The 115,046-nt window shown below is 52.7% G+C and carries 114 protein-coding genes, 1 tRNA gene and 1 pseudogene (1 of these 116 running past the window's edge); 74 read left to right on the top strand and 42 right to left on the bottom strand.

The features are described from left to right. From AC3G3F_RS19730 to AC3G3F_RS19670, 13 genes are all read left to right on the top strand, one after another. Positions 1-2,186, top strand: the 3' portion of a protein-coding gene (locus AC3G3F_RS19730; protein ID WP_488395605.1) for a T6SS effector BTH_I2691 family protein. 478 nt of this gene lie to the left of the window's left edge; only the last 2,186 of its 2,664 coding nucleotides appear in the window; its start codon lies off the left edge, out of view; the stop codon is at positions 2,184-2,186. After that, positions 2,183-3,154 carry a putative type VI secretion system effector gene (locus AC3G3F_RS19725; protein ID WP_079796792.1) on the top strand — a complete coding sequence of 324 codons (972 nt, stop codon included), beginning with the start codon at positions 2,183-2,185 and terminating at the stop codon, positions 3,152-3,154. Before AC3G3F_RS19730 ends, AC3G3F_RS19725 begins: the two co-directional genes overlap by 4 nt. A gap of 12 nt (positions 3,155-3,166) precedes the next feature. Beyond that, positions 3,167-3,436, top strand: coding sequence for a PAAR domain-containing protein (locus AC3G3F_RS19720; protein WP_070804646.1), 270 nt, complete (start codon positions 3,167-3,169; stop codon positions 3,434-3,436). Positions 3,437-3,441: 5 nt separating this feature from the next. Continuing rightward, complete coding sequence (locus tag AC3G3F_RS19715) at positions 3,442-4,659, top strand: hypothetical protein (RefSeq protein WP_488395603.1); 1,218 nt, start codon at positions 3,442-3,444, stop codon at positions 4,657-4,659. After that, positions 4,656-5,651 carry a putative type VI secretion system effector gene (locus tag AC3G3F_RS19710; RefSeq protein WP_488395602.1) on the top strand — a complete coding sequence of 332 codons (996 nt, stop codon included), beginning with the start codon at positions 4,656-4,658 and terminating at the stop codon, positions 5,649-5,651. Before AC3G3F_RS19715 ends, AC3G3F_RS19710 begins: the two co-directional genes overlap by 4 nt. A 12-nt stretch (positions 5,652-5,663) precedes the next feature. After that, on the top strand, positions 5,664-5,933 hold the full coding sequence (locus AC3G3F_RS19705; protein WP_053509566.1) for a PAAR domain-containing protein: 270 nt from the start codon (positions 5,664-5,666) through the stop codon (positions 5,931-5,933). Positions 5,934-5,938: 5 nt separating this feature from the next. Further along, a complete protein-coding gene (locus AC3G3F_RS19700; protein ID WP_488395600.1) occupies positions 5,939-7,099 on the top strand; it encodes a hypothetical protein in 1,161 nt (386 codons plus the stop codon). Continuing rightward, on the top strand, positions 7,089-10,409 hold the full coding sequence (locus tag AC3G3F_RS19695; RefSeq protein WP_198387301.1) for an ImcF-related family protein: 3,321 nt from the start codon (positions 7,089-7,091) through the stop codon (positions 10,407-10,409). The genes AC3G3F_RS19700 and AC3G3F_RS19695 overlap by 11 nt, the downstream gene beginning before the upstream one ends. Before the next feature lie 81 nt (positions 10,410-10,490). Then, positions 10,491-10,802, top strand: a complete 312-nt coding sequence (locus AC3G3F_RS19690; protein ID WP_053509562.1) for a hypothetical protein — start codon at positions 10,491-10,493, stop codon at positions 10,800-10,802. Beyond that, positions 10,802-12,562, top strand: coding sequence for a type VI secretion system baseplate subunit TssF (tssF, locus tag AC3G3F_RS19685; protein WP_070804645.1), 1,761 nt, complete (start codon positions 10,802-10,804; stop codon positions 12,560-12,562). The genes AC3G3F_RS19690 and tssF overlap by 1 nt, the downstream gene beginning before the upstream one ends. Beyond that, the gene (gene tssG, locus AC3G3F_RS19680; RefSeq protein WP_023248457.1) at positions 12,526-13,623 is read left to right on the top strand and encodes a type VI secretion system baseplate subunit TssG; all 1,098 of its coding nucleotides are present in this window, start codon (positions 12,526-12,528) and stop codon (positions 13,621-13,623) included. Before tssF ends, tssG begins: the two co-directional genes overlap by 37 nt. 1 nt (position 13,624) lies before the next feature. After that, positions 13,625-14,152, top strand: coding sequence for a type VI secretion system lipoprotein TssJ (gene tssJ / locus AC3G3F_RS19675; protein ID WP_071891280.1), 528 nt, complete (start codon positions 13,625-13,627; stop codon positions 14,150-14,152). A 212-nt stretch (positions 14,153-14,364) separates the two neighbouring features. Further along, on the top strand, positions 14,365-15,372 hold the full coding sequence (locus AC3G3F_RS19670) for a hypothetical protein (protein WP_488395598.1): 1,008 nt from the start codon (positions 14,365-14,367) through the stop codon (positions 15,370-15,372). Positions 15,373-15,426: 54 nt separating this feature from the next. On the opposite strand, the gene AC3G3F_RS19665 is transcribed toward AC3G3F_RS19670, so the two are convergent. The 3 genes and pseudogenes from AC3G3F_RS19665 to AC3G3F_RS19655 form a co-directional block, all read right to left on the bottom strand. Beyond that, the gene (locus AC3G3F_RS19665) at positions 15,427-16,515 is read right to left on the bottom strand and encodes a tyrosine-type recombinase/integrase (RefSeq protein ID WP_488395596.1); all 1,089 of its coding nucleotides are present in this window, start codon (positions 16,513-16,515) and stop codon (positions 15,427-15,429) included. After that, a pseudogene (locus tag AC3G3F_RS19660) lies at positions 16,409-17,178 on the bottom strand (IS4 family transposase); the annotation flags it as partial. The pseudogene AC3G3F_RS19660 and the gene AC3G3F_RS19665, both read right to left, overlap by 107 nt. A gap of 505 nt (positions 17,179-17,683) precedes the next feature. Beyond that, a tRNA-Ser gene (locus AC3G3F_RS19655) sits at positions 17,684-17,771 on the bottom strand. Between the two features lie 235 nt (positions 17,772-18,006). Here AC3G3F_RS19655 and ghrA point away from each other — a divergent pair. From ghrA to AC3G3F_RS19635, 4 genes are all read left to right on the top strand, one after another. After that, the gene (gene ghrA, locus AC3G3F_RS19650; RefSeq protein ID WP_023246028.1) at positions 18,007-18,945 is read left to right on the top strand and encodes a glyoxylate/hydroxypyruvate reductase GhrA; all 939 of its coding nucleotides are present in this window, start codon (positions 18,007-18,009) and stop codon (positions 18,943-18,945) included. A gap of 84 nt (positions 18,946-19,029) precedes the next feature. Then, positions 19,030-19,767 (top strand): phosphatase, encoded by a 738-nt coding sequence (locus AC3G3F_RS19645; protein ID WP_023246029.1) that lies wholly within the window; start codon positions 19,030-19,032, stop codon positions 19,765-19,767. A 23-nt stretch (positions 19,768-19,790) separates the two neighbouring features. Further along, complete coding sequence (locus AC3G3F_RS19640) at positions 19,791-20,345, top strand: TorD/DmsD family molecular chaperone (protein WP_023246030.1); 555 nt, start codon at positions 19,791-19,793, stop codon at positions 20,343-20,345. Positions 20,346-20,445: 100 nt separating this feature from the next. Beyond that, the gene (locus AC3G3F_RS19635; RefSeq protein WP_044136007.1) at positions 20,446-20,928 is read left to right on the top strand and encodes a DUF1097 domain-containing protein; all 483 of its coding nucleotides are present in this window, start codon (positions 20,446-20,448) and stop codon (positions 20,926-20,928) included. Positions 20,929-20,966: 38 nt separating this feature from the next. On the opposite strand, the gene csgG is transcribed toward AC3G3F_RS19635, so the two are convergent. From csgG to csgD, 4 genes are read right to left on the bottom strand one after another with little or no spacing between them, the layout of a single operon-like run. Continuing rightward, positions 20,967-21,800, bottom strand: coding sequence for a curli production assembly/transport protein CsgG (csgG, locus tag AC3G3F_RS19630; RefSeq protein WP_023246032.1), 834 nt, complete (start codon positions 21,798-21,800; stop codon positions 20,967-20,969). 26 nt (positions 21,801-21,826) lie between these two features. Continuing rightward, entirely contained in the window at positions 21,827-22,243 is a 417-nt protein-coding gene (gene csgF / locus AC3G3F_RS19625) for a curli production assembly/transport protein CsgF (protein ID WP_023246033.1), read from the bottom strand. A gap of 26 nt (positions 22,244-22,269) precedes the next feature. Then, entirely contained in the window at positions 22,270-22,665 is a 396-nt protein-coding gene (gene csgE / locus AC3G3F_RS19620) for a curli production assembly/transport protein CsgE (protein ID WP_023246034.1), read from the bottom strand. Between the two features lie 4 nt (positions 22,666-22,669). After that, complete coding sequence (gene csgD / locus AC3G3F_RS19615; protein WP_023246035.1) at positions 22,670-23,320, bottom strand: biofilm master transcriptional regulator CsgD; 651 nt, start codon at positions 23,318-23,320, stop codon at positions 22,670-22,672. Between the two features lie 760 nt (positions 23,321-24,080). Between csgD and csgB the strand changes: the two genes are divergently transcribed. From csgB to AC3G3F_RS19585, 6 genes are all read left to right on the top strand, one after another. Then, positions 24,081-24,536 carry a curli minor subunit CsgB gene (gene csgB / locus AC3G3F_RS19610; protein ID WP_023246036.1) on the top strand — a complete coding sequence of 152 codons (456 nt, stop codon included), beginning with the start codon at positions 24,081-24,083 and terminating at the stop codon, positions 24,534-24,536. Between the two features lie 42 nt (positions 24,537-24,578). Beyond that, entirely contained in the window at positions 24,579-25,034 is a 456-nt protein-coding gene (csgA, locus tag AC3G3F_RS19605) for a curli major subunit CsgA (protein ID WP_488395593.1), read from the top strand. A gap of 60 nt (positions 25,035-25,094) precedes the next feature. Then, positions 25,095-25,421 (top strand): curli assembly chaperone CsgC, encoded by a 327-nt coding sequence (csgC, locus tag AC3G3F_RS19600; protein ID WP_023246037.1) that lies wholly within the window; start codon positions 25,095-25,097, stop codon positions 25,419-25,421. A 131-nt stretch (positions 25,422-25,552) separates the two neighbouring features. Next, the gene (locus AC3G3F_RS19595) at positions 25,553-25,873 is read left to right on the top strand and encodes a type 1 fimbrial protein (protein ID WP_023246038.1); all 321 of its coding nucleotides are present in this window, start codon (positions 25,553-25,555) and stop codon (positions 25,871-25,873) included. 85 nt (positions 25,874-25,958) lie between these two features. Next, a complete protein-coding gene (gene ymdB, locus AC3G3F_RS19590; protein WP_023246039.1) occupies positions 25,959-26,498 on the top strand; it encodes an O-acetyl-ADP-ribose deacetylase in 540 nt (179 codons plus the stop codon). Next, complete coding sequence (locus tag AC3G3F_RS19585; protein ID WP_023246040.1) at positions 26,434-27,921, top strand: phospholipase D family protein; 1,488 nt, start codon at positions 26,434-26,436, stop codon at positions 27,919-27,921. The genes ymdB and AC3G3F_RS19585 overlap by 65 nt, the downstream gene beginning before the upstream one ends. Before the next feature lie 16 nt (positions 27,922-27,937). Here the strand turns inward: AC3G3F_RS19585 and mdoC are convergent, their stop codons facing one another. Then, positions 27,938-29,092 carry a glucans biosynthesis protein MdoC gene (gene mdoC / locus AC3G3F_RS19580; RefSeq protein ID WP_023246041.1) on the bottom strand — a complete coding sequence of 385 codons (1,155 nt, stop codon included), beginning with the start codon at positions 29,090-29,092 and terminating at the stop codon, positions 27,938-27,940. A 271-nt stretch (positions 29,093-29,363) separates the two neighbouring features. Between mdoC and mdoG the strand changes: the two genes are divergently transcribed. The 3 genes from mdoG (at position 29,364) to AC3G3F_RS19565 (ending at position 33,760) form a co-directional block, all read left to right on the top strand. Further along, positions 29,364-30,899 carry a glucans biosynthesis protein MdoG gene (mdoG, locus tag AC3G3F_RS19575; RefSeq protein ID WP_023246042.1) on the top strand — a complete coding sequence of 512 codons (1,536 nt, stop codon included), beginning with the start codon at positions 29,364-29,366 and terminating at the stop codon, positions 30,897-30,899. After that, positions 30,892-33,435, top strand: a complete 2,544-nt coding sequence (mdoH, locus tag AC3G3F_RS19570; protein ID WP_023246043.1) for a glucans biosynthesis glucosyltransferase MdoH — start codon at positions 30,892-30,894, stop codon at positions 33,433-33,435. The genes mdoG and mdoH overlap by 8 nt, the downstream gene beginning before the upstream one ends. 97 nt (positions 33,436-33,532) lie before the next feature. Next, positions 33,533-33,760: a YceK/YidQ family lipoprotein gene (locus AC3G3F_RS19565; RefSeq protein WP_023246044.1), complete on the top strand. Its 228-nt coding sequence runs from the start codon at positions 33,533-33,535 to the stop codon at positions 33,758-33,760. On the opposite strand, the gene AC3G3F_RS19560 is transcribed toward AC3G3F_RS19565, so the two are convergent. The 3 genes from AC3G3F_RS19560 to AC3G3F_RS19550 all read right to left on the bottom strand — a co-directional run bounded on the left by AC3G3F_RS19560 (position 33,761) and on the right by AC3G3F_RS19550 (position 36,500). Next, positions 33,761-34,135, bottom strand: a complete 375-nt coding sequence (locus AC3G3F_RS19560) for a MysB family protein (protein WP_023246045.1) — start codon at positions 34,133-34,135, stop codon at positions 33,761-33,763. Positions 34,136-34,216: 81 nt separating this feature from the next. Then, positions 34,217-35,431, bottom strand: coding sequence for a multidrug efflux MFS transporter MdtG (mdtG, locus tag AC3G3F_RS19555; protein WP_053529980.1), 1,215 nt, complete (start codon positions 35,429-35,431; stop codon positions 34,217-34,219). A 148-nt stretch (positions 35,432-35,579) separates the two neighbouring features. After that, positions 35,580-36,500, bottom strand: a complete 921-nt coding sequence (locus AC3G3F_RS19550) for a Kdo(2)-lipid IV(A) acyltransferase (protein ID WP_023246047.1) — start codon at positions 36,498-36,500, stop codon at positions 35,580-35,582. Between the two features lie 219 nt (positions 36,501-36,719). On the opposite strand from AC3G3F_RS19550, the gene trhO reads away from it, so the two are divergent. Continuing rightward, positions 36,720-37,772: an oxygen-dependent tRNA uridine(34) hydroxylase TrhO gene (gene trhO, locus AC3G3F_RS19545; RefSeq protein ID WP_088734007.1), complete on the top strand. Its 1,053-nt coding sequence runs from the start codon at positions 36,720-36,722 to the stop codon at positions 37,770-37,772. Positions 37,773-37,823: 51 nt separating this feature from the next. On the opposite strand, the gene AC3G3F_RS19540 is transcribed toward trhO, so the two are convergent. The 10 genes from AC3G3F_RS19540 to mdtH form a co-directional block, all read right to left on the bottom strand. Then, positions 37,824-38,399, bottom strand: coding sequence for a YceI family protein (locus tag AC3G3F_RS19540; protein ID WP_000739887.1), 576 nt, complete (start codon positions 38,397-38,399; stop codon positions 37,824-37,826). Further along, entirely contained in the window at positions 38,396-38,968 is a 573-nt protein-coding gene (locus tag AC3G3F_RS19535) for a cytochrome b (RefSeq protein ID WP_023246049.1), read from the bottom strand. Before AC3G3F_RS19535 ends, AC3G3F_RS19540 begins: the two co-directional genes overlap by 4 nt. Positions 38,969-39,230: 262 nt before the next feature. After that, complete coding sequence (locus AC3G3F_RS19530; RefSeq protein WP_001253281.1) at positions 39,231-39,344, bottom strand: YceO family protein; 114 nt, start codon at positions 39,342-39,344, stop codon at positions 39,231-39,233. 40 nt (positions 39,345-39,384) lie between these two features. Beyond that, a complete protein-coding gene (gene solA, locus AC3G3F_RS19525) occupies positions 39,385-40,503 on the bottom strand; it encodes an N-methyl-L-tryptophan oxidase (RefSeq protein ID WP_070802677.1) in 1,119 nt (372 codons plus the stop codon). Between the two features lie 111 nt (positions 40,504-40,614). Continuing rightward, positions 40,615-40,869, bottom strand: a complete 255-nt coding sequence (gene bssS / locus AC3G3F_RS19520; protein WP_000414441.1) for a biofilm formation regulator BssS — start codon at positions 40,867-40,869, stop codon at positions 40,615-40,617. Positions 40,870-41,159: 290 nt separating this feature from the next. Then, entirely contained in the window at positions 41,160-41,405 is a 246-nt protein-coding gene (dinI, locus tag AC3G3F_RS19515) for a DNA damage-inducible protein I (protein ID WP_001217763.1), read from the bottom strand. A gap of 73 nt (positions 41,406-41,478) precedes the next feature. Beyond that, positions 41,479-42,525, bottom strand: a complete 1,047-nt coding sequence (pyrC, locus tag AC3G3F_RS19510; RefSeq protein WP_053529977.1) for a dihydroorotase — start codon at positions 42,523-42,525, stop codon at positions 41,479-41,481. A gap of 104 nt (positions 42,526-42,629) precedes the next feature. Next, on the bottom strand, positions 42,630-43,190 hold the full coding sequence (locus AC3G3F_RS19505) for a lipoprotein (RefSeq protein WP_000713055.1): 561 nt from the start codon (positions 43,188-43,190) through the stop codon (positions 42,630-42,632). A gap of 124 nt (positions 43,191-43,314) precedes the next feature. Beyond that, the gene (gene grxB, locus AC3G3F_RS19500) at positions 43,315-43,962 is read right to left on the bottom strand and encodes a glutaredoxin 2 (RefSeq protein WP_023248212.1); all 648 of its coding nucleotides are present in this window, start codon (positions 43,960-43,962) and stop codon (positions 43,315-43,317) included. Between the two features lie 63 nt (positions 43,963-44,025). Then, a complete protein-coding gene (gene mdtH, locus AC3G3F_RS19495) occupies positions 44,026-45,234 on the bottom strand; it encodes a multidrug efflux MFS transporter MdtH (RefSeq protein ID WP_023248213.1) in 1,209 nt (402 codons plus the stop codon). Between the two features lie 236 nt (positions 45,235-45,470). Here mdtH and rimJ point away from each other — a divergent pair, with 236 nt between their 5' ends. The 4 genes from rimJ to murJ all read left to right on the top strand — a co-directional run bounded on the left by rimJ (position 45,471) and on the right by murJ (position 49,504). Then, on the top strand, positions 45,471-46,055 hold the full coding sequence (gene rimJ / locus AC3G3F_RS19490) for a ribosomal protein S5-alanine N-acetyltransferase (RefSeq protein ID WP_000468203.1): 585 nt from the start codon (positions 45,471-45,473) through the stop codon (positions 46,053-46,055). Between the two features lie 39 nt (positions 46,056-46,094). Then, positions 46,095-46,742, top strand: coding sequence for a YceH family protein (locus tag AC3G3F_RS19485; protein ID WP_063390350.1), 648 nt, complete (start codon positions 46,095-46,097; stop codon positions 46,740-46,742). Position 46,743: 1 nt separating this feature from the next. Then, positions 46,744-47,667 (top strand): Gfo/Idh/MocA family protein, encoded by a 924-nt coding sequence (locus AC3G3F_RS19480; RefSeq protein WP_088759978.1) that lies wholly within the window; start codon positions 46,744-46,746, stop codon positions 47,665-47,667. Between the two features lie 301 nt (positions 47,668-47,968). After that, positions 47,969-49,504 carry a murein biosynthesis integral membrane protein MurJ gene (gene murJ / locus AC3G3F_RS19475; protein ID WP_023248216.1) on the top strand — a complete coding sequence of 512 codons (1,536 nt, stop codon included), beginning with the start codon at positions 47,969-47,971 and terminating at the stop codon, positions 49,502-49,504. A gap of 82 nt (positions 49,505-49,586) precedes the next feature. Here the strand turns inward: murJ and flgN are convergent, their stop codons facing one another. From flgN to flgA, 3 genes are all read right to left on the bottom strand, one after another. Further along, on the bottom strand, positions 49,587-50,009 hold the full coding sequence (gene flgN, locus AC3G3F_RS19470; RefSeq protein ID WP_000197544.1) for a flagella biosynthesis chaperone FlgN: 423 nt from the start codon (positions 50,007-50,009) through the stop codon (positions 49,587-49,589). Positions 50,010-50,013: 4 nt separating this feature from the next. Next, a complete protein-coding gene (flgM, locus tag AC3G3F_RS19465; protein ID WP_023248217.1) occupies positions 50,014-50,307 on the bottom strand; it encodes a flagellar biosynthesis anti-sigma factor FlgM in 294 nt (97 codons plus the stop codon). Positions 50,308-50,398: 91 nt separating this feature from the next. Beyond that, entirely contained in the window at positions 50,399-51,058 is a 660-nt protein-coding gene (flgA, locus tag AC3G3F_RS19460) for a flagellar basal body P-ring formation chaperone FlgA (RefSeq protein WP_023248218.1), read from the bottom strand. 157 nt (positions 51,059-51,215) lie between these two features. On the opposite strand from flgA, the gene flgB reads away from it, so the two are divergent. The 11 genes from flgB (at position 51,216) to flgL (ending at position 61,134) form a co-directional block, all read left to right on the top strand. After that, complete coding sequence (gene flgB, locus AC3G3F_RS19455; RefSeq protein WP_023184862.1) at positions 51,216-51,632, top strand: flagellar basal body rod protein FlgB; 417 nt, start codon at positions 51,216-51,218, stop codon at positions 51,630-51,632. Positions 51,633-51,635: 3 nt separating this feature from the next. Next, the gene (gene flgC / locus AC3G3F_RS19450; protein ID WP_023248219.1) at positions 51,636-52,040 is read left to right on the top strand and encodes a flagellar basal body rod protein FlgC; all 405 of its coding nucleotides are present in this window, start codon (positions 51,636-51,638) and stop codon (positions 52,038-52,040) included. A gap of 11 nt (positions 52,041-52,051) precedes the next feature. Continuing rightward, entirely contained in the window at positions 52,052-52,750 is a 699-nt protein-coding gene (gene flgD / locus AC3G3F_RS19445) for a flagellar hook assembly protein FlgD (protein WP_023248220.1), read from the top strand. Positions 52,751-52,776: 26 nt separating this feature from the next. Further along, entirely contained in the window at positions 52,777-54,054 is a 1,278-nt protein-coding gene (gene flgE, locus AC3G3F_RS19440; protein WP_488395586.1) for a flagellar hook protein FlgE, read from the top strand. Positions 54,055-54,074: 20 nt separating this feature from the next. Next, the gene (locus AC3G3F_RS19435) at positions 54,075-54,830 is read left to right on the top strand and encodes a flagellar basal body rod protein FlgF (RefSeq protein ID WP_023248222.1); all 756 of its coding nucleotides are present in this window, start codon (positions 54,075-54,077) and stop codon (positions 54,828-54,830) included. A gap of 13 nt (positions 54,831-54,843) precedes the next feature. Continuing rightward, the gene (flgG, locus tag AC3G3F_RS19430) at positions 54,844-55,626 is read left to right on the top strand and encodes a flagellar basal-body rod protein FlgG (RefSeq protein ID WP_000625851.1); all 783 of its coding nucleotides are present in this window, start codon (positions 54,844-54,846) and stop codon (positions 55,624-55,626) included. A gap of 56 nt (positions 55,627-55,682) precedes the next feature. Further along, positions 55,683-56,381, top strand: coding sequence for a flagellar basal body L-ring protein FlgH (gene flgH, locus AC3G3F_RS19425; protein WP_001174897.1), 699 nt, complete (start codon positions 55,683-55,685; stop codon positions 56,379-56,381). 11 nt (positions 56,382-56,392) lie between these two features. Beyond that, positions 56,393-57,490 (top strand): flagellar basal body P-ring protein FlgI, encoded by a 1,098-nt coding sequence (locus tag AC3G3F_RS19420; protein WP_001518955.1) that lies wholly within the window; start codon positions 56,393-56,395, stop codon positions 57,488-57,490. Beyond that, positions 57,490-58,440 carry a flagellar assembly peptidoglycan hydrolase FlgJ gene (gene flgJ / locus AC3G3F_RS19415; protein ID WP_023176188.1) on the top strand — a complete coding sequence of 317 codons (951 nt, stop codon included), beginning with the start codon at positions 57,490-57,492 and terminating at the stop codon, positions 58,438-58,440. The genes AC3G3F_RS19420 and flgJ overlap by 1 nt, the downstream gene beginning before the upstream one ends. Positions 58,441-58,504: 64 nt before the next feature. After that, positions 58,505-60,166 (top strand): flagellar hook-associated protein FlgK, encoded by a 1,662-nt coding sequence (gene flgK / locus AC3G3F_RS19410; protein WP_023248226.1) that lies wholly within the window; start codon positions 58,505-58,507, stop codon positions 60,164-60,166. 14 nt (positions 60,167-60,180) lie between these two features. Continuing rightward, positions 60,181-61,134 (top strand): flagellar hook-associated protein FlgL, encoded by a 954-nt coding sequence (flgL, locus tag AC3G3F_RS19405; protein WP_023248227.1) that lies wholly within the window; start codon positions 60,181-60,183, stop codon positions 61,132-61,134. 257 nt (positions 61,135-61,391) lie between these two features. Here the strand turns inward: flgL and rne are convergent, their stop codons facing one another. After that, entirely contained in the window at positions 61,392-64,595 is a 3,204-nt protein-coding gene (rne, locus tag AC3G3F_RS19400) for a ribonuclease E (protein ID WP_488395583.1), read from the bottom strand. Between the two features lie 573 nt (positions 64,596-65,168). On the opposite strand from rne, the gene rluC reads away from it, so the two are divergent. Beyond that, positions 65,169-66,122, top strand: coding sequence for a 23S rRNA pseudouridine(955/2504/2580) synthase RluC (gene rluC, locus AC3G3F_RS19395; RefSeq protein WP_023248229.1), 954 nt, complete (start codon positions 65,169-65,171; stop codon positions 66,120-66,122). Between the two features lie 94 nt (positions 66,123-66,216). Here the strand turns inward: rluC and AC3G3F_RS19390 are convergent, their stop codons facing one another. After that, positions 66,217-66,801, bottom strand: coding sequence for a Maf family protein (locus tag AC3G3F_RS19390; protein WP_023248230.1), 585 nt, complete (start codon positions 66,799-66,801; stop codon positions 66,217-66,219). A 197-nt stretch (positions 66,802-66,998) separates the two neighbouring features. Here AC3G3F_RS19390 and yceD point away from each other — a divergent pair, with 197 nt between their 5' ends. From yceD to ptsG, 14 genes are all read left to right on the top strand, one after another. After that, the gene (yceD, locus tag AC3G3F_RS19385) at positions 66,999-67,520 is read left to right on the top strand and encodes a 23S rRNA accumulation protein YceD (protein WP_023248231.1); all 522 of its coding nucleotides are present in this window, start codon (positions 66,999-67,001) and stop codon (positions 67,518-67,520) included. A 51-nt stretch (positions 67,521-67,571) separates the two neighbouring features. After that, positions 67,572-67,745 (top strand): 50S ribosomal protein L32, encoded by a 174-nt coding sequence (rpmF, locus tag AC3G3F_RS19380; protein WP_000290727.1) that lies wholly within the window; start codon positions 67,572-67,574, stop codon positions 67,743-67,745. Between the two features lie 134 nt (positions 67,746-67,879). Beyond that, positions 67,880-68,959 carry a phosphate acyltransferase PlsX gene (gene plsX / locus AC3G3F_RS19375; protein ID WP_001518286.1) on the top strand — a complete coding sequence of 360 codons (1,080 nt, stop codon included), beginning with the start codon at positions 67,880-67,882 and terminating at the stop codon, positions 68,957-68,959. 79 nt (positions 68,960-69,038) lie between these two features. Then, complete coding sequence (gene fabH / locus AC3G3F_RS19370; protein WP_023248232.1) at positions 69,039-69,992, top strand: beta-ketoacyl-ACP synthase III; 954 nt, start codon at positions 69,039-69,041, stop codon at positions 69,990-69,992. Between the two features lie 15 nt (positions 69,993-70,007). Further along, the gene (gene fabD / locus AC3G3F_RS19365) at positions 70,008-70,937 is read left to right on the top strand and encodes an ACP S-malonyltransferase (RefSeq protein ID WP_053529971.1); all 930 of its coding nucleotides are present in this window, start codon (positions 70,008-70,010) and stop codon (positions 70,935-70,937) included. Positions 70,938-70,949: 12 nt separating this feature from the next. Continuing rightward, complete coding sequence (gene fabG / locus AC3G3F_RS19360; RefSeq protein WP_000007236.1) at positions 70,950-71,684, top strand: 3-oxoacyl-ACP reductase FabG; 735 nt, start codon at positions 70,950-70,952, stop codon at positions 71,682-71,684. Positions 71,685-71,961: 277 nt separating this feature from the next. Further along, a complete protein-coding gene (gene acpP, locus AC3G3F_RS19355) occupies positions 71,962-72,198 on the top strand; it encodes an acyl carrier protein (RefSeq protein WP_000103754.1) in 237 nt (78 codons plus the stop codon). Positions 72,199-72,283: 85 nt separating this feature from the next. Further along, positions 72,284-73,525: a beta-ketoacyl-ACP synthase II gene (gene fabF, locus AC3G3F_RS19350; protein ID WP_023248234.1), complete on the top strand. Its 1,242-nt coding sequence runs from the start codon at positions 72,284-72,286 to the stop codon at positions 73,523-73,525. Between the two features lie 123 nt (positions 73,526-73,648). After that, the gene (pabC, locus tag AC3G3F_RS19345) at positions 73,649-74,458 is read left to right on the top strand and encodes an aminodeoxychorismate lyase (protein WP_023248235.1); all 810 of its coding nucleotides are present in this window, start codon (positions 73,649-73,651) and stop codon (positions 74,456-74,458) included. A gap of 2 nt (positions 74,459-74,460) precedes the next feature. After that, entirely contained in the window at positions 74,461-75,483 is a 1,023-nt protein-coding gene (gene yceG, locus AC3G3F_RS19340) for a cell division protein YceG (RefSeq protein ID WP_488395581.1), read from the top strand. Then, positions 75,473-76,114: a dTMP kinase gene (tmk, locus tag AC3G3F_RS19335; protein ID WP_063390353.1), complete on the top strand. Its 642-nt coding sequence runs from the start codon at positions 75,473-75,475 to the stop codon at positions 76,112-76,114. Before yceG ends, tmk begins: the two co-directional genes overlap by 11 nt. Next, entirely contained in the window at positions 76,111-77,115 is a 1,005-nt protein-coding gene (gene holB / locus AC3G3F_RS19330) for a DNA polymerase III subunit delta' (protein WP_023248237.1), read from the top strand. The genes tmk and holB overlap by 4 nt, the downstream gene beginning before the upstream one ends. A gap of 10 nt (positions 77,116-77,125) precedes the next feature. After that, entirely contained in the window at positions 77,126-77,923 is a 798-nt protein-coding gene (locus AC3G3F_RS19325; protein ID WP_023248238.1) for a metal-dependent hydrolase, read from the top strand. Between the two features lie 294 nt (positions 77,924-78,217). Next, complete coding sequence (gene ptsG, locus AC3G3F_RS19320) at positions 78,218-79,651, top strand: PTS glucose transporter subunit IIBC (protein WP_023184882.1); 1,434 nt, start codon at positions 78,218-78,220, stop codon at positions 79,649-79,651. Positions 79,652-79,792: 141 nt separating this feature from the next. Here ptsG and fhuE read toward each other — a convergent pair whose 3' ends face one another. After that, positions 79,793-81,967: a ferric-rhodotorulic acid/ferric-coprogen receptor FhuE gene (gene fhuE, locus AC3G3F_RS19315; RefSeq protein ID WP_121767744.1), complete on the bottom strand. Its 2,175-nt coding sequence runs from the start codon at positions 81,965-81,967 to the stop codon at positions 79,793-79,795. Positions 81,968-82,308: 341 nt separating this feature from the next. Between fhuE and hinT the strand changes: the two genes are divergently transcribed. From hinT to AC3G3F_RS19275, 8 genes are all read left to right on the top strand, one after another. Beyond that, positions 82,309-82,668 (top strand): purine nucleoside phosphoramidase, encoded by a 360-nt coding sequence (gene hinT / locus AC3G3F_RS19310; protein WP_023248240.1) that lies wholly within the window; start codon positions 82,309-82,311, stop codon positions 82,666-82,668. Between the two features lie 2 nt (positions 82,669-82,670). Next, positions 82,671-83,045, top strand: coding sequence for a YcfL family putative periplasmic lipoprotein (locus AC3G3F_RS19305; RefSeq protein WP_023248241.1), 375 nt, complete (start codon positions 82,671-82,673; stop codon positions 83,043-83,045). A gap of 13 nt (positions 83,046-83,058) precedes the next feature. Next, a complete protein-coding gene (gene lpoB, locus AC3G3F_RS19300) occupies positions 83,059-83,697 on the top strand; it encodes a penicillin-binding protein activator LpoB (protein WP_023248242.1) in 639 nt (212 codons plus the stop codon). Beyond that, a complete protein-coding gene (gene thiK / locus AC3G3F_RS19295) occupies positions 83,678-84,502 on the top strand; it encodes a thiamine kinase (RefSeq protein ID WP_053529966.1) in 825 nt (274 codons plus the stop codon). The genes lpoB and thiK overlap by 20 nt, the downstream gene beginning before the upstream one ends. A gap of 10 nt (positions 84,503-84,512) precedes the next feature. Beyond that, a complete protein-coding gene (gene nagZ / locus AC3G3F_RS19290; protein ID WP_154714550.1) occupies positions 84,513-85,538 on the top strand; it encodes a beta-N-acetylhexosaminidase in 1,026 nt (341 codons plus the stop codon). A 24-nt stretch (positions 85,539-85,562) separates the two neighbouring features. After that, the gene (ycfP, locus tag AC3G3F_RS19285) at positions 85,563-86,105 is read left to right on the top strand and encodes an alpha/beta hydrolase YcfP (RefSeq protein ID WP_023248245.1); all 543 of its coding nucleotides are present in this window, start codon (positions 85,563-85,565) and stop codon (positions 86,103-86,105) included. Positions 86,106-86,351: 246 nt separating this feature from the next. Beyond that, entirely contained in the window at positions 86,352-87,656 is a 1,305-nt protein-coding gene (ndh, locus tag AC3G3F_RS19280; protein WP_023248246.1) for an NADH-quinone dehydrogenase, read from the top strand. 178 nt (positions 87,657-87,834) lie between these two features. Then, positions 87,835-88,374 carry a glycine zipper 2TM domain-containing protein gene (locus AC3G3F_RS19275; RefSeq protein ID WP_001043449.1) on the top strand — a complete coding sequence of 180 codons (540 nt, stop codon included), beginning with the start codon at positions 87,835-87,837 and terminating at the stop codon, positions 88,372-88,374. A 73-nt stretch (positions 88,375-88,447) separates the two neighbouring features. On the opposite strand, the gene AC3G3F_RS19270 is transcribed toward AC3G3F_RS19275, so the two are convergent. Beyond that, positions 88,448-89,083, bottom strand: a complete 636-nt coding sequence (locus AC3G3F_RS19270) for a TetR/AcrR family transcriptional regulator (RefSeq protein ID WP_023248247.1) — start codon at positions 89,081-89,083, stop codon at positions 88,448-88,450. 240 nt (positions 89,084-89,323) lie between these two features. Between AC3G3F_RS19270 and bhsA the strand changes: the two genes are divergently transcribed. Next, entirely contained in the window at positions 89,324-89,581 is a 258-nt protein-coding gene (gene bhsA / locus AC3G3F_RS19265) for a multiple stress resistance protein BhsA (RefSeq protein WP_023248248.1), read from the top strand. Positions 89,582-89,745: 164 nt separating this feature from the next. Here the strand turns inward: bhsA and ldtC are convergent, their stop codons facing one another. Next, complete coding sequence (ldtC, locus tag AC3G3F_RS19260; RefSeq protein WP_023248249.1) at positions 89,746-90,711, bottom strand: L,D-transpeptidase LdtC; 966 nt, start codon at positions 90,709-90,711, stop codon at positions 89,746-89,748. Positions 90,712-90,858: 147 nt separating this feature from the next. Beyond that, on the bottom strand, positions 90,859-94,305 hold the full coding sequence (mfd, locus tag AC3G3F_RS19255; RefSeq protein ID WP_488395577.1) for a transcription-repair coupling factor: 3,447 nt from the start codon (positions 94,303-94,305) through the stop codon (positions 90,859-90,861). A gap of 337 nt (positions 94,306-94,642) precedes the next feature. Between mfd and lolC the strand changes: the two genes are divergently transcribed. From lolC to cobB, 5 genes are read left to right on the top strand one after another with little or no spacing between them, the layout of a single operon-like run. After that, entirely contained in the window at positions 94,643-95,842 is a 1,200-nt protein-coding gene (gene lolC, locus AC3G3F_RS19250) for a lipoprotein-releasing ABC transporter permease subunit LolC (protein ID WP_053509506.1), read from the top strand. Next, positions 95,835-96,536 (top strand): lipoprotein-releasing ABC transporter ATP-binding protein LolD, encoded by a 702-nt coding sequence (gene lolD / locus AC3G3F_RS19245; protein ID WP_001033714.1) that lies wholly within the window; start codon positions 95,835-95,837, stop codon positions 96,534-96,536. Before lolC ends, lolD begins: the two co-directional genes overlap by 8 nt. Further along, on the top strand, positions 96,536-97,780 hold the full coding sequence (gene lolE, locus AC3G3F_RS19240) for a lipoprotein-releasing ABC transporter permease subunit LolE (protein ID WP_023248252.1): 1,245 nt from the start codon (positions 96,536-96,538) through the stop codon (positions 97,778-97,780). Before lolD ends, lolE begins: the two co-directional genes overlap by 1 nt. 28 nt (positions 97,781-97,808) lie before the next feature. After that, positions 97,809-98,720: an N-acetylglucosamine kinase gene (nagK, locus tag AC3G3F_RS19235; protein WP_023248253.1), complete on the top strand. Its 912-nt coding sequence runs from the start codon at positions 97,809-97,811 to the stop codon at positions 98,718-98,720. A 17-nt stretch (positions 98,721-98,737) separates the two neighbouring features. Beyond that, positions 98,738-99,559, top strand: a complete 822-nt coding sequence (gene cobB, locus AC3G3F_RS19230) for a Sir2 family NAD+-dependent deacetylase (RefSeq protein ID WP_023248254.1) — start codon at positions 98,738-98,740, stop codon at positions 99,557-99,559. An 84-nt stretch (positions 99,560-99,643) separates the two neighbouring features. On the opposite strand, the gene potD is transcribed toward cobB, so the two are convergent. The 4 genes from potD to potA are packed head-to-tail and all read right to left on the bottom strand — an operon-like array spanning position 99,644 to position 103,468. After that, positions 99,644-100,690 (bottom strand): spermidine/putrescine ABC transporter substrate-binding protein PotD, encoded by a 1,047-nt coding sequence (potD, locus tag AC3G3F_RS19225; RefSeq protein WP_070804097.1) that lies wholly within the window; start codon positions 100,688-100,690, stop codon positions 99,644-99,646. Positions 100,691-100,714: 24 nt separating this feature from the next. Next, positions 100,715-101,494 carry a spermidine/putrescine ABC transporter permease PotC gene (gene potC, locus AC3G3F_RS19220; RefSeq protein ID WP_053509505.1) on the bottom strand — a complete coding sequence of 260 codons (780 nt, stop codon included), beginning with the start codon at positions 101,492-101,494 and terminating at the stop codon, positions 100,715-100,717. Next, positions 101,491-102,348: a spermidine/putrescine ABC transporter permease PotB gene (gene potB, locus AC3G3F_RS19215; protein WP_023248257.1), complete on the bottom strand. Its 858-nt coding sequence runs from the start codon at positions 102,346-102,348 to the stop codon at positions 101,491-101,493. Before potB ends, potC begins: the two co-directional genes overlap by 4 nt. Continuing rightward, on the bottom strand, positions 102,332-103,468 hold the full coding sequence (potA, locus tag AC3G3F_RS19210; protein ID WP_023248258.1) for a spermidine/putrescine ABC transporter ATP-binding protein PotA: 1,137 nt from the start codon (positions 103,466-103,468) through the stop codon (positions 102,332-102,334). Before potA ends, potB begins: the two co-directional genes overlap by 17 nt. Positions 103,469-103,718: 250 nt before the next feature. On the opposite strand from potA, the gene pepT reads away from it, so the two are divergent. Beyond that, complete coding sequence (gene pepT, locus AC3G3F_RS19205) at positions 103,719-104,945, top strand: peptidase T (RefSeq protein WP_053509503.1); 1,227 nt, start codon at positions 103,719-103,721, stop codon at positions 104,943-104,945. 131 nt (positions 104,946-105,076) lie between these two features. Here pepT and AC3G3F_RS19200 read toward each other — a convergent pair whose 3' ends face one another. From AC3G3F_RS19200 to rluE, 8 genes are all read right to left on the bottom strand, one after another. Further along, positions 105,077-106,198 (bottom strand): ribosomal protein uL16 3-hydroxylase, encoded by a 1,122-nt coding sequence (locus tag AC3G3F_RS19200; RefSeq protein ID WP_023248260.1) that lies wholly within the window; start codon positions 106,196-106,198, stop codon positions 105,077-105,079. An 80-nt stretch (positions 106,199-106,278) separates the two neighbouring features. Further along, the gene (gene phoQ, locus AC3G3F_RS19195; protein WP_023248261.1) at positions 106,279-107,742 is read right to left on the bottom strand and encodes a two-component system sensor histidine kinase PhoQ; all 1,464 of its coding nucleotides are present in this window, start codon (positions 107,740-107,742) and stop codon (positions 106,279-106,281) included. Then, positions 107,742-108,413: a two-component system response regulator PhoP gene (gene phoP, locus AC3G3F_RS19190; protein WP_001537766.1), complete on the bottom strand. Its 672-nt coding sequence runs from the start codon at positions 108,411-108,413 to the stop codon at positions 107,742-107,744. Before phoP ends, phoQ begins: the two co-directional genes overlap by 1 nt. A gap of 126 nt (positions 108,414-108,539) precedes the next feature. Beyond that, entirely contained in the window at positions 108,540-109,910 is a 1,371-nt protein-coding gene (gene purB / locus AC3G3F_RS19185; RefSeq protein ID WP_023248262.1) for an adenylosuccinate lyase, read from the bottom strand. Between the two features lie 3 nt (positions 109,911-109,913). Beyond that, a complete protein-coding gene (gene hflD / locus AC3G3F_RS19180) occupies positions 109,914-110,555 on the bottom strand; it encodes a high frequency lysogenization protein HflD (protein WP_023248263.1) in 642 nt (213 codons plus the stop codon). Between the two features lie 86 nt (positions 110,556-110,641). Next, the gene (gene mnmA, locus AC3G3F_RS19175) at positions 110,642-111,748 is read right to left on the bottom strand and encodes a tRNA 2-thiouridine(34) synthase MnmA (protein ID WP_114048756.1); all 1,107 of its coding nucleotides are present in this window, start codon (positions 111,746-111,748) and stop codon (positions 110,642-110,644) included. 53 nt (positions 111,749-111,801) lie between these two features. Beyond that, positions 111,802-112,263: an NUDIX hydrolase gene (locus AC3G3F_RS19170; RefSeq protein WP_053509495.1), complete on the bottom strand. Its 462-nt coding sequence runs from the start codon at positions 112,261-112,263 to the stop codon at positions 111,802-111,804. A 9-nt stretch (positions 112,264-112,272) separates the two neighbouring features. Further along, a complete protein-coding gene (rluE, locus tag AC3G3F_RS19165) occupies positions 112,273-112,926 on the bottom strand; it encodes a 23S rRNA pseudouridine(2457) synthase RluE (RefSeq protein WP_023248266.1) in 654 nt (217 codons plus the stop codon). Between the two features lie 171 nt (positions 112,927-113,097). On the opposite strand from rluE, the gene icd reads away from it, so the two are divergent. Both icd and AC3G3F_RS19155 read left to right on the top strand, forming a co-directional pair. Then, the gene (gene icd / locus AC3G3F_RS19160; protein ID WP_488395574.1) at positions 113,098-114,348 is read left to right on the top strand and encodes an NADP-dependent isocitrate dehydrogenase; all 1,251 of its coding nucleotides are present in this window, start codon (positions 113,098-113,100) and stop codon (positions 114,346-114,348) included. Between the two features lie 437 nt (positions 114,349-114,785). Next, on the top strand, positions 114,786-115,046 hold a 261-nt coding region (locus tag AC3G3F_RS19155), incomplete at its 3' end, for a tyrosine-type recombinase/integrase (RefSeq protein WP_488395573.1).

Genomic DNA, 115,046 nt, shown 5'->3' with positions numbered 1-115,046 from the left:
ACTGGCAGTGGACCACGCCTGCTAACGAACAGCGTGTCGCCCAGGCAAGCGTTGAGGTGCTCAATGAAATAGCTGACTACATGACGCCGGGCCCTGCCTGCCCCGTACTGACGCTGCCGTATAACCCGCCGGTACGGCGTATCAGCCGCACGGACAGCGCATCACCGTGGTTTTATTTTGATGAAGGCGAAGTGCGGGCTCAGGGCACCCTGACGTCGTGGAGCCGCCGCCGCTGTGAGCAGGCGCAGCGGACAATAGACGCGATGCAGAAACAGGGGGCCGGGGTTAACCGCTACGACAAACCCATTACCCAACTGGTGGTGGCGCTGGATGATGCGGCGGGTATTGCTCATGAGCTGGTGGGATTCAGTGATGATATGGCCGCCCTGCATGCGGGCTGGCTGGACGAGCTGTCGATTGAGTTTATGAGTGTGCAGTCACTGGCTGGTGCCCGCAACCAAATCCAGCAGATGGAAAAAGCGCTGGCAGAAAAGCACACACTGGATGCCTTCAGCAGTACTGCAAATTACGGCATGGATAAGGTTTCTGGTGGTGTCATCGCGATGGTGTCGGGCGCTGACACGCAGCGTCAGTCGGCACTGAATGATCTGTTGCAACGGGCGCAACTGTCATCAGAACAGGCGGGTGATGAGGCGTTGGCGACCAGTTGGGCGAAGTACGATGCGGAGCTGAATCACGACAAGATAAATGCCTTCAATACCTGTTATGAGCAGTTTTGTAAGGTGATAGCCACCCGGATGGAAGCCCTGCACGGTTTGCGTATCGACTGGCTTAAGTCTGCGCCGTTTATTACCTGTAGCCAGGATTTTTACTCCACGAGTGTGGAGGATAACCTGAGCTACCGCGAAATTGTGGATTATGCGCTGGCCTCGCTGAACCTGACCGATACCGGCGCACAGTGGCTGGACAGCCTGATAAACCAGTATTCTGCGAAATCCGAAAGTAACCTGGTCTGGCGCTCGCTGCTGCTCAATAACCCCGATGTGATAGCCGATATGACCGCCTATCTGGAAAGCCTGGCAAAGAGCCACGGCAAAACAGAGAAAGCGGACGAAGCATCCTTCCTGGCGGCGGTGGCCCCGCTGGCAGGCAAGCTGAATGAAGCATATGCCGGTGCCAATGAAGCACTGGAGCGACCCGCCACGCCGTCTTCATCGTTCTCGCGGATGATGCTGTACTGTGACCGTCGCCTGAGCACATTTGGCGATCGCTTCTTTAACATCAGCCGCGCCGGTAAGTTTCTGGACGGGTTAAACGGGTTGCTGACGAAAACACTGTTCCAGGTGGTATCCGGTGTGTCATTTGATAATGCGGTGCAACTGTCACTCGGGCAGTTACAGGACGGTGATACGTTCAGAAGTCAGCTCCTGGAGGATATGAAGTATTCGGGAGCGACTGAACGGCGGGCAACACTGAACAGATATAAAACGCGTTTCGATGAATTCAGTAAAATTGCTGAAGGCGAAAGCGCCCTGAAAGGGGCCCGAATCAAATTGCTGGCGCTGTTCTTCAACGGGCTGGAATTCAAAAATCAGCTGCAGGAGAGCAAAGGGGATTCAAAAAGCCATGCGCAGATCGCGTCCGCGTTCCTTGGGACTCTTAGCACAACCACAGAGATTATTGAACCGGCGGTTAAACACGGTATTCAGAATGGGGCCGGAACCACAAGCGTGAAGTTTGTGGGGACAAGTGCTGGGATGTCGGCTGCGGTGATTAATCTGGCTCTGGATACTGAGGCATTGGTGTCGGAATTTTCGTCTGATCATTGTCGGTGGATTTTTGTTGGACTGAATGGTGGAAAAGTGGCTGTGGATACTGGTTTGGCACTTAAGTCATTTGGTGGTTTGTTAGAAGTACTGGAGAATTTGTCACTGAAGGGCGCGTTTCTTGAGGCAATGGGAACATTTCTGGCAAAAAATACTGTTGCCCGAATAGTTAGTTTTTTTGCCAGTTGGGAAGTCATGATTGGAATGTTCCTAATAGAACAACTCATCACTTATTACTTTGGCAACGATTTACAGAAATGGTGTCGGGAGGGCGTATTCGGGCTGGAGCCTGATGACAAACTGAAGAGTACCTGGCAACTGGGCCCCAAAAATCCTCGTGACAAGGAGTATGACAACCAGCAGGAAGAATATCAAAAAGCACTGGGGGCTGTGTTATGACAAAGGACAGGAAATTTTCGGGAGAGTTTATTGCGTTTGATGAAATTAAAAGAGAACTGTCTAATGCAAAAATTGAAATACGTATAAGACAGGATGCTATTAATGAAGATCCGACTCTTCGAGCCAGTTTCGAGCAAGTAATAAAAGCTCAACAGGATAAAATTCCTCAACTGGAGGCAATCCTGGCAACTGAGCCGCCACCGCCAGAGCTACCACCTCGCCAGCTTCTGTTTAAAGTCAGTGGTGTGTTGGAAGAGTTCAACGTACAGAAAGTGATCGGCTATTTCACCGAGCGCGAATATGACCCTGAAGGATTTGCCAGACAGGTGGCAAGTGAGCAGGTGGGAAGTCTTTTACTTGCGGTAACGGGAAATGCTGCAGGTTCTGCCGTCACGGGACAAAGCAAGATTCGGAAGGATGATGCCTGTGATTTTGTTCGAGGAAAGATCAACGGTATTCCTTTTCATGGATGGCTGGGAAAAACAAATGCTCAACCCGGTGACTTCGTTGAAATGGCTGTGATGGGGCAAGGGGATCACTATGTAACTTACGCATTAATGATTCCTGAAATTCAGACTATTTCTATGACACCTCGTTGTGGGGCTGGAAGGGAAGCTGAAATCAGTTTCGGCAAATATGCGGTCATGGGGATAGGAAGCATTTTTCTGGTTATTTTAACATATCTTCGTATTCGTGGCGTTGACTGGGAAGGTATAGCCTTTTGTGCTGGTGTTTTCGCTTTCATGTTAGCGATGGCCTATTTTTTCGCCATGCGCAGTATCAGAAAGAACCCCGGTCCCGTTATTTTGTTGTCTGAATCTATTTTTTCCGCACTGGGGTTTTCTGATCCTCAATGGGTTAATTTGCCGGAAAAAACAAAAAAAAGGTTAAAAAGCGAACCTCCGCTAAAAGGTTCCAGGCCAATGCCGGATCGTAATGCCTGGCGAGACTACTTCTATTACTACTGAAAAGGATTTCCGATGGGAAAGGGCATTATTCGTCTTCATGACAAACTCAGCAGTGGCGGGGAAGTGATTTCCGCCTCTTCCACCATGATTATCGACGGTATCAAAGCTGCATTACTTAACGACCTGGTGTCCTGCCCGATTGAAGGGCATGGCGTTAACCGTATTGTGGGTACGTCGCCGGAATGGCAGTCAGACAGTGAACAGGCTGCTTTTGATGGTGCGCAGTGCCAGTGCGGCTGCACGGTGATCGCCAGCGCCACCGGCGGTATTCTGGGGAGCTGAATCTGATGGCATGGAAAATCCCCGCGCCGGATGCGGTTCACTGGCCTGCCGCGCCGTCGTGGTCAGGCTGGTGGCGGTCGCTGATGTTAAGTTGTTCAGCCGTAGTGATGACCGGATGCGGTATTTATTTCTGGCTGCATGACTCGCGGGCGCTGGTTTACGCCTTTGCTGGTGTGGTGGTGCTGATACTGCTGTTTGCCGGGATTGCGGACTGGTGGATGTACCGTTACGGCGTACTCCTGGAGCACGCTGATGGCACCACGCAGTACAACGCCATGCTGGAAGCGCAGTGGCAGAGGTGGGCACAGGAAGGCATGGTGGTGTCAGGCGTCAGTACTCTTTTCCCTGAACAGGTGCGGACACCGCAGGACAATGGTGAGCCGGTAAGTACGTTGGCTCCGCTACGTCTGCCTGAATGTCCGGGGTCCACGTATTTGTTTACCGAATTGCTGGCTCCGCTGCGCGTGGCGTTACAGATTTTCATCCGCAATCAGTCGCTGACGGTCTGCCTGCCGGAAAGCGCGTCTGAGGACGACTGGCAATGTTTCCGGTCGGTGTGGGCGGCGCTGTCACTGCCACTGTCGGCGATCCAGCTTTCGGAAATGAAGCCTGAGCCTTTCAGCCGCCAGATGACACTCTGGCAACAGAAAGATGCGGTGCGTACGGGCTGGCTCATTATCCGTCATAACTGGACGCCTGGCAGTGAAGGCACTCAGGGGGCGGTGGCCTGGTTGTTATCTCATCCGGATATCCGTACCGGGCTGCGGCCCTGTGCCACGCTGCACCGTGTGTTCCCCACCGATAATACCTTACCTGACGGTGATCTCCGGCAGTTTCTGCAATATCAGTGTGTCAGCAATACGATGAAAGGCGTGTGGTCTGATGCGGTCACTCAGCCACATATCAGTCGTCTGATGGTCGCCCTGAGCCAGCAGCATAAGGCTGTAGCCGAGCAGGGGGAAGCGACGGTCATTCCACCCGCATCACCGGTTCAGCAGTATCTGCCTCACTGGCTGGGCGAGATGAAAGACGGTGAAACATGGTTTGCGGTCACGCAGGCAATACAGATGGCAGAACATACCCGTGAAACGCAGGTGCTGGCACTGGCTAAGGGAAATGACAAACTGAAGAGCACCTGGCAACTGGGCCCCAAAAATCCTCGTGACAAGGAGTATGACAACCAGCAGGAAGAATATCAAAAAGCACTGGGGGCTGTGTTATGACAAAGGACAGGAAATTTTCGGGAGAGTTTATTGCGTTTGATGAAATCAGGCGAAAGAAAAGCCATTGCGAAACAATCATTGAAGTTAACAACAAATGGGCGGTTGAGCATCCTGACGAATGTGATCCTCTAAAGCTTGAACGGGAGAACGAGCAAGCGTCTGCTGAGATAACTCAGTTGGACGCAATCCTGGCAACAGAACCACCACCGCCAGAGCTACCACCTCGCCAGCTTTTGTTCAAAGTCAGTGGAATGTTGGAAGAGTTTAGCGTGCAGAAAGTCATCGGTTATTTTACTGATCGTGAATATGACCCAGAAGCCTTTGCTCATCAGGAATCTCGCAACCAGGTAGGGGGATTGTTAGTGGCGATGACAGGCAATACTGCAGGAGCAGCGGTAACAGGCCAAAGTCAGGTTCGAATGAGTGATGCAAGTGATTTTGTACGTGGGAAGATCAATGGCGTTTCATTCAGTGGCTGGCTGGGGAAAACCAATGTAAAGGTTGGTGATTTCGTGGAAATGGCTGTGATGGGTAGAGAAGAACACTATGTCGTATACGCAATAGCTCTCCCCGAACTTAGAACTATCACTATGACGCCATATTGTCGCCATGGGCGAGAAATCGATGTTTTTTATGAGTATCGATCAGGAATTTTTTTGATTGGCGGCTTTTTTACTGTTTTGCTCCTTTTTGTTTTTTTTGCCTCTAAGTCACTTTCTCTTGAGGATTTTTTGAAGCTCGTCGTAATTTCCTATTCCATCACGGCATATGCCTGTTTCCGTGGTGTACGCAAGCAACGAAAAAGGCCTAAACCGACGACGCTTCTGGCCGAGGCCATTTTTACTGTACTTGGTTTTAATGAGCCAAAGCGGGTTGATTTGGAAAAAATCACCAAAGAGCAAATTAAAGTGCTGCCCCCTGATTTATTGACTTCAGATGGCCGTGAAATGCCCTCTCGTACTTCATACCTGGATGGTTTTTTTTACTATTGATAGGAATTTTCTATGAGCAAGGGCATTATTCGTCTGCACGACAAACTCAGCAGCGGCGGGGAAGTGATCTCCGCCTCTTCCACCATGATTATCGACGGTATCAAAGCTGCATTACTTAACGACCTGGTGTCCTGCCCGATTGAAGGGCATGGCGTTAATCGCATTGTGGGGACATCACCGGAATGGCAGTCAGACAGTGAACAGGCTGCTTTTGATGGTGCGCAGTGCCAGTGCGGCTGCACGGTGATCGCCAGCGCCACCGGCGGTATTCTGGGGAGCTGAATCTGATGGCATGGAAAATCCCCGCGCCGGATGCGGTTCACTGGCCTGCCGCGCCGTCGTGGTCAGGCTGGTGGCGGTCGCTGATGTTAAGTTGTTCAGCCGTGGTGATGGCCGGATGCGGTATTTATTTCTGGCTGCATGACTCGCGGGCGCTGGTTTACGCCTTTGCCGGTGTGGTGGTGCTGATACTGCTGTTTGCCGGGATTGCGGGCTGGTGGATGTACCGTTATGGCGTACTCCTGGAGCACGCTGATGGCACCACGCAGTACAACGCCATGCTGGAAGCGCAGTGGCAGAGGTGGGCTCAAGAAGGCATGGTGGTGTCAGGCGTCAGTACTCTTTTCCCTGAACAGGTGCGGACACCGCAGGACAGTGGTGAGCCGGTAAGTACGTTGGCTCCGCTACGTCTGCCTGAATGTCCGGGGGCCACGTATTTGTTTACCGAATTGCTGGCTCCGCTGCGCGTGGCGTTACAGATTTTCATCCGCAATCAGTCGCTGACGGTCTGCCTGCCGGAAAGCGCGTCTGAGGACGACTGGCAATGTTTCCGGTCGGTGTGGGCGGCGCTGTCACTGCCACTGTCGGCGATCCAGCTTTCGGAAATGAAGCCTGAGCCTTTCAGCCGCCAGATGACACTCTGGCAACAGAAAGATGCGGTGCGTACGGGCTGGCTCATTATCCGTCATAACTGGACGCCTGGCAGTGAAGGCACTCAGGGGGCGGTGGCCTGGTTGTTATCTCATCCGGATATCCGTACCGGGCTGCGGCACTGTGCCACGCTGCACCGTGTGTTCCCCACCGATAATACCTTACCTGACGGTGATCTCCGGCAGTTTCTGCAATATCAGTGTGTCAGCAATACGATGAAAGGCGTGTGGTCTGATGCGGTCACTCAGCCACATATCAGTCGTCTGATGGTCGCCCTGAGCCAGCAGCATAAGGCTGTAGCCGAGCAGGGGGAAGCGACGGTCATTCCACCCGTATCACCGGTTCAGCAGTATCTGCCTCACTGGCTGGGCGAGATGAAAGACGGCGAAACATGGTTTGCGGTCACGCAGGCAATACAGATGGCAGAGCATACCCGTGAAACGCAGGTGCTGGCACTGGCTAAGGGAAGCGAGGCGTTTTTGATGAGTGTCAGCAGTGGAGGTGATAATGTCGCTTAAGGGACAGGTCTGGCGACCATCGGGGGCAACCCTGTTTACGCTGGTGTCGGGAGTGCTGTCAGCCGGAGTGGTATGGCTGCTGGGTAAACATTACGGACTCTCTCCTGCACAGATGGGCCTGGTCTGGCTGGGTGTTCAGGCGTTGTTGACGGCCGTAATGGCTGGCTACCGGTTGTATCAGCAGCGGGAGCCCAAATCAGACGATGACAGGCAGGCTAAAACAGCGCGGGAAAAAGTCTCCACACCGGCGTATATCACGGAGATGCGTGACTACCTTAAGCATCACTACGGGCTGACCTGGCGCAGTAAAGTGCGGTTTGTGGTGATTTGCGGTTCACCGAACCAGACAGACCTTGCTGTACCGGGCCTGACGGAAGCCGGATGGCTGGAAGCCAACAACGTTGTCGCCGTATGGGGCGGCAGTCTGCTCCCGGGGGCTGACAGCGCCCGTATCGCGGTGCTGCGTAAACTTAAACGCTGTGCGGTCAGCGCGATAGTGCTGGTCTATGACGGCGAACTGCGTCAGGCGATGCAGGGCGACCTGATTGTTCGCCAGCTTAACGAACGCTATAAAAAACTGGGCTGGCGCGTGCCGCTGTATCTGTGGGAAGTGCAGAAGAGCGCGTGGTCGCAGGAGGGCCGCGAGACTCAGCCGGTGGGTTGCCTGCTGGCCCCGCACACCACGCCGCCGGAGCTGGTGGAGACCCTGAAATCGCTACCGGACACGTTGATAGAGCCTGGCGTTCAGCAGGGGCTGGGCAGCCATACGCATGATTTCCTGTTGCGTCTGGGCTGGCAGTTGCGTAACGGGATGGCGGAGCGCTTTCATGCGCTGGCGGTTTCGCTGCTCACCGGCCCTTATGCCGTGCCGCTGCGCGGGGTGATGTTCAGCCCGGCGGTTTACCCGAAGGACGGAACCGACAGACAGCGCTGGCTGCCGGATAACAGCTGGAACGCCATTCTGAACGATTTGCCCTCGCTCAGAATCCAGCGTGCCGGAATGGCGTGGGAGCGCACGCTGTATCAGGCGGTGCTGGTGGCCCTCGGTCTGACCTGCGCGGGCGTACTCTTTTCCTGGAACACCAACCGTCAGGAGATTACCGACGCACAGCAACTGGCAGTAACAGCCCGTGATGAACACCAGAACGCGGATAAACGACTGGCTGCACTGGGTGAGTTGCAGCGGGAGATGGCGCGCCTGCAGTACCGGAGTCAGCACGGCGTGCCGTGGTACAGCCGCTTTGGCCAGAGCCAGAATGATGACCTGCTGGCCCGCCTGTGGCCGGAGTATGCCCGCAGCGCGTTGCCGCTGTTGCGTGATGCCTCCGCCGCCAGGTTGCGTGACGCGCTGACCGCCTGGAATGCGCTACCTGCTGACAGCGACCCGCGGGCAAAACTGAGCCGGGATGCGTATAACTGGCTGAAAGCCTGGCTGATGTTAAACCGTCCGGAGAAGATGGACGCGAATTTCTTCACCTCAACGGTGATGGCCCTCTGGCCACGCCGTGATGGCGTGGCACCCGGTGTCTGGCAGTACGAGGGGCCCCGACAACTGGCCTTTCTGGCGCAGAATCTGCCGTCACACCCGGCCTGGAAAATTGCCTCAGACCCGCAACTGGTCGCCACCACCCGCAGCGCCCTGTTGCGCCTGATTGGTCAGCGTAATGCTGAATCGGCGCTCTACCAGAAAATGCTGGTGCAGGTCTCCCGTAACTACGCCGATATGCGTCTCACCGATATGACCGGCGACACGGATGCCTCGCGATTGTTCACCACCGATGACGTGGTGCCGGGGATGTTCACCCGCCAGGCGTGGGATGATGCGGTTCAACCGGCGATTGATAAAGTGGTCAGCGAACGCCGGGACGAGATTGACTGGGTGCTGAGCGATAACCGGCACCCGGTGATGCAGGATATTTCTCCGGAAGCGCTGAAAGCCCGGCTGACGGAACGCTACTTCACTGATTATGCCAGCGCCTGGCTGGATTTCCTCAACAGCATCCGCTGGCAGAAAGCCGCCACGCTCTCCGATGCCATTGACCAGCTCACCCTGATGGCGGATGTTCGCCAGTCGCCGCTGGTGGCGCTGATGAACACGCTCAACACCCAGGGGCGTGCCGGACAACAGCAGGAAGCTCTGACCGACTCGCTGGTGAAATCAGCGAAAAATCTGCTCAGTACCGATGACGCGAAAGCCATCGACCAGAAAGCCGGAGCGCACGGTCCTCTCGATGCAGCCTTTGGTCCTGTGCTGGGGCTGATGGACACGAAGGGCAGTGGTGATAACAGCCTGAGTCTGCAGACCTTCCTCACCCGCGTTACCCGCGTGCGTCTTAAGCTCCAGCAGGTCACCGGTGCCGCCGACCCGCAGGCGATGATGCAGGCGCTGGCGCAGACGGTGTTCCAGGGGAAATCGGTGGATATCACCGATACCCGTGACTACGGTAGTCTGGTGGCTGCCAGTCTCGGTCAGGAATGGAGTGGCTTTGGTCAGGCGGTGTTCGTGCAACCGATGGAGCAGGCCTGGCAGCAGGTGCTGTCGCCCACTGCAGAGAGCATTAATAATCAGTGGCAGCAGGCCATCGTCAACGACTGGCAGCAGGACTTCAATGACCGCTGGCCGTTTTCGCCGGATAAACAGAGCGAAGCATCGCTGCCGCTGTTGTCGCAATACCTGCGTAACGACACCGGGCGCATCACGCAGTTTGTGAAAACCAGCCTGGGCGGCGTGCTGCGCAGGGAAGGTCGTCACTGGGTGCCGGATGCGATTGCCGCACAGGGGCTGCACTTTAACCCGGACTTCCTGAATGCCCTGAACCAGCTCAGCGAACTGGCGGATGTGGCGTTTACCGGCGGTGACGCCAGCGTACATTTTGCGCTGATGGGCAAACCGGCCCGTGACGTGATGCAGACCGACCTCTATCTCGACCAGCAAAAGCTGGACTACCACAACCAGGTGGAGAACTGGCAGCCGTTCGTCTGGCCGGACAGCCAGTGGAAACCGCATACCACGTTAACCTGGACCAGCGTCAGCGCCGGAGAGCGTATTTACGCCGACTACCCCGGAAGCTGGGGCTTTATCCGCCTGCTGGACAGGGCGCAGGTTCAGGCCACCGACAACAGTACCTTTATTCTGAGCTGGAAGGTGAAAGACGGCAGTCCGCTGAACATTATGATGCGTACAGATGCAGGTGAAGGCCCGCTGGCGCTGCTGAAGCTGAAAGGGTTCAGACTGCCGCAGCAGGTGTTCCTTGATACGGATAGCGTCCCTGATGTGCCGTCAGATAACGGTGGCGGAGACGGACTGTAATGAACGATTTAACGCTGAGCGGCTTCGGCAACGAATGCGCTATCTGTGACTTATTAAGTACTTATCCTGCAGGGTTTCTCAATGCACTTTTCTCACCATTTCACCAGCTTTAAAGATATGGTCGTAACTGGCGTGCAGGCGCTACTGATGCTGCCTGTTATCCTGATGATGCTGGCATCGGCCCTGATGTGTCCCCGTGCTGCCGGTGCTATTTTCCTGGTACTTAGCGGCGTCCTCTTTTTTACTGATACCCGTACGTTTTACAGAGGTTTTTGGGGCGGGATTCTTGATTGTCTGCTCTCTTTTTGTCCCTTCGTTCTCCTGGTCTGTATCGTCGGGATGATCATCAAGTTCTGTACTGAAAAAGCAAAGATACCAGACGGAGACAGTTAATGGACGACCTGACCCTCCGCTACTTCGACACCGAAATGCGCTACCTGCGTGATGCGGCGCGGGAGTTTGCTGAGCTGCATCCGGAAGAGGCCCGGCAGATGGGACTGACGATGAACGGTGCGATGGATGAGTCTGTGACCCGCCTGTTCCAGGGCTTTGCCTTCCTGATGGGGCGTGTTCGGCAGAAACTCGATGATGACTACCCCGAACTGACCGAAGGTGTTATCAGCCTGCTGTGGCCGCACTATCTGCGCCCGCTGCCGTCGATGTGCGTGGTGGAAATTGCCCCTGAGCCGGACGGACTCAAGCACAGCGACACGGTGCATCAGCACACCGAAGTGATTTCCGCGCCGGTGGGCGACAACCGGATTCGCTGTCGTTACCGCACCACGCGACCGCTGACCCTGCAGCCGCTCGCCCTTGAGACGGCGAGTGTCTTTGCGGAGCCGGAGGGTGCCAGCGCCCTGCGTTTGCGTTTTTCCTGCGGTAACACGGCGGACTGGCGGCGGCTCGACCTCTCCGCGCTGCCGGTATACCTGAACGGCGATGCGCCGCTGGCCTCACTGCTGCATCTGTTTCTGACCCGCCGGGTGGCCCAGGTTTACCTTCGTTTGCCGGGCAATATGGACCGCCAGCCCTTACCGCTGCGCTTTCGCGCCAGCGCCTTTGATGATGATGCGCATCTGTGGGAGGTGGAAAAGAGCGGGTACAGCAGCTATCAGCATCTGCTGGAATACTTTACCTTCCGCGAGAAGTTTATGTTCGTCTCGCTGGAAGGGCTGGAGCAGGTTGCCTGGCCTGAAACGCTGCCCTGGTTTGAGCTGGAGTTACGTTTCACGCAGCACTGGCCGCACGATTTCACGGTCAGCGAAGAGAACCTGCGCCTGCACTGCGTGCCGGTGGTGAACCTGTTTCGCCTCGATGCGCGTCCGCTGGCGATTAATGCAGAACAGACCGACTATCGCCTGCAGCCGCTGCGCGATGATGACCCGCATACCGAAATCTTTGCGGTTGAATCCGTGGCGGCCTCGTTTGAAGAGGATGCGCTGCGTTACACATCGTTTCGTCTCTTTGAACAGCAGGGCGGGATGTACCGGCGTGAGCGACCGGCCCGCTACTTTCATACCCGCGTGCAGCGTGGCCCCTCCGGGCGTACGGAAACGTGGTTAATCCTCGGTGGCGAAGCGTTTGAACGGGAGCGCCTGCAGCCGGATGACCCTCTGGCGCTGAGCCTTACCGGCACCAATGGGTGTCTGCCGCGTAAAACCCTGCAGAGCGTGTTGCTGGAACAACTCTGCGGCACACAGCAGACCCCGGTGCGCGTGCGTAACCTCTGTCGCCCCTCCATACCTTGCTATCCGCCCAGTGAGAATCGTTTTCACTGGAAGTTGCTGAGCCACCTGGGCAGCAGCTTTCTGTGGATGATGAACAATGCAGAGGTACTGCGTAATACCCTGGCGCTCTATAACTGGGCGGACAGCGATGTTAACCGTCGCCGTCTGAATGGCATTCTCAGGGTTGAACACCACCGGCTGGAATACTGGAAACGCGGCTTACAGCGGGGCGTGGACATTGAAGTGACCCTCGACACCACGATGTTTACCGGTGAGGGCGATGTCTGGCTGTTCGGCAGCCTGCTCAACCGCTTCTTCGCGCAGTACGCCGATATGCACCTGTTTAACCGCCTCACCCTGATACTGCAACCGACAGGACACTGCCTGCGATGGAAAGAGAACCATCAGTCAGCTTTACGACGCTAAATGACGCGTTCGGCGAACGCCTGCCGTACACCCATTTTTACCGCTTTCTGCAGTGGCTGGAAAAGACGCATCCTGAGTATCCACCACTCGGCAGCAGCAGGCGCATCGGCGATGACCCGGTGCGTCTGCGTCCGTATGCCGGAATGGGCTTTCCGGCAGGTGAGTTTAAGGGCATTGAGATTAATCCGGATGATAACCCGGATTCGCCGCCCACGGTCAGAACCACCTTTATGGGGCTCTACGGCATCACGTCGCCGCTGCCGACCCAGTATATTGATGACATCACGCAACGGCGTGAGGGTCATGAGACGGTGGAGCACTTTCTCGATATCTTCAACCACCGGCTGATAACCCAGTATTACCGTATCTGGCGTAAGCACAGTTACCCGGCTTCGTTTGAGGATGGCGGCACCGATGCCATTTCACAGTGCCTGCTGGGACTGGCGGGGCTTGGTATTCCCGGCACCGCTGAACACCTGGACACTCCGCTGTCGCGCTTTCTCGGCATGCTGCCCGCCCTGCAGGTGCCGGGGCGGACTGCCGAAGGGGTGGCTCAGGTGGTGAAAATGGTCACGCCGGATACGACGGCCACGGTGGTGCCGCACCATAAGCGGCGGGTGGAAGTTCCGGAACTGACGCTGAGTACCGCCGGAGGATTTTGCCTGGGGGACCATCTCGTGCTGGGCGGTGTTGCCACCGATGTCAACGGCACCATTGATATACGGCTGTATACCGAAAGCAAAGCGGATTTACAGGGCTGGTTCCCGCCGGATTTTACGCTGTATAACGATTTACTGGCCCTGCTGCGGGTCTATCTGGGCTGGCGCTACGATGCGCATATTTCCCTGACGTTCCCGCGCCGGTTACTGCCCCGGCCACGGCTGACCTGCCAATATTCTGACGATTCGGTATACATGGGGTACTCCTGCCTGCTGGGGCACGACCCTGACGATATGACACCGGACCCGGCGATGCCGGACCGTCTCACCGTCAGCCTGGGCTATTACGAAGGACTGCAGAAAAATCCACAACACCGCGAGGTGACAGACGTTGAAGAGTGATATGACGAAACAATACCGACTGCTGGCCGCGCTGCTGCCGCTGGCTTTTCTCCTGTCCGGCTGCGGGCTGACCCAGAGCGTCAGCGACGGCACGAAATCGGTGGTAACGGCCATCTTTTACAAGACGGTGAAAACCCTGCGTCTCGATCTGAAGGCCCGTGCAGCACTCAATCCCGATGAAGACGGGATGCCGCTGGCAACGGATGTGTGGGTCTACCAGTTGAAAGATCGTCAGGCGTTTGATAAGGCCGATTATGCGGCACTGCAGTCTGATGCTAACACCGTACTGGGCGCTGACCTGGTGGCCGAAAAGGATGTGTGGGTGCGTCCAGGTAATACCGTCTCGCTGGATATGCTGCTGGATGAGAAAGCGCAATATGTGGCGCTGGTGGCACAGTTCCGCTCACCGGATGCGCGTAAGAACGACTGGCGACTGGTGCTGACACGGGATGACCTCGATCCTGATAAGGCGCGTACCGTGTCACTGGAGGGGAATTCACTGATGCTGAAAACGTCTGATGATAAATAAAGAAAATCATGAAATACGGATGGAAGTTATATGACCAGGACATAATGAATGTGTGGCTCGTGATTTGAGAATACCACGTTTTCCGCCGTGCGCTGGAAGATACCTGGAAAAGTCAGGAGGGGGAGGATTCCGCGTCGTCATTCAATTTGGTTCAGTACACAACGAGAGCGTTGCTCCCGGATATATTGCTGGTTAAAGGAGTGGATTATTATATGGGATGGAAAGGCACCATTCGTTCATTACAGGCGACTTCCCGGCGAATTGAACGTGATGCAGAAAAGCGCAGACGCGAACTGCAAAAGCAGCAAAAAGCGTATGCCCGGATGGCCGAACTGGAACAGGCTGAATATGAAGTTGACGTCTGGAATAATTATATTGATGTATTGCAGTCGGTGCATAAAGGATGCGGAGATCCTGTTGACTGGCTGTCAATAGCCCGGGCTGATGCCCCTGTGCAGTCTGTTTTTTTCGGTAGCAAAGAAGCGCAGGCCAGACAGGCTGTGCAAAACTACCGCCCCGGTTTTTTGTCCCGATTGCTGAAGATCGACAGGAAGAAAAAACAGAAACTGAATGAAGCCGTTGACGTCGCGAAAAAGGACGACCAGGATAACTTTGATTCACTCTATCAGCAGTGGCAGCAGGATTCTGCAGATCATGAACAGCAGACCGGAATTGCCACTGGCATTCTGGATGGCGAGCCTCGGGCCAGAATAAATGCTATTGAGTTTTTCGCTCCGTTTGATGAACTCAGTGAATTGGGGTCATCGATCCACTTCTGTATTGATGAGATATCCGGGGTGTTGCTGGTGACGTTGCATGTTCATGGTGGACATGTCATCCCCACTGAAATTAAATCATTACTGAAAAGCGGGAAACTGTCTGTAAAGAAAATGCCGGTCGGTAAATGGAATGAATTACTTCAGGATTATATCTGTAGTTGTGTTTTGCGGGTGGCCCGCGAGTTACTTAACCTGCTCCCTGATGACATGGTGATTGTAACTGCTGTGGATGAATTGCTGAATACTGCAACGGGCTATCCGGAAGAGTTACCTATTCTTAGTGTGGCTGTAACCAGGCAGGTACTGGATCGTCTGAATATGGATGCCATTGATCCTTCTGATTCAATGAATAATTTTGTTCATAATATGAACTTTAAAAAAACGACAGGATTCCGTGCCGTGCCGGAACTGAATCCCGGGCAATTCGTGAGCCGATCGTGAATGGTTTCTTTGCCCCTGAACGGGGCAAAGAACGACCGGACTTTGGGGGGCATGTTACGAGGCCTCCTTAAGGTTGCCTGCATACTGGTAAGGTGACACATACAGATCCATGCTTGCATCCAGATAATCCGCCCACCACTGCATCATAGCGATCCGCTCCTCCAGATATTTTGCCTTATGAATATAGGCGGCACGCACGCTGTTCCTTTCCTGGTGACTCATTTGCTTTTCAATCGCTTCTTTGCTCCACCGTCCCGACTCACTCAGCGCACTGCACGCCATCGCCCGGAAGCCGTGACCGCAGATCTCTTTTCGGGTGTCGTAGCCCATTACGCGCAATGCCTTGTTGATGGTGTTGTCGCTCATGCACTTGTCCTGGTCGTATTCGCCGGGGAAAATAAACGCCAGATGCCCGGAGAGCGCTTCAGTTTGTTTCAGGATCGCCATTGCCTGATCGGACAGCGGGACGATGTGCTGCGTTTTCATCTTTGTACCACGGTGAGAGAAGCGCGCGTTTTCGATCTGCTCCCGTTCTACCGGGATTATCCAGAGCTTCTGCTGCCAGTCGATCTCACTCCAGCGGGCAAAGCGCAGTTCGCTGGAGCGCACAAAGAACAGCAGCGACAGCTTAAGCGCATACCGTGTCAGCAGCCTGCCGGAGTAGTTATCCGTCCGGGATAATAATTCTGGTAGTTTCTCAAGCGGCAGGGCCGGGTAATGCTGTGTTTCCGGCGGCGTAAATTCACCGTCCAGATCCAGAGCGGGGTTTGATTTGATTAGCTGCTTTTTCACCGCATAACGCATGATCCCGGTGACGTAATTTTTCAGCCGCGCGGTGATCTCCAGAAAGCCTTTGTTCTCCACTTTGCGCAGGGTAAACAGCAGATCCTCTGTGACGATTTGATCGATGTATTTGTCCCCGATATCCGGGAATACATACATTTCCAGCCTGCGCCGGATGTTCGTCGCATAGTGTTCAGACCAGCGCCGGTGATCGGCATGCCAGTTCATGGCGATCTGGCGGAATGTCTGTCCGTTTTTCTTTTTCTGTCGTTGGGCTGGATAATCGCCCTCTGGAACGCTGGTTTTTACGTCCTCTGGTTTCCCTTTTATGAAGATAAAAATGGCCTGAACACCGGGCATATTCCGCCCGGGCAAGCCATCCTGCTCCCGGATATTCCGGGCTTGCTTTACCCCGAACATCCGTTATTTTCAGCCATCTTTCGCCATCATGCAGCAGACAGAATTGAACCGTTCCCCTTATGCGGCCAATAAAGTCCCACCCCAGTGATTTTATGTGCCGAAACCATGCACTCTGAGACCCCGCATCTGTAATAAGTATGACTTTTGCTTTGGGATTTACGCACCGGTGAAGATCATCGAGAAATTCTTTTTGTATCAGCGAATTATTTTGCTTTGCTGAAGGTACAAGCCGACTAAGCAGAGGGATTGAACGCCCATCACAGATAAGACTGGCACGAAGGATGTGATATTCCTGGACGGGTAACCGCTCCAGTCGACAGCGATAACACACCAGGAAAACTGGCGAGTAAGGAGTGATGTAATATTACGGAATATCAAAGGGATATCCTCATGCAAAGAGGTATTACCTGACAGGCGGTCAACGCGTTTTATCCTGTTTTTGACTTGTGCTGAACCAGGAAGGTAGCGACCGATGCTTGTCAGAGTAAGTGATGCACCACGGGTCAAAGCCACGGTAGCATCAAGAAGAGCATTCTGACGATATTGATGAAACGGGCTCAGAGCGCCACGGAAAAATTTCTGGCATAATGTTCGGGCAGGCATAGAGGTGATCTCATTGAATTTGTTAGCGCAATCAGTAGATCACAAAACTCTATGCCTGTCTTTTTTTCTGGGGATTCCTCAGCCTCTAGGGTGGCTTTAGGTGAAAAAAAAGCCCGTACTTTCGTACGAGCTCTTTCTTTAAGATGGCGGTGAGGGGGGGATTGACTCGCTGCGCTCGCCCTGCGGGCAGTCTCCTCGCAGGCTCGTCGTCTGTCCAACTGGCTGCGCCAGTTGTCGAACCCCGGTCGGGTGTTCTCATCCCCCCGATAAGGTGACTTAATGAGAAAAAAAGCCCGTACTTTCGTACGAGCTCTTTCTTTAAGATGGCGGTGAGGGGGGGGATTGACTCGCTGCGCTCGCCCTGCGGGCAGTCTCCTCGCAGGCTCGTCGTCTGTCCAACTGGCTGCGCCAGTTGTCGAACCCCGGTCGGGTGTTCTCATCCCCCCGGTAAGGTGACTTAATGAGAAAAAAAGCCCGTACTTTCGTACGAGCTCTTTCTTTAAGATGGCGGTGAGGGGGGGATTCGAACCCCCGATACGTTGCCGTATACACACTTTCCAGGCGTGCTCCTTCAGCCACTCGGACACCTCACCAAATTGTCGCTCCAGCATTACTGGAACGGGCGCTAATGTAGGGAAATATCCTTTCTACGTCAATCAACTTTTTTTAAAAAAAACGCGTTTATACAAACTTCCACCAATCTGTGGCTTTAATAAGCGAAAACTGCTTTTTTTGCCCGCGCCGGGAAATTTGCTATGCTGCACATCCCGTTGAAAACGCTGACAACAGGCGCAATCACATTCCGCACAATACTGCTCAGGAGATAACATGGAGATAATTTTTTATCACCCGACATTTAACGCCGCCTGGTGGGTGAATGCGCTGGAGAAGGTCCTCCCTCATGCGCGCGTTCGTGAATGGAAGGCCGGTGATAACAACCCCGCAGACTATGCGCTTGTATGGCAGCCCCCGGTTGAAATGCTGGCCGGAAGACGGTTAAAAGCCGTCTTTGCGCTGGGCGCGGGGGTGGATTCAATTCTGAGTAAATTAAATGCGCATCCGGAAATGCTGGATGCCTCCATTCCTCTATTCCGCCTGGAAGATACCGGTATGGGCCTGCAAATGCAGGAATATGCCGTCAGCCAGGTATTACACTGGTTCCGTCGTTTCGATGATTATCAGTCGCTGAAAAATCAGGCGATATGGAAACCGTTGCCGGAATATACCCGCGAGGAATTTAGCGTCGGTATCATGGGCGCAGGGGTACTGGGCTCAAAAGTGGCAGAAAGTCTACAGGTGTGGGGGTTCCCGTTACGTTGCTGGAGTCGTAGCCGCAAATCCTGGCCTGGCGTGGAAAGTTATGCTGGGCGTGAAGAACTGCGCGCTTTCCTGAACCAGACTCGGGTGCTGATTAACCTGCTGCCGAATACGGCCCAAACGGTGGGAATTATCAATAGCGAATTGTTGGATCAATTGCCGGATGGCGCTTACGTGCTGAATCTCGCGCGCGGTGTTCATGTTCAGGAGACGGATTTGCTTGCCGCGCTTGATAGCGGCAAGCTAAAAGGCGCGATGTTGGATGTCTTTAGCCAGGAACCGTTACCGCAGGAAAGCCCATTATGGCACCATCCGCGAGTCGCCATGACGCCGCATATTGCGGCAGTAACCCGTCCGGCAGAAGCCATCGATTATATTGCCCGCACCATTACCCAGCTGGCGAAGGGGGAGTTGGTGACGGGGCAAGTGGACCGGGCGAGAGGATACTGACATCAACCCGGCGTGGGCCGGGTTTCGCTAAAAAACGCTGGCGATACCTGCTATCCTTGTCGGAAATGACTACAGGAGAGAGCAATGTATCCCGTTGATCTGCACATGCATACCGTCGCCAGCACTCATGCCTACAGTACGCTGAGCGATTATATCGCGGAAGCCAAACGCAAAGGTATTAAACTTTTTGCGATTACCGATCATGGTCCGGACATGGAAGATGCGCCGCATCACTGGCATTTTATTAACATGCGCATCTGGCCGCGTCTGGTTGACGGCGTGGGGATACTGCGTGGTATTGAGGCGAATATCAAGAATATTAACGGTGAAATTGATTGTTCCGGAAAGATGTTCGACTCGCTGGATCTGATTATCGCAGGCTTTCATGAGCCCGTTTTTGCGCCGCATGATAAAGAAACCAATACCCAGGCAATGATCGCAACCATCGCCAACGGCAAGGTGCATATTATTAGCCACCCCGGAAATCCAAAGTATCCCGTGGATGTTAATGCCATCGCGCAGGCGGCGGCGAAACACCATGTAGCGCTGGAAATCAACAACTCTTCTTTTCTGCATTCGCGTAAAGGAAGCGAAGATAATTGCCGTGCGGTCGCTGCCGCCGTACGCGATGCGGGAGGCTGGGTAGCGTTAGGCTCTGATTCCCATACGGCCTTTACGCTTGGCGATTTCACCGAGTGCCGGAAAATTCTGGATGCGGTGAACTTCCCGGAAGATCGAATCCTGAACGTCTCGCCGCAGCGCTTACTGGCCTTTCTCGAATCACGCGGTATGGCGCCTGTACCGGAATTTGCCGAACTTTAATCGTTATTTACGGGAAGATATCAATGAATGAGTTTTCAATCCTGTGCCGTGTGCTGGGATCGTTGTATTACCGCCAACCGCAAGATCCTTTACTGGTTCCGCTGTTTACGTTAATCCGTGAAGGTAAGCTGGCGGCAAACTGGCCGCTGGAGCAGGATGACATGCTGGCGCGTTTACAGAAAAGCTGTGATATCACGCAGATTTCCACCGATTACAACGCGTTATTTGTCGGGGAAGAGTGCGCGGTACCGCCATACCGCAGCGCGTGGATCGAAGGCGCGGAAGAGTCTGAGGTGCGCGCTTTTTTAACGTCGCGAGGGATGCCGCTGGGCGATACGCCTGCCGATCACATTGGCACTTTATTGCTCGCTGCCTCCTGGCTGGAAGATCAGTCTGCCGAAGATGAAAGTGAAGCGCTGGAAACCTTATTTGCCGATTATTTGCTTCCCTGGTGCAATACCTTCCTTGGTAAAGTTGAAGCTCATGCCGTTACGCCATTCTGGCGCACCCTGGCGCCACTAACGCGTGATGCGATAGGGGCCATGTGGGATGAACTTCAGGAAGAAGATGAAGAATAATGTGATGTTAATCACTTTAAACTGTAACTCGTTTTATTAAATTGCATAAAATGTGTGCGCGATCTCATTAATTGGGTGCTTTTCTGCTATGATGTGCACCATGAACATACTTCTTTCTATTGCTATCACGACGGGCATCCTTTCTGGAATATGGGGATGGGTGGCCGTCTCCCTGGGGTTGCTAAGCTGGGCCGGTTTTTTAGGTTGCACGGCTTATTTCGCCTGTCCGCAGGGCGGCTTTAAGGGATTGTTGATTTCCGCCTGTACGCTGTTAAGCGGTATGGTGTGGGCGCTGGTCATTATTCACGGCAGCGCGCTGGCGCCGCATCTGGAAATTGTCAGTTACGTGTTGACGGGGATCGTGGCATTCCTGATGTGTATCCAGGCAAAGCAGCTATTGCTTTCTTTTGTACCGGGAACATTTATCGGCGCCTGTGCGACATTTGCAGGACAGGGTGACTGGCGGTTGGTGTTACCGTCGCTGGCGCTGGGGCTAATCTTTGGCTATGCCATGAAAAATAGTGGGCTATGGCTGGCATCACGTCGCGAGCAACATTCAGCGCATACGGCGGTCACAAAATAAAAAAGCGTGGGGTTCTTCCCCACGCTTTTTCGTATTCATCAGGATTCTGGTGGCACTGACAGCTCACGGTATTTTACCAGAATATCATTTTGCCTGTCCGCTTTATTCTGCAAATCCCACAGTCCGCGATCGATACCATCGTTAATGAGGAAGATAACGCCGGTTTCAATGGCTGACATTAGACACAGCATCACCGGTTCGTTCGAGGTGTAGCCGATTTCGCCTTCCAGTAAGCGCTGGTAATCAATAAAGCGGAACACGCCCGCCTGTACTTCATAGGAAAGGATGGTTTTACTGGTATTCACCGAAGAAAGGATTTCGCCCGTGCTGACGTTAACCACGCGCAGATTGACAGCAATCTGATCCAACTGATATTGCGTATCAGCGCCAATACCGAAATATCTTGCGCCGGCCCCGCCGGATTTGACGTTGCTTTCATAACCAATAATAGAACCCTCCACCATAATATTTGCCGCCGTCAGCGACTGAAGCGGGATACGGTTATTCATCGCCACGGTACCGTTTTCCTGGGCTGCGCGAATGATTTTTCGTTCATTCAAAAGATTCTGTAAGCCCTGTCGTTCCAGTGGGATAAACCAGCGCGAATCTTTCAGCGCGGTAACCAACATAGCAGTTGCGCTCTGCGGCACAGCCGTGGAAAAGTTACTTGCCGGGTAAGGTTTAAATTGGCCCGTTTCATCCTGAATGTTATATACCGAAACAAAGATCTTACCGGTGGGTACAGGCAAGTGCGTCAAATCTTTGTAACTTTGTGCGCGGGGCATTAATGTCGGTTTCGCAGCTTGTTTAGGCGGGGCAGTTAAGCATCCACTCAACAATAAAACGGCAACCAAAATAAGTAAGCGCGGCATGATTTATATCCTTTAGTGACTGTAGCTTAAAAATCGGTTGACTGAGTTTGTAAACCTGACACTTCGATAGTCGAGGTTCTTCCCGTTTTTCTGTCCGTGACGTTGAGCTGGAGCTGTCCGTCGCGATTAGCGATATCGATAATAAAATCGTTGGTCACCATACGTCCTGGTTTCCCGGTATTAATATTGGTCAACAAGCCGCCCAGAATTTGTGATTGAATAGCCTGCGTAAAGTTATCCAACGCTGAGGGGGTTTCGATACCAAAATCGTCATCATAATTGGGGTCTTTATATGAATTTTGCGCCTGGGCGCTATTCAATAAAAAGGAGCCGTTATTGGGATTACCGCCAAAGTTAGGATTACGGAACTGGAACGTCATATTTCCGGCCCAGGTTAATGGCGAAAAAAGCATGAGCAGCACTACTGCATGTTTAATACGCATGACAGCCTCCGGATAAAAATCATGTTTTAGAATTCATCACGCGCTAAATCACTCGTACTTAATAGCGTTTGATCTATTTGTCGGCGATTTAATGCTTCCTCTGTTTGCGCTAATGCGAAGACTACGGTTTTCTCGAAGTCTCTTTTCATTGGAAATAAAAAGGTCTGGAAAATAACGCTCTGATTTACCGTTATGGTGATCCAGCTTCCCCAACGCGCACTGGGTCTTTCATTAATGGTCAGATTACCGGTGTACTCGCTTTCCCATTTGTCGCTGAATGCACGATAGAAATCATGTCCTATCGAAGAGACGGTATGGTCGGTTAATAATCCGGGAACCTCGACTTCAACTTCATTGGCATACAGGTTTCCGGTAGCGAACAGTAACTCTGCTGCTACCATCCAGCTCAGATAGCGTTTCATGGCCTTACCGCCTGAGATTATCGTTTGCCCATGAAACTGCCTGGGTACGATTCTTGACAGCTATCTTTTTGAAAAGATTATAAAGATGTGTCTTAACCGTATTCTCGCTGATAAATAGCGACCTGGCGATTTCATTATTAGAGGCGCCAATACGTAACTTATTGAGGATCTCTTTTTCACGATGGGTCAGTAATGCTGACTCGGTACTGTTGTAGCGGTAATTCCCTGAGTGTGTAATCAGGTAACTGGCTAATTTTTGTGAAAAATAGCACTCGCCTCGCAGAATTCCCTGTAATCCGCTGACCACGTGTTCCTGGTCTTCGGCGGCGTAAAACACGCCGTTAATATGAGGCCAGTTTTCAATTTCACGGTAGGGGTAATCGTCAGGGGTATTTAACAATAATGTTTTTATATTATTGTTTTTCCGACTTAAATTATCCTGCCAATAGTGGATAAGCTTTTTATCCGCTTCCATCATATCCATTAAAACAATACAACCAGCAGAAATATCTTCCAGAGAACGTTGAATATTATGCAGTTTTCCGGCTAAGGCCAGCGATTGTTTTAAATGTTGCAATAATGCCGTAGCTTGCAGGGATGGCTTTGTGATCAACAATAGTGTATGACCATGACTACTATGGACTTCATTAAACATGATGAAACTCCACTTTTTTAATCGCACATCTGACAGTTGCCCCCATAAAATAAAGGCACCAGAAGTACTGACAGATGTTGCACTGCTGTGGGTTGAAATAGCCCATCGTCCAGAAAGAGAAAAATATTTGAGAAAATACTTTTAACTGTTTTCAATCTAGCCATTACAAATCTTAAAGCAAGTGTTAAACTTGTAACAGAATGTAAAAATATATATTAAAATATTGTTTTTGGGTTTTTTTGAAGTTTAGATTTGATAGTAAAGTTGTACATTTTGCTGTTATTGCATAGATTTGAAAAATCATACAAATTATATTAATATATTGATTTAAAATGATTTTTATTATTATTCATCACGTCTTGATTTTATTTTTTCTTAAAATTCGAGATGCTGCATTAACCTGGACAACACAAAGGCAAAAAAAACGAAGTGTGTCACGTCTTGTACGAATTGCACTCCCGGGGAAGCATAAGAGCACCTTCAGGGCGGCGTAACATATAACAACACTTCATGTTTTTGTTTCGCGATACACTATCTTCTGCGGCCAAAAATTAATTATAAATAATCATGTAATTATCATCTTATTAGCACTTTGGTATGAGCTTAAATAAAAAAATACCACTCGTGGGTGAGTTATTAAAAATGTTTCCACGGACATACTCTTCATCGTAACGACGCGCTAACAAGAAATGCATGTCGTTAACAATCTGTAAGGCTATAGATAAATTTTGCTATGTACGACCAGGTCCAGGGTGACAGCATGAAAAACAAATTGTTATTTATGATGTTGACAATACTGGGTGCGCCTGGGATTGCAACCGCGACTAATTATGATCTGGCTCGCTCAGAATATAATTTTGCGGTAAATGAATTAAGTAAGTCTTCATTTAATCAGGCAGCCATTATTGGTCAAGTCGGCACGGATAATAGTGCCAGGGTACGCCAGGAAGGTTCAAAACTATTGTCCGTTATTTCACAAGAAGGAGGGAATAACCGGGCGAGAGTCGACCAGGCAGGGAATTATAACTTTGCATATATTGAACAGACAGGCAATGCCAACGATGCCAGTATATCGCAAAGCGCTTACGGTAATAGTGCGGCCATTATCCAGAAAGGTTCTGGAAATAAAGCCAATATTACTCAACACGGTACGCAGAAAACAGCAGTTGTAGTACAGAAACAGTCGCATATGGCTATTCGCGTCACCCAACGCTAATACCGTTACGACTTTTAAAATCAATCCGATGGGGGTTTTACCATGAAACTTTTAAAAGTGGCAGCATTCGCAGCAATCGTAGTTTCTGGCAGTGCTCTGGCAGGCGTCGTTTCACAATGGGGCGGCGGCGGTAATCATAACGGCGGCGGCAATAGTTCCGGCCCGGATTCAACGTTGAGCATCTATCAGTACGGTTCTGCTAACGCTGCGCTTGCTCTGCAAAGCGATGCCCGTAAATCTGAAACGACCATTACCCAGAGCGGTTATGGTAACGGTGCCGATGTGGGCCAGGGTGCAGATAATAGTACCATTGAACTGACTCAGAATGGTTTCAGAAACAATGCCACCATCGATCAGTGGAACGCTAAAAACTCCGATATTACTGTTGGTCAATACGGCGGTAATAACGCTGCGCTGGTTAATCAGACCGCATCTGATTCCAGCGTAATGGTACGTCAGGTTGGTTTTGGCAATAACGCTACGGCTAACCAGTATTAATTTAGCGTCAGAGCTAATAAAAAACAGGGCGTAAGCCCTGTTTTTTTTCGGGAGGAAATTATGCATACCTTATTGCTTCTTGCCGCACTTTCAAATCAGATTACTTTTACCACGACCCAGCAAGGTGATATTTACACGGTAATCCCCCTGGTAACATTAAACGAACCCTGCGTCTGTCAGGTGCAAATTCTCTCTGTGCGTGACGGGGCTGGGGGACAAAGCCATACACAGCAAAAACAGACGCTATCTTTACCTGCTAATCAACCGATTGAGTTGTCTCGACTTAGTGTAAATATCTCTTCAGAGGACTCGGTTAAAATTATTGTTACTGTTTCAGACGGACAATCGCTGCATTTATCACAACAATGGCCGCCTTCTGCACAGTAGTTTTTTGATGGTAGCGGAAATAGATGGGCTGGCCTGGGTATAAAGAGACGATAAAAGCGTTTCATCGTCTCGGCATGGCGCTAAAGAGTAACGCCGAACCCTCGAGGATGACTAATCATTGAGGAGTTAACATGTCCGTAATAAAGAAAAATATCCCGGGTGTAAGCCTGTGCATTTGCGCTTTTTTTACTCATTCTGCGATGGGGCAACAAACGGTACAGGGGGGCGTTATCCATTTTCACGGCGCGATTGTTGAGCCATCGTGCGATGTTTATACTCACGCCGAAAATATTGATTTAACCTGCCTACGCGAAGGTAAAAAGCAAGTACACAGGATTGACCTTCGGCAGGCGCCTGCTTTGCCGCGGGATATTCAGTCTATTGCGACGGTGCGGCTTCATTACCTCAATGCGCAAAAAAGTCTGGCGGTTATGAATATTGAATACCGTTAACGGCTGCGTCATAGGTATAAAAAGAGCGACTCTGTTGAAAGCCCTGCTGTACACTTTGCAGATAAGGTGAGACAAAGGGGGGACTATGACATCACGTCTTCAGGTCATACAGGGTGATATCACTCAACTTAGTGTCGATGCGATTGTCAACGCCGCTAACCCGTCATTAATGGGAGGCGGCGGCGTAGACGGCGCTATTCATCGCGCGGCGGGACCGGCATTGCTGGACGCCTGTAAACAAATCCGCCAGCAACAGGGCGAATGTCCGACAGGACATGCGGTTATCACGCCTGCCGGCAAGCTTTCTGCAAAGGCAGTTATTCATACGGTGGGGCCCGTCTGGCGAGGCGGCGAACACCAGGAGGCTGAGTTACTCGAAGAGGCATACCGGAATTGTTTGCTGCTTGCCGAGGCGAATCGCTATCGTTCTATCGCTTTTCCGGCAATTAGCACCGGCGTTTATGGCTATCCTCGCGCCCAGGCTGCTGAAATCGCCGTCAGGACGGTTTCAGATTTTATTACCCGTTACGCTCTGCCTGAACAGGTATACTTTGTCTGTTATGATGAAGAAACTGCCCGGCTTTACGCAAGATTACTTACTCAGCAAGGCGACGACCCTGCCTGATAAAACACGCCTGGAGCGTGCCGTTGAACCGCTATGTGCGCGCCATCCTGGAAAGTGCGGCATTCTCGCTCTGGATAACAGTCTGGATGCGTTTGCCGCCCGCTACCGCCTGACCGAAATGGCGGCGCGGACGCTGGATGTGCAGTACTATATTTGGGAAGACGATATGTCCGGGCGGTTGCTCTTTTCGGTACTGTTGTCGGCGGCGAAACGCGGCGTTCATGTTCGTCTGTTGCTGGATGATAACAATACGCCCGGTCTTGATGATACGTTACGGTTGCTGGATAGCCATCCCAACATCGAAGTTCGTCTGTTTAATCCTTTCTCTTTTCGTACACTACGCGCGCTGGGATATTTGACGGATTTTGCGCGACTTAATCGGCGAATGCACAATAAAAGTTACACTGCCGACGGCGTAGTGACGCTGGTCGGCGGGCGCAACATCGGCGATGCCTATTTCGGCGCTGGCGAGGAGCCGCTATTTTCCGATCTGGACGTGATGGCAATTGGCCCCGTGGTCAACGATGTCGCCAATGATTTTGAACGTTACTGGCGTTGTAGTTCAGTATCGACATTACAGCAAGTGCTATCCCTTTCTGAGCAGGAACTGACGCAGCGTATCGAACTTCCCGAGTCCTGGTATAATGATGAAATCACCCGCCGCTATCTGCATAAGCTGGAAACCAGTCAGTTTATGGCGGATTTGGATCGTGGAACGTTGCCGCTGATTTGGGCAAAAACCCGGTTGCTGAGCGACGACCCTTCTAAAGGCGAGGGGAAAGCGCAGCGCCATTCACTTCTTCCACAGCGATTATTTGACGTGATGGGCTCGCCGACGGAGCGTATCGACATTATTTCCGCTTACTTTGTCCCTACGCGCGCAGGCGTAGCGCAGTTGCTTAATCTGGTCAGGAAAGGCGTGAAGATCGCCATCTTGACTAACTCCCTGGCGGCAAACGATGTGGCGGTTGTTCACGCGGGGTACGCGCGCTGGCGAAAGAAGTTACTGCGCTATGGCGTGGAGCTCTACGAACTGAAACCGACCCGCGAGCATGAAACCGTCGTACATGATCGCGGACTCACCGGGAACTCAGGGTCCAGCTTACATGCTAAAACGTTCAGCATTGATGGTAGTAAGGTGTTTATCGGGTCGCTTAATTTTGATCCCCGTTCAACGCTTTTAAATACCGAAATGGGTTTTGTAATTGAAAGTGAAACGCTGGCGACGCTCATCCATAAGCGTTTTACGCAGAGCCAACGTGATGCGGCCTGGCAACTCCGGCTGGATCGCTGGGGAAGAATTAACTGGATCGATCGTCAGCAAGAAGAGGAAAAGGTGTTAAAGAAAGAACCCGCTACACGTTTCTGGCAGCGGGTTTTGGTACGGTTGGCGGCAATTTTACCTGTTGAATGGCTGCTTTGAGCCGGCGCGCGGAAAACTACCCGATCGTAGCGTGGCTTTCTCGTCTTACAGGCGGTTTACCTGAAAAGAGAAATTTCAGAAGCGGGATGCGTAAATGAATTTCGTACAGAATTAACGCAATACCAATGACAAATATCAGCCCGCACAAGAACCCTATCAGGTTGGAAGAGATATGCGGCGTAATATACGCGCCAAAGAAAAGCGTTAAGGGATGATGCACCAGATAGATAAACAGTGAAGCGTTCACGAAATAGGTTACACGCGCGGACTGGAAGTTTAACAAGCGATGTCCCAGTGAAAATACCACGTTCACCATCCACAGCCCCATTACCATCGTAATCACGGATTCGGTTTCGTACATCCAGGCGTCGCCGCTCCCATAACGTTGATTCAGTAAATAAGCGATAAAAGCAGTAGCAGCGCCTAAAGTGCATCCGCGTGATGGCGTGGTGAAGCGCGCTTTCAGCTCGGGGTGAATGAAGGCCAACGCGCCGAGAATAAAGAAGGGCACATAAAATAGCGTTTGCATCACAATAAAATTGAACATGCCGTCACTGAGGATAGCCGGATACACGATGAAAATAGTGCGCCTGATGGCGGCGTAACCCACTCCCAGCAGGAAAAAAATAAGCGAAAGTTTGGCCAGTGAAATGGCGGCGGGACGAGGCTTGCTTGTTTTCTGCCTTTTTTGGAACCAGGTAAAAATTCCGATACTGACTGTCGTTAATATCACCAGTACCAGTAAAAACCACAGATGTGAAATGAGCTCCCACGCTAGCGTATTATATTTTTCATAAGCAGAGAGCATATGCCAGTTCTCTGTTTTTCCTTTGACAAATTGCAACATGATAAATTGCGGCAAGGTAAGCAAAGGGATCGCGGTAAGCATGGGAATACCCACACGCTCTACCCGTACTTTCCACCAACGTTTTAACGGGTAACGTAAAAATAGCATGTACGAAAAATAACCGGAAATAACAAAAAACACCTGCATACGAAAAGAGTGGATAAAATCGTTAAACAGGGTTAGCCACCAGGATGGCGAGGCGCTATTGACATGCCAACTGTGAGTGGAATAGATCAACGAGATATGAAAGGGAATCCCTAACAACATCAACCATGCGCGGATAGAGTCAAGAAAATATTCACGCGGCGCGGGTACAGAGCTCATATAAGGTCACGTATTCTCAGATTGTTCACCTTATCCATAAGGCGAATTATGGTTACATTCGGTGGCAACCCTACACCAACTCCGACAACCTGTCTCCAGGATAAGCACGCAAAGTGAAAACAGGCGCGAGAGGTGCTTAATCCATGAGCCAGCGTGCTGAACAAAGCCTGGATTCAGTTGTCGTAATGCCTGATTATCCATTAAAATGGATCGGATCGATATAAGCACACAAAGGGGGAAGTGCTTACTTATTATGAAACATAAACGACAAATGATGAAAATGCGTTGGTTGGGCGCAGCTGTTATGTTAACGCTCTACGCATCATCAAGCTGGGCGTTCAGTATTGATGACGTAGCAAAACAAGCTCAAACTTTAGCCGGGAAAGGCTATGAGGCGCCTAAAAGCAACTTGCCCTCCGTTTTCCGCGACATGAAATATGCGGATTATCAGCAGATCCAGTTTAACAGCGACAAAGCCTACTGGAACAACTTAAAGACCCCATTTAAGCTCGAATTTTACCATCAGGGGATGTACTTCGATACGCCGGTCAAGATCAACGAAGTGACGGCGACGACGGTCAAAAGAATCAAATACAGCCCGGATTACTTCAATTTCGGCAATGTCCAGCACGATAAAGATACGGTAAAAGATTTAGGCTTCGCCGGGTTCAAAGTCTTGTACCCCATCAACAGTAAAGATAAGAACGACGAAATCGTCAGTATGCTTGGCGCCAGTTATTTCCGTGTTATTGGCGCAGGTCAGGTGTACGGCCTATCTGCACGCGGCCTGGCGATTGATACCGCCTTGCCGTCTGGTGAAGAATTTCCCCGCTTTCGCGAGTTCTGGATTGAGCGTCCAAAACCAACCGATAAGCGTTTGACCGTCTATGCATTACTGGATTCTCCGCGTGCGACCGGCGCCTACCGTTTTGTGATCATTCCTGGCCGCGATACCGTGGTGGACGTGCAGTCAAAAGTCTATCTGCGTGACAAAGTGGGCAAGCTGGGTGTTGCGCCATTAACCAGTATGTTCCTGTTTGGGCCGAACCAGCCGTCGCCGACGACCAACTATCGTCCGGAACTGCATGACTCGAACGGCTTATCCATTCATGCGGGTAATGGCGAGTGGATTTGGCGTCCGCTAAACAATCCAAAACACCTTGCCGTGAGCAGCTATGCGATGGAGAACCCTCAGGGATTCGGCCTGTTGCAGCGTGGCCGCGAGTTCTCGCGCTTTGAAGATTTAGACGATCGCTACGATCTGCGTCCAAGCGCCTGGATTACCCCGAAAGGCGACTGGGGCAAAGGTAAGGTTGAGCTGGTTGAAATTCCGACCAATGATGAAACCAACGATAACATCGTCGCTTACTGGACTCCGGATCAACTGCCGGAACCGGGTAAAGAGATGAACTTCAAATACACTCTGACCTTCAGCCGTGATGAAGATAAACTTCATGCGCCGGATAATGCCTGGGTGCTGCAAACACGCCGCTCAACGGGTGACGTTAAACAGTCGAATCTGATTCGCCAGCCCGACGGCACTATTGCCTTCGTGGTGGATTTTGTTGGCGCCGACATGAAAAAACTGCCGCCAGATACGCCTGTCGCTGCGCAAACCAGCATTGGCGATAACGGCGAAATCGTTGACAGTAATGTACGCTATAACCCGGTCACCAAAGGCTGGCGTTTAATGCTGCGCGTGAAAGTCAAAGACGCGAAGAAAACCACGGAAATGCGTGCCGCATTGGTGAATGCCGATCAGACGCTAAGTGAAACCTGGAGCTACCAGTTACCTGCCAATGAATAAAACAACTGAGTATATTGACGCACTGCTGCTTTCCGAACGTGAGAAAGCGGCATTGCCGAAAACTGACATCCGCGCCGTGCATCAGGCGCTGGATGCCGAGCATCGGACTTACTCGCGAGAAGACGATTCACCGCAGGGTTCCGTAAAAGCCCGCCTTGAACACGCCTGGCCGGATTCATTGGCGCAGGGGCAGCTAATTAAAGATGATGAAGGGCGCGATCAGTTGCAGGCCATGCCAAAAGCGACGCGCTCTTCGATGTTTCCCGATCCCTGGCGAACCAACCCGGTTGGCCGTTTCTGGGATCGCCTGCGTGGGCGGGATGTAACGCCGCGCTATGTTTCTCGTCTGACAAAAGAAGAGCAGGCGAGCGAGCAAAAATGGCGTACCGTCGGCACCATACGCCGCTATATTCTGTTAATTCTGACTCTGGCGCAAACGGTCGTCGCGACCTGGTATATGAAGACCATTCTGCCTTATCAGGGATGGGCGCTAATCAATCCTATGGATATGGTGGGGCAGGATATTTGGGTCTCTTTTATGCAGCTCCTGCCCTACGTGCTGCAAACCGGTATCCTGATTCTGTTTGCCGTGCTGTTCTGCTGGGTGTCAGCCGGATTCTGGACGGCGCTGATGGGCTTTCTGCAACTGCTTATCGGGCGCGATAAGTACAGCATCTCCGCGTCTACGGTAGGCGATGAGCCCCTCAATCCGGAACACCGGACGGCGCTGATCATGCCTATCTGCAATGAAGACGTTAGCCGCGTTTTCGCCGGTCTGCGCGCGACCTGGGAGTCCGTTAAAGCCACGGGCAACGCCGCACATTTTGACGTCTATATTCTCAGCGACAGTTATAACCCGGATATCTGCGTGGCGGAGCAAAAGGCCTGGATGGAGCTTATCGCGGAAGTGCAGGGCGAAGGGCAAATTTTTTATCGCCGCCGCCGCCGCCGCATGAAACGTAAGAGCGGCAATATTGACGATTTTTGCCGCCGCTGGGGCAATCAGTACAGCTATATGGTGGTGCTGGATGCGGACTCGGTGATGAGCGGCGAGTGTCTGAGCGGTCTGGTGCGCCTGATGGAAGCGAATCCAAACGCCGGGATTATCCAGTCCTCGCCGAAAGCGTCGGGGATGGACACTCTGTATGCCCGCTGTCAGCAGTTCGCGACCCGTGTCTATGGGCCGCTGTTTACCGCCGGGCTGCACTTCTGGCAGTTGGGGGAGTCGCACTACTGGGGGCACAATGCCATTATCCGCGTGAAGCCGTTTATTGAGCACTGCGCTTTGGCGCCGCTGCCGGGAGAAGGTTCGTTCGCCGGATCGATTCTTTCCCACGACTTTGTGGAGGCGGCGCTGATGCGTCGGGCAGGGTGGGGCGTCTGGATCGCTTACGATCTGCCCGGCTCCTATGAAGAGCTGCCGCCAAACCTGCTGGATGAGCTTAAACGCGACCGCCGCTGGTGTCACGGCAACCTGATGAACTTTCGTTTGTTCCTGGTGAAAGGAATGCACCCGGTGCATCGCGCCGTGTTCCTGACGGGGGTGATGTCATATCTGTCTGCGCCGTTGTGGTTTATGTTCCTCGCGCTTTCTACCGCTCTGCAAGTCGTTCATGCGTTAACGGAGCCGCAATATTTCCTTCAGCCGCGCCAGCTTTTTCCGGTCTGGCCGCAGTGGCGTCCAGAACTGGCAATCGCGCTGTTTGCGTCCACGATGGTGCTGCTGTTCCTGCCGAAGCTGCTCAGTATTATGCTGATCTGGTGTAAAGGCACCAAAGAGTATGGTGGTTTCTGGCGCGTTACGCTGTCGCTGTTGCTGGAAGTGCTGTTCTCCGTGTTGCTGGCGCCGGTGCGTATGCTGTTTCATACAGTATTTGTGGTCAGCGCGTTTCTCGGCTGGGAAGTGGTCTGGAACTCACCGCAACGCGACGATGATTCTACGCCGTGGGGAGAGGCCTTTATGCGCCACGGCTCTCAACTGCTGCTGGGGCTAGTCTGGGCTGTGGGTATGGCGTGGCTGGATTTACGCTTTCTGTTCTGGCTGGCGCCGATTGTCTTTTCGCTGATTCTGTCGCCATTTGTTTCGGTGATCTCCAGTCGTTCAACGGTAGGATTGCGTACCAAACGCTGGAAGCTGTTCCTGATCCCGGAAGAGTATTCGCCGCCTCAGGTGTTGGTCGATACCGATAAATATCTGGAGATGAATCGCCGCCGTATTCTGGACGATGGCTTTATGCATGCGGTATTTAACCCGTCGCTTAATGCGCTGGCGACCGCGATGGCCACCGCGCGTCACCGCGCCAGTAAGGTGCTGGAAATAGCCCGCGATCGTCATGTGGAGCAGGCGCTAAACGAAACGCCGGAGAAACTGAACCGCGATCGGCGTCTGGTTTTGCTCAGCGATCCGGTGACGATGGCGCGTTTACACTATCGGGTCTGGAATGCGCCGGAGAGATACTCTTCCTGGGTAAACCATTATCAGTCTCTCGTCCTGAATCCGCAGGCGTTGCAGGGACGAACATCGTCAGCGGGATAAGGTTTTCAGGTCTGATGGCGCAACGCTTATCAGGCCTGGGAGAATGTGAAAAATACCGGCGTGATGCCGGTATTTTTATACTGAAATGAGGTATCAGGTGCGTATATTCGCGGTGAGCATAATGGTGATTGCGCTGAGCGGCTGCGGCAGCATTATCAGCAGAACGATCCCCGGACAGGGACACGGCAACCAGTATTATCCAGGCGTGCAGTGGGATATGCGTGATTCCGCATGGCGCTATATCACTATCGTCGATCTGCCTTTTTCACTGATCTTCGATACACTGCTACTGCCGCTTGATATCCACCACGGGCCTTATGAGTAATTAACGCTCATCCCATTCGTCCGCCGCGGTATGGCCTTCCTCAGTATCAAGCGGGGGTTCAAGCTGAAATTCCCCTTCATCCCATTCATGCAATGTATTCTCTTCCTGCCATTCCTGACGGATTTCTATCTCATCATAATCACCGTCAAACACGCTTTGCGCGGCTTCACCACTCAGCATAGGCAGACATTCTCCATCTTCACCTTCATCGGCGAAAAATTCGACCTGCCACATGATGTCCCCATCCTGCAGTACATATTTCTGAACGTTGAACTGCTGCACATTCGCTTCATCTTGTTCGAGGCCTGGATGGTCAGCCAGAAATTCTTCCCGGGCTGCATCGATAGCTTCTTCCAGCGTGGCATACATGGTCATCAGTATCTCCCTTTGATTTGATGAGGTATTTAGGGAAAGAATAGCTGATTCTGCGATATTGCAAGTATGAAAGCGCAAAAATCATTCTGTTGCCAGTCTGCGCCGTTGTAAGCTATTCCATGAATAGATAGCATTGAACAACACGACGCCTGCCGTGACGCAGAATACGGCGCGGAAGCCATAGCTCGCGGAAATTGCGGCGCCCATTAAAGGGCCGGTGACGTTGCCGATATCGCGGAAAGATTGGTTGTAACTGAATATGCGCCCGGCTATTTGGTTGGTAGAGTTGTAAACCAGCAGGGTTTGTACGGCTGGCAGTAACGCGCCATCTGCCGCGCCAAGCAGAAACCGCAATAGCGCGAGCTGCCACGGCGTTTGCACAAAAGACATTGGAATCAGCAGCAGTACGGAAATAATCAGTGCGACGATAAGGATTTTTTCCGGGCCAATTCTGTCGCCGAGCTTACCGAGGCGAGGAGCGCTAAGTAGTGCCGCTACGCCGGGAACGGAAGCTATCATCCCGCTAATGAACGCAATATTACTGACATTTCCCGCGAGTTCACGCACATAGAGCGTCAGGATGGGCGCTATAGAGCCGGTCGCCACCTGAATAATCAACGTGGTAACAAACAGGCTTAACACCAGGCGGGGATTTTTTAGCGAGGCGACCACTTCCCGAACGTGAAGCATCTCTTTTTTGCTCACCGGCTGGAAATTCTCGCGAATAAAAAAGAAGGTGAGCAGAAAACAGATAAACAAAACGCTGGCGGTAATAAAAAAGACCGGGCGAAGGCCGTAATGGTCGGCGAGCAGACCACCCGCAAGTGGGCCAAGCAGAGCGCCGCTGACGCCGCCAGTAGAGAGCGTCCCTAACGCCCAGCCGCTTTTGTGGCGCGGCACTTGAGTGGCGATCAGCGCATTGGCGTTGGGAATAAATCCGCCCAGCAGGCCTAATAACGCGCGGAGGATCAGAAACTGCCAGATATTTTGCGCCATGCCCATTAACAGCATCACAATGGCCATGCCGAGAGCGGAACGCAACAGCATGATCTTACGCCCTTTACGATCCGCCAGACCGCCCCAAAAAGGGGACGCGATAGCTGAAAAGAGGAACGTAATACTAAAGACCAGCCCGGACCACATGTTCAGCGCGCTATGGCCTGTTACGCCGAGTTGCTCAACGTAGAGAGGAAGAAAAGGCATGACCAGACTGAATGCCGCGCCGGTTAAAAAACAGCCCAGCCAGGTAACGGTTAGATTGCGTTTCCAGTTTATGGGGACATCAGAGGGTGACATAGCGTTCCACAGTATGATGCGCGGTTTGCGCTATCATCAATTTAATTATGAGCGTACTAATTATGCGCCGACCTTACCAGCCTCGCAATGTGGGGAGCTTTTAAAGCTAAAAGAGGGGAAAGATTGCAGCCTGACGGCTGCAATCCTGTCAATAGCGTGACGGTACGCCTTCAGGGCGGGTTTTAAAGCGGCGATGCAGCCACATATACTGCTCTGGCGCCATCATAATGCACTGCTCAACAATCTTATTCATCCACGCGGCAGTTGCTTCTGCGCTTTCCAGCGGAGGCGAATATTCCACAGGAAGAATGATCAGTTCGTAGCCTTTCCCATCAGGTTTACGGCGAGGCACGAAGGGGATAATACAGGCTTTAGACATGCGCGCGAGCATCCAGGTACCGGAGGTCGTGGCGGCCTGATCGACGGCGAATAACGGCACAAATACGCTGGCGCGTGGGCCATAATCGTGATCCGGTGCATACCAGATTAATTCACCGCTTTTCAATGCCTTAACCATGCCTTTCAGATCTTTGCGATCCAACATCGATTTATTGGAGCGTAAGCGCCCCCAGGTCTGCAACCAGTCGAGCAACGGATTATCATTTGGCCGATAAACCCCGATACCCGGATTATGCATACCAAACATGCGGGCGCCAAACTCAAGGGTAAGGAAATGTATTCCTACCAGAATGAACCCGAGCCCCTGCGCCTTAACTTCACGGATATACTCCAGACCACTCGCTTCCATCCAGCGGGTCACTCGCCGATCGGGCCAGAACCAGGCCATGCCGGTTTCCATCACGCCCATGCCGACGGATTCAAAGTTTTTGACCACCATGGTGTGGCGTTCCTGCGCGCTCATTTCCGGAAAGCATAATTCAAGGTTGCGATAGGCGATTTTCGCGCGGCGCTTCATTACGCGTCGAGCCAGGTGACCCAATGTGCAACCCAATTTATAGATGACCGGGTAGGGGAGTTGCACGACCAACCAAAGCGCGCCTATACCCAACCAGGTTAACCAATAACGTGGGTGCAGTAAAGCCACGGAGAACTTAGGCAACTTCGTCATTTCTATCCTGTCTTTCAACGAACAATTCCCCGTATTCTCGCATCTTTTTGCGTTGAGCAAAAATATGGAGCAGGAGAGTGGCGATTAAATCGACAATTGTTGTTAATTGTTTAGTGTGGAGCAAGAAATGTAGCGCAAAATGTGTGGATGTAAATTGGCGAGGCTTGCTTTATCATGCCTGCCCACTTTATTTTTTGCTGATTGCAGGATACGTACACCATGCCAGTGTTACACAACCGCATTTCTAATGACGAGCTGAAAGCCAAAATGCTGGCGGAAAGCGAGCCACGTACGACAATTTCTTTTTATAAATATTTTACTATCGCCTCACCGCAACAGACGCGGGACGCGTTGTATCAGGTGTTTACGGCGTTGGGCGTTTTTGGCCGTGTTTACCTGGCGCATGAAGGCATCAATGCGCAAATCAGCGTGCCGCAAAGTAAGGTAGAGACGTTTCGTCAACAGCTTTATGCGTTCGATCCCGCGCTGGACGGGCTGCGTTTAAATATCGCGCTGGAGGATGACGGAAAGTCATTTTGGGTGCTGCGTATGAAAGTCCGCGACCGTATCGTCGCTGACGGTATTGACGATCCGAGTTTTGACGCCAGTAATGTCGGCGATTATCTGAAGGCGGCAGATGTTAATGCGATGCTGGACGATCCTGACGCGGTCTTTATTGATATGCGCAACCACTATGAATATGAAGTCGGCCATTTCGAAAATGCTCTGGAAATCCCGGCGGATACGTTTCGCGAACAGTTGCCAAAAGCGGTTGAAATGCTGCGGGAACATGCTGATAAAAAGATAGTGATGTACTGTACCGGCGGTATTCGTTGTGAGAAAGCCAGCGCCTGGATGAAACACAACGGTTTTAATAAAGTCTGGCATATTGAGGGCGGCATCATTGAGTACGCCCGTCGCGCGCGCGAGCAGGGGCTTCCCGTTCGCTTTATCGGCAAAAACTTTGTGTTTGATGAGCGAATGGGCGAACGAATCTCGGATGAGGTTATCGCGCATTGCCATCAGTGCGGCGCGCCCTGCGATAGCCATACCAACTGCAAAAACGACGGTTGCCATCTGCTGTTTATCCAGTGTCCGCAGTGCGCCAGTAAATTTAACGGCTGCTGTAGCGAACAATGCTGTGAAGAGTTGGCCTTGCCGGAGGAGGAACAGCGCCGACGTCGCGCGGGTCGCGAGAACGGCAACAAAATTTTTAATAAATCGCGTGGTCGGCTTAATAGCAAACTGAGCATTCCCGATCCGGCAGAGTAATATTTTGCCGGATAGCGGCGTAAAGGCCGCAATCCGGCATTTCGCCAGGCGTTACTTCTGCTGAACGCCTTCTACTGAGATGATAAGCTCCACCTCTTGCGACGCCGGGCCGAGATCGGTAGTCATATTGAAATCCTTCAGCTTAATTTTTCCTTCGGCCTCAAAGCCCGCGCGCTTACCGCCCCACGGATCGTCGCCCTGGCCCATCAGTTTCGCTTCCAGCGTCACCGGTTTTGTCACGCCATTGAGCGTCAGATTGCCGGTAATATCCAGTTCATCCCCCTCTTTTTTCACACTGGTAGAGGTGAAGGTTGCCTGCGGGAATTTCGCAACATTAAGAAATTCCGCACTGCGCAGGTGTTTGTCTCGTTCGGCATGGTTAGTGTCGACGCTATTGGTGTTAATAGTCACGTTCACTTTGTCTGCCGACGGATTTTTTTCATCAAAAGTGAACGTGCCGTCGAAATCTTTAAAGGTGCCGTATAGCCAACTGTAGCCCAGATGCTGGATACGGAAATTTACGAACGCATGTTGGCCTTCTTTATCAATTTTATACTCCGCCGCCACGGCGGAACCGGTCGTGAATAACAAGGATGCGAGGGTGAATCCCAGCAGGTTTTTTTTCATTTTTGAGCTCCATAGTCAGATGACGACATTCCTGTCATACGTTTCAGAGTGTCGTCTTTATCGATGAAATGGTGTTTTAGCGCCATTACCCCATGCGAGAGCGAGATAATGACCAGCGACCACGCAAACCACAGATGCAGCGTTCCGGCGATGTCAGCCTGCGCTCCCGCGTCCGTAAGCGTTGCCGGAATCTCAAACCAGCCAAAGACGCTAATCGGTTTACCGTCGGCGGTGGAAATCAGGTAGCCGCTAATGACGATCGCAAAGAGCAGGAGATACAGGAGGAGATGACCAGCAGCGGCACCAGCGCGCGTTAAACGGGAATAGCTGGCCAACGCAACGGGCGGTGGAGAATAAAGCCGCCAGATAATACGCACGATCAGCGCCATCATCAGTAACATGCCAATACTTTTATGTAATTCCGGCGCCTGGTGATACCAGCCGTCGTAATAACTGAGCGTGACCATCCATAAACCTAACGCAAACATGCCATAGACCACCAGGGCGGTCAGCCAGTGGAGCGCGGCGGAAACCATGCCATAGCGCTGTGGAGTATTTTTAAATTGCATAAACACACCAATGAATATTTCACGAGAGAATGAAAATGGCGTGGAAAAGCGCTGAATGCAACTGATAAATAAGAATCTGAATGATATTTATTTTTATTTCAATAATTTTGATGTTGTTTGCGATTCAGCTTCAGAAGTTTCGAGATATTTCACCCCGATAACCGCACTACGGGAGGAACTGGCATCATTGTTGTGCTTCAACGTCATGAAATAAAAAGTGAGGAACTTTCATGAAATGTCAGTTAACGTCAATGATAAGAAATCAGAAGAAAAAGAGATAAACGATATCCATAACCGCCAGCAGCGACCAAAGAATAACGTAAAGCATGAAATGCTCGCGAATATTATTCATCAGAAAATGAAATAGACGACGCATAGCTTACCTTAATAAACGGCCCCTTTATGAGGCCGACAAATTATTGGCTAAAACGGGAAAGCCGGAACGGCGTCAGATCAAAGGAGGGCGTTTTTTCCAACGCAAAATCCGCGGCGATTTCTCCTAACACCGGGGCGAATTTAAAACCATGTCCGCTGAGTCCAGTGATGACAAGCGTATTCTCATGGCCAGGCAGAGTATCGATAATAAAATCCTCGTCCGGCGAATTATCATAGGTACATGCCGCCCCATATAAACAACCGCCGATCCCCGGCAGTACGTTACGCAGGAAAGGAAATGCTTCTGCGCCATCGCTGGCAACGGCGGCAAAGGGCTTGCGCTCTTCCTGAGTCTGTATTAGCTGTCCGCCATTGTGTTTGCCGATTTTTAACTCATCATTCTCCGCCGGGAAACCGTAATATTGATCGCCGTTGGGCATTTCGCCGGTAAAGGCCGGAAAGCAGTTTTTAGCACTGTAACGTCCATCGGCCTGAAACCAGGCAAAGACTTTGCGTACGGGCTGAACGGGCAGTTCCGGCACCAGCGCTTTTACCCAGGTGCCCGCGCTAATCAGCGCTTTACTGGCGTGGTAGCGGCCTTCACTCGTCTCTATCGTCACACCGTTATCATCATGGTGAATATGGCTTACCGGGCAGTTGAATAGCTGTGCACAGCCTGCCTCTCGGGCCAGACGAAGCCATGTGGTAATGGCTAATTCGCTGCGCAGGAAACCGGAGTCAGCTTCAAACAGCCCGATATAATTATCGGGTACGCGAATTTCCGGCCAGCGCGTCATTAGGGCCGTCGCGTCCAGGCGCTCGACGTTCAATTGCCACTGTTGCGCGCTTCGCGCGACGTTGGCTAAGAAAGCGGAATCGGCCGGGCCGAGGTTAACGACGCCGGAGCGGACGAAAACAGACTCTTCATTGTGCGCGGAGAGTTCATCCCAAAGCGCCTGGGCGCGAAGCACCAGTGGGACATATTTTTCGCCTTCACCATAAGCGTGGCGGATAAGACGGGTATCGCCGTGATGGCTGCCCTGTTGATGAGGCGGCATATGCGCATCGGTCATCAGGACCTTTAGCCCGGCGCGGGTGGCGTAATAACCAGCGGCGGCGCCAACCGAACCGCTGCCGATAATAATAAGGTCGTATTTCATCAGCTTCTCTCTGCTATCGCGATGATTTCAGGGTAAATAACTGCGCTGAGATATACAAGCCGGAAATAAGTGAGGCACCTTACGGTGCCTGAGAGAGGGGAGCGCGTCACGCTAATGGCGACGATACTCATTTTCCTGGTAATCGCCTGATTCTATTTTGGCGATGCCGGCTTCTAATATCGAAATAAATTGCCTGGCTACATCTGTCGTTAACCAGAGCGTTTGACCAACTTCAGTCCCTTCCGGTTCCGGACGATTTGGGGTCTGGTAGTGTAAACGCAGCATCAGCGCATCATAGCTATCGACGGTGCTGATATCCCATCCAACAAGCGGATGGGTCTGAATGACTTCATTATTCTTTTCCATCATGCCCCCCTGGTACGTGTTATAAGACAACGGTTCTCGAGGTTCAATGCGTGTTTTTCTTCTGAAGCAACTTCAGTATACCAATTAATAAGGCTATTCACTGTGTTTTTAAAGAGACGGGAGGATAAATTTCTCTTTTTAAGAATTATATGAACAATAAAGCGACAGTTTATTCATATTTTTTTAGGATGTTGTGCAATTATTTTGAGGGTCAGGCGAAATATTCATCAGTTGCGCAAATAAAAAAGCCGGGGCGACCCGGCAAAACTTACATCACTGCATATCATTTTTTATTCATTGATGAACCAGTCATCAGCGCTCTCCCAGGTCTCCTGGAGAATCTCGCTAATGCGTTCTTTATCCTCTTTTGATGCGCCAATAACGGACAGGTTGTTAGCGGTAGCGTAACGCACGGTGACGTTACCCAAATTTTCAGGAAAATGATGGCTAATACGGCGGGAGAGTTCGCCCGCCAGCGCATCAATCGCACCGGCAGGCAGAGGTGACGTTTTGGCTATAGTGACTTCAATACGCATAATGACCCCCTGTTGAATATACTGGATATATATACAGTTAAATGCAATATATAGCAACAGGTAAGCGCATTTTTTATTTTTTTACTGACCAGCGTACTGTTTCACCCGCCAGAAAAGGCACCAGCGTATCATCAGCCAGCGCGATATTTACCGGTATCTGTTGTTCATCGCGTACCAGTTCCACCCAGCCCTCATTCACCGGCAGACCATAGAATTGCGGGCCATTCAGTGAACAGAAGGCCTCAAAGTGCGCCAGCGCGTTCATTTCCTCAAACACGGCGGCATAACTGCCAAGGGCGGAGGGGGCGTTGAAACAACCGGCGCATCCGCAACTGGTCTCTTTACGATGACGCGAATGCGGTGCTGAATCCGTCCCCAGGAAGGCGCGCGTAAAACCACTGGCGACCAGTTCGCGTAACGCCTGCTGGTGAATATTGCGTTTCAGAATCGGTAGACAGTACAAGTGAGGACGAATGCCGCCGACCAGCATATGATTACGGTTAAACATTAAATGTTGGGGCGTAATGGTCGCCGCCAGGTAGTCGTTGCCGTCACGTACATACTGCGCGGCATCTTTGGTCGTGATATGTTCAAAGACCACTTTAAGCGCGGTCAGACGCTGGCGTAGCGGTTCCATTACGGTGTCGATAAAACGCGCTTCGCGATCGAAGATATCAACATCCGCATGGGTCACCTCACCGTGGACCAGCAATGGCATTCCAAGTTTTTCCATCCGCTCCAGTACCGGCATGATAGCGTCGATTGACGTTACGCCATGACTGGAGTTAGTGGTGGCATTGGCCGGGTAAAGCTTAGCCGCAGTAAACACGCCTTCATGGAAACCACGCTCCAGTTCATCGGCATCGAGCGAATCCGTTAAATAGCAGGTCATTAACGGCGTGAAATCATGCCCGGCGGGCACCGCATCGAGAATACGCTGGCGGTAGGCGATCGCCGCATCAACAGTCGTAACGGGGGACGCCAGGTTTGGCATCACGATAGCGCGGCCATAAATTTCGCTGGTATAGGGTACGACCGTTTTTAACATGTCGCCATCGCGAAGGTGAATGTGCCAGTCGTCCGGGCGGCGGATCTTTAAAACCTGGGATGGTGCAGTCATTAATAAGCTCCGGCTGAGGAATAGTCTTTTTGCCGGAAACAAAGGATAAGCGGAAACGTTTTCGTTTGCACGTAAAAAAAAGGACGCGAGCGCGCCCTCCGATATCAATTGGTGAAAGGAATAACGATTTCACCAGGTTTAACTTCAATACCTTTCGCGAATTTCTTCGCTAACGCTTCGCCTTTACTACTGTCCTCACGCAACACGTAAGCGGGCTGCTGGTTAAAGTAGTTACGTAAAGACTGATTTAAATAGGGCAGGAGCGTTTGTAGCACAGATTGCATCTTCTCCGGCGTCACGGTGGCGTCTACTACTTCCATCTCCTGAAGATAGATGGCGCCTTTTTCTTTATTAAAGACCGGCAGAGCTTTTAGCTTGAGCTTCATCGTCGCTTTTTGACTGCCGAAGAGGGAATTCATATCCAGCCTGGCATCGCCAGTGAGGGTGACTTTATTAGGCTCTTCCCGACCAATCTGGCTGGCAAGATTAGTCAGTACGATATGCGCGTCGGCAATGCCGGGCAGACCAATATCTTTTGAGAAATTATTCCGTTTTTCAAGCGCTTGATTAATTTCTTGTTCACTAATGGTGTATTGCGTAAGTTGATTACAACCCACTAACAGGCCGCTAACTACGAGCGCAGCGGCAAAAAAAAACTTTTTCATGGCGTTCCTCAACATGTTGCCTGTGCCCTAATCCTGACATAAAGCAGCATGTCGCGCCAGCGGACATGACGCCAGTAGAAAAAGCTGAAAAAGGCGGCAAGAGAGGGGTGCCGCCTGGCGGGCGTTAGATAGCCATTGAGGAGAGTAAATTAATTTGCGTCTGCTTCGCCATATTATCGCGATAGTCCGCGACTTTCGTCGGCCAGTGGATACCGGCGACCAGCGTCAGATTACGCAGAAGCGGAAACAGATGAATATCATCTTCTGATAATTCGCCGTTAACGGCGTTAGGCTGTACGATAAGTTTATCCAGCGAGCGTAAATCATCGCCGATCTTTTTAATCAGTCCGGCAGAGTGGGCTAGATGGTTGTCAAAACTGCCGGATGAGGCTTCTTTTTTGCGGATAAAATACTGGCGCGCCGCAGGGGTAGAAAATTCATCGAAAGCGGATTTTGCAAATCGCGGTAGCAGTAACTGATTAACGTAACCGTTAACTTTGCGCAACCACTCTTCAATGGCAGGATTGCGTTTCCCGGTCAACAGCGGTTTACCGTCGGAGTTGTCGATATAATGTACAATATCCATACTTTCAGGAAGATAGCGGCTATCATCTTTTTGCAGGATGGGCACCATCTTTTGACCAATCATCCGGGTGGGCGTCGCCTCGTCGTCATTTTGTAACACGTTGAGTTCAACGGGGATGTTCTTCAGGCCGAAAATCATGCGGGCTTTAGCGCAGAAAGGGCAATGATCGTAAATATAAAGCTTCACGTTTCTCCTCCATTTGACTGTCGGTTCCTGACCAGTATGGAGGAGATAACGGCAGGTATCAAATCAGGCGCCGGGTTCCAGCATACGGCGCGGCGTGCGCTTATGACTAAATTGCCAGCCTAAAGCTAAAAAGGTGATAAAGCCGATAATACCGAGCATCATCCACGGTAGTTCAGGCTGCGCAAGCGCTTTACCCACATCAAACAACCAGCCGCCGCCGATATAACCAATCGCGCCGCCAATGGCTAATCCCAGACGACTAAAGCCCATATAGCTTCCCCGCGCCCGTGCGTCTGCTAGCGACGCGCTGAGCGTTTCGCGCGCCGGTTCGGCGATAACCGAGCCGATGTAGAAAACGCAAATAAGCGTAAAAAGCTGCTGTAAATTGCCTACCATCCCGATGGGGATCATGCTCAGCGACATGACGAACAAACCGGCCATCAGCCGATGCTCCAGCCGAAAACGCTTTTCGCTCCAGCGAGCAATCGGGTAGAGCAACGTCAGCGAGAGACACGCCTCGATAGCGTACATCCATTTCACGGCAGCAGGCGAACCGGCGATATCGTTTACCATAATCGGCAGCATTAACATGACTTGTACCGCCAGCATGTAATAGCCCGCCAGCGTCAGCACGTAGGTGACAAACCGTTTATCGCTCATGACGCGGCGCATTCCTTCTCGCACCGGCGTCCTGACCGTCGATAGCTTCCAGGCCGGAAGCAACCATGCGTTGAAAATGGCGCATAATATGAACAAAATAGCGCCCGTCGCGCAGACCAGGCGAAAATCGTATTGTAGCAACCAGCTTCCCAGCAGCGCGCCAATCACCGCGCCCGCGCTGTCCTGCATCATCAACAGAGAGAAGAAGCGGCCCCGTTGCTCCGGGCGGATTAATTTGACCACCAACGCTGAGCGCGGCGGGTCGAAAAGCGTACCACCGAGACCGGAAAGAATGCAGGAAAACCATAAGAGCCAGGGCTCATGCGCGATGCCCATAGTGGCAAAGCCTGCGGCGCGCATCAGCATACCGGTGACAATCATCGGTTTCGCGCCAAAGCGATCGGCAATGGCGCCGCCAAAAATGCCCAGTCCTTGTTGAATAAACTGGCGCAGGCCGAGCGCGATCCCTACCATCACCGCAGCCCACCCCATTTGATCGACAAAGCGAATGGAGATGAGCGGGAAGACAACGAAAAAACCCAGCACTACTAACATGTTATCGATGAGAAGAAAATATTTACCCAGGTTCCTCGCCTGCGAGACGCGCGACATTTCCCCTCCCGGGAAACAAAAGATGAGCGTCTACTATTCTGCGGCTGCGTTTCGTTTTTTCCTACCGTTAGCGGGACAATATTTTTTTATCAAAAGTCCTTTTTAATCGAGAGTTTTCATCAAAATGTGGCAGCAATTCAAAAAATGACGATTTGCGCTTTTCACAGAGCCTGGTTGCGCAGGTATAGTAAGGTTACTGGCGTGCTGAAGACGTTACAGGAAGGAGTAGGTATAGAATGTTTGGCTATCGCAGTAACGTGCCAAAAGTGCGCTTAACCACCGACCGTCTGGTGGTGCGTTTAGTGCATGAGCGTGATGCCTGGCGTCTGGCCGATTATTACGCGGAAAATCGTCATTTTTTAAAACCGTGGGAGCCGGTCCGAGATGAAAGTCATTGTTATCCTTCAGGGTGGCAGGCGCGTCTGGGAATGATCGGTGAATTTCACAAACAGGGCTCCGCCTTCTATTTCGCGCTGCTTGATCCGGAAGAAAAAGAAATTATCGGCGTGGCGAATTTTTCCAATGTGGTGCGCGGTTCTTTTCATGCCTGCTATCTGGGCTATTCCATTGCGCAGAAGTGGCAGGGGCAGGGGCTGATGTTTGAAGCCTTAACCGCTGCGATTCGCTATATGCAGCGCACTCAGCATATCCACCGTATCATGGCGAACTATATGCCGCACAACAAACGTAGCGGCGCGCTGCTTGCGCGGCTTGGTTTTGAGAAAGAAGGTTATGCGAAAGATTACCTGTTGATTGATGGACAATGGCGCGATCATGTACTGACGGCATTAACGACGCCGGAATGGACGCCAGGACGTTGAGCGGCTTACCGGGCGAGTGAAAGCGAAAGGGAGAAAACGATGAAATATGAATTAACCGCCACTGAAGCGCGAGTGATTGGCTGTCTGCTGGAAAAGCAGGTAACAACGCCGGAACAGTATCCGCTCTCCGTTAACGGCGTGGTGACGGCCTGCAACCAGAAAACTAACCGTGAACCGGTGATGAACCTGACGGAACAGGCGGTACAGGAACAGCTCGATAACCTGGTAAAACGCCATTTCTTACGTACGGTCAGCGGGTTTGGCAATCGCGTCACAAAATATGAACAGCGTTTCTGTAATTCCGAGTTTGGCGACCTGAAACTTAGCGCGGCGGAAGTGGCGCTTGTCACCACGCTGCTGCTGCGCGGTGCGCAAACGCCCGGCGAGTTGCGCAGCCGGGCGTCGCGGATGCATGAATTCAGCGACATGGCGGAAGTTGAATCCACGCTGGAGCGGCTTGCCAGCCGTGAGGATGGCCCGTATGTCGTCCGTCTGGCGCGTGAACCGGGTAAGCGTGAAAGCCGCTATATGCACCTTTTTTGCGGCGACGTCGATGAACTGTCTCTCCAGACGCCTGCGCCGGAAAGCACGTCGGGCGATCTTCAGTCGCGCGTCGAAGCGCTGGAAAGCGAAGTGGCGGAGTTAAAGCAGCGGCTGGATTCTTTGTTAGCTCACCTGGGAGAGTAATGTGAGAACATTACGGATTGGCATTGTCGGATTAGGCGGTATTGCGCAGAAGGCCTGGCTGCCGGTACTAACCCACACCGCCGGATGGACGTTACAGGGCGCCTGGTCTCCCTCGCGGGATAAAGCCTTACGTATCTGCGAAAGCTGGCGCATACCGTATGTGGATTCGCTGGCGAATTTAGCGTCCGGCTGCGATGCGGTCTTCGTCCACTCCAGTACCGCAAGCCACTATGCTGTGGTCAGCGAACTTCTCAACGCCGGCGTCCATGTTTGCGTGGATAAACCGCTGGCGGAAAATCTACGTGATGCCGAGCGGCTGGTGGCGCTGGCGGCGCAAAAAAAATTGACGCTGATGGTTGGCTTTAATCGCCGTTTCGCGCCGCTGTATCGCGAACTGAAAACGCGCCTCGGCACTGCGGCGTCACTGCGTATGGATAAACATCGTACCGATAGCGTCGGGCCGCACGACTTACGTTTTACTTTGCTCGATGACTATTTGCACGTCGTGGATACCGCGCTGTGGCTGGCAGGCGGCGAGGCGCGCCTGGCCAGCGGCACGTTGCTCACCAGCGAGTCCGGCGAAATGCGCTATGCGGAACATCATTTTTCCGCCGACAAACTACAAATTACCACCAGTATGCACCGGCGCGCCGGAAGTCAGCGTGAATCGGTCCTGGCCGTCACCGACGGCGGGCTGTATGACGTGACGGATATGCGTGAATGGCGCGAAGAGCGCGGGCAAGGTATTCTCATCAAACCCATTCCGGGCTGGCAAACGACGCTTGAACAGCGTGGTTTTGTCGGATGCGCACGGCATTTCATTGATTGCGTGCAAAATCAGACGGTTCCGGAAACGGCTGGGGATCAGGCGATTCTGGCCCAGCGCGTCGTGGAGGCGCTGTGGCGGGACGCCATCAGCGAATAATCCTCTGTAACATCTGGCGGTAGTAATTCATCGTAATCCAGGTACTATACCCTAAATAATTCGAGTTGCAGGAAAGCCAACGCACATGCACCTCGAAGTATGACGGGTATATATGCCCACTCTACATAATACCTCTTTTCACAGTGAATAATGGCAAACCGTGGGGAGTCTGTAGGCCTGATAAGACATTTTAACGTCGCCGTCAGGCGCGGTGATACAGCCGGATACGGCAGAAATGCGTTATCCGGTCGATGGATCAGCCATACAGGAGTTTTACGCCAGGGTCTGGAATACAAAAGAAATGAATTTATTGAAATCGCTGGCTGCCGTCAGCTCGATGACTATGTTTTCACGCGTTTTGGGTTTTGCCCGTGATGCGATTGTCGCCAGAATTTTTGGCGCAGGAATGGCGACCGACGCCTTTTTTGTGGCGTTTAAACTTCCCAATCTACTACGCCGAATCTTTGCCGAAGGCGCTTTTTCTCAGGCTTTTGTGCCGATCCTGGCGGAATATAAGAGCAAGCAGGGTGAAGAGGCGACGCGGATCTTTGTCGCTTACGTTTCCGGCCTGTTGACGCTGGCGTTAGCCGTCGTGACGGTGGCCGGTATGCTGGCCGCCCCGTGGGTCATTATGGTAACCGCGCCGGGTTTTGCCGATACTGCTGATAAATTCGCGCTGACGACGCAACTGCTGCGGATTACGTTTCCCTATATTCTGCTGATCTCGCTGGCTTCGCTGGTTGGCGCCATTCTCAACACCTGGAATCGCTTCTCTATTCCCGCTTTTGCGCCGACATTTCTTAATATCAGCATGATCGGTTTTGCGTTATTCGCCGCGCCATACTTTAATCCGCCGGTGCTGGCGTTAGCCTGGGCAGTCACCGTCGGCGGCGTGCTGCAACTGGTGTATCAACTTCCGTATTTGAGAAAGATCGGTATGCTGGTGTTGCCGCGCATTAACTTTCGCGATACCGGGGCGATGCGGGTGGTCAAACAGATGGGACCAGCGATCTTGGGCGTTTCTGTCAGTCAGATCTCCCTTATCATCAATACGATTTTCGCCTCGTTTCTGGCCTCCGGCTCGGTCTCATGGATGTACTACGCCGATCGGTTGATGGAGTTCCCGTCCGGCGTGTTGGGCGTGGCGTTGGGGACCATCCTGTTGCCGTCATTGTCGAAAAGCTTTGCCAGCGGCAATCATGATGAGTACTGTCGCCTGATGGACTGGGGGCTGCGTCTGTGTTTTTTACTGGCGTTGCCGAGCGCGGTAGCGTTAGGCATTCTGGCGAAGCCGCTGACGGTCTCGCTATTTCAGTACGGTAAATTCACCGCCTTTGATGCGGCGATGACGCAGCGGGCGTTAATCGCCTATTCGGTGGGACTGATTGGCTTGATCGTCGTAAAAGTGCTGGCTCCGGGCTTCTATTCTCGCCAGGATATTAAAACGCCGGTGAAAATCGCCATAGTGACGTTAATTATGACCCAGTTAATGAACCTGGCGTTTATTGGACCGCTGAAACACGCCGGGCTATCGCTCTCTATTGGGCTGGCGGCATGTCTCAATGCGTCTCTGTTATATTGGCAACTGCGCAAACAGAATATCTTTACGCCACAACCGGGTTGGATGTGGTTTCTGACGCGTCTGATCATTTCCGTACTGGTGATGGCCGCCGTGCTGTTCGGCGTGTTGCATATTATGCCGGAGTGGTCGCAAGGGTCTATGTTATGGCGTTTGCTGCGTTTGATGGCGGTAGTGATCGCGGGTATTGCGGCCTATTTCGCTGCGCTTGCCGTGCTGGGCTTTAAAGTGAAAGAGTTTGTACGCCGGACAGCGTAAATTCAGTGCCTGATAGCGCTGCGCTAATCAGGCCTACAAAGCATTCAGGCCGGAAAGGCGCAACGTCGCCATCCGGCAATGATTAGATAGAAATTTTTTTACCGCCGCGGTGAGAGACGGAAGTCTGGCCGTTAGCCCCGTATAGGGTAGGCTCCTGGTGCGGTTTCAGTACCTCCAGCGCCTGTTGATTACGCTCTATTTGCCCTTCCAGCAGCCAGCCGTTGTGCTGGTTGAGGTCGCGCAGATGCTGCGTTTTTTCGGTAATCGCCTGCCAGCGCTCCGCAATGTCATCGTTTGCGCTACGCTGCGCATTCTGCTCCAGACGGCGCTGTTGTTCCAGATAATCCAGCGTCGCCAGCAACGAGCTTTTTTCTTCTGTAATACGCTGTAGCTGGCTGCCGTTAATCTGGCCTACGGAAAGCTGTTGTTGTTCTGCATCCATCACCGTCTTCAGGTCATTCAGGACGGCGGTCATCTGGTCAAGTATTTCTGACAAACGAGTCATACGCTTATTTACTCTGTAAGTAGCTCTGTGCCTCGCGAATGAGCGAGTCTGCTATTTTTCCCGTATCCATTTTTAACTCGCCGTTACGGATAGCCGTTTTTAATGCTTCGACGCGTTCCATATTAATATCGCTGGTGCCTGGCTGCATGAGCTTCGCTTGCGCGTCGCTTAACTTTACGCTGGCGCTCGTCGCGGTAGACGTTTTTTCCTGACGCGTTTTTTGTACCGGCGTGTCGCTGGTATCTCGCGTCTGGACAGTGCTAACGGGTTTCAAAGGTGAGGTACGGTCAATGCTCATTTATTTATCCTCATCGAGGGTTACGTTGTAGCGGCCAGCTACCATCATGGTTGAATATCTCATCGGCAGCCGCGACAAAATCTTTATACAATTATAGGTTAATAAGAATATTCCCATCAGAATCGACGGTTCCACTCACGATTTGACCCGATGTCATGCGCACGCGCGCATTCTGCGCGACGGCGGCATTATTCATTGCCTGACCTTCCGCATTGACGCTAAAACCCTCGCCATTGGCGATGACCTGTACTCGTTGACCCGCTTTGACGCGCCAGGCCTGACGTATCATCGTAAGCTGCACTGGCTGCCCGGGAGCGAGATCACGCAAACTGACGGCATCCTGAATCTGATGGATATCCAGTACCGTCCGCGGCGGTAACTGATCCAGCCTGCCACGTTTTAACGTGACGTTGGTCGACGTCAATTTTCCGCCGCGCGCGACGGGCGCGGCAACGGCGACATAATTGCCGGTCGCCTGCACACTCACCTGCAAATAACGTTTTTCATTGGCGCAGCGCGCCACCACGTTGACGTTACCCCATAGCTTCGCGTTGCCTGTCATGCTGAAGGTTGGCTGTTCACAGCTCGGCGGCAGAGTAGGCGGTGAACGGAGCGTTACAACGACCTCATCGCTGAAGCCAGCCAGACGCTGGGAAAACCACGTTGTCAACTGGGCGTTGATGTCCTGCGCCATTGCCAGGGGGCTGAATAGCAAAGCCGCCACGGCGAATCCTCGTTTTACCGTTTGCATAGTTACTTCCCCCTGGTTGATGTAATGACAGGATTCTACCCGTGTGAAGCAAGCATCAACGCAATAAATAGCGACGCATTTTGCGTTTATTCCGGCGATAACGCGCGCGTGAAGAGATTTAAGCTGTCGGCTGAATTATGTCATTTGCGGAGGAGATATGCTCGACAGGCTCGATGCCGCCTTACGATTTCAGCAGGAAGCGCTAAATCTGCGCGCGCAACGTCAGGAAATATTAGCGGCGAATATCGCCAATGCCGATACGCCGGGGTACCAGGCGCGCGATATTGATTTTGCCAGTGAGTTAAAAAAAGTGATGGTGCGCGGACGGGAAGAAACCGGCGGCGTCTCGTTGACGTTGACTTCCTCTCACCATATTCCCGCCCAGGCGGTCTCTTCTCCCGCAGTGGATCTGCTTTACCGCGTCCCCGATCAACCTTCTCTGGATGGCAACACCGTGGATATGGACAGGGAACGTACGCAGTTTGCGGATAACAGTCTCAAATATCAGATGGGGCTTACCGTTCTGGGTAGCCAACTCAAAGGCATGATGAATGTGCTACAGGGAGGAAACTAATTCGTGGCGCTGTTAAACATTTTTGATATCGCCGGATCGGCGCTTACCGCACAGTCCAAGCGGTTGAACGTTGCGGCCAGTAACCTGGCGAATGCGGATAGCGTCACCGGACCAGACGGTCAGCCTTATCGCGCCAAACAGGTGGTTTTTCAGGTGGACGCCTCGCCGGGTCAGGCCACTGGCGGGGTAAAGGTCGCCAGCGTGATTGAAAGCCAGGCACCGGAAAAGCTGGTCTATGAGCCAGGCAACCCGCTGGCGGACGCTAACGGTTACGTCAAAATGCCCAACGTCGATGTGGTCGGCGAAATGGTCAATACGATGTCAGCCTCGCGCAGCTATCAGGCAAACGTCGAAGTCCTGAATACCGTAAAAAGCATGATGCTTAAAACGCTGACATTAGGCCAGTAAAGGAGGCGCGTATGTCTATTGCCGTAAATATGAATGATCCGACCAACACGGGCGTCAAAACGACGACCGGCAGCGGTTCGATGACTGGAAGCAATGCTGCCGATCTGCAAAGCAGTTTCTTGACCTTGCTGGTCGCGCAATTGAAGAATCAGGACCCGACTAACCCCTTACAAAATAATGAGTTAACTACACAGTTGGCGCAAATCAGTACCGTGAGCGGCATTGAAAAACTGAATACGACGCTGGGGGCTATTTCCGGGCAAATCGACAATAGTCAGTCGCTACAGGCGACCACGCTGATTGGACATGGCGTTATGGTGCCTGGCACCACAATTCTGGCGGGTAAAGGCGCGGAAGAAGGGGCCGTTACGTCCACAACGCCGTTTGGCGTGGAATTGCAACAACCCGCGGACAAAGTGACGGCAACCATTACCGATAAAGATGGTCGGGTGGTACGTACGCTGGAGATCGGCGAGCTGAAAGCCGGGGTACATACCTTTACCTGGGATGGTAAGCAAACGGACGGAACAGCGGTACCGAATGGTTCTTACAACATTGCGATTACCGCCAGTAATGGCGGGACACAACTGGTAGCGCAACCGCTGCAATTCGCTCTGGTGCAGGGCGTGACGAAGGGCAGCAACGGCAACCTGTTGGATCTCGGTACCTACGGCACCACCACACTCGACGAAGTTCGGCAAATAATCTAAGCCCTTACACTTATCAGGAGTCAGTCATGTCTTTTTCTCAAGCGGTTAGCGGCCTGAACGCCGCGGCCACCAACCTTGATGTTATCGGTAATAACATCGCCAACTCCGCCACCTATGGCTTTAAATCCGGTACGGCATCGTTTGCCGATATGTTCGCTGGTTCAAAAGTGGGGCTGGGCGTAAAAGTAGCGGGGATTACCCAGGATTTTACCGACGGTACGACAACGAACACCGGTCGCGGGCTGGACGTCGCGATTAGCCAGAACGGTTTTTTCCGCCTGGTAGACAGCAACGGTTCCGTGTTCTACAGCCGCAACGGCCAGTTCAAACTGGACGAGAACCGTAACCTGGTCAATATGCAAGGAATGCAGTTGACCGGCTATCCGGCTACCGGTACGCCGCCGACTATTCAGCAGGGGGCGAATCCTGCGCCGATCACCATTCCGAACACGCTGATGGCGGCGAAATCGACCACCACCGCATCAATGCAGATCAACCTGAACTCGACGGATGCGAAACCGGCAAAAAATCCATTCGACCCTGCCGATGCGAATACTTACAACAAAAAAGGGAGTATTACCGTTTATGACAGTCAGGGTAACGCCCACGATATGAGCATTTATTACGTTAAAAATGATAGTAATAAATGGGATGTATGGACGCTTGATAGCAGTGTTGCTGGTGCTACGGCTAATAAAGCGGCTCAGATGCACTTTACCGAGAATGGTACGCTGGATGAGATTTATAACTATAGGCTGACAAGTACACCACCCGCTTCACCGACTTGGGATTTAGCGACGACACCTAATCCAGAAAAGCAAATACAGATCACCACCGGTGAGATTAATGGCGCCACGCCTGCGGACTTCTCCCTCAGCTTCCTTAACTCTATGCAGCAGAACACCGGGGCTAACAATATCGTCGCCACCAATCAGAACGGCTATAAGCCGGGCGATCTGGTGAGCTACCAGATTAACAATGACGGCACCGTAGTTGGCAACTATTCCAACGAGCAGGAGCAGGTGCTGGGGCAGATTGTGCTGGCTAACTTCGCCAACAACGAAGGTCTGGCATCCCAGGGCGATAACGTCTGGGCGGCGACGCAGGCCTCCGGGGTAGCGCTGCTGGGGACTGCCGGTTCCGGCAACTTCGGTAAGCTGACGAACGGCGCGCTGGAAGCCTCTAACGTGGATTTGAGTAAAGAGCTGGTGAATATGATCGTCGCGCAGCGTAACTACCAGTCGAATGCGCAGACCATCAAAACCCAGGATCAGATCCTCAATACGCTGGTTAACCTGCGCTAAGCGCCTGACGGGATAGCTTAATGGATCACGCAATTTATACCGCCATGGGGGCGGCCAGCCAGACGCTTAACCAGCAGGCGGTAACGGCCAGCAACCTGGCTAATGCCTCAACGCCGGGCTTTCGCGCGCAGCTTAACGCGCTACGCGCGGTGCCCGTTGATGGCCTCTCTTTAGCAACGCGCACGCTGGTTACGGCGTCGACGCCGGGGGCGGATATGACCCCGGGCCAGTTGGACTACACCTCCCGCCCGCTGGATGTCGCGTTACAGCAGGACGGCTGGCTGGTAGTGCAAGCAGCGGATGGCGCTGAAGGATATACCCGTAACGGGAATATCCAGGTGGGTCCAACCGGGCAGTTAACCATTCAGGGACATCCGGTTATCGGCGAAGGCGGCCCGATTACCGTTCCTGAAGGGTCGGAAATCACCATTGCGGCAGACGGCACGATCTCCGCGCTCAACCCCGGCGATCCGCCAAATACGGTGGCGCCCGTTGGGCGACTGAAGCTGGTCAAAGCGGAAGGCAATGAGGTGCAACGGAGCGATGACGGTTTATTCCGCCTTACCGCCGACGCACAGGCTGAACGCGGGGCGGTACTGGCCGCCGACCCGTCTATTCGCATTATGTCGGGCGTGCTGGAGGGCAGTAACGTCAAGCCCGTTGAAGCCATGACCGACATGATCGCCAACGCACGTCGTTTTGAAATGCAGATGAAGGTTATCACCAGCGTTGATGAGAACGAAGGGCGAGCTAACCAACTGCTGTCGATGAGTTAATACAGGACATTTTATGATCAGTTCATTATGGATCGCCAAAACCGGCCTGGATGCGCAGCAAACCAATATGGATGTGATTGCCAATAACCTGGCAAACGTCAGCACCAATGGTTTTAAGCGTCAGCGCGCGGTATTTGAAGATCTGTTGTACCAGACCATCCGCCAGCCGGGCGCACAGTCGTCCGAGCAGACGACGCTGCCCTCCGGGCTGCAAATCGGTACCGGCGTGCGTCCGGTCGCCACGGAGCGTCTACACAGTCAGGGGAACCTGTCGCAGACCAACAACAGTAAAGATGTGGCGATTAAAGGGCAGGGCTTTTTCCAGGTCATGCTGCCGGACGGTACGTCAGCCTATACCCGCGATGGTTCCTTCCAGGTGGATCAGAATGGTCAACTGGTGACGGCGGGTGGTTTTCAGGTGCAGCCAGCAATCACCATTCCGGCCAACGCGTTAAGCATCACGATTGGCCGCGACGGCGTGGTCAGCGTGACCCAGCAGGGGCAGGCCGCGCCGGTTCAGGTCGGGCAGCTTAATCTGACCACCTTTATGAACGACACCGGGCTCGAAAGCATCGGCGAGAACCTCTATATCGAAACGCAATCGTCCGGCGCGCCGAACGAAAGTACGCCGGGGCTCAACGGCGCGGGGCTGTTGTATCAAGGGTATGTCGAAACGTCGAACGTTAACGTGGCGGAAGAGCTGGTGAACATGATTCAGGTTCAACGCGCCTATGAAATTAACAGTAAAGCAGTATCGACGACCGATCAGATGCTGCAGAAACTGACGCAACTCTAAGGGGCTGCCGGTGGGGTGAAGACGCCACCGGCTCCCTGATTTTGAAGATGAAGGTAATGCAAAAATACGCGCTTCACGCTTACCCAGTTATGGCCCTGATGGTCGCGACGCTGACAGGATGCGCCTGGATACCCGCTAAACCGCTCGTGCAGGGGGCGACCACGGCGCAGCCGATACCTGGCCCGGTACCGGTGGCGAATGGCTCCATATTTCAGTCTGCGCAGCCGATTAATTATGGTTATCAGCCGCTTTTTGAAGATCGTCGACCGCGTAATATCGGCGATACGCTCACGATTGTGTTACAGGAAAACGTTAGCGCCAGTAAAAGTTCGTCGGCAAATGCCAGCCGCGACGGCAAAACCAGCTTTGGTTTTGATACGGTACCGCGTTATCTGCAGGGATTATTCGGTAATTCCCGTGCGGATATGGAGGCCTCCGGCGGCAACTCTTTTAACGGTAAAGGCGGCGCGAATGCCAGCAATACCTTTAGCGGCACGCTGACCGTGACCGTCGATCAGGTTCTGGCCAATGGCAATTTACACGTCGTGGGTGAAAAACAGATCGCGATTAATCAGGGAACGGAATTCATCCGCTTCTCCGGCGTGGTAAATCCACGCACCATCAGCGGCAGCAACTCCGTTCCCTCGACACAGGTGGCGGATGCGCGGATTGAATATGTCGGGAACGGCTATATTAACGAAGCGCAAAATATGGGCTGGCTGCAACGTTTCTTCCTTAATTTGTCGCCGATGTAAGCGAGGTGTATGTGTTTAAAGCTCTTGCAGGAATCGTTCTGGCACTGGTTGCCACTCTGGCGCACGCCGAGCGTATCCGGGATCTGACCAGCGTTCAGGGCGTGCGGGAAAACTCGCTGATCGGCTACGGGCTGGTGGTCGGGCTGGACGGTACGGGAGACCAGACGACCCAGACGCCATTTACCACCCAGACGCTCAATAACATGCTGTCACAACTGGGGATTACAGTCCCCACCGGCACCAACATGCAGTTGAAAAACGTGGCGGCGGTGATGGTGACGGCGTCGTATCCGCCTTTTGCGCGACAGGGACAAACGATCGATGTCGTCGTTTCCTCAATGGGGAACGCCAAAAGTCTGCGTGGCGGGACGTTATTAATGACGCCGTTAAAAGGGGTGGACAGCCAGGTGTATGCTCTGGCGCAGGGGAATATTCTGGTCGGCGGCGCGGGCGCTTCCGCAGGCGGCAGTAGCGTGCAGGTTAACCAGCTTAACGGCGGGCGCATCACTAACGGCGCGATTATCGAACGCGAGTTGCCGACTCAGTTCGGCGCTGGCAACACCATTAATCTGCAATTGAACGACGAAGATTTTACGATGGCGCAGCAAATTACCGACGCCATCAACCGCGCCCGTGGTTACGGTAGCGCCACTGCGCTTGATGCGCGAACGGTACAGGTACGCGTGCCCAGCGGCAACAGCTCGCAGGTGCGTTTTCTGGCGGACATTCAAAATATGGAAGTCAACGTGACGCCGCAGGATGCAAAAGTCGTGATCAACTCGCGTACCGGTTCGGTGGTCATGAATAGGGAAGTGACGCTGGATAGCTGCGCTGTGGCGCAGGGCAATTTGTCAGTGACGGTCAACCGCCAGCTCAACGTTAACCAGCCTAATACGCCATTTGGCGGCGGGCAGACCGTGGTGACGCCACAGACTCAGATAGATTTACGCCAGAGCGGCGGATCGCTACAAAGCGTGCGTTCCAGCGCCAATCTGAACAGCGTAGTGCGCGCGCTGAATGCGCTTGGCGCGACGCCGATGGACCTGATGTCGATTTTACAGTCCATGCAGAGCGCGGGCTGTCTACGCGCCAAACTGGAAATTATCTGATGATCGGTGACGGTAAATTGCTGGCCAGCGCGGCCTGGGATGCGCAATCTCTGAACGAACTGAAAGCGAAAGCGGGCCAGGATCCGGCGGCGAATATCCGTCCGGTGGCCCGTCAGGTGGAGGGGATGTTTGTTCAGATGATGCTGAAAAGTATGCGCGAGGCTCTACCCAAAGATGGCTTATTCAGCAGCGATCAGACACGTCTGTATACCAGCATGTATGACCAGCAGATCGCCCAGCAGATGACCGCCGGCAAGGGATTGGGACTGGCGGATATGATGGTTAAACAGATGACCAGCGGGCAGACGATGCCTGCGGATGACGCGCCGCAAGTCCCGCTTAAATTCTCCCTTGAGACGGTAAACAGCTATCAAAATCAGGCGCTGACCCAACTGGTGCGAAAAGCAATGCCGAAAACGCCGGACAGCAGCGACGCACCGCTCTCCGGCGACAGTAAAGACTTTCTGGCCCGGCTTTCGCTCCCGGCGAGGCTGGCCAGCGAACAAAGCGGGGTACCGCATCATCTGATTCTGGCGCAGGCGGCGCTGGAGTCCGGCTGGGGGCAGCGACAAATCCTGCGGGAGAATGGCGAACCCAGTTATAACGTATTTGGCGTAAAAGCGACCGCCAGTTGGAAAGGGCCGGTGACGGAAATCACCACCACTGAATACGAAAATGGCGAAGCGAAAAAAGTGAAAGCGAAATTCCGCGTTTATAGCTCGTATCTGGAGGCGTTATCGGATTATGTCGCGCTGTTAACACGTAATCCACGCTACGCCGCTGTGACCACCGCCGCCACGGCGGAGCAGGGTGCCGTGGCCTTGCAAAACGCCGGATACGCTACCGACCCGAATTACGCGCGTAAATTAACCAGCATGATTCAGCAGTTAAAAGCGATGAGCGAAAAGGTCAGCAAAACCTACAGCGCGAATCTCGATAATCTCTTTTAAATTGCTCAAGTCCACACAGTAGCTGCCGATAACAACGAGTATTGAAGGATTAAAAGGAACCATCATGTCCAGCTTGATTAATCACGCCATGAGCGGGCTTAACGCCGCGCAGGCCGCGTTAAGTACGGTCAGTAATAACATCAACAATTATAACGTTGCGGGTTATACCCGGCAGACAACTATTCTGGCGCAGGCAAACAGTACGTTAGGGTCTGGCGGCTGGATAGGTAATGGCGTTTACGTTTCCGGCGTACAGCGTGAATATGATGCGTTTATCACCAATCAGCTACGCGGCGCGCAAAACCAGAGTAGTGGATTGAGCACGCGCTATGCACAAATGTCGAAAATCGACAACTTGCTGGCCGATAAATCCAGCTCACTGTCTGGCTCGTTGCAGAGCTTTTTTACCAGTCTGCAAACGTTAGTCAGTAACGCGGAAGATCCTGCGGCGCGTCAGGCGTTGATTGGTAAAGCGGAAGGGCTGGTAAACCAGTTCAAAACCACCGATCAGTATCTGCGCGATCAGGATAAACAGGTCAATATCGCGATTAGCTCCAGTGTGGCGCAAATCAATAATTATGCTAAGCAGATAGCTAACCTGAACGATCAAATCTCCCGTTTGACGGGCGTAGGCGCGGGCGCATCGCCGAACGACCTGCTCGATCAGCGTGACCAGTTAGTCAGCGAGCTTAACAAGATTGTTGGCGTCGAGGTGAGCGTACAGGACGGCGGCACCTATAACCTGACGATGGCCAATGGCTATACGCTGGTGCAGGGTTCGACGGCGCGTCAGTTGGCGGCAGTACCCTCCAGCGCCGACCCGACACGAACGACTGTCGCTTATGTCGATGAGGCCGCAGGTAACATCGAAATTCCAGAAAAGTTGCTGAATACCGGCTCGCTCGGCGGGCTACTGACGTTCCGCTCTCAGGATCTGGATCAGACCCGTAATACACTGGGCCAGTTGGCGCTGGCGTTTGCCGATGCATTCAACGCGCAGCATACCAAAGGTTATGACGCTGACGGCAATAAAGGGAAAGACTTCTTTGGCATTGGCTCGCCGGTGGTGTATAGCAACAGTAATAATGCGGATAAAACGGTATCGTTAACCGCTGAGGTGGTCGACAGCACGAAGGTTCAGGCGACGGATTATCAGATTGTTTTTGACGGTACAGACTGGAAGGTTACTCGCCTGGCGGATAACACCACCTTCACGGCGACAAAAGATGTTGACGGAAAACTGGAGATTGACGGTCTGAAAGTGACGGTGGGCACCGGCGCGCAGAAGAACGACAGTTTCCTTCTGAAGCCGGTCAGTAATGCTATCGTCGACATGAAAGTTAAAGTGACGAATGAAGCCGAGATTGCGATGGCTGCCGAGTCAAAACTCGATCCTGATGTGGATACCGGCGATAGCGATAACCGCAATGGCCAGGCGTTGTTGGACTTACAAAACAGCAAGGTAGTGGGCGGCAACAAAACCTTTAACGATGCCTACGCCACGCTGGTCAGCGATGTGGGTAACAAAACGTCAACGCTGAAAACCAGCAGCACCACGCAGGCGAATGTGGTTAAACAGCTTTATAAGCAGCAACAGTCGGTTTCCGGCGTTAATCTAGACGAAGAGTATGGCAATTTGCAGCGTTATCAGCAGTATTATCTGGCGAATGCGCAAGTATTGCAGACCGCGAACGCGCTGTTTGATGCGTTACTGAACATTCGCTAAGGGAGAAGGATGACATGCGTATCAGTACCCAGATGATGTATGAGCAAAATATGAGCGGCATCACTAACTCTCAGTCCGAATGGATGAAGTTGGGCGAGCAGATGTCTAGCGGTAAGCGCGTTATCAATCCATCTGACGATCCGATCGCCGCGTCGCAGGCGGTGGTGCTCTCCCAGGCGCAGGCACAGAATAGCCAGTACGCCCTGGCGCGTACTTTTGCCACCCAAAAAGTTTCGCTGGAAGAAAGCGTACTCAGTCAGGTGACGACGGCGATTCAAACCGCACAGGAAAAAATTGTCTATGCCGGAAACGGCACGTTAAGTGACGATGACCGCGCTTCGCTGGCGACGGATTTACAGGGTATCCGCGATCAGTTGATGAACCTGGCAAACAGTACTGACGGTAATGGTCGCTATATCTTCGCCGGGTATAAAACGGAAGCGGCGCCTTTCGATCAGGCGACGGGGAATTACCATGGCGGTGAGAAAAGTGTTACCCAGCAGGTGGATTCCGCACGCACGATGGTGATTGGCCATACGGGAGCGCAAATTTTTAATAGCCTTACCAGCAATGCAGTGCCGGAACCTGATGGCACGGACTCTGAAAAGAATTTGTTTGTCATGCTTGATACGGCGATTGCAGCGCTCAAAACGCCGGTGAAAGGCAATGATGTGGAAAAAGAAAAGGCTGCCGCCGCCATTGATAAAACGAATCGCGGCTTAAAAAACTCGCTTAATAATGTCCTGACCGTTCGTGCGGAACTGGGGACGCAACTGAGCGAACTCAGTACGCTGGATGCCCTGGGAAGTGACCGTGCGCTGGGGCAGAAGCTGCAGATGAGCAATCTGGTGGATGTGGACTGGAACTCGGTCATCTCCTCCTACGTGATGCAACAGGCGGCATTACAGGCCTCCTATAAAACGTTTACCGATATGCAGGGAATGTCGCTTTTCCAGTTGAACCGGTAACATCTCTTTTTGAAACATATCACGAAACTGGATATGTTTTGTCTGCCCGCGCCATCCACCCCGGCGCGGGCATTTTTTTAGTCGTTATATTGTCGCGCCCGTAGCGACGCCATCCGTACGGTTTATTATCCGGTCCGATTTCGTAAGCGCCTTGAGTGACTAAAAGACGCCATGGGGGGATGCGTTGCCCTGATGCACTGCCCTGCAAGGGGCATAAAAAAGCCGACCTGGTGGTCGGCTTTGTATCAGCGGTTACCTCATTCTACCGGCTGTGGACGTGTCGCCGGAGCGCTGGCGTGACGCGTGGCGCTGTGTCCGCCTGCGGCGCCTTTACCTTCAAAGTGGAAGGAAGGGCGATGCCAGTCGCTATGGTGCGGGGCTTCCGGCACATATTCCGGCGCTGGCGCACGCGTCATTGGCGCGCTGGCGTGGTTATGATCGTCAACGCAGACAACATCCTGCGTCTTTTTCTCTACCTGGGTCGGTGCGATAACGGTTTCTTCTGCCGTGTGCTCCACAACAGCCGCTTCCGCTTTTGTCTCTTCTTCTGGCTCGACAACGACAACCTCAGCCACGTTTTCAGCAACCGTAATGGACGTGTCGGCGGTTTCTGCTGCTGGTTCGGCGTCAGCAATAACCTCTTGCGCCACCGGCGTATCGCTTTCGGCAATCAGTTGCGGCTGCTCATCAACCGACGCGGCAATCACTTCCGGATGCGTTGTCTCGATGTCGACGGCTTCTGGTGCCTGTGGTTCGGCGACGATCTGCGGCTCAACGGCAACATTTTCTACTGCCTGTACCGACGTTTCTGGTTCGAACGCCACGGTCGCAGCGATAACCTGCTGTTCAGGGACGACAGCTTGTGGCAGCGCCAGTTCCACTTCACGCTGCTCTTCAACCTGCGTTTCCTGAGAACGAACAATCGGGTAGCGGACCCAGACTTTACCGGATGCCATTTCCGGCGACGCGCAGGCGACGGTTAACGGCATCGGCGATTGTGTCGGATAGCGTTCGTCACGATAGCGACGACGACGCTGACCGCTTACGCGCAGGTGGCGCGGAGAACGGCGGGAGCGACGCGGCATGCCAGTATTATCGCGAGGTTCTACACTATCGTCCTGCTCCGTTGCGATATCGGCAACGACCGGTAAATCGACTTTCGCCAGTTCGGTACGCGGCGCTGAAACGGGCTGTTCAACGTTTTCAACCGGGCGCGGTTCGTCGACGACGACTGGCGTGTCAACCGTTTCAACCGCCGCACTGTTAGTAAAGCGGACTTTCTGATTAAGCTGACGCTGCTTACGGCGCGGCTGAACCTGCTGAACGCGCTCTTCCTGTTCGGTCTCCTGGACAGGCTGCTCTTCGCGGTTAAGCGCTTTTACTTCCTGCTGCGCCTGACGCTTGTCATCATTGCGGCGGCGGTTGCGTTCGCGACGCGGCGTCTGTTGCTGCTCATCGCCGGTTTTCGCTTTTTCCGCCGTTTCCTGCTGGCGGGTATCGCGCGCTTCTGCATTTTGCTGCTGTGCCTGGCGACGGTTACGACGATTATCGTCGCGGCTCTCGCTGCCATCACGCTCGGCACGGTTATCACGGGTGTCACGGCGTTCGTTGCGATCGCGACGGTTGTTCTGCCGAGGCTTGCGACGATCCTGCTGACGTTCCGGTTTTTCTTCCGCTTTCGGCGCGGCTTTTTCGACGGTTTTCGTCTCTTCATCACCGCTGAACAGTTGTTTCAGTGCGTTAAGGAAACGGCTAAACAGACCCGGCTGTGCAGGCTGCGCGGCGGTAACATTGTCCTTTTTCGCCGTGGCGACGCTAACCGCCGGTTCGGCAGGCGTCGGCGCCGGAGGCACATCTGGCATAGCGAACGTCGCCAGCGCAGGCTGTTCCGGGCGTTTACGCTCGGCGTACTCTTCTTCAGAAGGCAGCGCCATCGCTTCTTCGTGCAGTTTCGGCAGCATGTAGCTCAGGGTCGGCGTTTCTTCCCCTTTGCGTACGCGCAGCACGGAATAGTGCGGCGTTTCCATCTGATCGTTCGGGACGATGACACAGCGGACGCCATCCTGACGCGTCTCAATAGCGTTAACTGCCGTCCGCTTTTCGTTAAGCAGATAAGAGGCGATCGGCACCGGAACAATGGCATGGACTTCCTGCGTATTCTCTTTCAGCGCTTCTTCTTCAATCAGGCGCAGAATAGACAGCGACAGAGATTCGTTATCGCGCACGGTGCCGGTACCACTACAGCGCGGACACACGTGATGGCTGGATTCGCCCAGCGACGGACTCAGGCGCTGACGAGACATCTCCAGCAGGCCGAAGCGGGAAATATGACTAATCTGAATACGCGCCCGGTCCTGACGCACCGCTTCACGCAGGCGGTTTTCTACCGCGCGCTGGTGACGTACCGGCGTCATATCGATAAAGTCGATAACGATCAGGCCGCCCAGGTCGCGCAGACGCAGTTGGCGGGCAATCTCGTCGGCCGCTTCGAGGTTGGTGTTGAACGCGGTTTCTTCGATATCGCCGCCGCGAGTTGCGCGAGCGGAGTTGATATCGATGGCGGTTAACGCTTCGGTGCTGTCAATGACGATGGAGCCACCGGACGGCAGGCGCACTTCACGCTGGAATGCCGATTCGATCTGCGATTCGATCTGGTAATGGCTGAACAACGGGATTTCACCGGTGTACAGCTTAATTTTGCTGGTAAAATCCGGGCGGCCCAACGCGGCGATATGCTGACGCGCCATTTCCATCACTTTTGGGTTGTCGATCAGGATTTCACCGATATCCTGACGCAGATAATCGCGAAACGCGCGTACGATGACGTTGCTTTCCTGATGGATCAGGAACGGCGCAGGACGACTTTCAGCGGCTTTCTGAATGGCTTCCCAGTGTTTCAGGCGGAAGCTTAAATCCCACTGCAACGCTTCTGCGGATTTACCCACGCCCGCGGTACGCACAATAAGCCCCATTCCTTCAGGGAGCTCCAGGCTGGCCAGCGCTTCTTTTAACTCGGTACGATCGTCACCTTCAATGCGGCGGGAAATACCACCCGCGCGCGGGTTATTCGGCATCAAAACCAGGTAGCTGCCCGCCAGACTGATAAAGGTGGTTAACGCCGCGCCTTTGTTGCCGCGTTCTTCTTTATCGATTTGAACAATGACTTCCTGGCCTTCACGTAACACATCTTTGATGTTCGGGCGACCATGAGCGCTGTAGTTAGCGGGGAAATATTCGCGGGCAATTTCTTTTAACGGGAGGAAACCGTGACGTTCTGCGCCGTAATCAACAAAAGCCGCTTCCAGGCTCGGTTCAATACGGGTAATTTTGCCTTTATAGATGTTTGCTTTTTTCTGCTCGTGTCCGGGGCTTTCTATATCCAGATCGTACAGACGCTGCCCATCTACAAGGGCGACGCGCAACTCTTCCTGCTGAGTCGCGTTGATTAACATTCTTTTCATCGTAACTTACTCATTATTCTTACGTTGACGACTAAGCTGCGGGCATGGTGACGCCTTACCGGGCATGAACCGATGGCCTCGTGACTATTTCGCGTCGCCAACCTCACGGTTATCGTCAGCTCAAAGAGGCGCAGAGTGTCGGTTGCCTGTATTTCATACGGAAACACAGCGCAATTATCAGGGAAGCAGCCTGGGCATTACTCTCCAGAGAAGATCCTATCTACCGGTAAGGACTGCAACCCGCAGCCCGCTAACTGTCTGAAAAATCAATACGTCTTACGCCATTGCTGCGTTGATGATCGGTCAGACAAAATGGGTTATTCCGCTAAACTTTTTGTTTTAACAAGTTTCGGTGCGGAAACCGCATCATTATTCCACTGCTAACCTTGTTATAGCAAGATGACTTTTACCATTTATCACCCGCTTACTCACAGTTTTTTCACCAGCGCGAGCCGATCGCTTTAATAACCAGCAAAACCGCAGTGAAAAATGTTCATCCGCTGGCGTAGACGTTAATATAAGCATAGAAAAATGTGTGGCGCGAATCTCGCAGGCTATTTAGAATCGCCCCCCATGAAAACAGAAACGCCATCCGTAAAAATTGTTGCCATCGCCGCTGACGAAGCGGGGCAACGCATTGACAACTTTTTGCGCACCCAACTGAAAGGGGTACCAAAAAGTATGATTTATCGCATCTTGCGTAAAGGCGAGGTGCGGGTGAACAAAAAACGCATCAAACCGGAATACAAGCTGGAAGCGGGCGATGAAGTCCGCATTCCGCCGGTTCGCGTTGCTGAACGCGAAGAAGAGGCCGTGTCGCCGCATTTACAAAAAGTGGCGGCGTTGGCTGACGTCATTTTGTATGAAGACGACCATATTCTGGTGCTGAATAAGCCTTCCGGCACCGCCGTACACGGCGGGAGCGGGTTAAGTTTCGGCGTCATCGAAGGGTTACGGGCGTTGCGTCCGGAAGCGCGATTCCTGGAACTGGTGCATCGTCTCGACCGCGATACCTCCGGCGTGCTGTTGGTGGCGAAAAAACGCTCCGCGCTGCGTTCGCTGCATGAGCAACTGCGCGAGAAGGGAATGCAAAAAGATTATCTGGCGCTGGTGCGCGGTCAGTGGCAATCGCACGTCAAAAGCGTGCAGGCGCCGTTATTAAAGAACATTCTGCAAAGCGGTGAGCGCATTGTTCGCGTGAGCCAGGAAGGCAAACCGTCAGAAACCCGCTTTAAGGTGGAAGAGCGCTATGCGTTCGCCACGCTGGTGCGCTGTAGCCCGGTAACGGGCCGTACGCATCAGATTCGCGTGCATACCCAATATGCCGGTCATCCTATTGCGTTCGACGATCGCTACGGCGATCGGGAATTTGATAAGCAACTGGCGGGTACGGGATTATCGCGTCTGTTTCTTCATGCCGCCGCGCTGAAATTTACCCATCCGGGGACAGGCGACGTATTGCGCATTGAAGCGCCAATGGATGACCAGCTTAAACGGTGTTTACAGGTATTACGTAAGCCTGCCTGACGCGTTTGTAGATACAGCGTTATCCGGTAAGAAAGTGCCTGATGGTGACGCTTACGTGTCTTTATCAGGCCTACAGTGCTACAAACTTCTCCGACTATGCGTTAAGCGGGTTCATCTCTTCCCGTCTGAGCATCTGGCACAGGGCAATAAGCGGCAATCCGATCAGCGTATTCGGATCGCGGCCCTCTAAACGTTCAAATAATGCAATGCCTAAACCTTCGCTTTTAAAACTTCCTGCGCAGTGCAGCGGATGCTCTTTGCGGACATAGTCGTCTATTTCCACTTCGCTTAAATGGCGAAAATGAACGTCAAAAGGCTCCACTTCGGTTTGTAAGTGTCCGGAGGCGGAGTTATACAATGCCAGTCCGGTATAAAACGTCACAATATTTCCGCTGGCTTTGGCTAATTGCTGACGCGCTTTTTCTTCCGTCAGCGGTTTGCCGGTAATTTCACCGTCCAGAACGCAAATTTGATCGGAGCCAATAATCAAATGATTCGGGAAACGCGCGGCGAGCGATTGCGCTTTAGCCTGTGCCAGACGTAACACCAACTGACGCGGCGCTTCGCCCGGCATAGGGGTTTCATCAACGTCCGGCGCGGCGCATTCGAAAGGAATAGTCAGTTTTTCCAGCAGCGCGCGACGCCAGGGAGAGGTAGACGCAAGGATGAGGCGGGGCATATTTTTTCCCTCAGATATAGCGTAATGATGAGAGCCATCTTAAACTATGCTCTTCGGTCTTCAAGCCTGTCATACTGACTCGTCTTGAGCGAAAATAAGTCTATAACCCGCAATGTGTGCGAATTATTGGCAAAAGGCAACCGCAGGCTGCCTTTTTCTTTGACTATATGACGTTACGAAGTTAATATGCGCGCCCTATGCAAAAGGTAAAATTACCCCTGACTCTTGATCCGGTTCGTACCGCTCAAAAACGCCTTGATTACCAGGGTATCTATACCCCCGATCAGGTTGAGCGCGTCGTCGAATCCGTAGTCAGTGTGGACAGTGATGTGGAATGCTCCATGTCGTTCGCTATCGATAACCAGCGTCTCGCCGTTTTAACCGGCGATGCGGTAGTTACGGTGTCGCTCGAATGCCAGCGTTGCGGGAAACCGTTTACCCATCAGGTTCACACAACGTATTGTTTTAGCCCTGTTCGTTCCGACGAGCAGGCTGAAGCACTGCCGGAAGCGTATGAGCCGATTGAGGTAAACGAATTCGGCGAAATCGATCTGCTTGCAATGGTTGAAGATGAAATCATCCTCGCCTTGCCAGTAGTTCCGGTGCATGATTCTGAACACTGTGAAGTGTCCGAGGCGGACATGGTCTTTGGCGAACTGCCTGATGAAGCGCAAAAGCCAAACCCATTTGCCGTATTAGCCAGCTTAAAGCGTAAGTAATAGGTCTTCCCCGCGGACGCAGGGATAAACCGTAATTGAGGAGTAAGGTCCATGGCCGTACAACAGAATAAACCAACCCGTTCCAAACGTGGCATGCGTCGTTCCCATGACGCTCTGACCGCAGTCACCAGCCTGTCTGTAGACAAAACTTCTGGTGAAAAACACCTGCGTCACCACATCACTGCCGACGGTTACTACCGCGGCCGTAAGGTCATCGCTAAGTAATCGCGCGATACTCAATGCCTTTTGCATCACAGGTGCGCCTGTGGTGTAAAAGCCGAAGAGTACAAGCGTGATAAAGCTTAGTGAGGATTTCTCCGCGTAAGCGGAGAAACACCGAACCAGGCAGCGACGATACCTTGACACGTCTAACCCTGGCGTTAGATGTCATGGGGGGCGATTTTGGCCCTTCCGTGACGGTGCCTGCAGCATTGCAGGCACTGAACGCTAATTCGCAGCTCACTCTTCTTTTAGTCGGGAATCCCGATATTATCACGCCATTACTTGCCAAAGCTGACTTTGAACAACGTTCGCGTCTGCAGATTATCCCTGCACAGTCAGTTATTGCCAGTGATGCCCGGCCTTCGCAGGCGATCCGCGCCAGTCGCGGGACATCCATGCGTGTGGCCCTGGAGCTTGTGAAAGAAGGCCGAGCCGAAGCTTGCGTTAGCGCCGGTAATACCGGGGCGCTGATGGGGCTGGCGAAATTATTGCTCAAGCCTCTTGAGGGGATTGAGCGTCCGGCGTTGGTGACGGTATTACCGCATCAGCAAAAGGGCAAAACGGTAGTGCTTGATTTGGGTGCCAACGTCGATTGCGACAGTACCATGCTGGTGCAGTTTGCCGTGATGGGCGCCGTTTTGGCGGAAGAGGTCGTCGGGATCAAAAATCCCCGCGTGGCGCTACTCAATATCGGGGAAGAAGAAACCAAAGGCCTCGACAGTATTCGCGAAGCCTCTTTAATGCTAAAAACAGTCCCAACCATCAACTACATCGGCTACCTTGAGGCGAATGAATTACTGACGGGAAAAACCGATGTACTGGTGTGTGACGGCTTTACAGGCAATGTCACACTTAAAACGATGGAAGGTGTTGTCAGAATGTTCCTTTCACTGCTGAAATCACAGGGCGAGGGGAAAAAACGGTCGTGGTGGCTGCTGTTATTAAAACGTTGGTTACAAAAAAGCCTGACGAGGCGATTCAGTCACCTCAACCCCGACCAGTATAATGGCGCCTGTCTGTTAGGATTGCGTGGCACGGTGATAAAAAGTCATGGTGCAGCCAATCAGCGAGCATTTGCAGTCGCGATTGAACAGGCAGTGCAGGCGGTGCAGCGACAAGTTCCTCAGCGAATTGCCGCTCGCCTGGAATCTGTATACCCAGCCGGATTTGAACCGCTGGACGATGGCAAAGGCGTAAACCTGCGGGCGCACAGATAATAACGCTGTGTTCCCGGCGCCGCCAGCGTGCCAGACGTTTACAGGTAACGGTATATAACCGAAAAGTGACTGAGCGTACATGTATACGAAGATTATTGGTACTGGCAGCTATCTGCCCGAACAAGTGCGGACTAACGCCGATCTGGAAAAAATGGTTGAGACCTCTGACGAGTGGATTGTCACTCGTACAGGTATTCGTGAACGCCATATCGCCGCGCCAAATGAAACTGTCGCGACGATGGGCTTTACCGCTGCGAATCGCGCGCTTGAGATGGCGGGGATCGATAAAGACCAAATTGGCTTGATTGTGGTGGCTACCACATCAGCAACGCATGCATTTCCAAGCGCGGCATGTCAGATTCAAAGTATGCTCGGTATTAAAGGTTGCCCGGCGTTTGATGTCGCGGCAGCGTGCGCAGGTTTCACCTACGCGTTAAGCATTGCCGACCAGTACGTTAAATCCGGCGCGGTTAAACACGCGCTGGTGGTCGGTTCCGATGTATTAGCCCGCACCTGCGATCCTGGCGATCGTGGTACGATCATTATTTTCGGCGATGGCGCAGGCGCGGCCGTACTGAGCGCTTCTGAAGAACCGGGTATCATCTCCACCCATCTTCATGCCGATGGCCGTTACGGTGAATTACTGACCCTGCCGAATGCCGATCGCGTAAATCCGAATAACCCGATTTACCTGACGATGGCGGGCAATGAAGTCTTTAAAGTGGCTGTCACTGAGCTGGCGCATATTGTCGATGAGACGCTGGCGGCCAATAACCTGGATCGTTCAGAACTCGATTGGCTGGTGCCGCATCAGGCTAACCTGCGTATCATTAGCGCGACAGCGAAAAAACTCGGCATGTCGATGGACAATGTTGTCGTCACGCTGGACAGACACGGTAATACCTCCGCGGCTTCTGTCCCGTGCGCACTGGATGAAGCCGTGCGTGACGGGCGAATTAAAGCTGGCCAACTGGTATTGCTTGAAGCCTTCGGGGGGGGATTCACCTGGGGCTCCGCGCTGATTCGTTTTTAGTATAAGGATTTAAACATGACACAATTTGCATTTGTGTTCCCCGGTCAGGGTTCTCAGAGCGTAGGGATGTTGGCCGAAATGGCAGCAAATTACCCTATCGTAGAAGAAACGTTTGCTGAAGCTTCTGCGGCTCTGGGATATGATCTGTGGGCGCTCACCCAGCAAGGTCCGGCGGAAGAACTGAATAAAACCTGGCAGACGCAACCAGCGTTATTGACCGCTTCCGTCGCGCTTTGGCGCGTTTGGCAGCAGCAGGGCGGTAAAATGCCTGCGTTAATGGCAGGGCACAGCCTGGGCGAATATTCCGCGCTGGTTTGTGCTGGCGTCATCAATTTTGCTGATGCCGTTCGGCTGGTGGAAATGCGTGGTAAATTCATGCAGGAAGCGGTTCCGGAAGGCACCGGCGGCATGTCTGCGATCATCGGTCTGGATGATGCTTCTATTGCTAAAGCCTGTGAAGAAGCTGCCGAAGGCCAAGTTGTTTCTCCGGTTAACTTTAACTCGCCGGGGCAGGTGGTTATCGCCGGGCATAAAGAGGCGGTAGAACGTGCGGGCATAGCTTGTAAAGCCGCTGGCGCGAAACGCGCGCTGCCGCTGCCGGTGAGCGTGCCGTCGCACTGCGCTCTGATGAAACCAGCGGCAGAGAAACTGGCGGTTGAATTAGCCAAAATTACCTTTAGCGCGCCAACGGTGTCGGTAGTGAACAACGTTGACGTGAAATGTGAAACCGATGCTGCCGCTATCCGCGATGCGCTGGTTCGCCAGTTGTACAATCCGGTACAGTGGACGAAGAGCGTGGAATTTATCGCGGCGCAGGGCGTTGAACATCTTTATGAAGTGGGTCCAGGTAAAGTCCTCACTGGTCTGACGAAACGTATTGTCGACACCCTGACAGCGTCGGCGCTGAACGAGCCGGCGGCGCTGTCTGCGGCACTTACGCAATAAAAGAGGAAAACCATGAGCTTTGAAGGAAAGATTGCGCTGGTGACTGGTGCAAGTCGTGGCATAGGCCGCGCAATTGCAGAGACTCTCGTTGCCCGCGGCGCGAAAGTTATCGGGACTGCAACCAGTGAAAATGGTGCGAAGAACATTAGCGACTATTTAGGTGCCAACGGGAAAGGTTTGATGTTGAATGTGACCGATCCTGCATCTATTGAATCTGTTCTGGAAAATATTCGCGCAGAATTTGGTGAAGTGGATATCCTGGTTAATAATGCCGGTATCACTCGTGATAATCTGTTGATGCGAATGAAAGATGATGAGTGGAACGATATTATCGAAACCAATTTATCATCCGTTTTCCGTCTGTCAAAAGCGGTAATGCGCGCTATGATGAAAAAGCGTTGTGGTCGCATTATCACTATTGGTTCTGTGGTTGGTACCATGGGAAATGCAGGTCAGGCAAACTACGCTGCGGCGAAAGCGGGTCTGATCGGTTTCAGTAAATCACTGGCGCGCGAAGTTGCGTCCCGTGGTATTACTGTCAATGTTGTGGCTCCGGGTTTTATTGAAACGGACATGACGCGTGCGCTGTCTGACGATCAGCGTGCGGGTATCCTGGCGCAGGTGCCTGCGGGTCGCCTCGGCGGCGCTCAGGAAATCGCCAGTGCGGTTGCATTTTTAGCCTCTGATGAAGCGAGTTACATCACTGGTGAAACTCTGCACGTCAACGGCGGAATGTATATGGTTTAATCACGGGATACACAAAATTATTCTGGTTGAATCAAGGCGGCAAGACCGAGAAGCCCGGGAGCATAGATTACTATGTGACCGGAGTAAGAGGACGCAGCCAACGATGAGTCAGCCTGAAAAAAGACGTGTAGAAAAATATTTGCGTTATTAGGGTGAATGGCCGCAAAATAACGTAAAATCGTGGTAAGACCTGCCGGGATTTAGTTGCAAATTTTTCAACATTTTATACACTACGAAAACCATCGCGAAAGCGAGTTTTGATAGGAAATTTAAGAGTATGAGCACTATCGAAGAACGCGTTAAGAAAATTATCGGCGAACAGCTGGGCGTTAAGCAGGAAGAAGTTACCAACAATGCTTCTTTCGTTGAAGACCTGGGCGCAGATTCTCTTGACACCGTTGAGCTGGTAATGGCTCTGGAAGAAGAGTTTGATACTGAGATTCCGGACGAAGAAGCTGAGAAAATCACCACCGTTCAGGCTGCCATTGATTACATCAACGGCCACCAGGCGTAAGTGAACATCTCCAGGCGGTCGTTCGACCGCCTGAGTTTTATCTTTTTGTCCCACTAGAATCATTTTCCCTCCCTGGAGGACAACCGTGTCTAAGCGTCGTGTAGTTGTGACCGGACTGGGCATGTTGTCTCCTGTCGGCAATACCGTAGAGTCTACCTGGAAAGCTCTCCTTGCCGGTCAGAGTGGCATCAGCCTGATCGACCATTTCGATACTAGCGCCTATGCAACGAAATTTGCTGGCTTAGTAAAGGATTTTAACTGTGATGACATTATCTCGCGTAAAGAACAGCGCAAGATGGATGCCTTCATTCAATATGGAATTGTCGCTGGCGTTCAGGCCATGCAGGATTCTGGCCTTGAAGTGACGGAAGAGAACGCAAGCCGTATTGGCGCCGCTATCGGCTCCGGCATCGGTGGTCTCGGTCTGATTGAAGAAAACCACAGTTCGCTGGTAAAAGGCGGACCGCGTAAGATCAGCCCGTTCTTCGTCCCGTCGACGATTGTTAACATGGTAGCAGGCCATCTGACTATCATGTATGGCCTGCGTGGGCCAAGCATCTCTATTGCAACTGCCTGTACTTCAGGCGTGCATAACATTGGTCATGCCGCGCGTATCATCGCCTATGGCGATGCGGACGCGATGGTGGCGGGTGGCGCTGAAAAAGCCAGTACGCCGCTGGGTGTAGGCGGTTTTGGCGCGGCGCGCGCACTGTCTACCCGCAACGATAATCCACAGGCGGCCAGCCGCCCGTGGGATAAAGAGCGCGATGGTTTTGTACTGGGCGACGGTGCCGGTATGTTGGTGCTTGAAGAGTACGAACATGCAAAAGCGCGTGGTGCGAAAATCTATGCCGAAATCGTCGGCTTTGGTATGAGCAGCGATGCTTACCATATGACGTCGCCGCCGGAAGATGGCGCAGGCGCTGCGCTGGCGATGGTTAACGCGTTACGTGATGCTGCTATTGAGCCTGCTCAGATTGGCTACGTCAACGCGCACGGCACGTCGACGCCAGCGGGCGATAAAGCCGAGGCGCAGGCGGTTAAGTCGGTCTTTGGCGATGCCGCAAGCCGAGTGATGGTGAGTTCGACCAAATCGATGACCGGCCATCTGTTGGGCGCCGCAGGCGCAGTAGAGTCTATTTTCTCTGTTCTGGCGCTGCGCGATCGGGCCATTCCGCCGACCATTAACCTGGATAACCCGGATGAAGGTTGCGATTTGGACTTCGTGCCGCACGAAGCGCGACAGGTAAGAAAACTGGAGTACGCTCTGTGTAACTCCTTTGGCTTTGGCGGTACTAACGGTTCCTTGATCTTTAAAAAGATCTAAGTAATGCCAGAGGCAGACATTACTGAAAAGGTCCGCTTAGCGGGCCTTTTTTATTAGGCATGTCACCCCTTGTTCTGTGTTATTCATCCTGCCACACTAGCAGGCTACGGATAAGGAGCCACTATGTTTTTAATTAATGGCCATGAGCAGGATAAGCTTGCTGTAAGCGACCGGGCGACGCAGTTCGGCGACGGCAGCTTTACGACCGCACGTATTGTTGACGGCAACATTTGTCATCTGGAAGCGCATCTCCAACGTTTGCAGATTGCCTGTGAAAAATTACGAATCTCTTTTAGCCATTGGGCGACCCTGCGGCAAGAAATGACGATGTTGGCCGTAGGGCATGATTCAGGCGTGTTGAAAGTGATCATTAGTCGTGGTAGCGGTGGCAGGGGATACAGCGCCATGAATTGTCAGGCAGCTACCCGGATCCTCTCCGTTTCTGCTTATCCCGCTTATTATTCTCAGTGGCGCAAGCAAGGCATTGCTCTTACGCTTAGCCCTGTCCCCCTTGGGCGTAACCCCTATCTTGCCGGATTAAAACATCTGAACCGCCTGGAACAGGTGTTAATTCGCTCTCATCTTGAGCGGACGGACGCCGATGAGGCGCTGGTTCTTGACAGCGAGGGATGGGTTACGGAATGCTGTGCGGCTAATTTGTTCTGGCGTACAGGCGACATTGTTTCTACGCCGCGTCTGGATCAGGCAGGGGTGAACGGTATTATGCGGCAATTTTGTTTGCGCAAACTGACGCAGTCCCCTTTCCAGATCCTCGAAGTACAGGCGAGAGAGGAGGCGGTCAGGCAGGCGGATGAGGTCATCATCTGCAACGCGCTAATGCCGATTATTCCCATACGCGCCTATGACGGCGCGTCGTATTCTTCGCGAACACTGTTTCAATTTTTAGCCCCATTTTGTGAGCATCCGAATTAGTTATGAAAAAATTGTCAGGCGTTTTCCTTCTGCTGTTGGTTGTGCTGGGTATTGCCGCAGGCGTGGGGATGTGGAAGGTTCGCCATCTGGCGAACAGCACGTTACTTATTAAAGACGAGACTATCTTTACGCTCAAGGCGGGAACGGGACGGCTGGCGCTTGGCGACCAGCTTTATGATGAAAAAATCATTAATCGCCCTCGGGTATTGCAGTGGCTGCTGCGTGTTGAGCCTGAGTTATCGCACTTTAAAGCGGGAACCTACCGTTTTACGCCGGGTATGACCGTACGGGAGATGCTTGAGCTGCTGGAGAGCGGAAAAGAGGCGCAATTCCCGTTGCGGTTTGTGGAAGGGATGCGTCTTAGCGACTACCTCAAACAGTTACGAGAAGCGCCGTATATCCGCCATACGTTGCCGGATGATGATTACGCCACCGTCGCTCAGGCATTAAAGCTTGCGCACCCGGAATGGGTGGAGGGATGGTTCTGGCCCGATACCTGGATGTACACCGCCAACACCAGCGATGTCGCTATTCTCAAGCGAGCGCACCAAAAGATGGTGAAGGCTGTCGATACTGTCTGGAAAGGCCGGGCCGAGGGGCTGCCTTATAAAGATCAGAACCAACTGGTGACAATGGCCTCGATTATTGAAAAAGAGACGGCTGTCCCGGGAGAACGCGATCAAGTCGCGTCAGTCTTTATTAATCGTCTGAGAATCGGTATGCGTCTTCAGACCGATCCCACCGTGATTTACGGGATGGGGGCGAGTTATAATGGTAAATTGTCGCGTGCGGATCTGGAAAAGCCGACGACTTATAACACGTATACCATAACCGGGCTGCCGCTAGGACCGATTGCATCGCCCAGCGAAGCGTCATTGCAAGCGGCGGCGCATCCGGCGAAAACGCCGTATCTCTATTTTGTCGCCGACGGTAAAGGCGGCCACACGTTTAACACCAATCTTGCCAGCCATAATCGGTCAGTGCAGGAGTACCTGAAAGTGCTTAAGGAAAAAAATGGGCAGTAATTATATCGTCATCGAGGGCCTGGAAGGCGCCGGAAAAACCACTGCGCGCGACGTGGTGGTGGAGACCCTTGAGCAACTGGGTATTCGCAATATGATTTTTACCCGCGAACCGGGCGGTACGCAGCTTGCCGAAAAACTAAGAAGTCTGGTGCTGGATATCCGATCGGTAGGTGACGAAGTGATTACCGATAAAGCGGAAGTGCTGATGTTTTACGCTGCTCGCGTACAGCTCGTCGAAACGGTAATCAAACCCGCGCTGGCGCAAGGCGTATGGGTGATCGGCGATCGCCACGATCTTTCGACCCAGGCGTATCAGGGAGGAGGGCGCGGCATCGATCAAACCATGCTGGCGACGCTACGCGATGCCGTGCTGGGCGATTTTCGTCCTGACCTGACGCTGTATCTGGATGTCACGCCGGAAGTCGGGCTAAAACGCGCCAGAGCGCGCGGCGATTTGGATCGCATTGAGCAGGAATCTTTTGATTTTTTTAAACGGACCCGCGCGCGCTATCTGGAACTGGCGGCGCAAGACTCGCGTATCCGCACGATTGACGCGACCCAGCCGCTGGATGCCGTCATGCGCGACATTCGCGCCACGGTGACGAAGTGGGTGCAGGAGCAAGCGGCATGAAATGGTATCCATGGTTACGGCCCGCCTATGAAAAACTGGTAGAAAGTTACCAGGCGGGGCGTGGGCACCATGCGCTACTGATTCAAGCCTTAGCTGGCATGGGAGACGAGGCGCTGAGTTATGCGCTGAGCCGTTATCTGTTATGCCAGCAGCCTGAGGGCCACAAAAGCTGTGGGCATTGCCGTGGCTGTCAGCTTATGCAGGCTGGCACGCATCCGGACTATTACACGCTGACGCCGGATAAAGGAAAAAGCAGCCTCGGCGTAGATGCGGTACGCGAGGTTAGCGAGAAATTGTACGAGCACTCCCGTCTGGGCGGCGCGAAGGTGGTGTGGATTGCGGATGCGGCGTTATTAACCGACGCCGCCGCCAATGCGTTGCTAAAAACGCTGGAAGAGCCGCCGGAGCAAACCTGGTTTTTCCTTGCCAGCCCGGAGCCGGCTCGTCTGTTGGCGACATTACGTAGCCGCTGTCGGCTGCATCATCTGGCACCGCCGTCCGAATCTTATGCGATGTCATGGTTGTCACGAGAAGTGACATCGTCACAAGAAGCATTACTCGCGGCGTTGCGCCTGAGCGCGGGGTCGCCCGGCGCCGCGCTGGCGCTGTTGCAGTCTGAACGCTGGGCGCAGCGTGAGGCGCTGTGTCAGGCGTTAATGGACAGTTTGCATACGGGCGACTGGTATGCGTTATTAACGGCGCTCAATCATGAGCAAGCCCCGGCGCGCCTGCACTGGCTGGCTACGCTGCTGGTAGACGCGCTTAAACGTCAGCACGGCGCGTCGTATCTGGCCAATGTTGATACGGACGCGGTTGTTGCCGCGCTGGCGGGGCTGCTATCCCCGGCGCGTATTCAGGCAATCCTGAACGATGTTTGCCATTGTCGTGAACAATTACTTCATGTGACCGGATTAAACCGCGAACTGGTATTAACCGATCTCATTCTCCGCATCGAGCATTACCTGCAACCAGGCGCCCTGTTGCCTGTTCCTCATCTTTGAGAGAGACATCATGTTTTTAGTCGACTCACACTGCCATCTTGATGGCCTGGATTATCAATCTTTGCATAAGGACGTGGACGATGTGCTGGCGAAAGCCGCCGCGCGCGATGTGAAGTTCTGTTTAGCGGTGGCGACGACGCTGCCGGGGTATCGCCATATGCGCGAGCTGGTGGGCAAGCGCGATAACGTAGTTTTTTCCTGCGGCGTGCATCCGTTAAATCAGGATGAAGCGTATGACGTAGAAGCGCTGCGCCTCCTTGCCGCAGAAGACGATGTGGTGGCGATGGGTGAGACCGGGCTTGATTACTTTTACACGCCTGAGACCAAAGTACGCCAGCAGGCGTCTTTTATTCATCATATCCAGATTGGTCGTGAATTGAAAAAACCGGTGATTGTGCATACTCGCGACGCGCGTGCCGATACGCTGGCTATCCTGCGCGAAGAAAAGGTGACGGATTGCGGCGGCGTACTACACTGTTTTACAGAAGACAGAGAAACGGCCGGCAAATTGCTGGATCTGGGATTTTATATCTCTTTTTCCGGCATCGTAACGTTCCGTAATGCCGAACAACTGCGTGATGCGGCGCGTTATGTGCCGCTGGATCGTTTATTAGTAGAGACCGATTCTCCTTATCTGGCTCCGGTGCCGCATCGCGGTAAAGAGAACCAGCCTGCGATGGTACGCGACGTCGCAGAATATATGGCGGTATTGAAAGGGGTTGCCGTTGAAGAACTGGCGCAGATCACCACCGATAACTTTGCTCGCTTGTTCCATATCGACGCGTCTCGCCTGTCATCTATCCGTTAAACGAGTTTTTTTAAAGCTCGTAATTAATAAGCAATACGCGTAAAGTTCACCGCCACAAAATGGGCGGTGAACGAGCTTATAGAAACATTCAGAAACCTATTTTGTCAGAATGTGATACTTTTTAGGCTATCTGGCGCTGAAACGTGATAGCCGTCAAACAAAATCAGACGTATTTATTTTACTCTGTGTAATAAATAAAAGGGCACTTAGATGTCCTGTCCACGGCGGGGTTCTCCCCCCTCGCCAATGCGTGAGAACGTAGAAAAGCACAAATACTCAGGAGCACTCTCAATTATGTTTAAGAATGCATTTGCTAACCTGCAAAAGGTCGGTAAATCGCTGATGCTGCCGGTATCCGTACTCCCTATCGCAGGTATCCTGCTGGGTGTCGGTTCCGCTAACTTCAGCTGGCTGCCAGCCGTTGTATCGCACGTTATGGCGGAAGCGGGCGGATCTGTTTTTGCCAATATGCCGCTGATTTTTGCTATCGGCGTGGCATTAGGCTTCACCAACAACGACGGCGTTTCGGCTCTGGCTGCGGTAGTGGCGTATGGCATCATGGTGAAAACCATGGCTGTGGTTGCGCCGCTGGTTCTGCATTTACCTGCTGAAGAGATCGCCGCAAAACACCTTGCTGATACGGGTGTGCTTGGCGGTATTATCTCCGGTGCGATCGCAGCGTATATGTTTAACCGCTTCTACCGTATCAAACTGCCTGAGTATCTGGGCTTCTTTGCGGGTAAGCGCTTCGTGCCGATCATTTCGGGTCTGGCCGCTATTTTTACCGGTGTAGTGCTGTCTTTCGTATGGCCGCCAATCGGTACAGCTATCCAGGCGTTCTCGCAGTGGGCGGCTTACCAGAATCCGGTTGTGGCGTTTGGTATTTACGGTTTCATCGAGCGCTGTCTGGTGCCGTTTGGTCTGCACCATATCTGGAACGTTCCTTTCCAGATGCAGATCGGTGAGTACACTAACGCAGCGGGTCAGGTATTCCACGGCGACATTCCGCGCTATATGGCGGGTGACCCGACGGCGGGTATGCTATCCGGCGGTTTCCTGTTCAAAATGTACGGTCTGCCGGCGGCGGCCATTGCCATCTGGCACTCTGCTAAACCGGAAAACCGCGCGAAAGTGGGCGGTATCATGATTTCCGCCGCGCTGACCTCGTTTTTGACCGGTATCACCGAGCCTATCGAGTTCTCCTTCATGTTCGTGGCGCCGATCCTGTACATTATTCACGCGATTCTGGCAGGTCTGGCATTCCCGATCTGTATTCTGCTGGGGATGCGTGACGGTACCTCATTCTCCCATGGTCTGATCGACTTTATCGTGCTGTCCGGCAACAGCAGCAAATTGTGGCTGTTCCCGATTGTTGGTGCCGGTTATGCGATTGTGTACTACACCGTGTTCCGCGTGCTGATTAAAGCGTTGGATCTGAAAACGCCGGGTCGTGAAGACTCCACTGATGATGCAAAAGCGGGCGCGACCAGCGAAATGGCACCAGCTCTGGTGGCGGCGTTTGGCGGTAAAGAGAACATTACCAACCTGGATGCCTGTATCACGCGTCTGCGCGTGAGCGTGGCCGATGTAGCGAAAGTGGATCAGGCTGGCCTGAAGAAACTGGGCGCGGCGGGCGTTGTGGTCGCAGGTTCCGGCGTTCAGGCTATTTTCGGTACGAAATCCGATAACCTGAAAACGGAAATGGATGAGTACATCCGTAACAGCTAAGCAGTAATGATGTTGGGGAGAACTAAGGCAGCCATTCGGCTGCCTTTTTTAATGGCGTTTTACATTGCCTGATGGCGCTGCGTTTATCAGGCCTACAGGGGGAGACCGGATAAGGCATTTATGTCGCCATCCGGCAGTCTGTCAGAACTGATAATTGGCGGTGAGGCTCACGTTACGCGGCGCGCCGTAAACAATGGAACCATCAATATTGGTGTCGTAGGTTTTATCGAACAGGTTGTTAATGTTTCCCTGTACGGAGAAATTTTTCGTCACCTGATAGCGGGTAAACAGATCGACCAGCGCATAGCTGCCCTGTTCGGCGCGGAAAGTGCCATACGGCGTAGTGGTTTCTTTGTAAACCCGATTCTGCCAGTTCACGCCGCCGCCGACGGTCAGTTCCGGCATCACCGGCAGACGATAGCGGGTGAATAACTTCACGCTGGTGCGCGGCAAATTAGGGTTCACGGCGTTACCTTCGTTGTCCTCGGCTATATAACGGGTGGCCCCAAAAGTCATCTGCCAGTTATCGGTGATTGCGCCGTTCACTTCAAATTCGACGCCTTTGCTCACCGTTCCGTCAGTAGGTTTCCAGGCGAACTCCCCGTTACTGCCAGGAATGGGAATAGTGGTCGCCTGAGCGACATTATCCTGCTCAATGCGGAACACAGACAACGTAGTGGTGAGACGACTGTTCATCCAGTCGGATTTCAGTCCCGCTTCATAGTTGTTACCGGTAATCGGAGCCAGATATTGGCCCGCTTTGTCGCGTTTATTCTGCGGCTGAAAGATAGAGGTATAACTGGCATAAGCGGACCAGTTGTCGTTGATATCATAAATCAGCCCGGCATACGGCGTGGTATGGTTTTTCTCCATGCTGTAGGTCAGAGTATCAACACGCCAGTTGGTATAGCGAGCGCCAAGAATCAGATGCAGCGGGTCGGTCAGTGAAATGCGCGTGGCGGCATACAGCGATTTCATATGCGTGGTATCGTCCTGCGCCAGATTTTGTGGCGCCCAGTTGGTTTGCGGGAAATTACCATTAAAGGCGCTGAAGTTGCCAATGTCGTCCGGGAAGACGTTCGCCCAGGCGCTGAAATAGCGGTTATTTTGCTTACTATAACTCCCGCCAAACATCATGTTGTGCTGACGGTCAAACAGCTCATAAGCGCCATCGGCAAAGAGATCTATGGCATCTACTTTGCGCTTGCCGCTGTTCCAGCCAGTACCGCCGACCACGGGGTAGCTTGCGCCGTAAGGACTCGCCAGAGCGCCTGTCTCTTTATCCACTAAGGCATCAATATACATCATCTTACTGTCGAACTTGACCTCGGTATGGGTCGCATTCAGGGTCGCCTGCCAGCTTTCGGCAAAACGCTGCTTAAGCGTGACGAAGAATTTATTAATCTCTTTGTTATTATAAGCCCAGTCCGGGGCGGTACTGCGCGCGCGGTCATAGCTGATTTTGCTGCCATCGGTGTTCCAGCGCGGCAGACCGCCCCAGGTTGGACTGTTGACATCAATTTTTTGATATTCATAACCGGCTGAAAGGCCAGTGGTTGCCCCCAGATCGGCATCGACAATTCCGGAAAAGAACGTTTTCTCACTGTTATAGCGGTCCAGCCAGGAATCATTATTCTGATAACCCGCCACGATGCGCCCACGGACGTTGCCGTCTGGGGTGAGCGGACTTTGCAAATCCATGACGTAACGCTGCTTATTCCAGCTACCGTATTCTGTTGAGATGTTACCTTTGAATTCCCGACTGGTGGCATGTTTACGGATCATATTGATCGAAGCGGAGGGATTACCGGTTCCGGTCATCAGCCCATTCGCTCCGCGAACCACCTCCACGCGCTCATACAGCGCGGTATCCGTTAGCGCATCGCCAAGATTCCAGCGGGACTCAAAATACGTTGGAATACCGTCAACCATATAGTTATCAATTTCAAACCCGCGGGAGTAATAGCTGATGCGATCGGAGTCGGCCTGGCTTCCGCTGATCCCCAGCGTATTGGTCATTACCTCGCCCAGGGTCTGCAACTGCTGGTCTTCCATTCGTTGCTGGCTGACAATACTGACCGACTGTGGAATATCGCGTTGTGTCATCGGCATTTTGGTGCCCGCTGCGGTCGTTTTCACGCTGTAATCCTGTTCTTCGCGGTTTACGGCATCAATGGTCGTCGCGCCCTCGACAATAACAGTATCCTCAGCCGCGAAGGCGGCAGGCATAAACGCCATCGCAATACCCATGGCTAACAACGATGGTGCGGCGGTAGACTGAATGTGTTTATCCCGGCGGTATTGAGTGAAAGACATCTGAAAATCCTTGCTTGTTATTGGAGTAAGTTCAGGACGTAAAACGTTGAACCTTTTCATTCTTTGTCAATTAATGCGCATAAAAATGCAAATGAGAAATATACGCATTTGTATTAAGTGTGTAAAACGGTATAAACCGTGAAACTGAAAATATTTTTTAAGCGTACGAAGGCGTCATGGCAGGGGGATATGGCGGCAAGTCCGGCATGTAGGCATTTTTCGCTTAATAAATCGTGGGTTAAAGTTGAAAGAGCGTCGGTAACTCGCTCATACTCTATACTCGCAGTATGGCTCGGCGTAGCATGTGCGCCGCAAGGGCTATTATGAAAAAGGAAAACGTCGTGGCAGAAGAAACTATATTCAGCAAAATTATTCGTCGTGAAATCCCTTCGGATATCGTTTATCAGGACGATCTGGTCACCGCATTTCGCGATATTTCACCGCAGGCGCCTACGCATATTCTGATTATTCCTAATATCCTGATCCCAACCGTCAATGACGCGACGGCGGAACATGAACAGGCGTTAGGTCGGATGATCACCGTGGCGGCGAAAATCGCCGAACAGGAAGGCATTGCCGAAGATGGGTATCGTTTAATCATGAATACCAACCGTCATGGGGGCCAGGAGGTCTATCATATCCATATGCATCTGCTGGGCGGTCGCCCGCTTGGTCCGATGCTAGCGCATAAAGGCTTGTAAGTATGATCAAAGGATGCATCGCGGTTTCTCTGGGCTTGCTGCTGCTTACCGGCTGCCGGTCACACCCTGAAATTCCGGTAAGCGACGCGCAGTCGCTGGTGATGGAGTCCACGGTTCTGGCGGCGGGCGTCACCGCCGAGCAGCCTGAACTGACGGCGTCTGATATCCACCCATCAGCCTCTTCACGCGTCTATAACGAAAGGCAAGAGCCCATTACCGTTCATTATCGGTTCTACTGGTATGACGCACGGGGGCTGGAGATGCATCCGCTGGAGGCGCCGCGTAGCGTAACCATACCCGCGCGTTCGTCGGTAACGCTATTTGGCAGCGCCAATTATCTGGGGGCGCACAAGGTCAGGCTTTATCTTTATTTGTGAGGAGTGAACTTTGATGACAAAAATGCATCGCTACGCCGCAATCGCAGCGCTGGCGATATTTCTCTCCGGGTGTATGGCGCAACGCGAGCCTGCGCCAGTTGAAGAGGTCAAACCAGCGCCAGAACAACCTGCACAGCCGCCGCAGCCTCCTGTTGTGCCGTCTGTACCGACGATTCCCCAGCAACCGGGGCCGATCGAACATGAAGATCAAACGGGCCAGCCAGCGCCTAAGGTGCGCCACTATGACTGGAACGGCGCGATGCAACCGCTGGTCAGCAAAATGTTGCAGGCTGATGGCGTGACGGCCGGAAGCGTATTGCTTGTCGACAGCGTGAATAACCGAACGAATGGGTCGTTAAATGCGAACGAGGCAACCGAAACATTACGTCATGCGCTGGCTAACAATGGTAAATTTACGCTGGTCTCCGTACAGCAACTCTCGATGGCAAAACAGCAGTTAGGGTTGTCTCCGCAGGATAGTCTGGGAACACGCAGTAAAGCGATCGGTATCGCGCGCAATGTCGGGGCGCAATATGTGCTCTACTCCAGCGCATCCGGTAATGTTAACGCGCCTGCATTACAGATGCAGTTAATGCTGGTGCAAACTGGCGAGATAATCTGGTCAGGTAAAGGTGCGGTCCAACAACAATAATTCCTTAACGCGCGACGAGATCCTGTCGCGCTATTTTCCACAGTATCGTCCCGTCGCCGCCGTATCGCAGGGGCTAAGCGGCGGGAGCTGTATTATTGCCCACGATACGCATCGTATCGTCTTGCGCCGTCATCACGATCCTGACGCTCCACAAGCCCATTTTTTACGTCATTACCGCGCCTTATCCCGGTTGCCAGTCAGTCTTGCGCCGCGAGCGCTTTTTTATACGTCAGGCTGGATGGCGGTAGAATATCTGCATGGCGCGGTAAATTCCGCTCTGCCGGATGCCGACGAGCTGGCGGCCTTACTGTATCATTTGCATCAACAGCCGCGTTTTGGCTGGCGTATCGCGCTATCGCCACTGCTGGCGCAGTACTGGGTGTGTTGCGATCCGGCGAGGCGTACACCGTTTTGGTTGCGGCGGCTCAAACAGTTGCAAAAAAACGGTGAACCCCGCCCGCTGCGGCTTGCGCCTGTGCATATGGATGTCCATGGCGACAATATAGTATTAACGCCCGCCGGACTGAGACTGATTGACTGGGAGTATGCCGGCGACGGCGATATTGCGCTGGAGCTGGCGGCGGTATGGGTTGAGGATGAACGGCAGCACCGACAACTGGCAAACGCTTATGCCGCGCGCGCGCGAATCGACGCGCGGCAGCTATGGCGGCAGATACGGTTATGGCAACCCTGGGTTATTATGCTGAAAGCAGGATGGTTCGAATACCGTTGGCGGCAAACCGGCGAGCAACAATTTATCAGGCTGGCCGATGAAACCTGGCGCCAGCTACGTATGAAAGGATGAGGAGAGCAGTGTGGGCCCAGTAATGTTGGATGTCGAAGGATTTGAGCTGGATGCGGAAGAGCGTGAGATACTGGCGCATCCGCGGGTTGGTGGGCTTATTCTGTTCACGCGTAATTACCATGACCCGGAACAGTTGCGCGAATTAGTGCGCCAGATTCGGGCGGCATCGCGTAACCATCTGGTGGTGGCCGTCGATCAGGAAGGCGGTCGCGTACAGCGTTTCCGCGAAGAATTTACCAGCCTGCCTGCGGCGCAATCTTTTTTTGCGCTACATGGGCTGGAAGAGGGGGGACGACTGGCGCAGGAGGCGGGGTGGTTGATGGCCAGCGAAATGATCGCGATGGATATTGATATCAGTTTTGCGCCAGTGCTGGACGTCGGGCATATCAGCGCGGCGATTGGCGAGCGCTCCTATCATGCCGATCCCGCAAAAGCGTTGGCAATGGCGACGCGCTTTATTGACGGCATGCATGATGCCGGGATGAAAACGACCGGTAAACATTTCCCCGGTCACGGCGCGGTCACGGCGGACTCCCACAAAGAGACGCCGTGCGATCCACGTTCTGAAACGGATATTCGCGGCAAAGATATGTCGGTGTTCCGCACGCTGATTAGCGAGAATAAGCTGGATGCGATTATGCCTGCCCACGTGATCTACCGCGCTGTCGATCCGCGTCCGGCAAGCGGTTCGCCGCACTGGCTGAAAACGGTGCTGCGTCAGGAGTTGGGCTTTGACGGCGTCATTTTCTCCGACGATCTGTCTATGGAGGGCGCGGCGATTATGGGCAGCTATGCTGAGCGCGCTCAGGCGTCGCTGGATGCGGGTTGCGATATGATTCTGGTCTGCAATAATCGTAAAGGCGCAGTCAGCGTGCTGGATAATCTGTCGCCGATCAAAGCAGAACGTGTTACACGTTTGTATCATAAAGGTTCATTTTCACGCCGGGAGCTCATGGACTCAGCGCGCTGGAAAACAGCCAGCGCCCAGCTCAACCAGTTACATGAACGCTGGCAGGAAGAAAAAGCAGGTCATTAACTCGAGTTTTCGTGAGGGTGCCAGATGATTATTTATTTACACGGTTTTGATTCAAATAGTCCGGGCAACCATGAGAAAGTGTTGCAATTACAGTTTATCGACCCGGATGTCCGGCTGGTAAGCTACAGTACGCGGCATCCTAAGCACGATATGCAGCATCTGCTGAAAGAAGTGGACAAAATGTTGCAGTTGAATGTGGACGATCGCCCTTTAATCTGTGGCGTGGGGCTGGGCGGTTACTGGGCGGAGCGGATTGGCTTTTTGTGCGATATCCGTCAGGTGGTCTTTAACCCGAACCTTTTCCCCTATGAAAACATGGAGGGGAAAATCGATCGCCCGGAAGAATATGCGGACATCGCCACAAAGTGCGTGACTAACTTTCGCGAAAAAAATCGCGATCGTTGTCTGGTGATCCTCTCGCGCCATGACGAAGCGCTGGACAGCCAACGATCATCGCAAGCGCTTCACCAGTATTATGAAATTGTGTGGGATGAGGAACAGACTCACAAATTTAAAAATATTTCGCCGCATTTGCAACGTATCAAAGCGTTTAAAACGCTGGGGTAACGCCATCCGGCATTATCGATAACGGGATAACCAGCCTTATGGCTGGTTTTTTTATGCTCAATTCTCGCAGGTTGTCTATCTTTTCAGCATGAAAACTTGATGCACATCAATTTTGGTATGACCAATGCACCGTTCATGCTATTCTCATATCAGAAGCCAATGTCCAATAACGTAACTTGTTGTTAATTAAAGGCTAAGGTAATAACTTTTAATTAACAATTGGTTAATAAATTTAAGGGGGTCACGTTGACTACACCATTAAAAAGGATCGTGATTGTCGGTGGCGGCGCTGGCGGGCTGGAAATGGCGACGCAGTTAGGCCATAAACTGGGGCGCAAGAAAAAAGCGAAAATCACGCTGGTAGACAGAAATCACAGCCACCTGTGGAAACCACTGCTGCACGAAGTGGCGACTGGCTCTCTGGACGAAGGCGTGGATGCGCTGAGCTATCTGGCTCATGCGCGTAATCATGGTTTCCAGTTCCAACTGGGGTCGGTGATGGATATTGATCGGCAAGCAAAAACCATCACCATTGCCGAGTTGCGTGATGAAAAGGGCGAACTGCTGGTGCCGGAGCGCAAAATCGCGTATGACACGCTGGTGATGGCGCTGGGCAGTACCTCTAATGATTTCAACACGCCGGGCGTGAAAGAGCACTGTATCTTCCTCGATAACCCGCATCAGGCGCGCCGTTTTCACCAGGAGATGCTGAACCTGTTCCTCAAATATTCGGCTAATCTGGGAGCGAACGGTAAGGTCAATATCGCCATCGTTGGCGGCGGTGCGACGGGGGTTGAGCTGTCGGCTGAACTGCATAATGCGGTAAAACAGCTACATAGCTATGGTTATAAGGGGCTGACCAACGACGCGCTGAACGTGACGTTGGTTGAGGCTGGCGAGCGTATTCTGCCTGCGTTGCCGCCGCGTATCTCCAGCGCTGCGCATAATGAACTGACCAAACTGGGCGTTCGCGTGCTGACTCAAACTATGGTCACCAGCGCCGACGAAGGCGGTCTGCATACTAAAGAAGGCGAGTATATTCAGGCCGATCTGATGGTGTGGGCGGCGGGTATCAAAGCGCCAGATTTTATGAAAGAGATTGGCGGTCTGGAAACTAACCGCATTAACCAACTGGTGGTGGAACCGACGCTGCAAACCACGCGCGATCCTGATATTTATGCGATTGGCGACTGTGCTTCCTGCGCACGTCCGGAGGGAGGCTTTGTACCGCCTCGCGCTCAGGCGGCGCATCAGATGGCTACCTGCGCGATGAATAACATTCTGGCGCAGATGAATGGCAAGCCGCTGAAATCCTATCAGTATAAAGATCATGGATCGTTGGTCTCGCTGTCCAACTTCTCTACCGTTGGTAGTCTGATGGGGAACCTGACCCGCGGTTCAATGATGATTGAAGGACGTATCGCCCGCTTCGTGTATATCTCGTTATACCGTATGCACCAGATAGCATTGCATGGATACTTTAAAACCGGCCTGATGATGCTGGTGGGAAGTATTAACCGCGTCATTCGTCCGCGCCTGAAACTGCACTAATTTCTCTGCGGCTCACCGGTTGTTCGCACCGGTGAGCGCTTCTCCGTATCTTTCTTCGGAGTTGTCCGAATCCTTCAGATTTACCGTCTCATCCCACACTTTTCATCCTCATTCCGATTGGCTTTGTTCGCATACTGGTTGCAAAATTGTTACCAATAGCAACGAAGGAGGAACTCCCGTGAATAAATCAATGTTGGCGGGTATAGGGATTGGCGTAGCGGCTGCGCTGGGCGTGGCGGCAGTAGCCAGTCTCAACGTATTTGATCGTGGTCCGCAATATGCGCAGGTGATATCGGCTAAACCGATTAAAGAGACGGTAAAAACGCCGCGTCAGGAGTGCCGTAATGTCACCGTCACGCATCGCAGACCGGTCCAGGACGAAAACCGTATCGCCGGCTCAGTGCTTGGCGCAGTAGCAGGCGGCGTGATTGGACATCAATTTGGCGGCGGTCGTGGTAAAGATGTGGCGACGGTCGTCGGGGCGCTGGGCGGCGGTTATGCTGGCAACCAAATCCAGGGATCAATGCAGGAAAGTGATACTTACACTACCACGCAGCAACGCTGTAAGACGGTGTATGACAAATCTGAAAAGATGCTTGGCTACGACGTGACGTACAAAATTGGCGATCAGCAGGGCAAAATCCGCATGGATAAAGACCCCGGAACGCAAATTCCCCTCGACGGCAATGGCCAACTGGTTCTGAATAACAAAGCATAAAAAAGCTGTACTCTGCAAGTTAGCCCCTCATTCGCTCAGGCTGAGGGGCTTTTTTTATCCGAAACTGCGTCGTTCAGGGTTTGAGCAATTCAGGCCAGATGCGCAGAGTCGTGCGCGTGATTTGCATCAGTTGTTCGAAGGTGGCTCCTTCACGGGCGCTAATCGACATTCCCTGTAAAATACAGTTTATATATTCTGCGAGCGCCTGCGGGTTACAGTACGCCGGAATTTCACCGCGCTCCTGGCGCTGACGCAGAAACTGAATGAGCGTCTGCTCTTGCATGGCGTGGCGTGATTTTACTGTACGGGCGATATTGTGCGAGGAGGCGGCCAGGGTGGCGGACGTATTAATCATAAAGCAGCCAGCCGGCGTGTCTGTGCTGGTAAAACAGGCAGCAATTTCTGTGAAATAATCTTCCAGCGCGCATTCCACGCTTTTCTCTTCGCAAAAGAGCTGGGCTTCGTGCTTTGAGGCAAAGCGAGTGATGTAGCGATCCAGGACAGCGCGAAATAATCCTTCTTTGTTAGTGAATTCCGCATAGAGAGTAGGCGCTTTCGCCCCGGTAGCCTCTACGAGATCGGCAAGCGAAGTTGCTTCATAGCCGTGTTGCCAGAAGAGGGTCATGGCCTTATCAAGCGCGGCTTCCCTGTCGAACACTTTTGGTCGGCCACGGCTTTTCTTCGCGCAACTCGTGGTATCCGTTGTCATGATGCCGTTGTACCTGTTTAAAGGGGGGATCTCTATTATAAAAACAAACGACTTCTGGCTCCAGCGTGTTCATTAGAAAAATACATCAATTCTATTCACATGAAAAATAACATCTTTATAAATTATATAACGATCATTATAAAAAGAGATTGACGCGTGATGCAGATCACATCTATGATTAATTTATCGATCGTTAAGTTAATGCTTGCGACACTCATTCATCTGCTAAAGGTCATAACTATGAAAAACGTAAAAACCCTCATCGCTGCTGTGGTACTTGGTTCGCTCTCATTCGCCAGTTTCGCCGCCGTTGAAGTCCAGGCAACACCAGACGGTCAACAGAAGTTTGGTACCATTTCTGCGAATGGCGGCACAAATCTGGGATCGCTGGAAGATCAGCTGGCGCAGAAAGCGGAGGAGATGGGCGCGAAGTCTTTTCGTATTACCTCTGTCACCGGTCCGAATACCCTTCACGGTACGGCGGTAATCTACAAGTAAGCATTAACCCTCATTAATGTCACTGCGATTGCCACAATGAAAAGAAAAAGCCTCGCGATGTATCGCGAGGCTTTTTTGTCGGTCGGATAAGGCGGTTATGCCGCTATCCGGCGTAAACCAGCCTGATGGTGCTTTACTTATCCGGCCTATAAATACCGTAACGCTTACAGCGACTGCGGTTTTGTCTCCGGGTGACGGGTTACATCCACCGGCATTCCGGAACGCACTTCCATAACATGTTCCATCACCGCGGCGTCGGTCTGCGGCGCGTCCTTAAACGTCTGTATAGGGCCATTCAGCACAATCGGCAGCACCTGCGGATCGTCGCCTATATTTTTAGACAGCGGCTGATGAACCTCCACCAGTCGCACGCCGCCTGGCTCCACCGAGGCTTTAATCGGTGTATTGATAATATTCACTTTGGTTCCTGGCGTGACCTGACGGAACAACGTCTCTATATCACCGTCGCGCAGGCGGATACAGCCGGAACTGACGCGCATACCAATGCCAAAATCGGCATTAGTGCCATGTAACAGATAGACGCCGCCGTAGGCCGCTAAACGAATCGCGTGATGCCCCATCGGGTTATCGGGACCGGCAGGCACCACGGCGGGGAGATCGATGCCTTGCGCTTTATAGCGGGCGCGAATATTGGCGGTCGGCGTCCAGGTTGGATTGGCGCGTTTATCCGAAATGGTTGTCACCATCGTTGGCGTCAGGGTATCGCCGCCCAGTTGACCAATCCCGATAGGGTAGACCGTGACCGTATTTTTCCCCGGTTGATAATAATAAAGCCGTAATTCCGCGAGGTTAATGACGATACCTTCACGTGGCGCGTCCGGTAGCAGCGTTTGCAGCGGAATCGTCAGCACGCTGCCTGCGCGTGGCACGTAAGGATCAATGCCGGGGTTGGCCTGTAACAGGGCTAAAAAGCCCACGTTATATTTTTTGGCGATCGCCTCCAGCGAGCCGCCGTCGTCTTCGACGACATGGAATTTATTTTCCCCTACCAGTCGACTGCCGGGAGGCGGAAGAGGCCACGTATTCGCCTGCGCGGGAAGAGCAAGCATGATGGTCGCGGTAAGCGCAAGCAACGCCCACCAGCGAGAGAGTCGCGTATTTTCGAACATTACAATAAGCCCATGATTATTATGTGGTTATTTTGATAAAAGAGGAAATAAGAATTATGGCGGCTGGCTGTGTCTGGAACTGCAGGGAAGTGCAAAGAATTTGTAAAGATTAGGCCGGACGCAGGGTAATGACGCCCGGCCTGACGCTTATGTAATAGCGTTTTCTTCCAGTTGCTGCATAAACTGGCGTACCCAGTCTATACGCGTTTTACGTTCGCTTAAATCCTGAATAAACTTGAGGCGCGTCGGGCCATCCAGACGGAAATGCTGCGGCTGTTTTTGCAACAACCCGATAAGCCAGGCGGGGTCAACGTGGTTTTTCTCGGCGAACTCAATCGTTCCGCCTTTCTCGTTACCCTCCAGTTTTCGGATGCCGAGCTTTTGCGCCTGTTGGCGCAGGCGAGCGATATCCAGCAGATTACGCGCCGGATCGGGCAGCAGGCCGAAGCGATCGATCAATTCCACTTTGATCTCTTCCAGCTCGTTTTCGTTCTTAGCGCTGGCAATGCGTTTATAGAATGACAGCCGGGTATTAACATCCGGAATAAAATCATCCGGCAGTAACGACGGCATTCGCAGCTCGACTTCCGTTTGCTGGCTGGTGAGATCTTCCAGCGACGGTTCGCGGCCTGCTTTCAGCGCATCGACGGCGTTTTCCAGCAGTTCCATGTAGAGTGAGAAGCCAATGGTTTCCATTGAGCCGCTTTGCTCTTCGCCAAGCAGTTCGCCCGCGCCGCGGATCTCCAGATCGTGGGTCGCCAGCGCAAACCCGGCGCCTAAATCCTCCAGCGACGCAATCGCCTCCAGCCGTTTTTGCGCATCGGTGGTCATTGCTTTAGGGTGCGGCGTCAGCAGCCAGGCGTAGGCCTGGTGGTGCGAGCGCCCTACGCGGCCGCGTAACTGGTGCAACTGCGCGAGGCCGAAATGATCCGCGCGTTCAATGATGATCGTGTTAGCGGTGGGGATGTCGATTCCCGTTTCGATAATCGTAGTACACACCAGCACGTTAAAACGTTGATGGTGGAAATCGTTCATGACCCGTTCCAGTTCACGTTCGCGCATCTGCCCGTGGCCAATGGCGATTCGCGCTTCCGGCACCAGTTCCGCCAGCCGCTCTGCGGCTTTCTGAATATTTTCGACATCATTGTACAAATAGTAAACCTGACCGCCGCGCAGAACTTCACGCAGAATCGCTTCCCTTACCACCAGGCTATCGTATTCGCGGACAAAGGTTTTTACCGCCAGACGGCGGGCTGGGGGGGTGGCGATAATAGAAAGATCGCGCATACCGCTCATCGCCATATTCAGCGTCCGCGGGATCGGCGTCGCCGTGAGCGTCAGAATATCGACATCGGCGCGCATCGCCTTAATTCGCTCTTTGTGGCGCACGCCGAAACGGTGCTCTTCATCGACAATCAGCAGGCCGAGGTCGCGCAGCTTCACATCGCTTTGTAGCAGTTTATGGGTACCGATCAGAATATCGATCTTACCCTCGGCGGCTTCCGCCAGGATTTGCGTCTGCTCTTTGGCGCTGCGAAAGCGGGACAGCATCTCAATACGTACCGGCCAGTTGGCGAAACGGTCGCGGAAGTTGTCATAGTGTTGCTGCGCCAGTAGCGTAGTCGGCACCAGTACCGCCACCTGTTTGTGGTTTTCCACCGCCAGGAACGCGGCGCGCATCGCCACTTCGGTTTTGCCGAAGCCGACGTCGCCGCACACCAGCCTGTCCATCGCCAGCGGTTGGCACATATCGCTCAATACGGCGTTAATCGCTTGTGCCTGATCGGGCGTCGTTTCAAACGGGAAGCTGTCGCAGAATAACTGGTACTGCTCACGATCATGCTTAAAGGCAAAACCCTCTTTTGCCGCCCGTTGCGCATAAATATCCAACAGTTCCGCCGCCACATCGCGCACTTTTTCCGCCGCTTTTTGCCGGGCGCGCGACCAGGCATCGCCGCCCAGTTTATGCAGCGGCGCACTTTCTTCCGCGCCGCCGGCATAGCGGCTAATCAGGTGTAATGAGGAGACCGGTACGTACAGTTTGGCGTCATTGGCGTAAGTGAGCATCAGATATTCGCCCTTGATGCCGCCAGCCTCCAGAGTGATCATGCCGGCATAACGCCCGACGCCGTGCTCCAGATGCACTACCGGTTGGCCGACGTGAAGCTCCGCCAGGTTACGAATCAACGTATCCGGGTTGATCGTGCGGCGGGAATCCTGGCGGCGACGCGCGACCCGTTCACCCAAGAGATCGCTTTCACAAATCAAAGCCAGATTGCGTTGGGTGTCGATAAAGCCATGTTCCGCGGCGCCAATCATCAGATAGCGTCCCGCATCCTGCGCCTCGTCCAGGTGTAAAATCCGCTTCGGCGCGATTTTTATGCGAGCAAGGAGCTCCCCCAGCGCTTCGCGACGTCCTTCGCTTTCCACCGAGAAAATCACCGGGCCGTTGAAAGATTCGAGGAATTTACGTAGCGCGTCCAGCGGCGATTTTTGCTGCGCCTGGATAGCCAAATCTGGTAATTTCTGGAAACCGAGATTGGTATTGGCGGCTTTTTCCGGCAGATGGTCGGTCTTAAGCTGGAGGCGAGGCCAGCGTTTAAGCTCGGAAAAGAGCTCATCCACTCGTAGCCAAAGGGCTTCCGGCGGCAAAAGCGGGCGCATAGGATCGACGCCGCGATTTTCAAAACGCGCCAGCGTATCGGCCTGAAAGCGTTCGGCGCTGGTTTCCAGCGAGCCGGTATTCACCACCAGAGTGTTGGCGGGGAAGTAGCTAAATAATGGCGGCAGCGGTTCGCTGAAAAAGAGCGGTTGCCAGTATTCGATCCCGGCGGGCAGGGTGCCTTTGCTGACCTGCTGATAGATGTGCTCGGCGTCGCGTTTTACCTCAAAGGTATCGCGCCACTGGCTACGGAAAAGCTCAATAGCGGTTTTGTCGGTAGGAAATTCGTGCGCGGGCAGCAAATTAATGGCCTCGACTTCCTCCAGCGTACGCTGGGTATCCGCGTCAAACAGACGCAGGCTGTCGATTTCATCATCAAAAAAGTCGAGGCGATAAGGCTGTTCGCTGCCCATCGGGAAGAGATCCAACAGCGCGCCGCGCGTCGCGTATTCGCCATGCTCCATAACCTGATCGACATGCCGATAACCGGCGCTGTCGAGCTGTGCGCGCAGAGCGTCGCGGGACAGCCGCTGGCCTTTTTTCATCACCAGCGCATGACCATGCAGATAGCTATGTGGGCAAACACGCTGCATCAGGGTGTTTACCGGTACAATCAAGACGCCGCGCTGCATCGATGGCAACTGGTAGAGCGTGGACAGACGAGAAGAGATAATTTCCTGATGCGGGGAGAAACTGTCATACGGTAGCGTTTCCCAGTCCGCCAGGTTCATGACCATCTGATCGGTAAACTGGCGGATTTCATCATGCAGTCGCAGAGCATTTTGCATGTCAGGCGCTATGAGTACCACCGGGCCGGCATGTCGTTCGACTATCTCCGCCACCAGCGTGGCGCAGGCGGCGCCGGTAAGCTCGCCCAACTGGCGCTGATCGCCCGCTTTTGTCGGCAGCGTGTAACGTTGTTTTTCAGGCATAACGGTTGTCAGTATCTCTTTTTGTTTTACGCCGCACTCTACGCGTCATCCTTCAGGCTGCTTCATGGTTGGCTGCGCGCCGGAACAGCATGAAGGGCTCAGGTATTCAGGGGCATATGACTGATAAGCAATGTTCTTTATTATCCGCGATCGTTGCCTATTAGCAAATTGAATCCGCCGGATAACACGCCGGACAGGTGAAGTATGAACGCATAAGTGACTTGATTTATCGGCATTTTTCAGAATAACGCTGACGAACTCTTACGGTTCAGACATTTACGCATTCCGCTTTCGCTTATATACTCGGGACTTTGCTAACAGCAACCAGACGGATTACATGTATCAACCTGTCGCTCTATTCATCGGCCTGCGTTACATGCGCGGGCGTGCAGCAGATCGCTTCGGTCGCTTCGTTTCCTGGCTTTCCACTATCGGCATTACCCTGGGGGTGATGGCGCTGGTCACGGTATTGTCGGTGATGAACGGTTTTGAGCGCGAACTGCAAAATAACATTCTTGGTCTGATGCCTCAGGCCATCCTCTCTGCTGAACATGGCTCTCTTAACCCGAATCAGATGCCGGAAAAAGCCGTGAATCTGCAAGGCGTTAACCGTATTGCGCCGCTGACAACGGGCGATGTTGTACTGCAAAGCGCACGTAGCGTTGCGGTTGGCGTGATGTTGGGTATCGATCCGGCGCAAAAAGATCCGTTAACGCCGTATTTGGTCAATGTGAAGCAAAGCGAACTACAGCCGGGTAAGTATAATGTCATCCTCGGCGAGCAGCTCGCCGGACAGTTAGGGGTCAACCGCGGCGATCAGATTCGGCTAATGGTGCCATCTGCCAGTCAGTTTACGCCAATGGGACGCCTGCCCAGCCAGCGTCTGTTTACGGTGATTGGCACGTTTGCCGCCAATAGCGAGGTCGATGGTTATGAAATGCTGGTCAATATTCAGGACGCGTCGCGTTTAATGCGCTACCCGGCAGGCAATATTACCGGCTGGCGTCTATGGCTGGATGAACCGCTGAAAGTCGATACCCTTAGTCAGCAGACGCTGCCGCAAGGCACGAAGTGGCAGGACTGGCGCGAACGCAAAGGCGAGTTGTTCCAGGCTGTGCGCATGGAAAAGAACATGATGGGATTGCTGCTGAGTCTGATTGTAGCGGTCGCGGCTTTTAACATTATTACTTCGTTGGGCCTGATGGTCATGGAGAAGCAGGGCGAAGTGGCGATTTTACAAACTCAAGGGCTGACGCCCCGACAAATTATGATGGTCTTTATGGTGCAGGGCGCCAGCGCCGGTATTATCGGCGCGCTGTTGGGCGCCGCGCTGGGCGCATTGCTTGCCAGCCAACTGAATAACCTGATGCCAGTCATCGGCGCGTTTCTGGACGGCGCCGCGTTGCCCGTGGCGATAGAGCCGTTACAGGTGATCGTTATCGCGCTGGTGGCAATGGCCATCGCGCTGCTTTCTACGCTTTATCCTTCCTGGCGCGCTGCCGCCACTCAACCCGCTGAGGCTTTACGTTATGAATAAGATCCTGTTGCAATGCGACAACCTGTGCAAACGCTATCAGGAAGGCACCGTACAAACAGACGTGTTGCACGATGTCAGCTTCAGTATCGGCGAAGGTGAAATGATGGCGATCGTCGGCAGTTCCGGTTCGGGTAAAAGTACGTTGCTGCATCTGTTAGGCGGGCTGGATACGCCCACCTCCGGCGATGTGATTTTTAGCGGCCAGCCGATGAGCAAACTCTCTTCTGCGGCAAAAGCGGAACTACGTAACCAGAAACTGGGGTTTATCTATCAGTTTCACCATCTCCTGCCGGATTTTACGGCGCTGGAAAACGTGGCGATGCCATTATTGATTGGCAAAAAGAAACCGGCGGAGATTGACGCGCGGGCGCGAGAAATGCTGCACGCCGTAGGGCTGGAACATCGCGCAACCCATCGGCCTTCGGAACTTTCCGGCGGTGAGCGCCAGCGTGTCGCGATAGCGCGCGCATTGGTGAATAACCCGCGTCTGGTGCTGGCGGATGAGCCGACCGGTAATCTGGATGCGCGTAATGCCGACAGTATTTTTGAGCTTCTGGGCGAGTTAAATCGTCTGCAGGGAACCGCATTTCTGGTGGTGACTCACGACTTGCAACTGGCGAAACGTATGAGCCGCCAGCTTGAGATGCGCGATGGTCGCCTGACGGCGGAACTGAGCCTGATGGGGGCTGAGTAATGGCGTCGCCTTTATCATTGTTAATTGGGTTGCGTTTTAGCCGTGGACGGCGGCGCGGCGGTATGGTTTCGCTCATTTCCGTCATTTCTACCATCGGTATCGCGCTGGGCGTAGCGGTATTGATTGTCGGTTTAAGCGCGATGAACGGTTTCGAACGCGAGCTGAATAATCGTATTCTGGCGGTGGTGCCGCACGGGGAGATTGAAGCCGTCAATCAGCCGTGGACCAACTGGCGTGAAGCTCTGGCAAAAGTGCAGAAGGTGCCGGGCATTGCCGCCGCCGCGCCGTATATCAACTTTACCGGCCTGGTAGAGAGCGGGGCGAATTTGCGCGCCATTCAGGTTAAAGGCGTCGACCCTAAGCAAGAGCAACAGCTTAGCGCGCTACCGTCATTTGTGCAAAATCACGCCTGGGATCATTTCAAAGCGGGCGAGCAGCAGGTCATTATTGGCAAAGGTGTCGCCGATGCGCTGAAAGTGAAACAGGGCGACTGGGTGTCCATCATGATCCCCAATGCGAATGCCGACCATAAGCTGCTCCAGCCCAAACGCGTGCGTTTGCATGTCACCGGGATTCTGCAACTGAGCGGCCAGCTCGATCACAGCTTCGCCATGATCCCGCTTGAGGATGCGCAGCAGTATCTGGATATGGGGTCCAGCGTTTCCGGTATCGCGCTTAAAGTCCATGACGTGTTTAACGCCAATAAACTCGTGCGTGACGCGGGTGAGGTGACTAACAGCTATGTCTACATTAAGAGCTGGATCGGCACTTATGGCTATATGTATCGTGATATCCAGATGATTCGCGCCATTATGTATCTGGCGATGATTCTGGTGATCGGCGTGGCCTGTTTTAATATCGTTTCCACCTTAGTGATGGCGGTAAAAGACAAAAGCGGCGACATTGCGGTATTAAGAACACTGGGGGCGAAAGATGGTTTAATTCGTGCCATTTTCGTTTGGTACGGACTACTGGCGGGCTTGTTAGGCAGCTTGATTGGCGTGGCGATCGGCGTTGTCGTTTCGCTTCAGCTTACTGCCATTATTAATGGGATTGAAAAGGCGATCGGGCATCAGTTTTTGTCCGGCGATATCTATTTTATCGACTTCCTGCCATCCGAATTGCATTGGCTGGACGTTGTTTACGTACTGGTCACGGCGTTGTTGTTAAGCTTACTGGCGAGCTGGTATCCGGCGCGGCGGGCGAGCAACATTGACCCTGCGCGAGTATTGAGCGGCCAGTAATCGCGGGATATAAAAACAAGGAGCGGTGATGTATTACGGGTTTGATATTGGCGGGACAAAGATTGCGTTAGGCGTATTTGATTCGACGCGGCGGCTGCTGTGGGAAAAACGGGTTCCCACGCCCCATACCGGCTATAGCGCCTTTTTAGACGCCGTGTGCGAACTGGTCGCGGAAGCCGACCAGCGATTTAGCGTAAAAGGGTCGGTAGGGATTGGCATACCCGGTATGCCGGAAACCGAAGACGGCACGCTGTACGCCGCGAATGTTCCGGCGGCCAGCGGTAAGCCACTGCGCGCCGATCTCAGCGCCCGTCTGGATCGCGATGTGCGTCTGGACAATGACGCTAACTGTTTTGCCTTATCCGAAGCCTGGGATGATGAATTCACGCAATACCCTTTGGTTATGGGCCTTATCCTCGGCACTGGCGTCGGCGGCGGTCTGGTGCTAAATGGGAAGCCGATTACCGGTCAGAGCTATATCACCGGCGAGTTTGGTCATATGCGTTTGCCGGTGGACGCGCTAACGTTGATGGGATTTGATTTTCCTCTCCGCCGCTGCGGATGCGGTCAGATGGGTTGCATTGAGAATTATCTGTCCGGGCGTGGCTTTGCGTGGCTATATCAGCATTATTATCATCAATCGCTACAGGCACCGGAGATTATCGCCTTGTGGGAGCAGGGCGATGAACAGGCGCACGCGCATGTTGAGCGCTATCTGGATTTACTGGCGGTTTGTCTGGGGAATATACTGACGATTGTCGATCCCTGCCTGTTGGTGATCGGAGGCGGACTATCGAACTTTACGGCAATAACAACGCAACTGGCGGAAAGACTGCCGCGCCATCTCCTCCCTGTTGCCCGCGTTCCGCGTATTGAGCGTGCGCGGCATGGGGATGCCGGTGGGATGCGTGGCGCTGCTTTTTTACATCTTACCGACTAATTAAAAAAGAGGTTGTTATGCAGTCGCGTCGGTTTCATCGATTAAGCCGCTTTCGTAAAAATAAACGTCTGTTGCGTGAACGTCTGCGTCAGCGGATCTTTTTCAGAGACAGAGTGGTGCCGGAAATGATGGAAAACCCAAGAGTATTAGTCCTTACAGGTGCAGGAATTTCTGCAGAGTCTGGTATTCGTACGTTTCGCGCGGCGGATGGTCTTTGGGAAGAGCATCGGGTTGAAGATGTGGCGACGCCGGAAGGATTCGCCCGCAATCCGGCGCTGGTGCAGACGTTTTATAATGCCCGCCGTCAGCAGCTTCAACAGTCGGAAATTCAACCTAATGCGGCGCATCTGGCGTTAGCGAGGCTTGAAGAGACGCTTGGCGATCGCTTCTTGCTGGTGACGCAAAATATCGACAATTTGCATGAGCGCGCGGGTAATCGCAACATCATTCATATGCATGGCGAGCTGTTGAAGGTGCGCTGTTCGCAGAGTGGCCAGATTCTGGAATGGAACGGTGATGTGATGCCGGAAGATAAATGTCACTGCTGCCAGTTCCCGGCGCCGCTACGCCCGCACGTGGTGTGGTTTGGCGAGATGCCGCTTGGCATGGATGAAATATATATGGCGCTGTCGATGGCGGATATTTTTATCGCCATCGGTACATCCGGTCATGTCTATCCGGCTGCGGGTTTTGTGCATGAAGCAAAACTGCACGGCGCGCATACGGTGGAACTGAATCTTGAGCCAAGTCAGGTCGGTAGCGAGTTTGAAGAGAAGCACTACGGCCCGGCAAGCCAGGTCGTGCCGGAATTTGTTGATAAGCTCTTGAAAGGTCTGTAGTTCTATTTGCCGGATGGCGCTGCGCTTATCCGGCCTACATTCATGTTACGTTCATCTGTAGGCCAGATAGGCGCTTTGGCTGAATTAGCGTCCGGCTTTTAGCTTCTGATAATACTCTTCATAAATTGCGCTGGCGTCGCCGACATCGTTTTGCCACTCGCCTTTGCTAATGGTTTGCGCATCCGGATAGAGCGACTTATCATTGGCGACCTCCGGGCTTAACAGCTTACGCGCCGCCAGGTTTGGGGTAGGGTAGCCGATGGTTTCCGCCACCTCTTTCGCAACGTCAGGACGCAGCAGGAAGTTGATTAGCTTCAGCGCGCCCTCTTTATTTTTCGCGTTCGCCGGAATAGCCAGGCTATCCATCCAGAAAATGCCGCCTTCCTTCGGCCAGACGACCTCCAGCGGCGTGCCAGCCTGACGAGCAACGAAGGCCGAGCCGTTCCACACCATCCCCAGGTTGACTTCCCCTTCCATATACGGATTCGCCGGATTATCGGAATTGAAGGCCGCTACGTTTGGCATCAGTTTTTTTAACTCTTCAAATGCTGCTTTGATCTCTTTCGGATCGGTGGTGTTACCGGAATACCCCAGCTTGCGCAGCGCCATCTGGAATACTTCTCGCGCATCGTCGGTTAAAAGTAGGCTATTTTTATATTCCGGTTTCCATAAGTCAGCCCAGCTTGTAATGGTTTTTGGATCGATAGCATCGCTGTTCACGCCAATCGCCGTTGCGCCCCAGATATACGGAACAGAATAATCGTTATTGGGGTCAAACGGTTTGTTGAGCATTTCCGGATCGAGGTTGTGGAAATTGGTTAATTTCGACTTATCGATCTTCTGGATCATGCCTTCTTTGCGCATTTTGTCGACATAGTATGTAGAAGGAACAACCAGGTCATACGCGCCATCTTTATAGGTTTTGAGTTTGGCATACATGGTTTCATTCGATTCGTAGGTTGAATAAATAACCTTAATGCCTGTCTCCTTCGTGAACTGTTCCAGCAGTCCAGGCGGTACATACTCAGTCCAGTTATAGAAATAGAGTGTGTTGTTGTCATCGGCATGAGCGGCACTCATACCCAGCGCCAGGGCGCCCGCCGCGAGCAGGTGGCGTGACCATTTTTTCATTTAACGTCCCCTGAATTACGGGCCTTACCGGCCCTTGGTTTTATCACGAGCAATAAGCTGGCTGGCAATGACCATTACCAGAGACAGCACCAATAACACGGTCGCCAGCGCGTTCACTTCTGGTGAAACGCCGACTTTTACCATGGAATAAATCTTTAAGGGTAAAATTTCATAGCCCGGCCCGGTGACAAACGACGAGACCACCACATCGTCCATCGACAACGTAAAGCTCAGCAACCAGCCCGCCGCCACCGCTGGCATCGCCAGCGGCAGAATGATTTTACGTAAAATCGTTACCTCACTGGCCCCCAGGTCTTTTGCGGCTTCCAGCATTCTGACATCAAAGCCTTTCAGGCGCGAATAGACCGTGACGACCACAAACGGCAGGCAAAAGGTGATATGCGAGAATAGCAACGACCAAAAGCCCAGTTGAATGCCGAGTAACATAAACAGCACCAGCAAGGAGATCGCCATCACGATATCCGGCGACATCATCACCACAAACAGCATCCCGCTGACGAATGGCTTCCCGCGAAAGCGGTAGCGATAAAGCGCCACCGCTGTCAGCGAGCCGATTAGCGTGGCGAAGGTTGCTGAGAAAATCGCCATCGTCAGCGAATGTTGAGCGGCCTGCAACAGACTGTCGTTATTGACCAGCAGTTCGTACCATTTAGTGGTAAAGCCCTGCCAGTTAATGCCGAACCGCGAACTGTTGAAGGAGTTCACAATCAGAATAATGATGGGAATATACAGATACGCGTAGATGGCAGTCATGAAACCGCCACGCAGCAGTCGACCGATCATTCAAGTTCCACCTTCTTATTCAACAAGCGGGAAGCCCGCCAGTAAATCAGCAGCATCAGTCCCATCACGATGGTCAGCGTAATGCTGGTGGCCGCACCAAACGGCCAGTCGCGGATATTCAGGAACTGCACCTTAATCACGTTGCCAATCAGCAGGTTTTTCGCGCCACCCATCAAATCGGAGACGTAAAACAGTCCCATTGCCGGCAGCATCACCAGCAGGCAACCGGCGACAATGCCCGGCATGGTCAATGGAATAATGATGCGGATGAACGTTTGTATTTTACTGGCACCGAGATCGCGTGCGGCCTCCAGTAGCGGTTTATCGAGCTTCTCAATGCTGGAGTAGAGCGGCATGACCATAAACGGCAGTAAAATGTAAACCAGGCCGATAATAACTGCGCTCGGGGTGAACATGATGCGAATCGGCGTATCAATCACACCCAGCCACAACAGGAATTCATTGAGATAGCCTTTAGTGCTCAGAAAAATTTTCAGCCCATAGATGCGGATCAGCGAGTTGGTCCAGAAAGGAACGATCAGCAAAAACAGCAATAACGGGCGTATCTTTTCCGGTAGCTTCGCCAGAAACCAGGCAAAAGGATAGCCCAGCACCAGGCAGGAGAGGGTGGCGATCAGCGCCATATTCAGAGAGTGCAGAAGCACTTCAAAATAGAGCGGATCGAGCAGGCGCGCATAGTTATCCAGCGTAAAGACCATCTTGACGAACCTGGCGTCGTCACGGGTCAGAAAGCTGGTGCCAATGATCATCAGGTTGGGTAGGAAGACAAACAACACAAGCCAACCGACGATAGTGACAATCACTACATTCTGGAATTTACTTGTGTTCTTCATCAGCCAGTACGACCTCCCAGCTTTCTACCCAATTAATGGCCATTTTTTGGTCAAGTGAATGGTCGAAGTCAGGATCGTCTTCGTTGAAGAATTCGCTGACCATCACCATTTTGCCATTTTCCAGTTCAACCACCGACTCCAGCGTCATACCTTTGTAATTGCGCTCGCGTACGTAGCCGATAAGCCCTTCGATGTGGTTATCATCGTTGATCTCATCGACGCGTAGATCTTCGGGTCGCAGCAGGACATTCAGCTTTTGACCTGGTTCGACAGCGAAATTGACGTAAATATTGCACTCCCGACCTTCGACATTGGCGCGGACGCGCTGCTCATCAAGCCGTTCAATGACGGTAGCATCAAAGCGGTTAATTTCACCGATGAAACCAGCGACAAACAGATTTTTAGGCTCTTCATAGATTTCACGCGGCGTGCCGTCTTGCTCAATAACGCCATTACGCATTACCACGATACGATCGGACATGGTTAGCGCTTCTTCCTGATCGTGAGTGACAAAAACAAACGTGATACCGAGTTTACGCTGTAATGCTTTAAGCTCGTTTTGCATTTGTTTGCGCAATTTATAGTCCAGCGCGGAGAGCGACTCATCCAGTAATAACAGACGAGGCTTATTCACTACCGCGCGGGCGATAGCCACACGCTGCTGCTGTCCGCCGGAAAGCTGGTGCGGCTTACGTTGTGCAAATTCTTCAAGCTGCACCATACGCAGCGCGTCGGTTACGCGAGGCGCTATCTCGGCAGCGGGTGTTTTTTGCATTCGTAAGCCAAACGCGACATTTTCAAACACCGTCATATGCGGAAATAAAGCGTAGCTTTGAAATACGGTATTCACATAACGATTTTCGGCGGGAACGTGGGTAATATCCTGGTTATCCAACATAATATGCCCGGCATCAACGGTTTCCAGACCGGCAATCAGGCGAAGAACGGTTGTTTTACCACAGCCGGAAGGGCCAAGCAGCGTGAGGAATTCGCCGTTGTTAATGGTCAGATCCAGTTGCGAAATGACCTCTTTGCCATCGAAACTTTTGCTAATTCCCGACAAAAGCACCAGCGGTGAAAGCGAACGCGGTTGTTTATTCAATTTCTTACTCTGTCCCATGTAGACGCAACGGATGGCTGACCGCTGCGGGGTTTGTGGTTAACCACCTTAATCACTCTTAATGAGGGCGGTCATTCTACGGCAAACCACTGTAATCGCCAATCCTTGTTGCGAATTACTGACTTAGCTTTATAGTCAGAAAGCGTGTCAAAGTGAAATATTCTTGTTTGCAGGGATAAAAGTGACCTGACGCAATATTTGTCTTTTCTTGCTTATGAATAATGTTGTCACGAAAAGTGAGGGTGACTGCATGGATAAACTACTTGAGCGTTTTTTACACTACGTATCGCTGGATACCCAATCAAAGTCGGGTGTTCGGCAGGTTCCCAGCACTGAGGGACAGTGGAAGTTACTACGTTTGCTCAAACAGCAGCTCGAAGAGATGGGGCTGGTTAACATTACATTAAGCGAAAAAGGGACGTTGATGGCGACGCTCCCGGCCAATGTTGAGGGTGATATTCCCGCCATTGGTTTTATCTCCCATGTGGATACCTCTCCGGATTTCAGCGGTAAAAACGTTAACCCGCAGATTGTCGAGAATTACCGCGGCGGCGATATTGCATTAGGGATTGGCGATGAGGTGTTGTCACCCGTGATGTTCCCGGTACTGCATCAATTGCTGGGACAGACGCTGATTACTACCGATGGTAAGACATTGCTGGGTGCGGACGATAAAGCCGGTGTTGCGGAGATCATGACCGCGCTGGCGGTGCTGAAAGGGAATAATATTCCCCACGGCGAAATTAAAGTGGCGTTTACGCCTGACGAAGAGGTAGGGAAAGGCGCGAAGCACTTTGACGTTGAGGCCTTTGGCGCGCAGTGGGCCTATACGGTCGACGGTGGTGGCGTGGGAGAGCTGGAGTTTGAAAACTTCAATGCCGCCTCGGTGAATATCAAAATTGTCGGCAATAACGTGCATCCCGGTACGGCGAAAGGCGTAATGGTCAATGCGCTGTCGCTGGCGGCGAGGATTCACGCGGAAGTGCCGACGGATGAAGCGCCTGAAACCACCGAAGGCTACGAAGGGTTTTATCATCTGGCCAGCATGAAGGGCACCGTTGACCGGGCCGACATGCATTACATTATTCGCGATTTCGACCGTAAGCAATTTGAAGCGCGCAAACGCAAAATGATGGAGATTGCCAAAAAAGTCGGTAAGGGGCTGCATCCGGACTGCTACATCGAACTGGTGATTGAAGACAGTTATTACAATATGCGCGACAAAGTGGTTGAGTATCCGCATATTCTCGATATCGCCCAGCAGGCCATGCGCGACTGTCATATTACGCCGGAGATGAAACCGATTCGCGGCGGTACCGATGGGGCGCAGCTTTCGTTTATGGGCCTGCCGTGTCCTAATCTCTTTACTGGCGGATATAACTATCATGGTAAACATGAGTTTGTGACGCTGGAAGGGATGGAAAAAGCGGTACAGGTGATTGTACGCATTGCGGAGCTGACGGCGAAGCAGCCGTAATGTTGCGGCCGGATGATTGAGTGCCGGATGGCGCAAAGTCAGATGACGCCGCTAACGCGTCTTATCAGGCCTACAGGATCGCTGACCCTGTAGGCCTGATAAGCGAAGCGCCATCCGGCGCTACAGTTAATTTATCCTTCGAAGAACCAGTATCCGCTGTTCACCAGCGCCGCCAGCATCGCGAGAAAAGACGGGTCTTCCAGCGCAGCGCCGAAGTTGTCGGCGGACAGTACCATATGGCTGGCGAGCGCCTCCAGAGCGGGGCGGTGCGGGGAGTCTATTTTTTCGCCATTCGCATAGACATCATCGCCGATACGCAATACGCGAAGCCCGCCGAGACGTACCAATGCCTCGCCTTGCTTTAAGGCATCGTAAATTTCATCAGGCTGATACGGCGGCTCCGGCGGCGCGATATCCAGTTCATGGCGTGACTGGGAGATAAACTCGCCAAGCCACTGCTGGAAATGCGCGGGTTGATTGATCAAATCGAGCATCATATTGCGCAGTTTATCCATCTCCTGCGGCAGGATATCCGCCGGATGTTCGCGAGACGGCATATTCGGGTCGCTGTAGTATGTGTTGCCCAGCTCCCGTTGCAGGACGTAATCGGCAAAACCGCTGATCAACTCACGGCTATTGGGCGCGCGAAAACCGACCGAATAGTTCATGGCGTTTTCCAGGGCATAACCTTCATGCGGGAATCCAGGCGGAATATACAGAATGTCGCCCGGTTCCAGTTCTTCGTCAATAATGGCGTCGAACGGATCGACCTGCAGTAGGTCGGGATGCGGGCAGTGCTGACGCATTTGCAGCTTTTCGCCCACGCGCCAGCGACGGCGACCGGTTCCCTGGATAATAAACACATCATACTGATCCAGGTGCGGGCCTACGCCGCCGCCGGGAACGGAAAAGGAGATCATCAGATCGTCGATACGCCAGTCCGGCAGCGCGCGGAACGGGCGCATCAACGCGGCGGTTGGTTCGTGCCAGTGGTTTACCGCCTGCACCAGCAGCGACCAGTTGCTCTCACCCAGATGATCGTAGCTTTCGAAAGGGCCGTGGTTGACCTGCCATTTGCCATCCTGATGGCTAACGAGACGACTGTCGATTTCGCTTTCCATCGCCAGCCCCGCCAGCTCATCCGGCGAGAGCGGATCGATAAAGTTGGTAAACCCACGTTTTAAGACCACCGGACGTTTTTGCCAGTGGCGTTCAAGAAAGTCGGGCCAGTTAAGAGTCAATTGGTATTCCATGTTAAGTATCCGCAGGCTGGTATCTGACACCGATTATAACGGATGCTTAACGAGATGCGTGGAAGAACGCACAGAAATGTTTATTCCTCTTTCTGTGTGGGATGCTGTCGGCCAAAAACGACCTCCATGCGGGCGCCGCCGAGCAGACTGTCGCTGGCGATGATCTGCCCGGCGTATTGTTCCGTAATCTCGCGAGCGACAGCCAGCCCCACGCCTTGTCCTGGTCGTAGGGTATCGGCGCGCTGACCGCGATCAAACACCAGGGAACGTTTACTGTGGGGAATGCCTGGGCCGTCATCTTCGACGAAAATATGCAAATGATCGTCGGTCTGGCGAGCCGAAATCTCGACAAACTCCAGACAATATTTACAAGCGTTGTCCAGGACGTTGCCCATCACTTCGACAAAATCGTTTTGCTCGCCGACAAAACTGATCTCCGGTGAAATATCCATACTGATATTCACGCCTTTACGCTGATAAACTTTATTTAGCGCGGAGATCAGGTTATCTAACAGCGGCGCGACGGGATGTAGTTCGCGGCTTAACAAAACACCGCTACCGCGCATACTGGCGCGATGCAAATAATAGCCAATCTGCTGAGAAATCCGGCTGATCTGTTCCAGCATCACCGGTTCGGCTTTGCTGACGCTCATCTTCTCGTTGCGTAAAGAGCGTAACGTACTCTGCAAAACCGCGAGCGGCGTTTTTAAACTATGCGTCAGGTCGGTCAGGGTCGTGCGGTATTTGTTGTAACGTTCACGCTCACTTTTTAGCAGTTGATTAAGGTTACGCACCAGGCTGGTCAGCTCACGCGTCGTCTCCGGATTGAGCATTTCGCGGTGATGATCTTCAAGCTCACGAACTTCCCGCGCCAGCGCCTCGATAGGGCGTAAGCTCCACCAGGCGGCGATCCACAGTAAAGGAATGACTAATAATAAATTGGCGGCCAGCACGTACACGAACCAGCTCCACACCATATATGAGCGTTTTAGCTCTATCGGAATGGTATCGACCACCACAATCGTTAACTGCGGCATCCGCGCCGTAGCAGGATAAATATTCACCGCTACTGAGTGGGTCATTTCCGCATCATTGTCATCTGCACGTACTTCTTTTAGTTTTTCCTGCGCGGAATGGTCTTCGCTCAACAGCGTGCTGGTGGCGTCTACGTTAGTTTCAATTTCATGGAAGCCGTTCGTTTTTAACCATTCCGGTTGAATACTTTTAATCAGCCAGGGAATGTTGCGCTGCGTCCATAATAATTTGCCCGTTTCATCGTAAATCAGCGTCATGGTTGGGCTTTGCATGTCCAGATGTTCAGGCAGCTCAACGCTGATTTTATTATTTTCCCATTTAGCGAGGGTATAAAACAGATTGCTTTCGCCGCGCAGCAGACGAAATGTGGTTTTATCAAAACTCACACTATAGCCGACCAGCGCAACCATGCCATACGCCAGAGAAAGCACCAGCACGACGCCGGCTGTCGCCAGCAAAAAACGAACCCGTAGCGACAGCGGCAGAAAATGGCGAGCAAATTTATTCATTAGCGCAATTCAAAAAGATATCCTTGTCCGCGTACGGTGGTAATGACATCGTGCGGATACTGGGCCTGTATTTTTTTTCGCAGACGCCCCATCAGGACATCAATGGTATGGCTTTCCCGCAGTTCCGCATCCGGATACAGTTGAAGCATCAGCGAATCTTTGCTGACCACTTTACCGTTGTTACGGATAAGCGTTTCCATAATGGTGTATTCGAACGCCGTGAGTTTGATGACCTCTTCATTGACGGATAATTCCCGACGTGAGAGATCCACCTGGAAAGGCGGGATGTTGATCACCTGGGAGGCCAGGCCGCTATTACGGCGCATTAACGCTTGCATACGCGCCATTACCTCTTCGATGTGGAACGGCTTCGTCACGTAATCATCGGCCCCGGAGCTGAGAACCTCAACTTTATCCTGCCAGCCTTCGCGCGCGGTTAACACCAGCACTGGCAGTGAAACATCACTGCTGCGCCAGCGGCGTATTAAGGAAAGACCGTCTTCATCCGGCAGACCTAAATCGACAATAGCGATATCCGGAAGGTGCTCATTAAGGTAGTAATCTGCTTCCCTGGCATCTTCTGCGGCATCGACCTGGTGACCTGAATCCTGGAGCTGAACCTTCAGGTGGTGGCGTAATAATGCATTATCCTCTACAACCAGTACGCGCATCATCTCTTCTCCCTTGTGTTAACAATAAGAACAGTCTAGCGTTGATTATGGTGCTTTGGGGATAAACAGTTAATAAACCAGACAAATAGTCACCCTCTTTCTGAAGAAAAGAGGGTGAGGCACGCATTATTTAAGTTCGTCGACCAGAGTCACGGCGCGACCGATATAATTTGCCGGCGTCATGGCTTTAAGGCGCGTTTTTTCAGCTTCCGGCAGGGCCAGACTATCAATAAACTGTTTCATTCCTTCGGCATCGACACGCTTGCCTCGGGTCAATTCTTTCAGTTTTTCATAGGGTTTTTCAATACCATAGCGGCGCATGACGGTCTGGATCGGTTCGGCTAATACTTCCCAGTTGTGATCCAGTTCGTCAAGCAGACGATCGCGGTTCACTTCCAGCTTGCTGACGCCCTTCAGGGTAGACTGATAAGCGATAAGCGCATAGCCGATGCCGACGCCCAGGTTACGCAGGACGGTTGAGTCGGTCAGATCGCGCTGCCAACGGGAAACCGGCAGTTTGTTTGCCAGATGGTGTAACACCGCATTAGACAGACCCAGGTTGCCTTCTGAGTTTTCAAAGTCAATGGGGTTAACCTTATGCGGCATGGTGGAAGAACCGATCTCCCCGGCGATGGTTTTCTGTTTGAAATGGTTTAACGCAATATAGCCCCAGACATCGCGATCGAAGTCGATCAGAATGGTGTTAAAGCGCGCGATACAGTCAAACAGTTCCGCAATATAATCATGCGGTTCAATCTGGGTGGTATAGGGGTTCCACTGGATGCCCAGCGAGGTGACGAATTCTTCGCTGAACTGATGCCAGTCAACTTCCGGATAGGCGGCGATATGCGCGTTATAGTTACCTACGGCGCCGTTAATTTTACCGAGGATCTCCACCTGGTTTAGCTGGCGAAACTGACGCTCCATACGATATGCCACGTTCGCCATCTCTTTACCCAGGGTGGAAGGCGTTGCTGGCTGGCCGTGGGTGCGGGAGAGCAGAGGAATGTCGCGATACTGCGTGGCGAGATCTTTCACCGCGTTAATCACCTGACGCCAGTAGGGCAGGATCACTTCATCGCGCGCGGTTTTGAGCATTAACGCGTGTGACAGGTTGTTAATGTCCTCAGAGGTGCAGGCAAAGTGGATAAACTCGGAAACGGCATGTAGCGCCGGGATCGCGGCGACTTTTTCTTTCAGAAAATACTCAACCGCTTTCACATCGTGATTAGTGGTGCGCTCAATGGTTTTAATGCGCGCAGCATCTTCTTCATTGAAGTTTGCAACGAGAGTATCCAGGTAACCGTTTGCGTCGGCAGCAAAAGCAGGAACTTCCTTGATCGCTGCGTGCGCGGCTAATTTCTGCAGCCAACGTACTTCGACTTGTACACGGAATTTCAGCAAACCGTATTCGCTAAAAATCCCGCGCAGCGCGCTGACTTTATCGCCGTAGCGTCCATCGACAGGGGAAACGGCGGTCAGTGAGGATAATTCCATAGATCATAACTCCGGGGTTAAATGAGCAAGAATTTGTTTTGCCTGAGTCGTCAGGCGATGACGAGAAAACATAAGCTGTAGGCGACCACCGCCTACCTGATGCCAGAGCACGGCTGCGCGGATACCTGCCAGTAGCGAGGCGCGGACTTTGGCCTGAACCTGCGGGCTTTGCAGTACGGTCGGGGAGCCCGTCACCTGAATGCGCGGGCCCAACGGGCTAATCACATCCACGTAGATACCCGCCATGGCGCTCATTAGCGTGTCTGACTGTAAATCAAAATGGTCAAGCTGGCGCTGAAGGCCGTTAATGCGATCGCCTAACGTATTCAACGCGCCTTTGGCGGATGACAGCTTGCGCTCCAGCACCATCAGGCTAAGTGTATAACGAGTCAGCTCGGCGTTAAGTCCTTGTCGGTTGCTGGCATTCAGCACGCCGAGCAGCGTTTCCAGACCAAGACGCAGGTTAGCTTCACTGCCGCCGAACACGCCCAGAGTAGAGCTGGGATTTATATCAATGACACTGTTGAGTGAAACGTGCAACGCGTCGGCATCACAGTGCCCCTGGTGCGCCAGTTGTTGTACCAGGCGTGCCGACTGGCAAATGCCAGACAGCGCGAGGGTGATGTCATAATAATTCTTTGCCACAATCACTGCTTCCTTGTATCAAATAAAATACACTTCATCTTTTAAGCCGCTTTGAGGCGACTTGAATGATGTTGTGTATTGAATAATCAGACCGTCAGCGGCAGTCGCTGCTCGATAATACCGCCGCCCAGGCAGACTTCGCCGCTGTAAAAGACAGCGGACTGGCCCGGCGTAACGGCGGCAACCGGCTCGTCAAAGATGACCTCAATACGATCGTCATCCAGCGCGTTAATCGTGCACGGAATATCGGTCTGGCGGTAGCGGGTTTTTACCGTACAGCGCAGGGTGCCGGTGAACGGTTCACGATCAACCCAATGTAGTTGCTGGGCGATGAGGCCTACTGACATCAGGCGAGGGTGTTCATGCCCCTGGGCGACAATCAACACATTGTTTTCAACGTCTTTATCCACCACATACCAGGGGGCTTCGCTACCGTCTTTGGTGCCGCCAATTCCCAGCCCTTTACGCTGACCGAGCGTATGATACATCAGACCCTGATGCTCGCCGATTTCATCGCCGTCAACGGTAATGATTTTCCCCGGCTGCGCGGGCAGGTAGCGTCCTAAAAAGTCGCGGAATTTGCGCTCGCCGATAAAGCAGATGCCGGTAGAATCTTTTTTCTTTGCGGTGATTAGCCCCAGATCTTCGGCGATTTTACGCACCTGCGGTTTTTCCAGCTCGCCAACCGGGAACAGACTTTGCGCAATCTGCTCATGACCAAGCGTATAGAGGAAGTAGCTCTGATCTTTGTTGCCGTCGAGTCCGCGCAGCAGGCGGCTTTTGCCGTTTACATCCGCGCGACGGACGTAGTGGCCGGTGGCGATATAGTCGGCGCCTAAATCTTCTGCGGCGAATTCAAGGAAGGCTTTAAATTTGATCTCTTTATTACACAGAATATCCGGGTTCGGCGTACGGCCTGCTTTGTATTCTTCAAGGAACAGTTCAAAGACATTATCCCAATATTCTGCGGCAAAATTGACGGTATGCAGTTCAATGCCGAGCTTGTCGCAGACGGCCTGCGCGTCAGCCAGATCGTCTGCTGCGGTACAGTATTCCTCACCGTCGTCCTCTTCCCAGTTCTTCATGAACAGGCCTTCTACCTGATAACCCTGTTGTTGCAACAGCCAGGCGGAAACGGAGGAATCGACACCGCCGGACATGCCGACGATCACTTTTTTTGGGCTTTCTGACATTGGAATACTCGCGACATTGAACTTCAAGGCGGCGTATTCTACCACGCAGCCCTTTACTTGACACCCTCTGTAAATGGCCAGTTAAATTCGCCCACCATGGATAAGGGGTAATGTTGTCCCGTTTGATAACTGCGAATGCTTTCAGCCACCAGCGGAGATCGTAAATTAGGCGCGTTCAGAATTTCGTCGGCACTCACCCAGCGGCAGCAATCGATATCATTGTCATGGGGTTCGGTCGCGCAAATATGATCAAGCTTGATAGCAAATAAAAAGCGCAGGAACGGGGTCTTATCCGGCGCAATCCACTGGTGCATACGGATAAAACACTGTGGTTGCGCCGTAATGCCTGTCTCTTCCCACAGTTCACGCGCGGCGGCCTGCGCCAGCGTTTCATCTGCTTCCAGATGTCCGGCAGGTTGATTCCATAACGATTTACCGTTGATGGTTTCTTCCACCACCAAAAATTTATCTTCGGCATGTACTATACAGGCGACGGTCACGTGCGGTTTAAACATGTTTTTTCCTTATTCTGTCGCATCCCGCCATTCACCGTTGGCAAGATTATCCAGCGTATAGTTTCCCATCGCATAACGTATCAGGCGCAAAGTTGGATGACCAACATGCGCTGTCATACGCCTTACCTGGCGGTTACGACCTTCATATAAAGTGACTTTTAACCAGGCGGTAGGGATATTTTTGCGTTCGCGAATCGGCGGGGTGCGTGGCCACAGCCAGTCCGGTTCCGCGACAATCTCAATACCGGCGGGCAGGGTAGGGCCATCGTTGAGCGTGACGCCAGTACGAAGCGCCTGCAGCGCTTCGTGATCCGGGATGCCTTCTACCTGAACATAGTAAATCTTGCCGGTACGTTTGCCCGGTTGCGTAAGACGCGCCTGTAGCGCGCCGTCATTAGTCAGCACCAAAAGTCCTTCGCTGTCGCGGTCCAGGCGGCCTGCGGCATAAACGCCTTGCACAGGAATAAAATCTTTTAACGTGCGGCGGCCTGCTTCATCCGTAAATTGTGGCAACACATCGTAAGGTTTATTGAACAAAACCACGCGTTTTGGCTGGTTTTCTTTCCGTGGTTTAGATGCCTGTCGTGAGCTGAATCGCTTAACGTAGTGATTTCTAAAAGAAGTTTTTTGCATGGTATTTTCAGAACTTATTAATTGCCGCATTATAGCGCAATAACGAGTATCTTTCATGGCGGCAAACAATAGGGTAGTATTGACATGCTCATTACAAAACATTAACAAAAAATTGCTCTAACGCAGTCGTGCAGCAGGACGCCATTGCACATGCAGCGCGATGACAGACGAGCAAACCAGAAGCGCTCGAAGGAGAGGTGAATGGAAAGCAAAGTAGTTGTTCCGGCGGAAGGTAAAAAGATCACCCTGCAAAACGGCAAACTCAACGTTCCTGAGAATCCGATTATCCCGTTTATTGAAGGCGATGGTATCGGTGTTGATGTCACTCCAGCCATGCTTAAAGTGGTCGATGCCGCCGTCGAGAAAGCCTATAAAGGCGAGCGTAAAATTTCCTGGATGGAAATTTACACCGGAGAAAAATCCACACAGGTTTATGGCCAGGATGTCTGGCTTCCCGCTGAAACCCTTGATTTAATTCGTGATTACCGTGTAGCGATTAAAGGTCCGTTGACCACGCCAGTTGGCGGCGGCATTCGCTCTCTCAATGTGGCGCTGCGTCAGGAGCTTGACCTGTACGTTTGTCTGCGTCCTGTTCGTTACTATCAGGGCACACCAAGCCCGGTGAAACATCCGGAACTGACTGATATGGTCATCTTCCGTGAAAACTCTGAAGATATTTACGCCGGAATTGAATGGAAAGCTGACTCTGCAGACGCCGAGAAAGTAATCAAGTTCCTGCGCGAAGAGATGGGCGTGAAGAAAATTCGCTTCCCGGAACACTGCGGTATCGGTATCAAACCGTGTTCTGAAGAAGGCACCAAACGTCTGGTTCGCGCGGCGATTGAATACGCGATTACCAACGATCGCGATTCCGTCACGCTGGTGCATAAGGGCAATATCATGAAGTTCACCGAAGGCGCGTTTAAAGACTGGGGCTACCAGTTGGCGCGCGACGAGTTTGGCGGTGAGCTTATCGACGGCGGTCCGTGGCTGAAAATTAAGAATCCGAATACGGGTAAAGAGATCGTAGTTAAAGATGTTATCGCCGATGCGTTCCTGCAACAAATCCTGTTGCGTCCGGCGGAATACGACGTTATCGCCTGTATGAACCTGAACGGTGACTATATTTCCGATGCTCTGGCGGCTCAGGTTGGCGGTATCGGTATTGCACCGGGGGCGAACATCGGTGATGAGTGTGCGCTGTTTGAAGCGACTCACGGGACTGCGCCGAAATATGCGGGCCAGGATAAAGTCAACCCAGGCTCCATTATTCTGTCTGCGGAGATGATGTTACGTCATATGGAATGGTTTGAAGCGGCTGACCTGATTGTTAAAGGTATGGAAGGCGCGATTGCCGCGAAGACCGTGACCTATGACTTTGAACGCCTGATGGAAGGCGCTAAGCTGCTGAAATGTAGTGAGTTTGGCGACGCGATTATCGCGAATATGTAATATCGATAATTGTTAAAAACAAAAACGGGGACTTAACGTTCCCGTTTTTTGTTGCTTCGGAAAATCTTCCTTCAACTTCTCACTATTTAGACTTCCAGTTGTACCAGGTGGCTTCAGAGATACAGGTCTTGTGGCAGACCATCCTTAGCAGTCCGTCCGGCTTCAACCGACTTAAGCACAGCGATAATTTACTGCTCAGTAAAACGAGCTTTACGCATAGCGTTCTCCTTCGTTGGCAGATTGATTATGCCGGATAGTTACAATCCACCCAAGTTACGGAGAACACAATAATCTATGTAGTCAAAACACTGATGTCATGATAATAACTAACTGGATTTTAAGACGTTTCCTCATAGAGGTTTTTCAATAAAAAATTAAGCTCATCAGATCAGTAACTTTTTAAATTATTTCTTACTTGATTATGATGAGGATGATTAGTGAAAAGAAAATATCTTACGCAAGAAGAGATCGAAAAACTGCTGTCAGCGACTGACAGAATGCCCTTCCCGGAAAGAAACCGCTGCTTAATCCTGATGGCGTTTATTCATGGCTTCCGGGCCAGTGAGTTGCTGGGGCTGCGCTTATCAGATATTGATCTTGCAGGGAGACAGCTTTATATCCGGCGCCTCAAAAATGGCTTTTCAACGTGTCACCCCCTCCTTCCTGATGAGTATAACGTACTGAAAAGCTGGCTCAGG

The sequence above is a fragment of the Salmonella sp. FC25216 genome, from assembly GCF_057751355.1.
This window is presented reverse-complemented; position numbering and strand designations above follow the sequence as displayed.

What these genes read in the sequence shown, in the direction of transcription:
- AC3G3F_RS19725 (WP_079796792.1), top strand. Translation starts at nt 2,183, where the DNA reads ATGACAAAGGACAGGAAATTTTCGGGAGAGTTTATTGCGTTTGATGAA.
- AC3G3F_RS19720 (WP_070804646.1), top strand. Translation starts at nt 3,167, where the DNA reads ATGGGAAAGGGCATTATTCGTCTTCATGACAAACTCAGCAGTGGCGGG.
- AC3G3F_RS19715 (WP_488395603.1), top strand. Translation starts at nt 3,442, where the DNA reads ATGGCATGGAAAATCCCCGCGCCGGATGCGGTTCACTGGCCTGCCGCG.
- AC3G3F_RS19710 (WP_488395602.1), top strand. Translation starts at nt 4,656, where the DNA reads ATGACAAAGGACAGGAAATTTTCGGGAGAGTTTATTGCGTTTGATGAA.
- AC3G3F_RS19705 (WP_053509566.1), top strand. Translation starts at nt 5,664, where the DNA reads ATGAGCAAGGGCATTATTCGTCTGCACGACAAACTCAGCAGCGGCGGG.
- AC3G3F_RS19700 (WP_488395600.1), top strand. Translation starts at nt 5,939, where the DNA reads ATGGCATGGAAAATCCCCGCGCCGGATGCGGTTCACTGGCCTGCCGCG.
- AC3G3F_RS19695 (WP_198387301.1), top strand. Translation starts at nt 7,089, where the DNA reads ATGTCGCTTAAGGGACAGGTCTGGCGACCATCGGGGGCAACCCTGTTT.
- AC3G3F_RS19690 (WP_053509562.1), top strand. Translation starts at nt 10,491, where the DNA reads ATGCACTTTTCTCACCATTTCACCAGCTTTAAAGATATGGTCGTAACT.
- tssF (WP_070804645.1), top strand. Translation starts at nt 10,802, where the DNA reads ATGGACGACCTGACCCTCCGCTACTTCGACACCGAAATGCGCTACCTG.
- tssG (WP_023248457.1), top strand. Translation starts at nt 12,526, where the DNA reads ATGGAAAGAGAACCATCAGTCAGCTTTACGACGCTAAATGACGCGTTC.
- tssJ (WP_071891280.1), top strand. Translation starts at nt 13,625, where the DNA reads ATGACGAAACAATACCGACTGCTGGCCGCGCTGCTGCCGCTGGCTTTT.
- AC3G3F_RS19670 (WP_488395598.1), top strand. Translation starts at nt 14,365, where the DNA reads ATGGGATGGAAAGGCACCATTCGTTCATTACAGGCGACTTCCCGGCGA.
- AC3G3F_RS19665 (WP_488395596.1), bottom strand. Translation starts at nt 16,515, where the DNA reads ATGCCCGGTGTTCAGGCCATTTTTATCTTCATAAAAGGGAAACCAGAG.
- ghrA (WP_023246028.1), top strand. Translation starts at nt 18,007, where the DNA reads ATGGAGATAATTTTTTATCACCCGACATTTAACGCCGCCTGGTGGGTG.
- AC3G3F_RS19645 (WP_023246029.1), top strand. Translation starts at nt 19,030, where the DNA reads ATGTATCCCGTTGATCTGCACATGCATACCGTCGCCAGCACTCATGCC.
- AC3G3F_RS19640 (WP_023246030.1), top strand. Translation starts at nt 19,791, where the DNA reads ATGAATGAGTTTTCAATCCTGTGCCGTGTGCTGGGATCGTTGTATTAC.
- AC3G3F_RS19635 (WP_044136007.1), top strand. Translation starts at nt 20,446, where the DNA reads ATGAACATACTTCTTTCTATTGCTATCACGACGGGCATCCTTTCTGGA.
- csgG (WP_023246032.1), bottom strand. Translation starts at nt 21,800, where the DNA reads ATGCCGCGCTTACTTATTTTGGTTGCCGTTTTATTGTTGAGTGGATGC.
- csgF (WP_023246033.1), bottom strand. Translation starts at nt 22,243, where the DNA reads ATGCGTATTAAACATGCAGTAGTGCTGCTCATGCTTTTTTCGCCATTA.
- csgE (WP_023246034.1), bottom strand. Translation starts at nt 22,665, where the DNA reads ATGAAACGCTATCTGAGCTGGATGGTAGCAGCAGAGTTACTGTTCGCT.
- csgD (WP_023246035.1), bottom strand. Translation starts at nt 23,320, where the DNA reads ATGTTTAATGAAGTCCATAGTAGTCATGGTCATACACTATTGTTGATC.
- csgB (WP_023246036.1), top strand. Translation starts at nt 24,081, where the DNA reads ATGAAAAACAAATTGTTATTTATGATGTTGACAATACTGGGTGCGCCT.
- csgA (WP_488395593.1), top strand. Translation starts at nt 24,579, where the DNA reads ATGAAACTTTTAAAAGTGGCAGCATTCGCAGCAATCGTAGTTTCTGGC.
- csgC (WP_023246037.1), top strand. Translation starts at nt 25,095, where the DNA reads ATGCATACCTTATTGCTTCTTGCCGCACTTTCAAATCAGATTACTTTT.
- AC3G3F_RS19595 (WP_023246038.1), top strand. Translation starts at nt 25,553, where the DNA reads ATGTCCGTAATAAAGAAAAATATCCCGGGTGTAAGCCTGTGCATTTGC.
- ymdB (WP_023246039.1), top strand. Translation starts at nt 25,959, where the DNA reads ATGACATCACGTCTTCAGGTCATACAGGGTGATATCACTCAACTTAGT.
- AC3G3F_RS19585 (WP_023246040.1), top strand. Translation starts at nt 26,434, where the DNA reads ATGATGAAGAAACTGCCCGGCTTTACGCAAGATTACTTACTCAGCAAG.
- mdoC (WP_023246041.1), bottom strand. Translation starts at nt 29,092, where the DNA reads ATGAGCTCTGTACCCGCGCCGCGTGAATATTTTCTTGACTCTATCCGC.
- mdoG (WP_023246042.1), top strand. Translation starts at nt 29,364, where the DNA reads ATGATGAAAATGCGTTGGTTGGGCGCAGCTGTTATGTTAACGCTCTAC.
- mdoH (WP_023246043.1), top strand. Translation starts at nt 30,892, where the DNA reads ATGAATAAAACAACTGAGTATATTGACGCACTGCTGCTTTCCGAACGT.
- AC3G3F_RS19560 (WP_023246045.1), bottom strand. Translation starts at nt 34,135, where the DNA reads ATGACCATGTATGCCACGCTGGAAGAAGCTATCGATGCAGCCCGGGAA.
- mdtG (WP_053529980.1), bottom strand. Translation starts at nt 35,431, where the DNA reads ATGTCACCCTCTGATGTCCCCATAAACTGGAAACGCAATCTAACCGTT.
- AC3G3F_RS19550 (WP_023246047.1), bottom strand. Translation starts at nt 36,500, where the DNA reads ATGACGAAGTTGCCTAAGTTCTCCGTGGCTTTACTGCACCCACGTTAT.
- trhO (WP_088734007.1), top strand. Translation starts at nt 36,720, where the DNA reads ATGCCAGTGTTACACAACCGCATTTCTAATGACGAGCTGAAAGCCAAA.
- AC3G3F_RS19540 (WP_000739887.1), bottom strand. Translation starts at nt 38,399, where the DNA reads ATGAAAAAAAACCTGCTGGGATTCACCCTCGCATCCTTGTTATTCACG.
- AC3G3F_RS19535 (WP_023246049.1), bottom strand. Translation starts at nt 38,968, where the DNA reads ATGCAATTTAAAAATACTCCACAGCGCTATGGCATGGTTTCCGCCGCG.
- AC3G3F_RS19530 (WP_001253281.1), bottom strand. Translation starts at nt 39,344, where the DNA reads ATGCGTCGTCTATTTCATTTTCTGATGAATAATATTCGCGAGCATTTC.
- solA (WP_070802677.1), bottom strand. Translation starts at nt 40,503, where the DNA reads ATGAAATACGACCTTATTATTATCGGCAGCGGTTCGGTTGGCGCCGCC.
- bssS (WP_000414441.1), bottom strand. Translation starts at nt 40,869, where the DNA reads ATGGAAAAGAATAATGAAGTCATTCAGACCCATCCGCTTGTTGGATGG.
- dinI (WP_001217763.1), bottom strand. Translation starts at nt 41,405, where the DNA reads ATGCGTATTGAAGTCACTATAGCCAAAACGTCACCTCTGCCTGCCGGT.
- pyrC (WP_053529977.1), bottom strand. Translation starts at nt 42,525, where the DNA reads ATGACTGCACCATCCCAGGTTTTAAAGATCCGCCGCCCGGACGACTGG.
- AC3G3F_RS19505 (WP_000713055.1), bottom strand. Translation starts at nt 43,190, where the DNA reads ATGAAAAAGTTTTTTTTTGCCGCTGCGCTCGTAGTTAGCGGCCTGTTA.
- mdtH (WP_023248213.1), bottom strand. Translation starts at nt 45,234, where the DNA reads ATGTCGCGCGTCTCGCAGGCGAGGAACCTGGGTAAATATTTTCTTCTC.
- rimJ (WP_000468203.1), top strand. Translation starts at nt 45,471, where the DNA reads ATGTTTGGCTATCGCAGTAACGTGCCAAAAGTGCGCTTAACCACCGAC.
- AC3G3F_RS19485 (WP_063390350.1), top strand. Translation starts at nt 46,095, where the DNA reads ATGAAATATGAATTAACCGCCACTGAAGCGCGAGTGATTGGCTGTCTG.
- murJ (WP_023248216.1), top strand. Translation starts at nt 47,969, where the DNA reads ATGAATTTATTGAAATCGCTGGCTGCCGTCAGCTCGATGACTATGTTT.
- flgN (WP_000197544.1), bottom strand. Translation starts at nt 50,009, where the DNA reads ATGACTCGTTTGTCAGAAATACTTGACCAGATGACCGCCGTCCTGAAT.
- flgM (WP_023248217.1), bottom strand. Translation starts at nt 50,307, where the DNA reads ATGAGCATTGACCGTACCTCACCTTTGAAACCCGTTAGCACTGTCCAG.
- flgA (WP_023248218.1), bottom strand. Translation starts at nt 51,058, where the DNA reads ATGCAAACGGTAAAACGAGGATTCGCCGTGGCGGCTTTGCTATTCAGC.
- flgB (WP_023184862.1), top strand. Translation starts at nt 51,216, where the DNA reads ATGCTCGACAGGCTCGATGCCGCCTTACGATTTCAGCAGGAAGCGCTA.
- flgD (WP_023248220.1), top strand. Translation starts at nt 52,052, where the DNA reads ATGTCTATTGCCGTAAATATGAATGATCCGACCAACACGGGCGTCAAA.
- flgE (WP_488395586.1), top strand. Translation starts at nt 52,777, where the DNA reads ATGTCTTTTTCTCAAGCGGTTAGCGGCCTGAACGCCGCGGCCACCAAC.
- AC3G3F_RS19435 (WP_023248222.1), top strand. Translation starts at nt 54,075, where the DNA reads ATGGATCACGCAATTTATACCGCCATGGGGGCGGCCAGCCAGACGCTT.
- flgG (WP_000625851.1), top strand. Translation starts at nt 54,844, where the DNA reads ATGATCAGTTCATTATGGATCGCCAAAACCGGCCTGGATGCGCAGCAA.
- flgH (WP_001174897.1), top strand. Translation starts at nt 55,683, where the DNA reads ATGCAAAAATACGCGCTTCACGCTTACCCAGTTATGGCCCTGATGGTC.
- flgJ (WP_023176188.1), top strand. Translation starts at nt 57,490, where the DNA reads ATGATCGGTGACGGTAAATTGCTGGCCAGCGCGGCCTGGGATGCGCAA.
- flgK (WP_023248226.1), top strand. Translation starts at nt 58,505, where the DNA reads ATGTCCAGCTTGATTAATCACGCCATGAGCGGGCTTAACGCCGCGCAG.
- flgL (WP_023248227.1), top strand. Translation starts at nt 60,181, where the DNA reads ATGCGTATCAGTACCCAGATGATGTATGAGCAAAATATGAGCGGCATC.
- rne (WP_488395583.1), bottom strand. Translation starts at nt 64,595, where the DNA reads ATGAAAAGAATGTTAATCAACGCGACTCAGCAGGAAGAGTTGCGCGTC.
- rluC (WP_023248229.1), top strand. Translation starts at nt 65,169, where the DNA reads ATGAAAACAGAAACGCCATCCGTAAAAATTGTTGCCATCGCCGCTGAC.
- AC3G3F_RS19390 (WP_023248230.1), bottom strand. Translation starts at nt 66,801, where the DNA reads ATGCCCCGCCTCATCCTTGCGTCTACCTCTCCCTGGCGTCGCGCGCTG.
- yceD (WP_023248231.1), top strand. Translation starts at nt 66,999, where the DNA reads ATGCAAAAGGTAAAATTACCCCTGACTCTTGATCCGGTTCGTACCGCT.
- rpmF (WP_000290727.1), top strand. Translation starts at nt 67,572, where the DNA reads ATGGCCGTACAACAGAATAAACCAACCCGTTCCAAACGTGGCATGCGT.
- fabH (WP_023248232.1), top strand. Translation starts at nt 69,039, where the DNA reads ATGTATACGAAGATTATTGGTACTGGCAGCTATCTGCCCGAACAAGTG.
- fabD (WP_053529971.1), top strand. Translation starts at nt 70,008, where the DNA reads ATGACACAATTTGCATTTGTGTTCCCCGGTCAGGGTTCTCAGAGCGTA.
- fabG (WP_000007236.1), top strand. Translation starts at nt 70,950, where the DNA reads ATGAGCTTTGAAGGAAAGATTGCGCTGGTGACTGGTGCAAGTCGTGGC.
- acpP (WP_000103754.1), top strand. Translation starts at nt 71,962, where the DNA reads ATGAGCACTATCGAAGAACGCGTTAAGAAAATTATCGGCGAACAGCTG.
- pabC (WP_023248235.1), top strand. Translation starts at nt 73,649, where the DNA reads ATGTTTTTAATTAATGGCCATGAGCAGGATAAGCTTGCTGTAAGCGAC.
- yceG (WP_488395581.1), top strand. Translation starts at nt 74,461, where the DNA reads ATGAAAAAATTGTCAGGCGTTTTCCTTCTGCTGTTGGTTGTGCTGGGT.
- tmk (WP_063390353.1), top strand. Translation starts at nt 75,473, where the DNA reads ATGGGCAGTAATTATATCGTCATCGAGGGCCTGGAAGGCGCCGGAAAA.
- holB (WP_023248237.1), top strand. Translation starts at nt 76,111, where the DNA reads ATGAAATGGTATCCATGGTTACGGCCCGCCTATGAAAAACTGGTAGAA.
- AC3G3F_RS19325 (WP_023248238.1), top strand. Translation starts at nt 77,126, where the DNA reads ATGTTTTTAGTCGACTCACACTGCCATCTTGATGGCCTGGATTATCAA.
- ptsG (WP_023184882.1), top strand. Translation starts at nt 78,218, where the DNA reads ATGTTTAAGAATGCATTTGCTAACCTGCAAAAGGTCGGTAAATCGCTG.
- fhuE (WP_121767744.1), bottom strand. Translation starts at nt 81,967, where the DNA reads ATGTCTTTCACTCAATACCGCCGGGATAAACACATTCAGTCTACCGCC.
- AC3G3F_RS19305 (WP_023248241.1), top strand. Translation starts at nt 82,671, where the DNA reads ATGATCAAAGGATGCATCGCGGTTTCTCTGGGCTTGCTGCTGCTTACC.
- lpoB (WP_023248242.1), top strand. Translation starts at nt 83,059, where the DNA reads ATGACAAAAATGCATCGCTACGCCGCAATCGCAGCGCTGGCGATATTT.
- ycfP (WP_023248245.1), top strand. Translation starts at nt 85,563, where the DNA reads ATGATTATTTATTTACACGGTTTTGATTCAAATAGTCCGGGCAACCAT.
- AC3G3F_RS19270 (WP_023248247.1), bottom strand. Translation starts at nt 89,083, where the DNA reads ATGACAACGGATACCACGAGTTGCGCGAAGAAAAGCCGTGGCCGACCA.
- bhsA (WP_023248248.1), top strand. Translation starts at nt 89,324, where the DNA reads ATGAAAAACGTAAAAACCCTCATCGCTGCTGTGGTACTTGGTTCGCTC.
- ldtC (WP_023248249.1), bottom strand. Translation starts at nt 90,711, where the DNA reads ATGTTCGAAAATACGCGACTCTCTCGCTGGTGGGCGTTGCTTGCGCTT.
- mfd (WP_488395577.1), bottom strand. Translation starts at nt 94,305, where the DNA reads ATGCCTGAAAAACAACGTTACACGCTGCCGACAAAAGCGGGCGATCAG.
- lolC (WP_053509506.1), top strand. Translation starts at nt 94,643, where the DNA reads ATGTATCAACCTGTCGCTCTATTCATCGGCCTGCGTTACATGCGCGGG.
- lolD (WP_001033714.1), top strand. Translation starts at nt 95,835, where the DNA reads ATGAATAAGATCCTGTTGCAATGCGACAACCTGTGCAAACGCTATCAG.
- lolE (WP_023248252.1), top strand. Translation starts at nt 96,536, where the DNA reads ATGGCGTCGCCTTTATCATTGTTAATTGGGTTGCGTTTTAGCCGTGGA.
- nagK (WP_023248253.1), top strand. Translation starts at nt 97,809, where the DNA reads ATGTATTACGGGTTTGATATTGGCGGGACAAAGATTGCGTTAGGCGTA.
- cobB (WP_023248254.1), top strand. Translation starts at nt 98,738, where the DNA reads ATGCAGTCGCGTCGGTTTCATCGATTAAGCCGCTTTCGTAAAAATAAA.
- potD (WP_070804097.1), bottom strand. Translation starts at nt 100,690, where the DNA reads ATGAAAAAATGGTCACGCCACCTGCTCGCGGCGGGCGCCCTGGCGCTG.
- potC (WP_053509505.1), bottom strand. Translation starts at nt 101,494, where the DNA reads ATGATCGGTCGACTGCTGCGTGGCGGTTTCATGACTGCCATCTACGCG.
- potB (WP_023248257.1), bottom strand. Translation starts at nt 102,348, where the DNA reads ATGAAGAACACAAGTAAATTCCAGAATGTAGTGATTGTCACTATCGTC.
- potA (WP_023248258.1), bottom strand. Translation starts at nt 103,468, where the DNA reads ATGGGACAGAGTAAGAAATTGAATAAACAACCGCGTTCGCTTTCACCG.
- pepT (WP_053509503.1), top strand. Translation starts at nt 103,719, where the DNA reads ATGGATAAACTACTTGAGCGTTTTTTACACTACGTATCGCTGGATACC.
- AC3G3F_RS19200 (WP_023248260.1), bottom strand. Translation starts at nt 106,198, where the DNA reads ATGGAATACCAATTGACTCTTAACTGGCCCGACTTTCTTGAACGCCAC.
- phoQ (WP_023248261.1), bottom strand. Translation starts at nt 107,742, where the DNA reads ATGAATAAATTTGCTCGCCATTTTCTGCCGCTGTCGCTACGGGTTCGT.
- phoP (WP_001537766.1), bottom strand. Translation starts at nt 108,413, where the DNA reads ATGCGCGTACTGGTTGTAGAGGATAATGCATTATTACGCCACCACCTG.
- purB (WP_023248262.1), bottom strand. Translation starts at nt 109,910, where the DNA reads ATGGAATTATCCTCACTGACCGCCGTTTCCCCTGTCGATGGACGCTAC.
- mnmA (WP_114048756.1), bottom strand. Translation starts at nt 111,748, where the DNA reads ATGTCAGAAAGCCCAAAAAAAGTGATCGTCGGCATGTCCGGCGGTGTC.
- AC3G3F_RS19170 (WP_053509495.1), bottom strand. Translation starts at nt 112,263, where the DNA reads ATGTTTAAACCGCACGTGACCGTCGCCTGTATAGTACATGCCGAAGAT.
- rluE (WP_023248266.1), bottom strand. Translation starts at nt 112,926, where the DNA reads ATGCGGCAATTAATAAGTTCTGAAAATACCATGCAAAAAACTTCTTTT.
- icd (WP_488395574.1), top strand. Translation starts at nt 113,098, where the DNA reads ATGGAAAGCAAAGTAGTTGTTCCGGCGGAAGGTAAAAAGATCACCCTG.